The organism is Conexibacter sp. DBS9H8, from assembly GCF_023330685.1.
In the GTDB taxonomy this organism is placed as follows: Bacteria; Actinomycetota; Thermoleophilia; order Solirubrobacterales; family Solirubrobacteraceae; genus Palsa-465.
The window spans coordinates 2,203,783-2,316,395 of sequence record NZ_CP097128.1 but is presented as its reverse complement, the minus strand read 5'-3'; the positions used below and the strand labels follow the sequence as shown (position 1 = coordinate 2,316,395).

The window sequence follows — 112,613 nt, the reverse complement described above, 5'->3', positions numbered from 1 at the left end:
CCCCGAGCGACGCACGCTGACGGCATTCCCGCTGGTTCGGGAGCGCGCGGGACCGGCTCCCGAGCCCGTCAGCCGGGAGCCGGTGAGAGCGTGATTGGCCGCCAGGGCTGCGGCGAGGGTGCGGCTCGTCGCCGGAACCCCACCGCCGCCGGCAGCCGTCGCCGCGACCGACGGTCCCTCGATGATCTGCCCGACGCTGCTGAGAGGACCGAACCGTCCGGTCAGGGCGAGGAGGACGAACGTGCCGAGAACGGCCGCGGGAAGGACGAGCGCGATTCCCGACGCGCCGAACACCTGCCTCACCCAGGACCGTCTCAGACCCACACCGGAAGATGGTACCTTGCAGAACACGGTCGCTTCGGCACACTCCGCCAGGATGCCGCGCTTCTCGATCGCCCGCTCGCTCCGGGTCGCCCTCGTCGGCCTCACTCTCACCCTCGCGGTGATCGCCGCCGTCGGGGTCGCCAGCCTGTATGAGGCCCGCCAGGGCTACGAGAACACGCTTGTCAACAGCGCAGAGTTGGCTGGCGCGGCGGCGAACCTGGCGACCGCCTCGGTCGTCGTCGAGACGATCGCCGCCGAGGTCCATGGGCACCCCACCGCCGCTCAACGCCAAGCCGCCGTCGCCTACCGCTCCGCTGAGAGCCGAGCGATCGGACTCGCCGCCGCCCACCCGGTGAGCGCCCGGCTGCTCCGAGCGGAGATCGACGCCGCCAGCGCGAATGCCGCGCTCGCGGCGGCCGGCCGCCTCCAGCAGCACCAGACCGTCCGGCAGGCTCGCGCGCGTGAGCTGACTCGCACCCGCTCTCGGCGCGCGCTCGCGATCATCGTCGCCGCAGGCATCGTCGCCCTGCTCACCGCGCTCGCACTCGTCGCGCTGCTGATCCGGGCGATGCGCGGTCCCCTCGACGCGCTCGTCGACGCAACCCGGGCGCTCGCGGACGGGGAGCTCGGCCGGCGAGTCGCCCCGGCCGGCCCTCAGGAGCTCCAGCAGCTCTCGACCGCCTTCAACGCGATGGCCTCCAACCTCGAAGCAACGACGGCGCGCCTTGAGCACGAACGCCGACGCCTCGCGACGACCATCGCCGGCCTCGGGGACGGCCTGCTCGTCACAGAGCCCGGCTCGACGGTGATCGCCGCCGCCAACCCGCGGGCCGGCGAGCTCGTCCCCGCGCTCGCTCCGGGGACGAGAGCGGACGGGCCCGACAGTCCGCTTCCGCTGCTTCAGGCCGCCCTTGACCGTGAGGTGAGCATCGAGTCACGGGGACGCACCCTCGCGATCAGCGCCGCTCAGGTCGGCCCCGACGGGGCCGGAGACGGAACGGTCTGGACGGTCCGCGACATGACCCAATGGGCCGCACTCGACCGAGCCAAGTCCGAGTTCATCGCCACCGCCTCCCACGAGCTGCGCAGCCCGCTCACCTCGATCAAAGGGTTCGTCGAGCTGCTCGCCAAGTCGGGCGCGGACCTGACCGACCGCCAGCGAGAGTTCGTCACGATCATCCTCCGCTCGACCGACCGGCTCGTCGAGCTCGTCAACGACCTGCTCGACGTCGCCCGCCTCGAGGCCGATCAGGTTCAGGTTCGGCCGCGGGCCGTCGACGTCGGCGAGCTGCTCAACGAGCTGGCGGAGATGATGGGACCGCGGGTGGCGGCCAGGAACCAGCGGCTCGGCGTCGAGGTCGCCGCCGCGCTGCCGCTCGCCTGGGCCGACCCGGCACGGCTGCGCCAGATCGTCCAGAACCTGCTGACCAACGCTCACCTGTACACGCCCGACGGCGGCCACCTCGCCCTGTCGGCCGACGCGCGCGAAGGCCGGGTGAGGATCACCGTCGCCGACACCGGTGCCGGGATGACCCCCGAGCAGCTCGCGCGGATCTACGACCGCTTCTACCGGGCCGATGACGGCCAGGGGGCGCCGGGCACGGGGCTGGGTCTGTCAATCGTCCGATCTCTCGTCGAGCTGATCGGCGGTGAGATCGAGGCCGTGTCCGAACCGGGCCGGGGCAGCACGTTTCGGGTATCGCTGCCCGCCGCCGCCGCGGCCGACGCGGGACTGCCGCCCACCCTCGAGGCGCTCCGGGGCCGACGGGTGCTCGCCGTCGATGATGAGCGCGCCCTCGCCCGCCTGATCGCCGACCAGCTCTCCCCCTTTGACGTCGCGGTGACGATCGCCGGCAGCGGCCGGGAGGCTCTCGCCCTCGCCCGACGGGACCGGTTTGACGCGATCACCGTGGACGTGGCGATGCCGGAGATGGACGGCGTCGAGCTCCTGCGCGCCCTGCGCGCGGACCCGTCCCTCGCCGCGATCCCGGTCGTCTTCGTGTCGGCGTTCGCGGACATGGAGCAGCTGTCGGGCGAGTGGATCGTCTCCAAGCCCGTCGACGCAGCGGAACTCGCGACGGTTCTCGGGACGGCGGTCAGCATGGGCCGCACCCGGGTTCTCGTGATCGCTCGGGATGCGCTCAAGGGGCTTCTCACGCCGTCCCTCGACGCCCTCGGCATCCCCTACCAGTGGGAGACGAGCGGGCTGGCCGCAGCGCGAGCCTGCAGCGAACGGCTGTTTGAGGTCGCCCTCATTGACGTCGGTCTGTCCAGCCCGCAGGCCCTGCTCGGCGCTCTCACCCTGCGTGGACGGCGCCGCCGCCGGGCGGTGATCCTGTTCGAGGACGGCGTCACCCCGCCCGCACTGGGGGCCAAGCAGCTCGGGCTCGAGGTCGTCCCGATCGAGGCGGCGGCGCGTTCGCTCGCCGCCGCCCTGGAACCGCCGCTCACCGCCGCCGATGGGGACGCGCATGACTGAGCGTCGGCCCGGTACGCTGGCGCGGATGGCATCGGGGCCCCACTCTTCCGGCGTCGGCCCCAAGTCGGTGCCGCTGCCCGCGGTGCGAGACCGAGCACAGGATGAGCTGGAAGGGCTGCGCGTGGAGCTGGCGAGGCTGCGCGTCGAGCTCGCCGCGACCCAGGGCGAGCTGGAGGCTCGAGTGCGCGAATCGGAGGCCAAGGAGGTCCAACTCGAACGGTATGCCGCGGACCTGCGGGAGATCTTCAAGCAGGAGCGGGCACGGGCGCTGGAGCTGCAGCGTTCCTACATCGTCACCGTCCGCGCCCTCTCCAACGCCGTCGAGGCCCGAGACGCCTACACGGCCAAGCACGCCGAGCGTGTCGCTGCCTACGGCCTGACCGTCGCTCGCGCGATGGGTGTCGCGCTCGCCGACGATCCGGCGACCGAGTTCGGCTTCCTCCTCCACGACGTCGGCAAGGTGGCGATTCCCGACGGCATCCTGCATAAGCCGGGCCCGCTCACCACCGAGGAGCGGGCGGTGATGGAGCGCCATCCGGTGATCGGCGCGGAGATCATCGCCGAGATCCCGTTCCTCGCCGGAGATGCCGCCGCGGTCATCCGCTCCCACCACGAACGCTGGGACGGTTCCGGCTACCCCGACCGCCTGGCGGGGGACGCGATCCCGCTCGCGGCCCGGATCTTCGCCGTTGCCGACGTCTTCGACGCCCTCACCACCTCTCGCCCCTACCGCACGGCCTCCTCCTTCGCCGAGGCTCGGGAGGAGATCATTGCCGTCAGCGGTCGCCATTTCGATCCAGTGGTCGCCAGCGCGTTCGGCACGATCCCTGACGCGGTTCTCGCCGCGCTCGCCTCCCCATGAGCGGCTGTGTCCTCATCGTCGACGACGACCCGTTTATCCGCAAGCTGATCGCGACGACACTGGAGGACGTCGCCGGGTTCGAACTCGTGGAGGCCGCGGACGGCGTCGAGGCGCTTGAACGTGGCGCCGTCCTCCGACCCCGCCTCATCTTCCTCGACGTCGATATGCCTCGGCTCGACGGGATCACCGCCTGTGCCCGGCTGCGTGCGGCCGCCGAGACGCGCGGTGCGACGATCGTCATGCTGACAGCGGCGAATGTCGATGAGGTGGAGCACCGAGCCTCGGAGGCGGGGGCCGACCTGTTTCTCACCAAACCGTTCAGCCCACTCGATCTGCTCCGGCTCGTCGACGCCCTCGGCCCCGGTCAGGGCCTCTGACAGCGGTCCGGATCGGACGGGCCAGCGCCCATCACGAAGCGTCAGCCGATCTTGACGAGGATGATCGTGATGAGGAAGAAGACGACGGCGAAGCCGACCGTCCACCGGTTGAGATTCTTCTCAACCGTGGAGCCACCTCCGAGCGGGCCGGCTCCGCTCCCGACGCCGAAGGCACCCGAGAGCCCGGAGTCCTTGCCCGAGTGCATCAGCACGAGCAGGATCAGCACGAGGCTGACGATCACTTCGAGGAAATCGAGGACGAAGGTCATGTCGGCCGCTGATGGTAGCTGCCCGCACCCGTCCGCTCCGTCGGAGGCGTCGGCCCGTCTCGGTCCGGGAACGCTGGCTCGACCCCAGCGTCGGCGTCATCGTCGGCACCGGAGTCGCCCGCAGGGTCGCTTGTTCCGGTGCGCGCCCGCTCAAGCCGGGCGCGCGCACGGTCGAGGCGCCGGAGGATCTCCACCGCTTCAGCGCGGAGTCCGCCGTCGACGGCGTCAAAGTCCACCTGGGAGAGCTTGCCCGTCTCCAGGTCCAGGCGAGCGTCGCGAATCTCGGCGTATTTGGCGTCTCGGGCCGCCTCGAGATTCCGGACGGCGAGCTGGGCGCTGCGCTCGCGCGCATCACCCTCCTGAACCTCGCCACGACGCCAGCGCCACGGGGACGCGACGGCAACGCAGACACCGAGAGCGACCGCCAGGACGAGCAGGAAGGCGATCATGAGCGTCCGTACGCGCGTCGGTCTTGGGGTGGCTCCACGCGCCGGCGCGCCGGCAGCGCCGGCCGCGCGTCAGGCGAGCTCACGGGCCAGCCGGGAGCGGTACAGGGCGAGTTCGCGGCGGCGGGCCGCCAGCGGGGCGGGCCACAGCGAGATGACCGCCCCCAGAACCATCATCGCTCCACCGAGCCACAGCCACATCACCATCGGACTGACGATGAGGAGAAACTGGACGGGGATCGGGTGGGTCACGTACTGCCGGGCGATCCCGGCGACCGCGATGTTCCGGATCTGCGGAAGCGTGAGCCCGTCGATCGGGTCGTGGTTGACGGCGTAGTCCTGGGCGGCGGCGGACTCTCCGCGGGTCCGCGCGAGAATCGTCGCCTCCGCCTTGAAGAGAAGGCGGTTGCCGCTGTTGATCAGGGTGACCATGCGTGTGGTCGGTTCGGACTGGACGACCGACCAGATGTTCTTCAACGGACCGGTGTCGAGGCCGACGGTCGTGTCGGCGTTCGCGGTGTCGAAGTACTGGCCGACGATCCCGTCTCCGGCGGCGTCGGCGGTGTTCGGATAGATGCCGCGCTCGGTACGCAGGGTTGTCACGTGGCGTCCGTTCTGGGTGACATTGATGAGCGCCCCGAGGACGACCTTCTCCGAGCTCACCGATTCGGTCGGGCGGACGTAGGAGAACCGGTAGTGCCCGACGACCGTGCTCTGCCCAGGCGCGAGCGTGACCGTATTGGAGTGCTCAAAGGCACTGGATGCGGCGACACCGATCATTGCCGCGGCGAACCCGAGGTGCACGAGGTAACCCCCGTAGCGACGGCGGTTGCGCCGCACGAGCCCGTACATCGAGGCCGGGTAGGAGCGGTGGGTGAGCGTACGGCGCACGCTCGCGCCACGGTGAAACTCCTGGACGACCCCCGCGATCACGAAGGCGCCGAACCCGAACATCAGCGTCGCAAGGAGATGGCCGCCGGTGTTGAGCACGCTGAGGCAGAGGACGAGGACGATCATCCCGACGCTGACGGGGAAGACGAAGTTCTTGCGCAGGTTGGCGACCGTCGCCCGTCGCCAGGAGATCATCGGGCCGACCCCGGTGAGCAGGACGAGCGCAAGGCCGAGCGGGACGACGAACGGGGCAAAGGCCGGCGGGCCAACGGACACCTTCGTGCCGGTGAGGGCCTGGGAGATCAGCGGGAAGACCGTGATCCAGAAGATCACGAACACGAGCGCCACAAGGACGACGTTCTGGAGCAGGAACGCCGCCTCCCGCGAGAGCAGAGCGTCGATCCGATGCTCGGTGCGGAGACTGTCCCGGCGCCACAGCACGAGGCCGATCGAGCCGAAGAACATCACGGCGAGGAGGATCACGAAGGGGACGCCGAGCGTCGATGCGCCAAAGGCGTGGATCGAATCGAGGACGCCGGAGCGGACAAGGAACGTCCCGAAGATCGTCAGCACCCCGGACAGGAGCACGAGGCTGACGTTCCACACCTTCAGCATCCCCCTTTTCTCCTGGATCTGGATCGAGTGGATGAACGCGGTCATCGTCAGCCACGGCAGCAGCGCGGCGTTCTCGACCGCGTCCCAGCCCCAGTAGCCGCCCCAGCCCAGCTCCGTGTAGGACCAGAGCATCCCAAGCATGATCCCCGTCCCGAGGGCGAGCCAGGCCGCCAGGGCGAACCGGCGCGTGTCGCGGATCCACTCGGAGTTGAGCCGTCCGGAGATGAGCGCGCCGACTGCGAAGGCGAACGGGACCGCCATCAGCGTGTACCCCGTGTAGAGCATCGGCGGGTGGATCATCATCGTCGGATGCATCAGCAGCGGGTCAAGACCATTCCCCTGGACCGGGACCTGGCCGGCGGGCAGCTGCGAGAACGGGTTGGAGTAGAAGATTGCGAGCCCATCGAAGAAGGCCGCAAAGCCGAGCAGCGTCGCCGTCGCATACGGGGCGATCTCCCGCATCCGTCGACGCGTCAGGAAGAGCACGATGCTCGACCAGAAGGAGAGCAGCGTCACCCAGAGCAGCAGTGAGCCCTGCTGGGAGGACCACGGTGCCGCCATCCGGTAGTAGAGCGGGATCGTCGTCGCTGAGGAGGAGGCAACAATCCGGAAGTGAAAGTTGTTGGCGATGAAGGCGTCCTCGACGAGGGCGAAGGCGATCACCATCAGCACAGCGAGCGTGTAGACCGACCGTCGGCCGGAGACGATCCAGTCGTTGGCGCCGGTCCGGACGCCGTAGATCGACGCCCCGGCTCCGTAGAGGCAGAGCAGGAATGCGATGATCAGAATCGCGTGCCCGAGCGCAGCCACGCCGGTGAGTCGATCAGCTCACGGCCGCACCGGAGGCGGCCTGATATTTGGACGGACATTTGGTCGTCAGCGTGTTCTGCTGTCCCACGAACTCGCCGTTGTCGTCGGTGACGTTCACCATCACCGCGCGGCCCGGGGCGAAGGGATCGGGGACCACGCCGCTGTAGGTCACCGGCACCGAGGCACGGCGGTTCGGGGCGAGCACGCGGAAATGCAGGAGCGAACCGACCCGACGGACCGACCCGTTCTCCACGGTTCCGGCGAGGATGTACTGGCCTCCCGGTCGCGCTTTGACCAGCAACTGGGCTGCGGTCAACTCATCTCGGCCGGCACTGAAGCTGACGTAGATGAGGGCGCTGGCGAGGAGAACGGCTGCGGTGAGAGCGACGCTCAAACGGATCGCTCGCTTACGACTCGGGTTCATGCCGCTGCCATTTTCACACACCGCGGACCTCGGCTGCCGTCTCAGCTCGATCCTTAACCGACTCCGAAGCGTTCGCCACCGGATCCCGACCGGGCGGTTGCCCCCTGTCGTCGCGCTCCTTGCCGTGCCCAGCGGGCGCCGCATTAGCGCCCGATTACGCGGAGATGACGCTCGAGCCAGGTCGAGAAACGAAACCCCGGCGCGGCCGTTCTTGTCGATACAGATGCCGACCTCACCCCCCCACTCCGACTCTCTCCTGCGCAGCGCTCTCCGCCTCCGCTCTCGGCGGGCCGCACCCCTCCCCGGCCCTGCCCACCGCTCGGCGACGCCACAGGTGCGGTCGGGGCCGCCGACGCCGGCCCCGGTGGCGACCGCCGTACGGCGGGGCGGCGCCCCGCGCGACTCGTCCCGCGAATCGGTGCTCGAAGAGACGCTCGGGGAGAGTCTCCACAGATGCGCCTGTGGGTTCATCTTCGCGGCGCCGGTCATCACCTCGGTGTCCTGCCCGCACTGCGGAGCCGGCCACGCCTGGTGAGCCCGCAGTCCTCGGGCCGCCCGAGGGGGCGGATGCCCAAGGTGAACCCGGCCGGTCCCCGTCACGTGGCCGATCCGGGGTCGGGCGGACGGACAACTCTGGGAGATCCCTCACAGAGCCCGTCACCGGAACCCGCTCCCCGTCGTATAGAGGGTGTGCGTGACGAACCGGAGATCAGAGATTGGGAACTGCACATTCGCGCCGCGGCGCGACCCGAGCATGAGACCCTGCTGCTGGCCGACCGCCTGCTGCGCGAATGCTGGCCCGGCGGCCAGGCCGATCGCAGCGAACCCGTGGCCCGCGGGTGGCTGCGCTTGTGGGGCCCGGTCAAGGTGATCGCGGTCGTGCCGGCCTGCGAATGCCATCGCGGTCGCTGCCGGATCTGTAACTGAGCCGTCTCGACTCTCGTCCGGCCCGGGAGATCCGAGGTCCGCGACGGGCGGCACGCATCGGAGCGCCGAAACCCTGCACAATCTCAGCTTGCTCAGCCGGCTGATGGCCCAGCACCGGGTGGCGGTCGACGCCGGCGACCGCGCCGACACGTGCCGGCGCGTGCTCGCCGGAGAGGCACCGGCCGTTCCCTGATCGCCCACGGGACCGGACCCGCGCGCGGGCCCGCGGGGGAAGCCTCACAGCCCGCTCTCACAGGTCGCGCAGGCAACGACGTTCAGCCGCCGGTGTAGTGGGCGATGACCGCCTTCAGCTTCGCGATCGCGCTCTGGGCGTCATGAGCGACGATCTGCTGATAGTGGACGACCACACCGTGGCGGGAGCTGGCGAGGATCACCACGACGACGGCGATCACCACGATGAGGCCGAGCAGGATCGCCACCGTCCACGGCCACGCGCGCCCGCCCCGCGCCGTCGGCTCCTCTCGCCACCGAGCTGGCCCGGAGCGACCGTATCCAGGCACGGGGGTCGGCGGATCGGCGAGCGGCGGCCTGCCTGCGGGCACCTGGCGCGGCGTCGCGGCGGTCCGTCGCGGGGCGGCGACGATCCGGGTCGCGGCCGTCGGGTCGGCGCGCGGAGTGAGCGCCCGCGTCCGGGCGGTCGCCGCCGGCGGCGGTGCGGCCTCCTCGTAGGGCGAAATCCCCCGTGCGCCATCGCGGAGCAGCTCACCGAGCTCGACCGCGTCGCCAGGCCGCTCCTCTGGGTCGATCGAGATTGCCAGCTCGATCGCCTGCGCGAGCTCACGCGGCACCTCGGGGTTGAGCTGTCGCAACGGGGTCGGCAGCTCCCGCTGCTGCTTGAGGGCGAGTTCCGAGAGAGAGCCCGCCTCATAGGGCAACCGCCCGGACAACAGCTGATAGGTGACAACGCCGAGTGAGTAGAGATCGGCGCGGGGTCCGGCCACCTCACCCCGAGCCTGCTCGGGAGCCAGGTAGGCGGCGGTGCCGAGCACCGAGCCGACCTGGGTGATCGACGATTGGTTGGTCGCCCGAGCGATCCCGAAGTCGGCCAGCTTCGTCGTCCCCGCATCGGAGACGAGCAGGTTGCCGGGCTTCACGTCACGGTGGACGACCCCGTTGCGGTGGGCGTAGTCGAGCCCTCGGCAGGCCTGGCTGACGATCTCCACCGTCTGGCCGACGTCGAGATGGCCGCGCTCTCGCAACAGCTCTGCACATGAGCGGCCCGCCACGTGCTCCATCACGATGAAGTGCTGGCTGATGGAGCGGTCGAGCCCGAAGTCATACACCTGGACGATGTTCGGGTGGATCAGACGGGCGGCGGCGAGCGCCTCCCGCCGGAAGCGCGAGACGAAGGTCGGGTCGTCGGCGAGATGCTCGGCCAGCAGCTTCAGCGCGACGTAGCGCTCGAGGCGTTCGTCGAAGGCGAGCATCACCGTCGACATCCCACCGACGCCAAGCCGGCCCTCAACTCGGTAACGCCCGGCGATCGGCGCGGTCGCGCCGCTCATGACGCGCCTCCGAAAGTACCCGCCCCCGGGATCTCGCTCCTCATCCCGCACCTCCGGGGCCGCCCCCCGGGGCACCGCCGGCGAGGCCGGCGCCGCCGCTGTCGACCGTCGTCACCGGGGGCGGGGCGACCGTCGTGGTTGGCGGGGCCGTGGTCGTCGCCGGCGCCGCGCCTCCGCTTCCGTTCGTGGTCGTCGGGGGGTTCGTCGCGGTCTCAGAGGCGGTCGTGGTGGTGGTCGTCACCGGGTTCGTCCGCGTCGTTGTCTCGGTCGTATGGGTCCGGGTCTGGGTGCTGGTGGTCACCGTACGGGGAGGGTTCGTCACGGTCGCGCCCCCGCTCGGACAGCGCGCCTGCGCGAGGGACCGCACCTCAGACACGCCCTGCCCGAGCATCTGGACGAGCGTTGCGTTGACGCCCTGAAGGGCCGAGACATTGTTGGCGAAGTTGGTCAGCGCGGCGCGCGCGGCCGGGCAGTTGAAATCGTTGAGTGCGGTGGAGGCCTGTGACAGGTCGGAGTCGAGCTGGGTCGCCGCTCCGGCGGACAGCAGGCGTCCGCTCGACCCACAGCCGGCGAGGGCGACCGTGAGGATGAGGGCACCCGCCAGGGTGCGCAGCCGAGGTGACAAGCGCATCGCAGCCGAGGGTAGAGGCTTTCGGAGCGTGAATTTGATGAGCTCTGCAGGAAGGTTCGGTGTGTCTGGGCTCGTTACTGACCGTAGCGGAGCCGTTCGGCCAGCCCGTCGGGAAGCCCAGCGGAGAGGATTGCCGCCGCGGCCGCATCGATGTCGTAGGCGATCCGTTGGTAGACCGCGGCACCACGGTCGAGGTCGAGCTCCAGCCAGGCCGCCCGCGGGTCTCCGTCCCGCGGCTGGCCGACGCTTCCGGGATTGAGCAGCCAGCGCCCGGCCGCAAGGTCGACGGTCTCAGCCGGCTGATGGGTGACCCCGACCGTGGCGGCGCCGTCGAGCCGGGAGAACGACAACGCGACGTGGCTGTGGCCAATCAGGGCGATACGCTCGGTTTGACGGTCCAGACAGGCTTCTGCCTGAGTCACCGAGAGCACGTACTCCCACACGGGGTCGCGCGGGCTCGCGTGAAACAGGCCGATCCCGTCGCGCTCAGCGGAGGACCGCAGGGAACGCAGGAAAGCCACCGAGTCGGGCGCGATCGTCCGCTGGGTCCACAGCGCCGCCTCGAGCGCCCAGGCGGAGAACTCCGAGACGGGGAGCGCACCGATCACCGCGAGATCGTGATTCCCGGCCAGGCACAGCTCGGCATGGGTCCGTGCGAGCTCGACGCAGCGGTCCGGCTCGGCGCCGTAGCCGACAAGGTCTCCGAGGCACCACACCCGGTCACAGCCGACCGCGGCGATGTCCGCGAGCACCGCCTCGAACGCAGGCCGGTTCCCGTGGACATCTGAGATGATCGCGATCGTCACCTCTACAGTCTCGCGTGTGAGGCCGTCGGATCGTCTCAGCAGCGCCGTCGCCCTGGTCGTCGCGGGAGCGTCAGCGGCGCTCGCCCAACACCTGCTCGCGCCGCCGCGACCGGCCCCAGACCCCGAGCCGGTGGCGGCGGAGGAGTACTTCAGCGCCGAGGAGATCACGGCCGGTCGGCGCTACGGCCAGCCCCAGCGCCGGCTGGCGGGTGCCCGCACCGCGACCGAACTCGCGGCACTCCTCGCACTCGCGCGGAGATGTCGACCTGTGAACGAGCCGACCCGCCCGGCAGGCGGGGCGCTCGGTGAGGCGCTGGGAACCGGGGGGGCCGCCGTCGTGCTTGGCTCTGCCCTCACACTGCTCACCCTGCCGATCGACGTCGCCAGCCGCCGACGGTCGCTCGCTGAGGGGTTGGCGACCGACAGCTGGCGTGACTGGGGCGTCGACCGGATCAAGGCCCAGGCGGTCGAGGCGGGGCTGACCGGGGCGCTGGCGGGCGCCTCGACCCTGCTCGCCCGCCATTCGCCGCGCCGTTGGTGGTGCGGGGCGGCCGCCGGGATCGCCGGCGTCGCCGGCCTCGCGGGCGTTCTGGCCCCGGTTCTCCTCGAGCCTCTGTTCAACGACTTTACGCCGTTACCCGAGAGTGAGACTCGCGCCGACGTGCTGGCGCTCGCAGAGGCCGCCGGGGTCGACGTCGGTGAGGTGTACTCGGTCGACGCGAGCCGCCGCACCACGATGGCCAACGCCTACGTCAGCGGATTGGGACCGACCAAGCGGGTCGTGCTCTTCGACACGCTGCTGACGGACTTCCACCGCGACGAGGTCCGCTTCGTCGTCGCCCACGAGCTCGGGCACGTCCGTCACCGCGACGTCTGGCGCCAGCTTGTCTACATCGTCCTCAGCGCGCCGGGAGCCGCCTACGCGATTCAGGAGTTGACGACGCGTCGGGCGGGGAGTCTGCGCGGGCCCCGGGCCCTGCCCGCCCTGTCGCTCGCCACCACCCTCGCGGGCTTCCCGCTCGCCGTCGGCGGCGCGGCGCTGTCGCGGGCGGTCGAGCGGCGCACGGATGCCTTCGGCCTCGCGCTCACCGACGCTCCGGAGGGTCTCATCGCCTGCTTCCGGCGGCTCGCCGTGCAGAGCCGGACCGACGTCGCCGCCGGCCGGCGCCTGCGCGACCTCGTGGCGACCCATCCGCCCCTGCTCGAGCGGATCGGCGCCGCACGGGCCCATCAGCGGCTCAGGACTGGCCCCCGAACTCCGGCAGATTCTTGATGTTCTCTCGCGCCACCCACTTGGAGTAGTTGTCCTCCATCGCGTCGATCAGTTCGCGCATGAACTTCGGGGCGAGATTGATCCGCGCCACGACCACGCCGGGGACCTCATCCTCCTCGACCTCATGATCGACCCGGGCGTAGGTGATCGTGAACTCATATTCGGAATGACTGACGTTCGCGAAGTTCGCGTAGTGGCCGGCCATGACCTCGGGCGCGAAGTGGATGTTGATGTGCCGCTCGGGCGGTTGTTCGTCCATCCGCCTAGTATCCCACCGTGCAGATCATCGTCGTCGCCGTCGGCAAGCAGCGACCTCCGTTCGTTGACGACGCCGAGCACTACCGCAAGCTCCTGAGCCGCTATGCACGGCTGGAGATCGTCGAGGTCGCCGATGACGCCGCCCTTGGCCGCCGCCTCCCCGAACGGTCCTACACCTCCCTGCTGAGCCTCGACGGCGAACGGCTCGACTCGCTCGCCTTCAGCCGCTTTCTCGAGCAGCGCCGACAGAACGGCCGGGATCTCTGCTTCGTCATCGGAGGTGCCTTCGGGGCTCCCGCCCTACCCGGAATCGATCACCGTCTGAGCCTCGGCCCGCTCACGCTTCCCCACCAGCTCGCACGGATCGTCCTGCTCGAACAGCTCTTCCGTGCCCACAAGATCCTCGCCGGTGAGCCCTACCACTACTGACGGCGGCCCTCGCTCGATGCGCCGATGACCCCCACCGAACGTCAGTTCGTCCGCCGGCTCGCGGTGATGCTCAGTGCCCTCACCGGGCTCACCGTGCTCGCCGCGGTCGCCTTCTCCCTCAGCCAGCACGTGTCCTTCGCCTTCGGGCTCGTCTGGACCCTCGACACGGTGACGACGCTTGGCACCGTTCGCGAGCCGCATAACACGATTGGCCGAGTGATCGTCGCCGTCCTCGAGCTGCTGGGGATCGGTACGCTCTTCTACGGGTTCGCCACCATCGCCGAGTTCTTCGTCTCCGGCCAGCTGAGTGGGGTCCTGGCCCTGCGCCGGATGCAACGCACGATCGACACCTACGCGAACCATCACATCGTCTGCGGCTACGGACGGGTCGGCCGGGAGGTCGCCCGGGAGCTGCGGTCGCGCGGACAGGCCGTCGTCGTGATCGAGCGCGACCCCTCACGGTGTGAGCGTGTCGAGGCCGACGGCATCGCCTGGCTGCTCGGGAACGCCTCCGACGACGAGACCCTCCAGGCCGCCGGCATCGACCGAGCCGCCGCCGTCATCAGCTGCGTCGACTCGGACGCGGAGAACACGTTCGTCACCCTCAGCGCCCGCGGTCTGTGCCCGGACATCACGATCGTCTCCCGGTCCTCCCGCGACGATGCCGACAGCAAACTTCGCCGCGCCGGGGCCGATCGGGTCGTCTCCCCATACAAGACGACCGGCGCTGAGATGGCCCGTATCGCCCTCCATCCCCAGGTGAGCCTGATCTCGGACCTGTCGGGGTATCGGGTCGAGCAGATCGAGGTGCAGCCGGCATGCGCGGGCGCGAACCGCACGGTCGGAGATGTCCGCGGAACGAGCGTCATCATCGCCATCGAACGAGCTGACGGGCGGTTTGAGCCCCAGCCGGCGCCCGAGGTGACGGTCCACCCCGGCGACCGTCTGATCGCCTTCGGGACCCCGGAGGTGCTCGAGTCCCTCGAGAGCACCTTCCAGCCGGTTGAGGCAAGATGATGGACGTGAGCAACGACCCCGTCTCTGACCTGCGCGCCGCCCTCGATCGCGCGGTGGCCTCGGTCCGCGGCGGACATGCCGCGGCCGCCCCCCCGTCTCTGGAGCGGCCCAAGCGCGCCGCCCAGGGCGAGTTCGCGACCAACGCGGCGATGCTCCTCGCCCCAGCCCTGGCGGAGCCGCCCCGAGAGATCGCGCAGCGACTCTGCGATGCCCTCCAGGACGAGCTTGGCGCCAACCTCGCGGCGGTCACCGTCGCCGGCCCAGGCTTCGTCAACCTGACCCTCGCATCCTCCTGGCATCGCGGCGCGCTCGGTGCCGTCCTCGCCGCCGGCGACCGGTTCGGCGCGGGCGGGGCCGCCCCGCCCGAACGTATCCTCGTGGAGTTCGTATCGGCGAATCCGACCGGACCGGTCGTCGCGGCATCGGGCCGCCACGCCGCGTTCGGTGACACCCTCGCCCGCATCCTCTCCCACTACGGCCACACCGTCGGACGGGAGTACTACGTCAACGATTTCGGCTCACAGGTCCTTCACCTCGGCGCGTCGGTTCGCGCCCGCGCGCTCGGCGAGCCGGTCCCTGAGGAGGGCTATCAGGGCGACTACGTCGCCAAGATCGCCGCCGCGCTGCCGGACGCCGCCAACCCGTCCGTCCCCGTGAGCGACCTCTCCCAGCAGGCGGTCACTCACCTCTTGGAGGAAATCCGGGCAACCCTGCACCGCTACCGGGTCGACTACGACCGCTTCTTCTCCGAACGCTCGTTGCACGAGGGCAGCCCAAGCGGGGTCGAGGCGGCGATCGCCGAGCTCACCGAGGCCGGCCACGTCTACGAGCACGACGGCGCGGTGTGGCTGCGCACGACCGACTTCGGCGACGACAAGGATCGTGTGCTCTACCGCACCGGGGGGGACCACACCTACTTCGCCTCCGATATCGCCTACATGCAATCCAAGCGCGACCGCGGCTGGGAGCGCCAGATCCTCGTCCTCGGGGCCGACCATCACGGCTACGTTCCGCGCCTGCGGGCGGCGTTCGCGAGCCTCGGTGAAGCTCCAGACCGACTCGAGGCGCTGATCATGCAGCTCGTTCATCTCGTCGAGGGCGATGAACGGGCAAAGATGTCCAAGCGCCGCGGGGAGTTCGTCACCCTCGACGACCTCCTCGACGAGATCGGGATCGACGCCACGCGATACTTCATGCTCCAGAGCTCCCACGACCGGACGCTCGATCTCAACCTCGATCTGGCCCGAGCCCAGTCGAATGACAACCCGGTCTACTACATCCAGTACGCTCATGCTCGGATCCACTCGGTGCTCGGTCGGGTCGGGCCCGACACGCTCGCCGGGGCCCGCGCCGCCGGCTGGGTCGATGCCCCGGGAGAGCTCGAGGCGAGCGAACGGGAGCTGATCCTCAAGCTGTGTGGCCTGCCCGAGGAGATCGCGGAGGCGTCACTGCGCCGCGCCCCGCACCGGATCGCCGCCTACGCCCTGGGTCTCGCCCAGCAGTTCACCGCCTTCTACCGCGACTGTCCGATTGCCGGCGCCCCCTCTGAGGAGGGCCGCGCGTTCCGGGTCGCTCTCGCGAGCGCGACCGGCGGTGTCCTCAGGCTCGTCCTCGAGATGCTCGGCGTGAGTGCCCCGACGAGCATGTAGTGAGCGGCCGCGTTCAGCGGTCGAAGCTCTGCAGCTCAGCGTCGAGCCTCGCCGCATCCGACGGCGAGAGCTGCCATACCTCGGAGGACAGTTCGACCATCGCCGCCGCCCGGGAGCGCCGGCGCCAGCGCGGCAGGTTGTAGGCGAGCAGCCCGAGCCCGAGTACGAGCACGAGCGGAGGCAAGATGTAGACGAGCAGATCGAGACCCTGAGCCGGAGGCTGAGCGAGGACCTGCTCACCGTAGTCGCTGACCATCTGAGTCTTGATCTGCGGCAGCGTCAGCCCACGGTTGACGAGTTGGGCGAGCGTCTGCTTCTCGGCCTGCGCCTCCGGTGAGCTGACCTGGTTGAGCGGCTCGTGGCAGGAGACGCACATGAACGTCGGCTGCAGGCTGTAGGCACTGAGATGGCCAGCCGCCACCGCCGTGCCGGGGAGCAGAGCGCCGCTGAGGCCGATGAGAACGAGCAGCCGACGGAGTCGGATCATGACTGCTCCGCGATGATCCGGGGAAGCGTCTGGTGCACCCAGGCCGGGGTGAGCTGATACAGGTTCAACGCGACGATCTTACCGGCCCGGTTCATCACGAACGTGTCCGGCACCCCGTTGACGTTGTAGGCGTTGGCGAACGCCCCGGCGACGTCCCGCACGACCGGGTAGTCGATGTGGTAGCGGCGGATGAAGCTGAGCGCGTTCTGGGGGCTGTCCTGGTAGGTGACACCGAGCACGGTCCCGCCGTGGGCCGACAGCAGTGCCTGGGCTTGGCGGAGCACCGGCGCCTCGGCCTGACAGGGGACACACCAGGAGGCGAACAGGTTGATCAGCACGACCCTGCCGCGGTAGTCGGCAAGACTCCGGGTCCGCCGGCCGCCGTCCGCCGGGTCCCCCGCAAGGGCCGGAAGCTGGGCGTGGAGATCCGGCGCGGTGCGGTAGTGGTGAGTGGCGACCCCGTCAGCGATCGAGTTGTTCGTCCCCTGACTGGCGATCCCGGTCGCGAGCACGATCAGCAGGGCAACCGCCACGGCGGTGATCACAGCAGGCACGGCATACCGGCGCATCGTCGTCACAGCTTACCGGTGACTACGCTGACCCCGTGGTCGCCTCCGATCCTGACACCGTCGCCGGGATGCGCCGGATCGGTGCGCTCATCGCCGCCGCGTTGGCTCACTCTCGGGCGGCGGTCGCCCCGGGTGTGAGCACCGGCGAGCTCGATCGGGCAGCCGCGGCGTTCCTGCGCGCCGAGGGCGCGCGCTCGGGTCCGATCCTCACCTACGACTACCCCGGGTTCATCTGCGTCAGCGTCGACGATCAGGTGGTCCACGGCATTCCGGGGGACCGGCGACTCCGGGCCGGCCAACTCGTGACCCTCGACATCGCCGCCGAGCTCGACGGCTTCCACGCGGACGCGGCGACGACGGTGCCGGTCGGCCCGGTGTCCCCGGCGGCCCAGCGGCTGATGGCCGCCACCCACGCCGCCCTCGCCGCGGGAATTCGGGCCGCCCAGCCCGGGGCGAGCCTGCGCGACATCGGCGCGGCCGTGGAACGGGTGAGCACCGCGCGGGGCTTCACCGTCTTCCGCGATCTGACCGGCCACGGGATCGGCACCGAGATGCACGAGGATCCGACTGTCTACAACTTCCCGTTCGAGGGCCCTGAAGGTGACCAGATCCTCCGAGAGGGGATGGTCTTCACGATCGAACCGATGCTCGGGGCCGGCGGAGAGGAACTCGTCCAAGACCGCGACGGCTGGACGATGCGGACCCGCGACGGTTCCCTGTCCGCCCATGAGGAGCACACGATCATCGTTGGTGAGGGCGGGCCGGTCGTGCTCACGGCGCCGCCTGAGGGCGACTGAGAGCACTGAAGCTCCGCCCCGGCCCGCGAGGTGGCGGCACGGTGTCCGGAGGCCAAGCGAACGAGGGGGGAGAACCGTGCCCTCAGGGCACGAAAGTCCCCCGCCATTGTGGTTCGGGCGCTGGACCGGGAACGACGGGGGACAAATGCGTCGTGGGAACGCATTAGTCCCCCCGTGACTCAGAGACCGGCGCGCCGGTCGGCCCATGGGGCGAGCAGGAGATGAGCGGCCGCCGAACCGCCGGCGATCGCGAGCGTCACCTTGAATCCGTTCTCGCTGAGCCGCGTGCGTCCGAGCACCGCGCCGACCGCGTCACACGCGTCCGCCACGGCCGCGGCGCGCACCCACCCGGCCACCGGCGCTCCGCCGTTGACCGCGGCGATGAGCCCGAGCCCGAGGGCGGCATCGCGCCCGCCCCACATCCGCGTGAACTCCCGCTCGGCGCCCTCGGGGCTGCGGCCGGTCATCGACGTGACCATGACGGCGGGCGCGGCCAGGGCGGCGATCCCGAAGGCGAGCCGAGCGCGCGCGGCACCCACGGCAAATGTGGTGGCGTTCATGAGCAGAAGTTCTACCGGACGGGAGGGAACGATCACCCGCGCCACCCTGGACGGGTCGTCGCGCTGACTCGACCGCTCCCACCCACCCGCTCCCACCCACCCGCCACCCATCCCCCAACCGCTCGGGTCGGCTCGGGGGAGACGCCCGCGCCACCGCATCCCAGTGCGCCGGTTCGCTAGATTGATCAGGCGTCGCGGTGGTAGCTCAGTTGGTAGAGCGTCGGCTTCCCAAGCCGAAGGTCGCGGGTTCGACCCCCGTCCGCCGCTTCTCGTTTACCCGGCTTGTGCTGCCCATCGGGCAGCCAAGCGGCGGAGTCTCATCGTCTCCCCGCCGGACCCGAGGTCCCCGACCTCGCTGCGTTCCGCCAGGCGGCTCCTGACGGAGAGAATCCGGATACCCGGATGGAACACGGATCGTGTTGTGGGCCGGTAGCTTTTAGCCTGATGGCACCCCGCCGCCGATCCGACCTGCCGGCGAAGGTCTGCCCGGTCTGTGGCCGCCCGTTTCACTGGCGTCACAAGTGGGCACGGGACTGGGATCAGGTGCGCTACTGCTCCGAGCGCTGCCGCCGCGGTGCGCGGGCGGCCGCCGTGGCCGGGGTCGCCGCGGCGGCGACCGACCCCCCTGCCCCGTCGGGACGCTCCGCCCACCGCCGCCCCCGGCCATGAACGCACGCTCGCACCCTCGCCATCCTCGGAGCGCCGCCCCTCCCCACCCCCGAGCCGCCCTCGCATCTCACGCCGGCCCCGCATCTCGATCGCCCCGTGTCTGACCCGGCTGCGCCCCGCTTCGCCACCGACCCGGCGACCGCCGCCTACTACCAGCAGCGGGCCGCCGAGTACGACGACTGGTACCTCGGCACCGGCGTGTTCGCCGACCGGGACCGCCCCGGTTGGGCCGCGGAGGTGGAACGCCTCACCGTCCTGCTCGCACACCTCACGTCGCGACGGACCCTCGACGTCGCCTGTGGCAGTGGCTTCCTCACCCGCCACCTCCCCGGTCAGCTGACCGCCGTCGACCAGAGCCCGGCGATGGTCGCGATCACCCGTGGGCGCGTACCCGACGCGACCGTGCTCACTGCCGATGCGCTCCGGCTTCCGTTCCCCGACGGCGCGTTCGAGCGCGTGTTCAGCGGCCACTTCTACGGTCACCTGCCCGCGGGCGAGCGGGATCGCTTCCTCACTGAGGCGCGTCGGGTCGCCTCCGAGCTGGTGATCGTCGACACCGCCCGGCGGCCCGACACGCCATCGCAGCGCTGGGACGAGCGAGTACTCAACGACGGCTCCCGCCACCGCGTGTTCAAACGCTTCCTCACCGCTGCGGAGCTCGCCGAGGAGATCGACGGGGAGATCATCCTCGACGGCGCCTGGTTCGTCGCGGCAGGCAGCGTCCGCCGATGAGCCGACGGCATCACCGCGACGCTCAGCGTCCGGCGATGAACCCGCCGGACTGGCGGGCCCACAGGCTCGCGTAGACGCCGTCGGCCGCGAGCAGGTCAGCGTGGGCGCCGTCCTCGATCACCCGGCCCTGGTCGAGCACGACGATCCGGTCGAGCCCGGCGACGGTCGAGAGCCGGTGGGCGATGACGATCGCCGTCTGTCCCTCCATCAGGTCGCTCAGGGCGGCTTGGATGAGCGCCTCGGAGTGGGAGTCCAGCGCGGAGGTCGCCTCATCGAGGATCAGCAGCGGGGTGCGCTTGAGGAACGCGCGGGCGAGGGCGATCCGCTGGCGCTGGCCGCCCGACAGCTTCGTCCCACGCTCGCCGACCATCGTCTCATAGCCTTCGGGCAGCTCGTCGATGAACTCGGCGGCGCGGGATAGCTCGGCGGCGGCGATCACCTCGGTCCGCTCGGCCCCGAGGCGGCCGTAGGCGATGTTCTCGGTGATCGTGCGGTGAAAGAGCAGCGGCTCCTGGGGGACGTAGGTGACCTGCTGGCGCAACTCCGACTGGGCGACCTGGCTGATGTCCTGCCCGTCGATGAGGATCTGGCCGCCGTCGAGGTCGATGAAGCGCAGCACAAGCTTCGACAGGGTCGTCTTGCCCGACCCGGATGCGCCGACGAGCCCGACACGCTGGCCCGGGGGGATCATCAGGTTGAAGTGGTCAAAGAGCGTCTCCCGGCCCGGGTAGGCGAAGTGAACGTCCCGAAACTCGACGGCCCCATGGGTGAGCCGGAACGGGCGCGGATGGCGGACGTCGGTCACCGTCGGCTCGGTGTCGAGGATCGCCATCATCGAGCGGGCATCCCCAAGGGATTTGACGACGTTCTTGAGCGACCGCTGGACCTGGTGGAGGCGGTTGAGCAGCGACTGGGTGTAGGTGACGACGATGAGGATCGTCCCGACCTTCGCATCCCAGGTGATGACGGCGAACACGGCGAAGCCGAGCACGACCAGCAGGGTGATCCGGTTGACCGTCTCGGAGGCGAAGAAGCCGGCCATGTTGAGCGCCAGCAGCTCGCGCTCCTCCCGCACATAGCGGTCGGTGCGTACCTCGTAGAGGTCGTCCTCATGGCCTTCGTGGCCGAAGCTGCGGACCGTGCCGATGTTCGTCACCGTGTCGGCGATCTGGGCGGTCTGGCGTGAATGGGTGCTCGCGGCCTTCTCCGACTGGGGGATCTCGCGCTGGCGGGTGCGCACCCCGACGACCATGTAGAGGGCGGACATGATCAGCAGCGCGAGGACGAACCACCACAGCGTCCAGACGAGTGCGACGACGATGAAGAGGACGGTCATCAGCGTCGTGAAATAGGAGAACACCGCCTCATCCATCAGACGTTCGTAGGCGGAGATGAACTTCGTCTGGTCGGCGACGAGTGCTCCGCCGAAGTTGTCGAGGTGAAACTGTTCGGACTGGTGGGCGATGTGACTGAAGGTCCGCTCGGCAAGGTCCTCGCGGACCTTGATCTCGAGCCGCCAGAGGTTCTTGATCCCCCGGTTCCAGCCGATCACGCCGAGGGCCTGGAGCACCGCGACGGCGATCCCGGGGACGATGAACCAGTGCCAGCCGTGGTGGCCGTAGGCGAGGTGGTTGAGCCCCATCGCGATGATCAGGGGCACCGTCGAGTCGGCCACGATCGCGAGCGCGTTGTACCCGAAGGTGCCGATCAGCAGCCGCGGGTAGCGTCGCGAGCACTCCCAGAAGAAGGCGAGGGTACGGGCGTCCTTGCGCATCCAAGCCAGCGTAGGACGGTCCTCGGCACCGTCGTCGACGCGCCGGCGAACCGCGACCCTCGATCGCGCAGACGCCGCCCGGCGGCTCTCAGCCGCGCGGTCGGCGGCGTCTGCGCCCGCCGGCGATCGGCAGTCCACACCACCGGCAGACCCGTGCCCGGGGATGGACGCGACGGCGACAGTGCGGGCAGCGGCGGTAGAGGTCGAGGGCGAGAACCCGCCACAGGGTGGCGACGCCGCCGCGCCACCGGGCGCGGCGGCGACCGGCGGGCGCGACCGCGCTGCGGCAGCGGTAACAGACGCGCGCGTCGGCACGGATCCGGCTGTGACAGCACGGGCACGGGCGATGCCCGCGCGGGGCCCCGCCGGTGGCGCCCGCGCGCAGCAGCCGGGCGAGCCAGCGCAGTCCGAGGGCGGTGCGCGCCGCCGCGGGGACCTGGCCGGCGGCCGCGATCACCCGCCGACCGAGGGTGGCGAGCGCGCCGGCGGCGCCGGCCGCCGCCACGCCCCAGCGGCGCAGGAGCACGAGCGCCCCGCCGATCCCGGCTGCCAGAAGCGCCGCCTGAGCGACCCGGACCGCCCCGCGGCGGACCTGCGGCACGGCCCACCAGCCCCGCAGCCGGCGCATCCCGGTGCGACCACGCACCAGCGTGGCACGGGCTCGCGCGCGGATCCGCCGCGGTGGCGGGCCGGCGGGGCGAACGACGACCTCAGAGCCGCCGGGCGCTGCCGGCGGTCCGGTCATCTGAGCAGGCTCGTCCCGGTCATCGCCGCCGGCTGAGGGTGACCGAGCAGAGTGAGCAGCGTCGGGGCGACGTCTGCGAGCACCCCTCCGGAACGGAGGGTGAGCCCGTCGACGGTGACGATCACCGGCACCGGGCTGAGCGAGTGCGCGGTGTTCGGGCTGCCGTCGGGCTCGAGCATGTGGTCGGAGTTGCCGTGGTCGGCGGTGATCAGAAGCGCGCCGCCGTCGGACCGGACCGCCTCCACGATCCGGCCCAGCTGCGCGTCGACGACCTCGGCGGCGCGGACCGCGGCGGCGATCACCCCGGTGTGGCCGACCATGTCGGTGTTGGCGAAGTTGATGATCCCGAAGGTGGGGTGGTCCTCGGCCCAGGCGGAGATGAACGCGTCGGCGGCCGCCTCCGCGCTCATCTCCGGCTTGAGGTCGTAGGTTGCGACGTCCCGCGGGGACGGCACGACCTCCCGGCGCTCCCCGGGGGCTGGGGCCTCCGCGCCGCCACCGAAGAAGTAGGTGACGTGCGGGTACTTCTCCGTCTCGGCGACGTGGAGCTGACGGTCGCCGCGCTCGGCGATGACGGAGGTGAGGGTCACCTCCGGGCGGGCGGGTGCGAAGGCGACGGGGAAGGTCCAGTCCTCGGCATACTCGGTCATCGTCGTGTACTGCTCGACGACCGGTGTCGCCCCGCGATCGAAGCCCTCAAAGTCCGGGTCAGTGAGGGCAAGGGTGATCTCACGCATCCGGTCGGGCCGGAAGTTGAAGGCGATGACGCTGTCGCCCGGTCGGATTCGCGCCTCGGGTCCGACGGTGGTGGCGGAGATGAACTCGTCCGACTCCCCGGCTGCGTAGGCGGCGGCGACCGCTCCAGCTCCCGTCGCGGCCCGCCGTTCTCCCTCCCCGCGGACGAGCAGGTTCCATGCCTGGGCGACCCGATCCCAGCGGTGGTCGCGGTCCATCGCGTAGTAGCGGCCGATCACGGAGCCGACCCGACCGCAGCCGCGAGCGGCCATCGTCGCCTCCGCGGCGGCGAGGAACCCCTGCCCGGAGTGCGGAAGGGTGTCGCGGCCATCGGTGAAGGCGTGCAGGACGACGTCCTCGACACCCCGGGCGGCCGCGGCGCCGATCAGCGCCTCCAGGTGACGGTCGGAGGAGTGGACGCCACCGTCGGAGACGAGTCCGATCAGATGCAGCCGGCCGCCCGGCCGCGCCCCCGCAGCGAACGCCTCGGCGAGCACCGGGTTCTCCGCGAGGGTGCCCGCCTCGACGGCAAGGTCGATCCTAGTGAGGTCCTGCATCACGACGGCGCCGGCGCCGAGGTTGAGGTGACCGACCTCCGAGTTGCCCATCTGACCGTCCGGCAGGCCGACCGCGCGCCCGCAGGCGGTGAGGGTGGTGTGCGGGAAGTCCGCCCACAACCGGTCGAACACCGGGGTCCGAGCGAGCGAGATCGCGTTGCCCGGCCCCGACGGGGCACACCCCCAGCCGTCGAGGACGACGAGGGCGACCTGACCGAAGCGGGGGTGACGCACGGGCTCAGGCGGCGGCGATGATCGCCGCGAAGGACTCCGGTTCCAGAGATGCCCCGCCGACGAGCGCCCCGTCGATGTCGGCCTGGCCGAGCAGTTCGGCGGCGTTCTCGGGTTTCACCGAGCCGCCGTAGAGCACCCGGACCGTCTCCGCCGCTGCGCTCGAGCGTCCCGCGACGAGCGCCCGGATGAACCCGCAGGCCTCCTGAGCCTGCTCGGCGGTGGCGACCCGCCCGGTGCCGATCGCCCAGATCGGCTCATAGGCGATCACCACCCCCCCGAGTTGCTCCTCAGGCACCTTGGCAAGCCCCTCCTGCACCTGGTGGCGAAGCTTGCGCTCGGTGTCGCCGTTGTCGCGCTCATCCTCGGTCTCCCCGACGCACAGCACGGGCACCATTCCGGCCTCGAGCACGGCGGGCAGCTTCAGCGCAAGCGCCCGGTCGGTCTCCCCGAAGAACTCGCGCCGCTCGGAGTGGCCGAGGATGACCCCGTGCACGTCAACCTCGCCGAGCATCGGCAGGGACACCTCACCGGTGAAGGCGCCCTCGGCCGCGTGGTGGGCGTTCTGGGCGAACACCTGGACCCGGGAACCGCGGGTCGAGTCGACCATCGCCGCCAACGCGGTGAAGGCGGGGCAGATCGCCACGTCGACGCCGTCGGCGGCGTAGATGCGAGGCAGCAGCGCCGAGATGAACGCCTCCGCGTCCGCCACCGTCTTGTGCATCTTCCAGTTTCCGGCGATCAACGGGGTCCGTCCGCTCATCTCAGTACCTCCACTCCGGGCAACTCCCTGCCCTCGATCAGTTCCAGCGCGGCGCCACCTCCGGTGGAGAGGTGCGTGACCCGCTCGGCCAAGCCAAACTGGGCGATCGCAGCGGCCGAGTCACCGCCACCGACGACCGTGATCCCGGGCGCGTCGGCGACCGCCTCGGCGACCCCGCGTGTCCCCGCCGCGAACGGAGGCAGCTCAAAGGCGCCCATCGGACCGTTCCAGAACACGGTGCCGGCCGCGGCGATCACCGCGGCGTAGGCGGCCACCGTCCGCGGTCCGATGTCGAGACCCATCATCGCCTCGGGCACGTCGAGGCCGTCGAGGGGCACCGGGTCGGCGTCCGCGCCGAAGTGATCGCCGAGCACGAGGTCGACGGGCAGCTGGAGGACGGCCCGGGAACCCGCCCAGGAGGCGAGGGTCGCCTCAGCAAGGCGCGTGTCCTCCTCACCACAGAGCGAGGCTCCGACCGTATGTCCCTGGGCCCGGAGGAACGGGAACGCCATCGCCCCGCCGATCAGGATCGTGTCGGCCCGCTCGCGGAAGCGGTCGATGACGGTGATCTTGTCCGACACCTTCGCGCCGCCGATGACGGCGACGAGCGGTCGGTCGGGCTGCTCGAGCAGCGTCGTCAACGTCGTCACCTCCCGTTCGAGCAGGAGTCCCGCCGCCCGCAGCGGGACGAGCGTGGCGACCCCGTGGGTCGATGCGTGGGCGCGGTGGGCGGCGCCGAAGGCGTCGTTGACGTAGACGTCGACGAGCCCGGCGAGCGCGGCGGCGAGGGTCGGATCGTTGCCGGTCTCCCCCGGCTCGAAGCGCACGTTCTCCAGCAGCAGCACGTCCCCCTCACCGAGGGCGGCGACCTCGGCAGCGACGGTCTCGCCAACGCAGCCGCTCGCGAGCGTGACGGGCGTGCCGAGCCGCTCGCTGAGCGCGGCCGCGACCGGCCCGAGGGAGAACTCGGGCTCGCGCCCGCTCGGGCGACCCAGGTGGGAGACGAGTACGAGCGCGGCACCCCGTGCGCGGAGCGTCTCCAGCGTCGGTAGCGCCGCGCGGATCCGCGTGTCGTCGGCGACCGCCCCGGTCGCCGTGAGCGGAACGTTGAAGTCGACCCGGACGAGCACGCGCTTGCCGCGCAGGTCCGGGAGTTCGTCGATCGTCCTCATCGGTCCCCCCGCCGGACGCTCAGAGGAGCTTCTGAACGAGATCGACGACCCGATTGGAGTAACCCCACTCGTTGTCGTACCAGGAGACGATCTTCACCATCGTCTGGTCGATCACCGCCGTGAGGCTCGCATCGACGATCGAGGAGGCGGGGTTGGCGACGATGTCGGAGGAGACGATCGGGTCCGTCGTGTACTCGAGGTACCCGGCGAGGGGGCCGCTCTGGGCTGCCGCCTCCAGCGCCGAGTTGATCTCCTCCACCGTCGTCGGCCGGGCGGCCTCGAAGGTCAGGTCGACGACCGATCCGGTCGGGACGGGGGCACGCACGGCAAAGCCGTTGAGCTTGCCGTTGAGCTCGGGGATGACGAGGCCGATCGCCTTCGCTGCCCCGGTGGAGGCCGGGATCAGGTTCTCGGCGGCCGCCCGGGCGCGGCGGAGGTCACCATGGGGCGCGTCCTGGAGGCGCTGGTCGGAGGTGTAGGCGTGGATCGTCGTCATCAGCCCGTGGCGGATTCCGACGGTCTCGTGGGCGACCTTGGCGATCGGTCCGAGGCAGTTGGTCGTGCAGGAGGCGTTGGAGATGACGGTGTGCGCCGCCTTGTCGTAGGCCTGATCGAAGTTGACGCCGAGGACGACGGTGACATCCTCATTGCTCGCAGGCGCGGAGATGACGACCTTCTGCACCGTCCCGCCGAGGTGCGCCCGTGCTTTCTCGGCGTTGGTGAACAGGCCGGTCGACTCGATCACGACCTCGGCGCCGACCTCCTCCCACGCCAGCGCCGCGGGGTCGCGCTCGGAGAACAGCGCGATCTCCCGGCCGTCGACGCGGATCGCCCGCTCGGCGGCCTCGACGCGGCCGGGGAAGCGGCCGAAGGTGGAGTCGTACTTGAGCAGGTGAGCGACCGTTCCGGGGTCGACGAGGTCGTTGAGGCCGACGATCTCGATGTCCGCACCCTGGGCGTACGCCGCCCGGAAGACGTTGCGTCCGATCCGTCCGAACCCGTTGATGCCTACCTTCACCGCCATGCAAGCCTCCGCTTGATCGAAATCTCACTCTCTGGTTCGTGCCCAGAACACAGAAAAGCCGGCGCTGCCGGCTCCCCTTACAGTAACCGGTCCCCGCTCCGAACGTGCGCTCACACGCCGAGGCGGACGCGAGCCGGCGCCTCAGCGACGGGAGACGACCTCCACCCGGTAGCCGTCCGGGTCACGCAGATAGGCGGCGTAATAGCGCCGGCCGTACTGGGGCCGCAGACCCGGGGCACCGTCGTCGACCCCGCCCGCGGCAAGACCCGCCCGGTGGGCGGCGTCGACGGCGGCCCGGCCGGCGGCGGTGAGGGCGATGTGGCCGAACCCCGGCGTGCCCGGCGTCCCCCGCACGACGATCCACAACACCGGTACGTTGACCCCGTAGGCGACCGCGGTGGCCGACTCGACCATCCGCCGGCCGCCGAGGGCGAAGAAGATCGGGTCATAGAAGGCGGCGGAGCGGGCGAGGTCGCGCACCTCGAAGCCGACGTGGTCGATCATCGCCTCAGCCCCGGCCTCGGGTCAATGGGGCTTCTCGATGTCACGGTGCACGACCTCCACCTGGTAGGCGGGGGTATCTCGGTACCGGGCGGCGAGCCCCTCGGCGATCGCCACCGACCGGTGGCGGCCGCCGGTGCAACCGATTCCGACGAGAAGGTGAGCCTTGCCCTCAGCGAGGTACTGGGCGAGCAGATAGTCCAGCAGCGGGTTGAGCTTGGCGTAGAACTCCTCAAGGGCGCCACCCTCGTTGACTGCGGCGACGACGGCGGCGTCGAGGCCGGTGTGGGGTCGCAGGGCCGGGTCGTAGTGCGGGTTGGGCAGAAAGCGGACGTCGAACATCAGGTCGGTGTCGCGCACCGGCCCGTACTTGAACCCGAAGCTCTCAAAGGTGATCGACAGCCCACCGGGCGTCGGACTCGGGAACAGCTCGTCCGCGAGCCGCCGGCGCAGCTGAGCGGCGCTGAGCCCACCGGAGTCGATGATCACGTCCGCCCGCTCACGCATTGGAGCGAGCAGCTCGCGTTCCCGCGCGATCCCCTCCGCGACACTCCCCCGCGGGGCGAGCGGGTGACGGCGGCGGGTCTCCTTGTACCGGGTCTGCAGCGTCTCATCCGAGGCGTCAAGGAACAGGACACGGCAGGGAAGAGCCTGGTCGCGGAGCCCGTCGAGCAACTCGGCAAGCCCGGCGAAGTAGCTCCCCGCTCGCGGGTCCGAGACGACCGCTGCCTTCTCCACCTTCGAGCCCGAGTGGGTGAACAGGTCGACGAGGGTGGTGATCATCTCCGGCGGCAGGTTGTCGACGCAGAAGTAGCCCTCATCCTCAAAGGCGGCCATCGCCGTCGACTTGCCCGCGCCAGAGAGGCCCGTGATGACGACGAGGTCCTTGAGCGCGAGGTCGGGCGGGGGCATCGTGGCCTGACAGCTTGACGGACGCGGCGGACGGCCGCCCGCTCGGTCCGTCACCATGTCTCGCCGATGGCCGCTTTCACCCCGTCTCGCCACCGCGGCCCGTCGGCCCTCCCCCTCCGCGCCGCCGCCCTCTGCCTCCTCGTCGCCGCGTGCCTCCTCCCCCCATATGCGCGGGCGGCGGCCCCATCCCCCCCCGGCCCCGTCGCCGTCCAGGTGACGGTCGGCTCGACCCCGACGTCAGAGCCGCTTCCGGCCGGCTTCCTCGGCTTCTCGGTCGAGTACGGCGCCCTGCGCGCCTACCTCGGCCCTGACCCGAACGCGCTTGACCCGGTGTTCCTCGCCCTCCTCCAAGGGGTCGCCCAGGGCCAGTTTCCGGTCCTGCGGGTCGGCGGGAACTCGACCGATGAGACCTGGGTGCCCCTCCCCGGGGTGCTCCCGCCGGTCGCCGTCACCAACGTGATCACACCCGACTGGCTCTCCACCGTCCACGCGCTCGTGGCCGCCACCGGCGCCCGACTCATCCTCGGGGTCAACCTCGCCGCCAACGATCCGCAGATCGCCTCCGTCGAGGCGCGAGCGCTACTTGACGGCGTTGGCCGCAAGGGTGTCTCCGCCCTCGAGATCGGCAACGAACCCGACCTCTACCCGCGTGTTCCGTGGTATGAGCTCCCGAACGGCGTCGAGATCCTCCGCCGGCTCAACCCGTACCCGCTCGGACGCTACCTCGGGCAGCTCACCCGCTGGGCGGGCCTGGTGCCGCAGGTGCCGCTCGCGATCGGCGCGCTCGCCACCACCGCGTGGCTTCCCGCCCTTATCCCGGTTGCCCATAGCCTCCCCCGGGTCGCGTTCCTCACCGTCCACCGCTACCCGCTCTCCCACTGCGGGGTCAGCCCCAGCTCGCCGAACTACCCGACCGTCGCCAACCTTCTCTCGCCCGCCGCGACGACCGGGCTCGCCGCCCCGCTCGCCGCCCCGGCCGCGGCGCTACGCGCCGAGGGCGTCAACCTCCGCGTCGACGAGCTCAACAGCGCCTCCTGCGAGGGCGCCCCTGGAGTGTCGAACACGTTCGCGTCGGCCCTGTGGGTGCTCGAGACCCTCGACGATCTCGCCGCCGCCGGCGTCGACGGGGTCAACATCCACACCCTTCCCGGTGCCGCCTACGCCCCGTTCAGCTTCCGTGACCACGCCGGGCACTGGACCGGCGTGGTCGCCCCGCTCTACTACGGCCTGCTCGCCTTCTGCGCCGGCTTTCCACCGGGCGCGGTGGAGTTGGCGAGCACCGACTCGAGCACTGTCGGCAGCAGTGAGGTGAGCGCGACGGCCACCCTCGCCCCCGACGGCCGGGTCGCGACGACGATCGTCAACGCGGACGCGAGCACACCGGCGGCCGTCACCCTCACTCTCCCGACCAGCCCGCCGCTCACCGTCGAGACGCTCACCGCCCCGTCCCTGACCGCAACGACCGGGGTGACCCTCGGCGGCGCGAGCTTCGGCCCGAGCACGAGCACCGGGCGGCTCGGCCCACCGGCCACGACGACGCTCCTCCCCAGCGGTGGCGCCTACAGCTTCACCGTCCCTCCTGCGAGCGCCGTGATCCTCGCCACCGCCGCCCCATAAGCTCCCGCTCATGTCCGCCGCGCACCACCGGCGGCGGCGCCTCGCCGTCACGCTCCTCACCGTCGCCGTGATCGCCGCAGCCTCGCTCCTCGCCGCCGGCTCCGGACCCACCCCACTCTCCGTGCAGGCGACCGTCACCGGCACGGCGGCCGGTGCGCCGCTCCCGGCTGGGTTCCTCGGCTTCTCCCTCGAATACAGCGCGATTCACGCCTACCTCGGCCGCAGTCCGCGCGCCCTCAACCCTGTCTTCCTCACCCTCATCCGCCAGCTCAATCCCGGACAGGCCCCGATCCTGCGGATCGGCGGCGACAGCACCGACCACACCTGGTGGCCGCTGCCGGGGCTGGTCGAGCCCGCCGGGGTCAGCTACACCCTCACTCCGGACTGGCTGGCGACCGTGCACGCGGCGGCGGCCAGGCTCGGGGCCCGGCTCATCCTCGGCGTCAACCTCGCCGCCGACAACCCGCAGGTCGCCGCCGCGGAGGCCCGTGCCCTCGTGTCGGGGGTCGGCGGCCAGTACGTCGCCGCGCTCGAGATCGGCAATGAACCGGACGTGTACACCCGGTTTGCCTGGTACCGAACACGCGCCGGGCAGGTGGGCTTCGCCCGAGGGCGCGGCTGGAACGAGGAGGCCTTCAGCGCCGAGTTCGATCGCTGGGCGGCGGCACTGCCCGCGGTCCCCCTCGCCGGCCCGGCCGACGCCTACGCCACCTGGATGGCGAACCTCGGCCGCTTTCTCGCGACGGCCCCCCGGCTCGGGATCGTCACGTTCCACCGCTACCCGCTGCGGGGATGTGGCGCGGAGGCGACCGGCCCGCTCGCCCCGACGATCACCCATCTGCTCGACCGCGCCTCGAGCCGCGGGCTCGCCGCGAGCGTCGCCCCGTTCGCCCAGGTCGCCCACGCGGACGGGCGCCCGCTGCGCGTGGACGAGCTCAACTCGGCTTCCTGTGGCGGGCGTGCCGGGGTTTCGGACACGTTCGCCTCCGCGTTGTGGGTGCTTGACACCCTGTTCGCGATGGCCCGGGCCGGGGTCGACGGCGTCAACCTGCACACGCTGCCCGGTGCCGCCTATGCGCCGTTCCGCTTCAGTGACCGCCACGGCCACTGGTCGGGAACGGTCAGCCCGCTCTACTACGGGATGCTCATGTTCAGCCGTGCCTTCCCGCCCGGCGCCCGGCTGCTGGCCGCCCACGCGAGCCGGAGCGCCCTGCGGATCTGGGCGACCCGCGGCGCCCACGGCACCGTCCGCACGGTCCTCATCAACGACAGCGCGACCACGCCCCTTCGCGTCCGTCTCGCGCTTCCCGCGCCGACGCACGCGTCCCTGACCCTCGAGACGCTCACCGCTCCGGGCCTCACCGCCCGCGCCGGCGTCCGCCTTGGGGGCCGGACCTTCGCGCTGCACACCCCCACCGGCCGGCTCGCCAGCCCGGTCCTCACCGGTCTCCGACTCAGACACGGATTGGTGTCCCTGACGGTCCCACCTGCGAGCGCCGCTCTTCTCACCGGCTGAGCGTCGTCTCCCGGTTCCGGTCCACCGGGACCGGAACCGGGCCGGGCCGGTCTCCGATCCGGGGCGATCAGACCCCGGCCTTGTGGAGCTCCCGGTGCAGGTCGCGGGCGAACTTCGGCCCCACCCCGGCGACGGCCTCCAGTTCCGCGGCCGAGGCGGAGAGGACCGCCTCGGGGGAGCCGAAGTGGGTGAGCAGCGCCCGCTTGCGCGCCGGGCCGATCCCCGGGACCTCATCGAGGATCGAGGCGGTCAGAGCCGCGTCCCGGCGCTGGCGGTGGTGGGTGATCGCAAACCGGTGTGCCTCATCCCGGATCCGCTGGAGCAGCTGCAGCTCCGGGGTGTCGTGGGCGAGCAGCAGCGGATCGGGCCGTCCGGGGATGAACACCTCCTCGATCCGCTTGGCGAGCGAGATCACCGTCACGCCGCGGTCACGGAACCCCTGCAGCGCCCGGAGTCCGGCGGCGAGCTGGCCCTTTCCGCCGTCGATCACGATCACGTTCGGGAGCGCGGCGAAGCTCGGGTCGTAGTCCCCGTCGTGGGGGGAGCGCTCGTGGTGGGCTTCGAACTGCGCGTAGCGGCGGCCGAGGATCTCCTCGAGGCTGGCGAAGTCGTCGGGGCCGTTCTCTCCGTCACCGACGACCCGCACCTTGAAGCGGCGGTAGTCGGACTTCTTCGGGGCGGCCCCCTCGAAGACGACCATCGACGCGACCGTGTTCGTGCCCATCAGGGTCGAGATGTCGTAGCACTCGATCCGCAGCGGGATGGCGTCGAGCCCGAGCGCGGCCGCGAGTCCGTCGAGCGCCTCGACCCGCTGCTGGCGCCGGCGCTGGGCGCGCAGCCTCTCCTGGTCGAGGGCGAGCCGGGCGTTGCGGTCGGCGAGTTCAAGCATCCGCCGTTTCGCGCCCCGTTCGGCGGCCCGTACCTCGACGCGGGCCCCGCGGCGCTCGCTGAGTACCTCCGCGAGCGTCGCGGTGTCACTGACCTCCTGGGCGACGATCACGAGCGGCGGGATTACCATCGTCGCCGTGTAGTACTGGAGGGCGAAGGCGGGCAGGACGTCGGTGATCGGAGCGTCGGCAGCGTTGTCGAGGTAGAAGCTCTGGCGGTCGGCGAGGATGCCGTCCCGGACCTGGAACACCTGGGCGTTGGCGTCCCCGTCGGCACTCGCGATCGCGATCGCGTCGAAGCTGCCGGCCTGATCGCTGACCACCCGCTGGCGCTCGAGCAGCGAGCGGACGGCGGTGAGCCGGTTGCGTTCCCGGGCGGCGTCCTCGTAACGCTGCTCGGCGGCGGCCATCCGCATCTCGAACTCGATCCGCTGCTCGATCTCCTTGTAGCGGCCTGACAGGAAGGCGATCACCCCGTCAATCCCGGCCCGGTACTGCTCCTGGGTGACGTAGCCGACGCACGGCGCCTCACACCGCTTGATGTAGTAGTCCAGGCACGGCGAGCCACTGCGGCGGCCCGGGGTCGGACCGTCGCAGGAGCGGTACAGGAACACCTTCTCAAGCACCTCGAGAGTCGCGCGGACCCGCTTGGCGCTTGAGAACGGGCCGAAGTAAGTCCTGCCGCGGCGGTGGCGCTCACGGGTGAAGTAGACGCGCGGGAACGCCTCGTCGAGGCTGATCCCGATGAACGGGTAGGACTTGTCGTCACGCAGACGGATGTTGAACCGCGGCTGGTACTGCTTGATGAAGTTCGCCTCCACGAGCAGCGCCTCGGCCTCGGTGCGGACGACGAGCGCCTCGATCGTGTCGATCATCCCGAGCAGGTCGCCGCCGGCGCGGGTGCTCGGCTTGTTGAAGTGGCTGTAGACCCGCTTGCGGATCGAGATCGCCTTACCGACGTAGAGGACTCGCCCGCGATCGTCTCGGAACAGGTACACCCCCGGCTCGTCCGGCAGTTCGCGGCGGCGGTCGGCGGAGAGGACTGGCACGCCTCTGAGGGTAGAGGCCGCATCCGCCGGCTCGATCAGGCGCGGGCGGCGTGTCGAGGGTCACGCCGGGCTCGAATCGCGGTCCCGATCAGGGCGAGCCCGGCCACGGCGAGGACGAGCCCACAGAGAGCGACGGTCTCACCGGATCCCGGAGTGGCGGGATCGCTGACGTAGTGGGCGCCACCGCCCCGGCCCAGGGCGAGGAGGAGACCGTTGGTCGGAGCGTGGAGGATCGCCCGCACGGTGAAGGCGAGCGCGATCAGCGTGCCGGTGAGGGCGACCGCGACGGCTCCGGGGCGACCCCGCAATCCGGCGGCGGTGATCCCGACGGAGAGGACGGCGAACAGCTCACCGACGCTTGCGTACACCTGGAAGGCATTCGGGGCGGCCGGGATTCCGAACAGCGCCGGCCCGGGAAAGCGGGCGCGTTCGATCGGGGGCAGTTGATGGCTCCAGGTGAGCAGCAGCGACAGCGCCAACAGCCCCGCGCCGGCGACACTGAGGCGCCGACCGACCCGGATGAGACCGTCGTCACGCACCTGGGCCGACGGTCAGTACTGACGGGCGCTGCGGATCACCGCGAACAGGGCGTAGCCGGCCCCGATCAACAGCACGAGCCAGCCGATGTTGCCCGCCGGTCCCTCGTTCCACAGCGTGCTCGTGCCGGTGAGGGTGAGGGCGATCACCCCGGCGGCGGCGTAGGCGATCGCGCGGCGACGGTCCTCGAGCGCGTAGATGGTGACGCGATGCTCACGGTAGAGGCGGGCGGCGACCCAGACGAAGGCGCCGAGGAACGCGAGGTAGACGAACTCGAGCGCCGTGCTCGAGGCGGTACCGCCGCCGGGAACGACGTCTACGAGCGCACCGAGGATCAGGATGATCGCGACGTTGCGGATGGTGGGGGAGATCGTCGGCATCGGTGCCGCTCAGACGAGGGCGGGGGTCTTGGCGCCGCTCGTCACAGCTCGCGCTTGGCCTGCGGCCGCGGGGGCGGGCTTGGTCGCCGCGGCGGGAGCGGGGACGGTATCGACGGTCGGGACGCCGTCGGCGGCGGGCATGGGGTCGAGCGGTTCAGGTGCGAACCGGTAGCCAACCCCGAAGTGGGTGTGGACGTAGCGCCAGCCGGGCGAGAGCCGTTCGAGCTTGGTGCGGAGCTTGCGGACGAACACGTCGACGGAGCGGTCACCACGCACCATCATGTAGCCCCAGACACGCTGGTAGATCACCTCGCGCTCGAGCACCCTCCCCTCGGCGGCCGCGAGCTGATGCAGCAGCTCGAACTCCTTGCGGGAGAGGCCGGCCGGCTCGCCGCCGACATACGCGTCGAAGCGGTCCGGACGGATCGTCAGCTCACCGACGCTGAGCGGGACGTCCTCATCCGGCTGAGCTCCGACGCGCCGTCGCCGCAACACCGCCTGGATCCGGGCCACGAGCTCCTCCGGGTGGACAGGCTTGGCGATCCAGTCATCGGCACCGCCGCGCAGAGCGCGGACTCGGTCGGCGACCGTGCCGTGGCCGGCGATCAGCAGCAGCCCGACCGACGGTGCTTTGACTGCGAGCTGCTCGACGTACTCGAGGCCGGTGAGGGCCGGGTTGAGCACGAGCGCGTGCACACGAAGGGCGGCGAGCTGCTCGGGAGCCGGCGCGTAGCTGAGCAGCTCGTGGGTCCAGTGCAACGCGTCGAGTCGGCGCGCGAGCACGGTCAGCAGTCCACTGTCGTCGTCCAAGAGGGCGATCCGGACCGCCGCCGAGTCGGTGGAGATCGACATCGTGCCCTCCAGTGTAGGGCCGCCGCGGACGGACGCCGCGCCTGGCCGCGTCAGCCGGCGACGCGCTCGTACTTCGCGTACAGGCCCTCCACCTTCGCCTTGGCCGCCTCATAGCGGTCACCGAGCTCGACGCTCCAGCCCTTGACGAGCTCCGCCTCGATCGCCGCGAGCTCAGCCTCGGCCGCCGCAATCTGGGCCTCGAGCCGGCTCGCCTGCGCCGCCGCCGGTCGGGCCGGCGGTCGGGCCGGGGTTGGCGCCCGTGCGGGGCGGGCCTTCTTCGCCTTCGCTTCGGCGGCCTCAGCCTCGCGCTCGGCGCGGACCCGGAGGTACTCGGGCCACCCGCCGACGTAGGAGCGCAGGGTCTGGTCCTCGAGCGCGATCGTCCGCGTTCCGACGGCGTCGAGCAGAGCTCGGTCGTGGGAGATCAGCAACAGCGATCCCTGGAAGCCGGCGAGGGCGTCCTCGAGTGCCTCCCGGCTGTCGATGTCGAGGTGGTTGGTCGGCTCATCGAGGATGAGGACGTTCGCTCCCGACTGGACGAGGATCGCCAGCTGCAGGCGCTGGCGCTCACCACCGGAGAGGCCCTCGAGCGGCTTCTCGGCGTCCTCGCCGCTGAACAGGAACCGGCCGAGCAGGGCCCGCGCCTGCCCGGGCGGCAAGCCGGTACGCTTGACCGCCGCCTCGATCACCGTCCGCGCGCTGCCGGCGCCGAGCGAGTCGGCGTGCTGGGAGAGGAAGCCGATCTTGACGTTGTGGCCGGTGGAGAGCCGCCCGGTCACCTGCGGGCCGCCGTCCGTCGCAGCCGGCGTGCCCACAGCCGCCGGCGGAGCGGCCTTCAGCGCCATCCCGGTCGCATCCCGGGCCTCCGAGCCGTCGTCGGCGAACGGCCGGGCGCCGGCGAGCGTCTCGATCAGGGTCGTCTTGCCCGCCCCGTTCGGCCCGACGAGGGTCACGTGCTCGCCCCGTTCGAGCCACAGCTCACCCTGATCGAGCAGCGTTCGCTCGCCGATCGCCATCCGGCCGTCCGAGAACTCGAAGACGATCCGTCCCGACCGTTCCGGCGGCTTGAAGGCAAAGGCAAGCGACTCCCGCTCGCGGGGGTCTCGCGTCACCCGGTCGATCCCCGCGAGCCGCTTGGCCCGGGATTGGGCCTGTCGGGCCCGGGTGCCCGCGCTGAAGCGGGCGACGAACCGTTCGAGCTTGTCGATCTCGGCCTGCTGGCGCTCGATCGCCCGGCCGAGCGCCAGCTCACGGGCGGCCTTCTCCTTGCGCCACTGGTGCCAGGTGCCCGGGAAGAACTTCGCCCGGCCGGCCTCGAGCTCGAGCACGCTGGTGGCGACCGACTCGAGGAACCAGCGGTCATGAGCGACGATGACGATCGCCGCATCGAGGGACACGAGATGGCTCTCGAGCCACTCGAGCGAGGCGATGTCGAGGTGGTTGGTCGGCTCGTCGAGCAGCAGCAGATCGGGTTTGCCCGCGAGCGCCCGCGCGAGCGACGCCCGCGTCAGCTCGCCGCCGGAGAACGTGTCGAGGCGACGCTCGAGCAGCTCCGGGGCGTTGAACCCGAGCCCGTTCAGGGTGGCGAGCGCCTCCTCCCGCCACGTGTATCCGCCGGCGGCCTCGAGTTCGGCCTGCGCGTCGGCGTAGGCGTTGAGGGTTGCCTCAGCGTAGTCACCGTCGGCCATCCGCAGCTCGAGGCCGGCGAGGCGTTCCTCGAGGGCAAGCAGCTCCGGCGCGCCGGAGAGGATGTAGTCGCGCAGGGTGATGTCCCGCTCACGCGGGGGTCGCTGGTCGTGCAGCTTCACCTTCGCGCCCTTGGCGAACACGAGCTCGCCGCCGTCGATGGACTCCTCACCCGCGAGCATCCGCAGCAGGGTCGTCTTCCCCGCCCCGTTGCGCCCCGACAGGGTCATCCGGTCGCGCGGCTCGAGCTTGAAGGAGATCCCCCGGAACAGCGGGTCGCCCTGGAGGTCCTTGCGCAGATCGGAGGCGATGAGAACGGCCACGATCGCCAGGGTAGTTCGCCGTGGCCGGCGGGCCGGTGGCGCGATGGGTCCCGTTCGCGAGCCGGGAACCCGAGGGCGCGATGGCTAGACTCGACCCGCATGGCTGCTGCGACGTTCGCGCCCATGCCCCCATGTCCGTTCCCGGCCGCACGCACCGTTCAGGTGAACGGGCGTGGCGAGTTCTTCCTGCGGGACTCCGACCCCGCCCATTCCCCCGGCGAGCCGGAGTCCCGTCCGGTCGTGCTGCTCCTGCACGGCTGGATCGCCTCCGCCGACCTCAACTGGGCCGAGGTCTATACCCCGCTCATCGCCGCGGGGTACCGAGTGCTCGCCATCGACCACCGCGGCCATGGGCGCGGCCTCCGGACGACCACGCCGTTCCGGCTCGCCGAGTGCGCCGCGGACGCCGCCGCCGTCCTTCGCGAGCTCGCTCTCACCCCCGCCGTGATCGTCGGCTACTCGATGGGCGGCGCGATCGCCCAGCTCGTCCGCCGTGACCACCCTGACGTCGTCGGCGCCCTCGTGCTGTCGGGAACCGCCCAGCACTGGCAGGATCCGCAGCTGCGACGCTCCTGGCGCGCCCTCGAGATCGGCGGTGTGCTGATGCGCCTTGCGCCGAACCGGTTCTGGGACTGGGGTCTGCGCCGTGTCGGCCTGCACCCGAGCCCCGAAACCGCCTGGGTGCGCTGTGAGCTCACCCGCCACAACGTCCCCGACATCCTCGAGGCCGGCCGCGAGCTCAGCCGCTTTGACAGCCGCCCCTGGCTCGGCCCCGAGCCGACCCCCGCTGCGGTCGTCCTCACCTCCCGGGACACCGTCGTCCCGCCCCGCAAGCAGCGGGATCTCGCCGCCGCGCTGGAGGCCCCGATCTTCGACGCCCCGATCGACCATCTCGAGGTCACCGGCGCCGGCGCCCGGTACACCGACGCGCTGCTCGCCGCCCTCGCCGCGGTCACCTCCGAGATGGCGACACGCGTCGGAGCCAGCCGGTAAGATCGGCCGCCATGATGCGCCGATTGAGAACCCTCATCCTCTGCCTCGGGCCGTTCCTCGCCCTGCTCGTCTCGGCCGGCCCGGCGCTGGCGGCCGCCACCGGCGGGGAGGGCCTCTACGGACCCACCAACGCCATCGTCATCACGAACACGATGTTCGTCCTGCTCGGTTTGTTCCCGACGATCATCGTCGTGTTCTCGCTGATCCAGGCGTGGCTGGACCGGCGCAAGCACCGCAAGATGGACGCGGAAGCCGCCGCCCGGGCCGCCAGCCCGGTCAAGACCGGCTGGTAGGCCACCGGGCCCGGTGAGCCGGCGCTGCAACTGGCGCCGCCTCCCCCAGCCAGACGGTAGCTTTTCGACCCGTGAGCTACTTCCTTACCGGCGCCACCGGGTTCATCGGCCGCAACCTCGTTGAACGACTCCTCGCCCGGCCCCCCCGGCCCGACGGCGTCCCGGACATCCACCTTCTCGTCCGCGCCCGCTCCCAGGAACGGCTGTCGCAGCTGATCTCAGGCTGGGATCAGACCGGCCTCAACGCGTCCGGCCGGATTCGGCCGGTGATCGGCGACCTCGGATCGGACCGGCTCGGGGTCTCCGACGACGATCTCGAGAGCCTGCGCAAGGCCGGGATCGACCACTTCTTCCACCTCGCGGCGATCTACGACATGACGGTCACCGACGACGCGAACCGGATCGCCAACGTCGAGGGGACACGGCACGCGGTGACGCTCGCCAACGAACTGTCCGCCGGGATCCTTCACCACGTCTCCTCGATCGCGGTGGCCGGCGAGTACAAGGGCCTGTTCCGCGAGGACTACTTCGACGAGGGCCAGCCGCTCAAGCACCCGTACCACAAGACGAAGTTCGAGGCCGAACGGCTCGTCCGTACCCAGACCGCCGGCGCCTGGCGGGTCTACCGGCCGGCGATCGTCGTCGGGGACTCACGCACCGGGGTGATGGACAAGATCGACGGTCCCTACTACTTCTTCAACCTGATCAAGCTGCTGCGCCACTGGCTGCCGGGATGGTTTCCCCTCGTCGGCCCCGAACTCGGCTTCACGAACATCGTGCCCGTGGACTTCGTCGCCGGCGCGCTCGACCACATCGCCCACCAGCCCGGACTCGACGGCCAGGCCTTCCATCTCACCAACCCACGCTCCCAGCGCTCCGGGGAGGTGATCAACGCCTTCGCCCGCGCCGCGCACGCCCCCCAACTGTCCCTGCGGATCGACACTCGCCTGCTCGCAGCCCTTCCCAAGGGCACGGTCGGGATGCTCATGCAGCTGCCGGCGGCCCGGAACATCCGCCGGACCCTACTCGCCGACGTCGGGATCCCGGAGGAGGTGATCGAGCATGTCCGGCTCGTCCCCCAGTTCGACGCCCGCGACACCGAGCGGGCGCTGGCCGGCTCCGGGATCGCCGTTCCCGAGCTGGAGACCTACGCGGCCCGGCTGTGGGACTACTGGGAACGCAACCTCGACCCCGACCTGTTCCGCGATCGCTCCTTCGAGGGTGCGGTCAACGGCAAGACGGTGCTCATCACGGGTGCCTCCTCCGGGATCGGCCGCGCCGCAGCCATGAAGATCGCCGCCGCCGGTGGCATTCCGATCCTCGTCGCCCGCGGAATGGACAAGCTGCTGGAGGTCCAGCGCGAGATCGCCGACGCCGGGGGGACGTCCTACGCCTACTCGGCCGACCTCTCGAGCATCGACTCCATCGACGAGCTGTGTCAGCAGATCACCGCCGAGCATCCGGCCGTCGACGTGCTCGTCAACAATGCCGGCCGCTCGATCCGGCGCTCGATCGCCCTCTCCTATGACCGCTTTCACGACTTCGAACGGACGATCCAGCTCAACTACCTCGGGACGATCAAGCTCGTCATGGGGCTGCTGCCGGGGATGCGTGAGCGGCGGTCCGGCCACGTCATCAACGTCTCCTCGATCGGCGTGCAGACGAACCCGCCGCGGTTCTCCGCCTATGTCGCCTCCAAAGGGGCGCTCGATGCCTGGACGCGGGTCGTCGGCTCGGAGTGCATCTCCGACAACGTCCACTTCACGACGATCCACATGCCGCTCGTCCGGACGCCGATGATCGCCCCGACGAAGATCTACGACAGCTTTCCGACGATCTCCCCGGATGAGGCGGCGGACCTCATCTGCGAGGCGATCCGCGCCAAGCCCAAACAGATCAACACACGTCTGGGGACGTTCGGCGAGGTCGCCTACGCGCTCTTCCCCAAGGCAGTGGATCAGATCCTGTCGACCGCCTACAAGGTGTTCCCCGACTCCGCGGCCGCCCGGGGCGAGATCAACCCGGAGGAGCGCGCCTCGACCGAGCAGGTCGCCCTCGCTCACCTGATGAAGGGGATTCACTGGTAGGTGTCGGTGTGGCGCCGGGGGGCGGCTGAGCCCGCCCCCCGGCTGAGCCGACGGCCGGAATGCGGGAGCTGCCGACCGATAGCCGACCCTGCGAAGATGTCTCAGCCGATGTCGTTGCGAGCTCGAGCCTGGGAGCAGACGCACACCCACCACCACCGTGCGTTCCCCGCCGATCGCCTGGCGGCCGAACGGTCCGAGTCGGTCTCGGTCTGTCTTCCCGCCCGCAACGAGGCGGCGACGATCGGCCCGATCATCGCCGCGCTCGTGCCGTTACTTGATGCCGGGGTGATCGATCAGCTTGTCGTCGTCGACGACTCCGAGGACGGGACCGGCGCGATCGCCGCGGCCGCCGGGGCCGAGGTGTATGACCAGGCCGCCCTCGTGCCCGAACTCGGGCCGGTGCTCGGCAAGGGAGACGCGATGTGGCGGGCTCTCACCGTCCTCGACGGTGAGGTGATCTGCTTCCTGGACGCGGACTCGGAGGATTTCGGCGACCACTTCGCGCGCGGGCTGCTCGGTCCGCTGCTCGTCGACGGGACGGGGTCAAGTGGCGCGCGGACCGAGTTCGTCAAGGGGTTCTACCGGCGCCCGTTCAAGGTCGGCTCCCTCACCCTGCCCGACGGGGGAGGTCGCGTCACCGAGCTCACCGCCCGGCCCCTGCTCGAACTCTTCTACCCGGAGCTTGCGGGGATCCGCCAGCCGCTCGCCGGGGAGATCGCCGCCCGTCGCAGCCTGCTCGAGAGCCTTCCCTTCGCCACCGGTTACGGGGTCGACATCGCCCTGCTGATCGACGCCTACGCCGAGATCGGCCTCGAGAGTCTAGCCCAGGTCGACCTCGACGTCCGCCAGAACGCCCACCAGGCTCTCCGGGACCTACGCCCGATGGCGAGCGCGGTCCTCGCCGCCGTCCACACGCGACTTCAGCGCGACGGGCGCTACGCGGGCACCTCAAGCGAGGCGACCGTCGAACGGCCGCCGTTGCTTTCGCACCGTCGCGCGGCGGCCTGAACGTCCCCACCACAGGGCGATCGCCGCTGTGGGTCGGTGAGTGCAGCGAGGATGGTCCCGAGTCGTGACCGGAAGAAGTGGTGTCCCGCATCCGGGTCGAGGTGGACCCGGCAGCAGGGGAGCGCCGCCGCGAGCGCGAGCGCATGGTCGACTGGGACGAGGCGATCTCCGACACCGTGCCAGAGGTCGACCTCCGCGCCCACGGGATGCCGGGCCGCCAGGGCGCGAGGAAACGGGCCCCGAGACGCGCGCACACCGCATCCAGGTCGACGCTGGCGGCCACCGGCGTTCCGAGCGCTCCGTGGCAGTAGACGACCGGGCAACCCTCCGCGGGTCCGTTCACCGACCAGGCGAGCCGACGACCGTCAGCAAGCTGGATGTAGGCGGGGGTGGCAGGGGTGCGAGGACGCATCGCGGGAGGGAGGTTCCCGTCACAGCGAAGCCTACGGGCGTCTCAGGCGACGGTTGTGTCGTTGTTGAGAAGGCCCAGCAACGCCGCGCTGAAGCGGTCCGGATCCTCCACCATCGGCACGTGCCCGGTGTGGGTGAGCCGGACCGTCGGCGCCTCTGGACGGACGCGGAGAATGTCCTCGAGGGCGCGGATCGGCACCGTGCGGTCCTCCTCACCCCAGATCAGCGCCACCGGGGCGGACACCGCCGCCAGCTGCGGGCAGAGGTCGGCGGCCGCGATCGCCGCCAACGCCGGACCGGTCCGCCGGGCGGCCGCGGAGGCCTCGAGCATCGCGCGCGCGACCGTCGGCGGCACCCGGTCAGGCTCGGCGACTGAGAGGGCGAGCAGCAGTCGCCGCCCCCACGCGACGTCGGTGAGCGGCGCGACATGGCGCCGGGCGGCGAGGAACGCGTCGGCGCCACCGTTGAGCAACCCGGCAACCGGCGCGGCGGTCAGCAGCGCGAGGACGGCGTCAGGCAGCGGCCGGCAGCCCGCCGGCGCGACGAGGACGAGCCGGCCGATCCGCGCGGGGTGGCGGTGGGCGATGACGATCGCGACGCCGCCGCCGAGCGAGTGCCCGACGAGATCGAAGCGACCGTCGACCCCTCGCTCGTCGAGGTCAGCGACGACCGCGTCGGCGACCTCGGCGAGGTCGAATCCCACACCCACCGGCGGGCTTGCTCCGAACCCGGGCAGGTCCGGGCAGATGATCGTGGGACGCCGGCGCCCGAGCGCCGGAGCCACCGTCGCCCAGATCCGGTGGTCGGTGGCGATCCCGTGCAGCAGCACGAGCGGGCGCTCCCGCCTGGCTGCGGGCGAGTTCAAGGGCTCCAACATTTCCAACATCCTAAGGTTGGGTCAGATGAACGTTCCCTTCAGCATGGCCCGTGAGACGTCTGAGGACGGCAGCTTCACCCGCCAGACCTCGCGCTTCCGTGACGTCGTCAGCCCCGACGCGAGCGGGCGCTTCCCGCTCGAGCCGGGGCGGTACCACCTGTATGTCTGCCGCGCCTGCCCGTGGGCGCATCGGACGATCATCGCCCGCGCGCTGCTCGGGCTCGAATCGGCGATCACCATCTCCTACGTCGACCCGGTCCGCGACGGGCGCGGCTGGGCGTTCACGGGTGACGGGTATGAGGATCCGGTCAACGGGTTCGAACGGCTCGAGGAGGCGTACCGGCGCAGCGACCCCGATTTCTCTGACCGGGTGACCGTCCCGGTCCTCTGGGACCGCGGTGAGGGCGTGATCGTCAACAACGAGTCGGCGGACATCCTGCGGATGCTCCACAGCACCTTCCGGCCGCTCGCCGAGCGTCCGGTCGAGCTGGCGCCCGCCAGCCTCGCTGTCGCGATCGACGAGCTCAACGAGGCGATCTATGAGCCGGTCAACAACGGCGTCTATCGGGCGGGCTTCGCCCGCTCCCAGGCGGCCTACGAGGCCGCCGTGGATGACCTCTTTGCGATGCTCGACCGCCTCGATGCCCGGCTCGCCGAGCAGCGGTTCCTGTTTCCCGGTGGGCGACCCATGGAGACTGACATCCGCCTCTTCACCACCCTCGTCCGGTTCGACGCCGTCTACCAGATCCACTTCAAGTGCAGCCGGCGCAAGCTCGCCGAATACGCGCACCTATGGCCGTATCTGCGCGACCTCTACCAGTGGCCCGGGTTCGGGGAGACCGTCTCCTTCGATGAGATCCGGGCCCACTACTACCGGACCCACCCTGAGGTCAACCCGACCGGCATCGTCGCGGTGATGCCCGACCTCGACTTCCTCGCCCCGGCTGGGCGGGAGTCCCTCACCTGAGCGCCCGCCTAATCGGTTCCCTGGTTGGAGGCGGCGGCGGTCGCGACATCGATCGCATATGTCGCTCGCGCCCGGAGGAGGAAAACCCCGGCCAGGGCGACGGTGGCGAGCATGATGATGAAGCTCCACTCCAACCCCTGGGCCGCCGAACTGCTGAGTGGTGCGACGTGGGTGTGGGTGCCGACCGGGGTCTGCTGGGGGATTACGCCCGCGACGAGGTCGGCGAGCGCTCCGAAGGTGACCGGGGCGACCGCCTCCGCAAGCGAGCGCACGACCGTACGGATCGATTCGGCGCGGCCCCAGAGGCCGGCGGGCATGATGTCGAGCCGGGCCGCGTTGAGGGCCGGGTTCGCCGCCGTGATCAGGGCCGCTCCGGCCGTGTCGAAGTAGATCGCCGGGGTGAGGCTCGTGCCGAGGAACCCGGGGACGAGCAGCACGACGGCGAGCAGATAGCAGACGGCGGGCACCCACACGCGCCCCTGGAGGTGGCCGCGGTCGAGCAGCAGGTCGGTCACTCGCCCGCCGACGAGCGTGCCGATCAGCGCGCCGACGACGAGGAAGACGAGCACGAGCTCGGCTTCAACCTGGCCGGCGTGGTAGCGGCCGCGGATGAACAGGATCGCGAACGTCGTCAATCCGCCGAAGAAGAAGTAGCCGAGGCTCGAGCTGACGATCATCAGCACGTTCGTCGGGACGGCGATCGCATAGCGGACGACGTCGGCGATTCGCATCCCCCGGGGGTCCTGGTGGAGGATACGTTCGGGCTCGGGCTCGACCCCGGCCGCACGGACCGCCTCCCGCGCCCGGTCGTCCCCGACCTCGGCCGCGCCCAACGGGGGCGGTCCGTGCGCCGTGTCCGCAGCGCCGCCGACCGAACCGGCCGACGAGCCGACGGGAGACGCCACGCGCACCGGAGGGCGGTCGAAGACGACCGTCGGATGCAGCCCGCCGTCTTCGAACGCCTCCGCGCCCGGGTAGAGGTGGCTCTGCCCGCCGCGCTTGGGTTCCGGGACCCCGCGCCACAGGGCCCAGGCGAGAAAGATCCCTGGGAGGGCCAGAAGCACGAACGCGGCCCGCCAGCCGACAATGCTGGCCACCGATCCGCAGACGATCACCCCGAGCGCGTTGCCGACAAGCTCCCCGCCAAGGATGTAGGCGTAGACGCGGCCGCGCTCGCCCGCGGGGAAGAAGTCGCCGGTGAGGGACGCGATCGCCGGTCCGGCGGTTGCGACGACCGCGCCGAGCAGGAGGCGGCTGATCAGCAGATCGCCGTAGTTGGCCGCGAAGGCTCCGAGCAGCGAGGCGATGCTCCACAGCACGATGCTCGCCGCCAACAGCGGCATCCGTCGGATCCGATCGACGAGCATCCCGACCGGGATCGTCGCGATCGCACCCATCAGCAGGGCGACCGAGCTGAGCAGGCCGATCCGCGTGTTGCCGATGTGCAGCGCGGTCTCGAGCTGGGGGGCGACGGCGCCGACGGTCGCCCCATCCGCCCCGCTGAGACCGAGCGTGAAGGCGAACAGGAGGATGATCTTCGCTCGGACCGGTCCGCCCGCCCGGCGCACGAACTCGCCGCGCAGCGCCATCGCCACCCAACGGGTGGCGCGACTCGCACTTTGGCGGGGTCCTGAGCGCGTCGATGCCTCCACGTCAGTTGAGTATGCCCACCCGGCGCACTACACTTGCTCTCGATTCATCTCCCGGGGACGACAGGCTTCGACGTGGTCGGATCGTGGGGTTGGTCGCGAGTCGAGGGTCCAGGCGGCCTCGTAAAAAACCTGGAAAACAATAAGTGCGGACTCGCACAACTTTGATCTCGGCCTCGCTGCCTAACACCAGCAAGGTCTGAGTTTCATCTCGTCCAGCGTTTGCTCACGGCGCTGACACGGGATCAACCAGTGAGCTTGCTCAGTCGGGATGTGTTCCCTCCCGTCTGAGGACATTCAGGGGACTGGTCCTGAGGAACCCGGCCGGCGAGGCGACCCCAGGATGAGATCAGAGCGCCGGCTACGCTCGTAGACGCCTTCTCTTACGCGACTGCGGACGGGGGTTCAATTCCCCCCGTCTCCACCTCGACAGTGAGACGCTTCAGTTCCCACACCGGGCGCTGAGGCGTCTTTTGTCTTCCGGAGCCTGATCGGAAGCCCTATCGCGGCGGGCGGGTTCTCTCTGGCATCGTTGGCCGGCCGCCTGTGAGGGCGCTCAGGCCGCACTCGGCACACGGGACGCACAGCTGTGCGCGCCTCAGCGCAGGCCGGTGGCGGAGCAGATCGACAAAGCGTCGGATAGGCTCTCACCCTCACGGTCGTTCGGGAGGGAGGCCCCGGAATGTTCATTGCTCAGGGCAGAGAGCGGTTGCGGATACCCGTACGGTGGCGAGGCGCGCGGGGCCTGGCTGTCGTCCTCGCCGTGGTCGGCCTCGCCGTGTGCGCGGGCACCGCCACAGCGCGACCGGTGCGCGGAATGCCCCGGGATGTCCCCGCCGCGGCGACGGCGCCCGATCCGACCTACCCGGAGCCGACTCACAACGAGTGGCCGTTTCCCAACGCGTTCTCCCCCACCTCGGGGACCGGCCGGCTCGACGGGGGGGCCGAGCTGTGGACCGACTTCCTCTACGACGATTACGGAGCCTCTGGACCTGGGGGGTTCAACACGTCACCGTTTGCGCAGACGTCGACCCTCGCGCCCCGCCAGGGCGACTACTCCTTCCCGTCCGGTCCGGCCGACAACAACGGCGCAGACATCTTCCGGGCGGGCATCGGCATCCGGGGCGCCTACAGCTACTGGCGCGTCGACTGGGTGACGCTGGCCAGCCCGACCGTGCCGATCGCCGAATGGACCTTCGACACCGACAACAATCCGGCCACCGGTGGCTCCGCCTGGCCCGCGGACGCCGGGGTCAACTCCCCCGGAATCGACGAGGCCCTCGTCGTCTCCAGCCGCGGCGCGTGGCTCATCAATCCGAGCACCGGCGCCTCAACGAGCGTCACCACCCACGGTGGCCGACTGTTCGTCAACCCGACGGCCAAGAGCTTCATCGTCAAGATCCCCCTACGCCTGATGCCGGTGCGCGGGACGTGGCGGATCCGGCTCGCCGCAGGCCTGGCAAGCGCGAACGGACAGACATTCGCCGAGCCGGACGTCGCCGGCGTTCCGTCGGCGACCGCCGAACGGGTCTACAACGTCACCTTTCGTACCGTCAGCCAGGAGCCACCGGTCGACACGAGCGCCTCAAGCGACGCGGGGGCCAGCGCAGCGCAGGGTCTCCTCGCGAGCCTGCCGCTCAGCTCAGAACTCGGCCTCGACGGTCTGGCCCGAGCGATCACCGGGAACTTCTGGATGGAAGATGATCAGGCGAGCACCCTCGCGAGCCGGAACGTGTCGAAGTTCTCGCTGCTGTTGCCCTGGGCCCGGCTGCGGCGCCGCGTCAGGACCCCGATTCCCCAGCCGACCGGCTACAGCGTCCGCTGGTATGTCTCACGGTTCGCCGATCTCGGACACGGCCAGGTCATCGACGACGGCCCGGAGGGCAACCTCAAACCGACCCTGCTCGAGCCGCTGCAGCCCTACTCGATCTACGTTCCGACGGGATATCGGCCCGGCCACGCGGTCGGGCTCACGTTTCTGCTCCACTCACTGGAGGTCAATTACAACCAGTACGGCGCCCTCGACCCCGACCTGATCCAGCAGCTCTGCCAGGACCGTAACTCGATCTGCGTCACCACCGAGGGGCTCGGCCCGAGCGGCTGGTACTACGGGGGCGCGGAGACCGACTTCTGGCAGGTGTGGCGCCACGTCGCGGAGGCGTTCACGCTCAACCCGAACCGGACGGTGATCGCCGGCTACTCGATGGGCGGCTGGGCCGCCTACAAGCTTGCGCTCGAGCATCCCGACGACTTCGCCGGGGCGCTCGTCCTCGACGGCCCGGTCATCTGCGGGATCAACGTCCTTCCCGGCCTGGGTGTCCCCGCCGGCTCGGGGACCAACCCGGGGTGCGCAAAGGACTCCCAGTCGGCCCCGCTGCTGGCCAACGCGAAGTGGATTCCCTACGTGATTGACCAGACCTTCGGGGATGAACTCGTCCCCACCACCGGCGTGCTCGCCCAGGCGAACACGTTCGCCACCCTCGGTGAGCGCTACCAGCTGTTCGTCCACACCGGCGGTGACCACCTCATCTACGCCACCGAGGACCGCTTTGGTGACGCCGTCACCGCGCTCGGCAACCCGGTGCGCGCCGTCGACCCGGGCTCCTTCACCTACGACTGGTACCCCTCGCTTGACAGCACTCGTGACGGGATCGGTGCCACCGGGGACTACTGGGTCTCCGGGCTGGCGGCCCGGGAGCGTGCCTACGGGACGATCGCCTCCGTCATCGCCGACGACCAGGCGATCCCGGAGCCCGCGACCACTCCGGTCCGTGACGGCACGAGCCTTGTCACCGAACCGATCCCAGGCACCCACACCGGCCTGGTCTGGCGGCTCGGCGCGCGCTCCCGGGCCCGGCCCCAGCTGACCCTGGCTCTGCGTGACGTCGCGGCCCTCACCGTCGACATGGCGGAGGCCCGCCTGACCCGCGGAATCGTGCGCGTCACCAGCGACGGCCCGGCGCGTCTCACCCTCGCCGACCTTCCCGCGGGCGCGACGGTGCGTCTCATCTCTCCGCGAACGGGCCGGGTTGTGCCCCGCAGGGATCGGTGCACCGTGATCATCGGGACGGGAACGACGACGATCCGCATCCTCCCGCGAAGGCGCTGAGCCGGAACGGCCTGCTCAGCCGGGAGCCGGAGCGGCCACCGGGTCGCCGCGTCGCTCAGGTTCCGCTTATGCGTCGACGATAGGGTCAAGCAAGGGAGTGAACAGCTCGGTTCGCCGCTGAGGCGGGCGACACACAGCCGTCTGCCGCTTCAGAACCGCTCAATCCCGCGGAGTCGCGTTGTTGCTCAAACCCACGCCGGGTCTCGAGGCCTGTGCATCTGCCGTTCCCTCACCCACGGCCCTCCGCCGCAAGGTGAGCCTGAGCGTGCTCGGGGCCCTGATCGTCACCGGCATCCTCGGCGTCGTGCTCGCCGGCCGCCGCCATGAGTTCATCACGGCGATCACCAGCGCGCCGCTCAGCGTTCTCGGCATCGCGCTCGTCCTCCAGCTCGTCGCCCTGCTCGCCCGAGCGGAGGCGTGGCTGATCTCTCTGCACGCGGCCGGCGGGACCGTCAGCCGGCGTCTGCTCTTCCGTGCCGCCGGAGCCGGTGCGCTCGTCGGCGTCGTCAACGGTTCCCTCGGGATGGCCGCCCGGATCGCCTCGCTGCGTCGGGCTGCCCCGGAGGACGCACCCCGCGTGCCGTGCCTGCTCGCCGCCGAGGTGCCGATCATCACGGTCGAGATCGTGCTGGCCGCGGTGTTCTCGTTCACGCTCGTCGCCCCGCTCGGTGTCGCCTGGTGGATCCCGATGATCGCCGTCGGCGTCATCACCGCCGGCGTCCTCGCCCTGCGACGGCTCTCGCACGCCAAGCAGACCGGGCTGTGGGCCGGGTTGGCGGTGATGCGACACCGGTCCGGCGGCCGGCTGATCGCCTTCACGCTGCTTTCGGTCTGCGCCCAGGTCCTCCGCAACTGGCTGATGCTGCACGCGATCGGGGTGAACGTGTCGATCTTCGATGCGATGGCGCTGCTGATCGCGATGTTCACGCTCGGACAGCTGCCGATCGGACCGAGCACGGGACCGGCGGCCGCCGTACTGATCCTCGGGGCCCACGGGGTCGCCGCGAGCGCCGCCGCCGGCGTCCTCGTCGCCGCCACCGGCACGATCAGCGCGATCTGCTTCGCAACCTGGGCGCTCGGGGATCGGCTCGCCGCCGGCCGAGCGGACTCGATCTCTGACTCGGGGCGTGGCGTCGCCGGCCCCGAGCTTCTGCTTGGGGCGGTCGTTCAGCCTCAGCCGTCACCCTGACCCCTGGGTTCCCCGGCCCCACCGGCGCTGTCGGCGCCGAAGCACGCTCGACAGCCGTCGAGGCCGTCGATCTCGACCGGTACGGGGTCCTCGAGTGAGCTGAACCTCTCCCGGGAGAGCGTGTAGGTGAGCTCTCGCACAGGTTGGCCGCGCACGACCGGCCAGCGCTCGCCGGACCGTAGATAGCCAAACTTCGCCGAGACGCGTTGGGAGGCGACGTTGTGGTCCATCGCCGCCGTGTGGGCGCGCACCGCCCCCAGGCCCGAGAACGCCAGGCTGAGGACGGCGCTGCGCATCTCCGTACCCAAGCCGCGCCCCTGAAACGCCCGGCCCAGCCACGATCCGGTCGTGACGGTTCGGGTCTCGGCAAAGCGGGTGGCCTCCATGCCCTGGATGCCGATCAGCTCACCGCGGGCGAGCACCGCACATTCGAGGTTCCACGCCTCCGGTCGCCAGTCGCGGCGCAGGCCCTCGTGATAGGCGGTGAAGTCCTCGACGAAGGTCTCAGAGGGATCCGTCCAGGGAACGAGGAACGGCAGCCGGTCCGGATCGTGGATGCCGGCCCGGGCGAGGCGGCCGAGGGCGGCGAGCTCCTCCGGGGTCGGCCAGCGCAGCTCGAGCCGCGGCGTGCGCAGCCGGAGTCCGTAGAGCGGCTCCAGGTCCACGCGAAAGACATTAGGCGCTGTCCTCGGGCGAAGGCTGCCTGCGCCCGGTCGGTGGTTGAGCGCGCTGAGAGCCCCAAATCGTGCATCCGGGACCACCGCGAAGTGGAATTGCACGGTTTGGGTCGCCCCGCAGTGACGGCGGCCGCTTCTGGCCTGCCCCGGCCCCTCCCAGCCCGGCCGGCGGCCTTCCCTCGCCCGCGCTGCTTGAATCACCGCCCATGCCCTCCCCCGTCCGTCACCGCTCCCGCTCGCTGCCGGGCGCCCTGCCGACCGCCGCGCCCGGGGAGGTGCTGGTCTGGACCGACGGTGCCTGCCAGGGCAACCCCGGACCGGGAGGCTGGGCAGCGGTGATCTGCTGGGAGGACGGTGTCGTCGAGGAGCACAGCGGTGGCTCGCCGCACACGACGAACAACATCATGGAGATGACCGCGGCCCTGGAGGGCCTGCGGGCGCTTCCGCCGGGCTCGCGGGCCTGCGTCGTCACCGACTCGCGCTACCTGCACGACGGGATGACCTCCTGGATGACCGGCTGGAAGGCGAAGCAGTGGCGGACCGCGTCGGGCTCGCCGGTCAAGAACCGGGAGCTCTGGCAGGCACTCGAGGCCGCCACCCACACCCACGAGCAGGTCCGCTGGCACTGGGTGAGGGGCCACATCGGCCACCCGCTCAACGAGCGCGCCGACGCGCTCGCGGTCGCCGCCGTCGAGGCCGCCCGCGCCGTCTGACCGGTCCGCGTCGGCCCGCCTCCCCGCCGCAGGCGCTCAGCCCTCGAGCCCCTCGGAGAGCGTGAGCCAGCGCTCCTCGAGCGCCTCCCGTTCGGCGACGGCCGCCTGCAGGGTCGCGGTAAGCGCCGTGAGGGTGACATGGTCGGCGGAGGCGGCCGCCATCTCGTTCTGCAGCTCGCTCTCCCGCGCCCCGGCCCGCTCGAGATCCCGCTCGAGACGGGCGAGCTCCTTGCGGGTCTCCCGCGCCCGCCCGCCCGCCCCGGGGGCGGCGACCGCCACGCCGGCACCGGACCCGCTCGACACGGGTCCACCGGCGGTCAGCTCCGCAAGGTACTGCTCGACCCCACCGGGAAGGTGACGGATTCCGCCGCCGGGCGCCAGCGCGAACACGTCATCACACACCCGCTCGATGAAGTAGCGGTCGTGGCTGACGATGATCAGCGTGCCCGGCCAGCCGTCGAGCAGGTCCTCGAGCGCGGTGAGGGTGTCGATGTCAAGGTCGTTCGTCGGCTCGTCGAGGATGAGGACGTTCGGCTCCTCCATCAGCAGCGACATCAGGGCGAGCCGGCGGCGCTCCCCGCCGGAGAGATCGGCGACGCGGGTGCGCAGCCGCTCCCCGCGGAAGCCGAAACGCTCGAGCAGCTTGCCGACGCTGATCTGCTCCCCGCCGGCGAGCGTGGCGACACCCCGGACGGATTGCGCGGCCTCCCGCACGGTGACGGTCCCTGGCAGCTCCGCGGTGTGCTGGGAGAGCATCGCCAGTCGGACGGTCTCCCCCCGCCGGATCCGCCCGGCAAGCGGGGCGCGGACCCCGGCGAGCAGCTCGAGCAGCGTTGTCTTGCCGCTCCCATTCACCCCGACGAGGGCGACCCGGTCCCCGGGGCCGATCCGCCATGTGAGGTCGTGCATCAACCGCACGACGTCGGCGTGGCCGAAGCTGACCTGCTCCGCCTCCAGGGCGGTCTTGCCAAGCCGCGAGTGCGCGAAGGCGAGCAGCTCAACCCGGTTGCGGGCCGGGGGCTCGTCGGCGATCAGCGCGTTGGCCGCCTCGATCCGGAACTTCGGTTTGCTCGTCCGGGCGGGAGGGCCCCGGCGCAGCCAGGCGAGCTCCTTGCGGATCAGCTGCTGACGCCTGGCCTCAACGCTCGCACCCTGACGGGCCCGCTCGGCGCGGGCGAGGACGTAGGCGCTGTAGCCGCCCTCATAGCGGTGGACGCGGGTGTCGGCGACCTCCCAGGTGCCGGTCACCACCGCGTCGAGAAACCAGCGGTCGTGGGTGACGATCACCATCGCCCCGGAGCGGCGGCGCAGGTGGGCGGCGAGCCAGGCGATCGCTTCGACGTCAAGGTGGTTGGTCGGCTCGTCGAGCAGGAGCAGCTCGGGCTTGGTCAGCAGGAGCGCGGCGAGGGCGATCCGACGACGCTCCCCGCCCGACAGCGTCTCCGTCCGGGTGGCCCGCCCGGCCGGCAGGCGGGTGAACTCCACGCCCCCGAGCAGCCCGCTGAGCACGTCCCGGAAGTCGGCGTCGGCGGCCCACTCGTGCTCGGCGCGGTCGCCGACGACCGCTGCCTCCACACTCACGTGGCGGTCCAGGTCGTCGCCCTGGCGGAGGGTTCCGACACTGAGTGATCCACGCTGGACGACCTGGCCGGTGTCGGGTTCGAGCTCGCCGGCGAGGAGCCCGAGCAGGGTCGACTTGCCCTGTCCGTTCTCCCCGACGATCCCGATCCGGTCCCCGGCGGCGATGCCGAGGGTGACGTCTTCCAGCACGGTGCGGGCGGCGAACCCCTTCCCGACCCGGGAGAGGTTGACGAGGTTGTGCGCGGCCGCCATTCCCCTAAGGGTGACGCACCGCCGGGCTGGCCGCCCCGCCGAGGCGACCCGCCCGCGTTCCGCGGAACACCCTCAACGCCAGGTTGAGAGTTCTGCCGCGGCAGGTCGTCCTGGTGTGGATGTGGGAATTCCGGGGTCGAGTCCATGGTCGGTCGGCGGACGCGCAGAGGCAGGCCGCGCTGTCGATGGCCGCAGTAGCACTCGACGACGATGATGAAGTCCGACCGGGGTGACAACCGGGGTGATCGATGCCGTCTCGCTGCACGGGGCGGTCATGTTGACGTTTCCACAGCCCCGTCCCCGCCGAGTCAGCGTCAGCCCTTGAGAGTGGACGAGCTCGAAGTTGCCGCCGAGCACCTGGCCGAAGGCGATCGTGGCCGACAGGCCCCGGCGGTCCCGCAGGTCCACGCCGGCCGAAGACGGTCGGCCGCTCAGCACGGTCACGCGCCGAGCGATGACGAGCGCGCCTGAGCGCGTGTTGGGAGTCGGGTCGGAGCGGGTCAGTCGGCGACGGTGAACGGGGTTCCGGTGAAGTCGCCGGCGAGGAAGGCGGGCAGGTGGTCGGTGAGCTCGGCGGGCGTGAGCCGGTCCCCAGCCGCGACGACGGCGTGCAGGTCCGCCGGCGACAGCCAGCGACAGTCGGAGAAGTCGTCGATCTCGACGGCCTCCATCCCCGCAAAGACCGGATCGAAGGTCAGAACACGGGCAAACCACCAGCGCTCCCGGGCGTCCCAGACCTGCCCGCGCCAGTGGAAGATGAAGCGGCGGTGAAACACCTCGGGCCCGAGGCTCAGCTCCGCCAGGCCGGTCTCCTCGCGGGCCTCGCGCACGAGCGCCGCCTCCGCGCTCTCCCCCGGCTCGATCTGCCCGCCGACCGGGAACCAGAAGGCGGGACCGTCCGCGGGCGGGCGGCTGCGAAAGAGCAGCACCCGGTCGGCCGGATCGACGAGCAACACGCGTGCGGCGGGCCGGACGGGGAGCGCTTCACCGCCGCCAGGACCGGGGGCGCGCGGATCAGCGGCGGACACGGGCCCACCTTAGCGACCCGGTGGCGAGGTGAGGTGCCCCGCCCCCGCGGCCGCGTTCACGCGGCGCACGGGGCGGGAATGCCTGCTGAGGCTAGTGGCGCCCGCGCCGCCGCCCCGCTCCGCGCCGCTTCCGGTGCCGTTTCGGGTGGCGTTTGGGGTGGTGGCTGCCATGCCGGGGCCGGATTCGTCGGTCGGCCCGGTGCAGTACCCGGAAGATCTGCCGGGGCCGGGCACAGCCGTTGTAGCTGATCTGGTGGGAGATCACCTCACCGTCGTCCAGGTAGGCGACGTAGCGGACCGTGAACCGCTTCCGGTGCGGGGCGAGCAGCGACAGGGCGAAGATCTGCTTGGCGTGCACGGTCCGGATCCGCCGGCCGTCGAGGTAGATGATCGCGCGGCGTTCGAGGACCGGGAACGCCGGGTGCTGGACATAGGTGAGCCGCCGGCGAGGCCGACAGGCCGGATGGGCCGGGGGCCTGACGACGATCGTCGTGGTCGGGCTCGGGGTCGTCACCGTGACCGTGGAGGTCCCCGAGCCGCCCGGGTTGGGGGACGAAATGGCACAGTGCGCGTTCGTCCCGGTGGCCGTCGCCGTCTTGGCCCCCGAGACGACGTGGAGGCACACCGGGATGAACATCGGATCGCCGGTGCCCGGGGCGTTGGGCGCCCCCAGCGCGTCCGCGGTGGTCGCCCCCGTCTCGATGCTCGGTGCGCCCGCGCCGGTGCTGGCGGGCCCGTAGGCGGCGTCCCCCTGGGCGGTCTGTGAGTCGACGACGAGGAAGGCCTGATAGACGCCGGGCGTCGAGGGGACGCTGAGGTCGATCGGCGTGTCCCCGTTGCCCGAGCCGGTGTCCGTCGGTGAGGCCGGCGGTGCCGTGGCGGGGGTCCCGGCGACGGTTCCGGCCGCGAGGTAGGGGCTCGACAGGGTCATCCACGACGCCGTCGGAGTGGCCGCCGGATCCTCTGATCCGTCCTGGTTGGCCACCCCGAGGCTGTAGGCGTACCCACAGACCCCCGACCGGTCTGACAGGACGAGGTCGAAGCTCGCCGCCGCGCCGGGGGCGGCCGTCACCTGGATCGGCGCGTCGCTCACGCCGGCCCCGTTGATCCCCCACTGCATCGTCGGGGTGCCGGTGCCGTTGCCGAGCACGGTGGAGGCGGGAACCGTCACGGTGGCGGCGGGATCGGCGAGGTCGACGATCTGGACGAGCCCGCCGTAGGTGCCCTGGTTCATCCGCGGGTACCCGCCGAGGGCGTTCCCGTTGGCGGTCGAGGCGAACGGGACGCTCGCGCTGGCGCCGGAACCAAGACTCCCGTTCGTCGGCACGAGCGGCTGGGACGGGGTGGTCTGGTTCGGGGTGGTCTGGGTCGACCCGTTGGCGTCCAGGAGGTCCGTGGAGAGCCACGCGCCCGTGTCGGCGACGTAGTCGACGAGGTAGTGCAGCTGGCTGCCGCCCGCCCCCGTATTGGTGATCGTCACGTGGTTGAGGGAGGAGGCGGGCGTGTTGTAGGTCGTCGTTCCGCCGTCTCCAGTGACGGAGTTGACGTCGTTGAGCAGCTCGTCGCCCCAGTAGGTCGAGCCACAGCTCGCCGTCGTCGGCGCGCCGGTGTCGGTCACCGCCGGCTCCGAGAAATCCAGGGCGGCGGGCGTGACCTTCATCCGAGCGGGCGGAGTGACCGTGTAGGTGACCGTGAGGGTGGCCGGAGCCGCCCCGGCGGCGGTCGCGGCCGCGTCGGTGATCGTGATCGTGGCCGTGTACGTCCCCGGGGCGAGACCGGCCGGATCGACGTACCAGCGCAGCGACCCCGGCGAGCTGCCGCTCGGGGCCACCTTCAGCCACGCCGCGTCAGAGCTCGCGCTGTCGCTCGCGCCGGCACCACCGCCGGTGACGGCGACCGGCGCCGTCGTGACCGGACCGGGCTGGGACGGGTTCTGTGGGTCGGAGGTGTAGCCGTACATGTGCTCGGTGTCCGGGGTGACATCGAGCGTGGCCGCGTTCTTGATCAGGTCGGCCCCGAGGTTCGTCGCCTCGATCGACCCGAGCCCGGTGGCCATGTTGTAGTCCTTACCGGCCGCATAGAGCTCCTGCGGGTTACATGCGGGTGCCGTGCAGCCGCCGTACTGGTCGGAGTTCGAACCCGTCGTGATGTTGAAGAAGTCGTTGGCGTACTCGGTCGGGTTGGCTGCCACCTGGTACAGGCTCGGGTTGAGAAAACCGAGCCCCCCGCTCAGGCCGTCGGCCTCAGCCTCCTGGTCCCAGAGGAGGGCCGCGGAGGCGGCCAGGGGCGTGGCAAGGCTCGTGCCGCCGACCGGCTCCCAGCCGCCCGCCCCGGCCGGCGGGGACGGGAGCGGCTGGCCGCTGAGCACGCTCAGCAGGCCGCAGTTCGGGGTCGCACAGTAGATCGAGTAGCCGACCGAACCGACGTCCCCCTCGGTGGAGAAGTCCGGTGGCGACGGGGATCCGCTCACGGCGCCGCCGGCGTCCTCATCGGCGTTGAGGGCGATGTCGGGCACCATCCGGCAGTACTGGACGCCACCGACGACGACGTTGGAGTTGCAGTTGCCTCCCAGCCCGGCGGGCTTGTCCCCCGTCGCCGCCAGGTAGTTGCGCTGCCAGGAGGGCATCGACCAGATGCTCGACTGCCCGCCCCCCCCGGCACCGTTGTCGTTCCAGGGCAGCTCGTGGTGGATCCCCGAGTTGGGAACCGTCGACTCCTGGCTGAGATCGGTGCCGCCGACCCCGGTCACCCACGGCTGGGAGGCCTCCGCCTCCACGCTGATGCTCGAGGCGATCGGGTTCGGGTAGCCGCGACAGTCCACGGCACCCGAGTCACCGGCGGCGTCGAAGATCTGCTGGCCCTGCGCGGCCGCCTCCTCGGTGATGTCGCCCAGCAGCGCCGAGTAGGCGGCGGAGTTGAACTGCTCGCAGTTACCCCACGAGGAGGAGATGACCGGCGCGAGGTCGTCGGTGACAAAGGCGTTGTAGAGATCGAGCTCGGCGTCCCCCTCATCGGTCGGGGTGCCCAGCCCGCCGTCCGCGGGCGCTTCGTAGACGTAGAGGTGGGCCAGCTTGGGGAGCATCTCGAGGACGGTCGTGATGTCGGCCATGTCCTCGATCTCTCCCGCGGCGGGCGGGCCGCCGACCCCGCCGTCGACGAGGCGACGCGTCACGGGAGTGGAGAGTCCATAGCAGGATTCGACCTCACTCACGTTCGAGTCGTGGAAGTCGTCGAACTCGACGAGGGCCATACTCATCCCCTCGCCGTGGTAACCGGCGCTGTAGAGGCCGTTGAGGTTGTAGCCGGCCGCGAGCTGCGGAGCGGTGTACCCGCCCCCGGCGACCGCGGAGGCGCACGGGGTGGCGCCACCACCCACCCCGACCGGGGTCGCCGCCTGACCGACCGGGACGGCCGGGCTGCCGGGCAGCGAGACCCCGCCGACCCGGCTTCGGATCCGGGTCTGCGCGAGGGTGCGGACCCGCGCGAGGGTGCGGGCCCGCGCGAGCGCGGCCGTTTGCGCGGCGGCGTAGCGGCGCCGCTGGGCCGGGCTGAGATGGACGACCGCGAGGTTCGGCTGCGGAGCGTCGGCGTTGCTGAGCCCGATCACCCCGGTCACCAGGGACGCGAGCGAGGCCGGGACGGTGAGGTCGCGCGTGTTCGCGAAGAACCTCGTCAACCCGAGCAGGCCGAGCGGGTGGGCGGCAGCGAAGGCGTCGATCGGGCTGTGAAAGACGGCCGAGAGCCGGCTGACCGGAGCGGTGACGGAGACGTAGAGCCGGTTGGCGGGGGCGGCGGCACCGCCGAGCCCGAGGCGCGCCAGGGCGCGGGTGACGGCATCGACCTCGGCGACCGGCGCGCCGAACCGGGCGGTGAAGGCGGCAGGTGCCAGAAAGTGGTGGTAGTCCGGGCTGTGGCTGTCGTACTCGGAGCTGACGAAACGGGTCAAGGCGGCCTGGTTGGGCAGGAGCAGGGGGAGGATCACCTTCAGCCGGGTGGTCGCCGGGAGGGCTCCGAGTGAGTGGGCGGACCGAATGAGCGCGGTCGGTGCGCTGGCGAGGACGACCCGGGCCCGTCCGAGCGTGGGGCCGTTGAGCAGCCCACCCGGACTGACGGTGGCGAGTCCAGGCCGGCCACCAAGCGCCGTCAGGGCGTCTGCGCGCCGGGCCGACGGCGCCGCCAGGGCGATCTGAGCCCCGATGATGATCACCGCCGCGATGACACCGGAGATGAAGCCCTTCTGCAATCTCGCCACGACATACCCCTTGCTGGTTCGAGCCCCCACCTGAGAACGACACAACGCCCCACAGAACACGAGCGCGCTGGAAAAGTCGCGCTCGGATCGTCTGTCACCGTATGGCGATGGAGATCACCGAGGTCCGCCACGCCCGCCGTGACCCGACGCTCGTCGTCCTCGAGGGGTTCCACCCGATCAAGCACGCGCTCCGCTTCGGCGGCCATCTGCTCGGAGCCTGGACCGCCGACGCCGAGGAGATCGCCGCGCTCGAGTCCGCCCTCGCCCCCGACATCCACATCCCCGTCGAGGTCGTCGACCGGGCGACGCTGACGGCGGCAACGCCGCGGGGGCAGGTGATCGCCGTCGCCCGGCGCCCCCGCCAGGCCCCGCCGAGCGTGCTGCTCGCCGGCCCCGCGCACCTGATCGGCCTGGAGAACCCCGCCCACCTCGGCAACCTCGGGGCGGTCATCCGGGTCGCGGCCGCCGCCGGCGCCGGCGGGGTGCTCAGCACCGGCCGCCATGACCCGTGGCATCCCGACGCGCTGCGCGGCAGCGCCGGCCTGCACTTCGCCGTGCCCGTGCACCGCATCGACAGCCTCCTCTCGCCCACCGAGCCCGCCGGATCGTCGACCCCGCCGCCTCGGGCGCGTGTCGCCCTCGACCCCGACGGGACGCCGCTTGACCCCGACACCTTCCCGGAGCGCGCGCTGCTCGTCTTCGGGACCGAGCGTGGCGGCCTCAGCGACGAGCTGCTCGCCGCCGCCACCCATCGCGTCGCCCTGCCGATGGCGCCCGGCGTCTCCTCGATGAACCTCGCCACCGCGGTCGCGGCGACCCTCTACGCGCTCCGCCTCAGCGGCCGACGTCCCGCAGCTCCCGAGCGACGTCCCGGGCCATGTCACGGGACTTGATCGAATCGCGCTTGTCCCACAGGTCCTTGCCGCGGGCGATCGCCACCTCCACCTTCGCCCGCGAACGGACCTCCCCGGAGAAGTAGAGCCGGGTCGGGACGACGGTGAGACCCCTCTCGCGGGTCGCGGCGACGATCTTCTCGATCTCAGCCCTGTGCAGCAGCAGCTTGCGGTCATGCTCGGGGACGTGGTTCTCCCGGCTCGCCGCCGGGTAGGGGGCGATGTAGGCGCCGACGAGCCACGCCTCCCCGTCCCGGATCGTCACGTAGGCGTCCTTGAGCTGGGCCTGACCGTCACGCAGGGACTTCACCTCCGTCCCGGACAGGACGATCCCCGCCTCAAAGCGCTCGAGCAGGTTGTAGCGGAAGCTCGCCTGGCGGTTCGTCGCGACGTCACCGGCGGACGCCTTGCGTTTACGGGTCTTGGCCATCAGGTCTCTGATGCTAGGACGAGATCGACCCGTCCCCGCGGCGCGTCGATGCCGTTGACGGTGACGGCGATCGGATCCCCGATCGCGAGGGACCCGCCACGCTCACCGATCAGCGCCGTTCCCGCCTCATTGAGCTCATACCAGTCTCCGGACAGCACCCGCACCGGCAGCATCCCCTCAAAGGCGAGGTCGGGACCGAAGGCGACGAATGCGCCCGCGCCGATCACCCCGACGATCTCCCCGGCGAAGGTGGCGGCGGGGGTGGCTGACGGGCTCACCCCCGCCGGCGGTCCGCCCCCCACTTCGCGGAGATGCCGCGCCAGCAGGAACGCGCGGGCGACGTCGTCGGCGTCCCGCTCGATCACCATCGCCGCCCGTTCACTGGCCGAGCAGATCGGACCGGCGGCGGCGACGAAGCTCGCCTCCGGGGCCGCCTCCCGGGCGCCGGTGAGCGACAGCAGCGCCCGGTGGCAGATGAGGTCGGGGTACCGGCGGATCGGGGAGGTGAAGTGACAGTAGGAAGCGAGCGCGAGACCGGAGTGGCCGCGGTTGGCATCGGAGTAGACGGCCTGCTTGAGCGAGCGCAGCACGATCCGGTTGAGGCCGAGCGCGCCGCGCCCGTCCCGGCGGGCGACCCAGTCGGCGACGAGCGCGGACGCCTCCGCGGCGATCTCGCCGGCCTGCTGGGGGGCGAGCGGCCCGCGTGGTACCGGCGGGGTCGGGACCGCGAGGGACGCGAGCTGGTCGAGCATCCGCTCGACCGCCATCGGCTCGGGACGTTCGTGGATCCGATAGAGGGCGGGCACCCGGGCGGCCTCCAGGCGGGTGGCGACCTGGGCGTTGGCGGCGATCATCAGCGTCTCGATCAGGCGGTGGGACTCGGTCTGGGGCTCACGATCGATCGCGCGCACCTGACCGTCGCCGTCAAAGCGCACGACCGGCTCGGCGGACTCGATGACGATCCCCGGCCGGGGCGCCCCGGCCCCGAGGGCGGCGGCGCAGGCGCGGGCGGCCGCGAGCCCCTCCCCCCACCCGGCCGGCCCGAGCGTCCCCGCGGCGAACAGCCCGTCGACCTCCGCGTAGGTGAGCCGGCGGTCCGAACGGATCAGGCTCGGGTAGAAGGCGGCGGAGCGGACCCGTCCGCCGCGGACGGTCATCTCGACGGTGACAGCCCGACGATCCTGCTCGGGCACGAGCGAGCAGACGCCGTTGGAGAGCTCGACCGGCAGCATCGGCTCGACCGCCCCGGGCACGTACACGCTCGTCCCCCGACGGTAGGCCTCACGGTCGACGGGAGAGCGGGGGGTGACGTAGGAGGAGACGTCTGCGATGTGCACCCAGACCCGCCAGCCGCCGTCCTCGGACACGCAGGAGATCGCGTCATCGAAGTCCCGGGCGGTGTCGGGGTCGATCGTGAAGGTCGCCAGGTCACGCAGATCCCGACGGCCGGGCAGCCCGTCGTCGACGGGGGCCTCGGCAGCGTGGCGAGCCGCGCGGGCGACCGCGGGCTCAAAGCCGCGGCTGAGGCCGCGGTCGAGCATCAGCGCCTCGATCACCGCCGCGGCGCCGTCGGCCCGACCGATCCGGCGGACGACCTGAGCACGGGCACCCCCGCCCTTGCCCCGCCCGCGGGCGGGCTGGCCAGGGCGGATGAGGACGAGGTCACCCTCCCCGTAGCGGGAGTCGCGGTTGAGCGCCTGGCGCGAGCCTGGCCCGAAGAACGGCTCGGCGACGAGGAACTTGCCGCGTCGCTGAACGACCGCGACGCGTCCGCCGCTGCTGCCGAGCCCCAAGCCGGCAGCAGCGCCACCGGGCCAGTTAGTGGAGCTCACCCGCGAGGACGCTTTCGGCCTTCTTCAGCGCCGCCGGCCCGGGGTTGTCCGGGTTGTCGTACACGTACACGTTCGGCTTGATCCCGGGGCCGCGGACGAGGTCCTTGCCGGAGGCCACCCCGCGGCCGCCGAGGTTCTGCCCGTCGCGGGTGAAGAACTCGCCGACGGTGATGTCGAGGATCCCCCCGCCGGTGACCGTCTGGGACTCCTGGAAGACGCCCTTGCCGTAGGTGCGGGTGCCGACGACCTTGGCCCGGCCGCTCTCCTGCAGGGCGGAGGTGACGATCTCCGCCGAGGAGGCGGTGCCGCGGTTGACGATCACGACCATCGGGATCGTCGGGGCGACCGCGTCCCCAAGCGCGGTGTACACGGTCGTCGGTTGGTTGCGGCCGCGGGTCGAGACGATCGTCCCGTCCTTGATGAACAGGGAGGCGACGGCAACCGCCTGGTTGAGCAGGCCGCCGGGGTTGTCGCGCAGGTCGAGGATGAGACCCTGGGCGCCCGCGTGGAGCATCTTCGTCACCTGGGCGCGCAACTGGTTGGCCGACCCCTGGGTGAACTGCGCGAAGACGAGGTAGCCGAGCTTCTTGTGGTGGTAGTGCAGCAGCGTCGATGACGCGACGGGCTCGGTGATCTGCTCGCGGGTGACGGTGATCGTCCGGCGGTGTGACCCGGTCTGGAGGGTGATCGTCACCTTCGTGCCCGAGCGGCCGCGGATCAGGTTCGAGGCGCGGGTGACGCTGAGACCCTGCAGGGTCCGGCCGTCGACGGCGACGATCACCTCCCCCTGCTGGACCTTCGCCTCCGCCGCGGGTCCGCCGGGAAACACCTGGTCGACGTAGAGCCCCTTCTTGACCGCTGAGACCGTCACCCCGATCCCGGACACCTGCGGGTTGGTCTCCTGCTGGAACTGCTGCTGCTGGGCAGGGGGGAAGTAGTGGCTGTAGGGGTCATTGAGGCTCGCAACCGCACCCTCGAGACTCTTGTTGACGAGCGCCTCGGCGTTGACGGGCCGGTAGTAGTTCTTCTCGATCAGGCCGAGCACGCTGGCGAACTGGTGGTCGGGACCGGTCTGGTTGGTGAACGCCGACCGCAGCCACCCCGGCATCCACCCGCTGTGTCCGCCGAGGAACACGCCGAGCAGGAGCACGAGCACGGCCAGGAGGGCGGCTGAGACCCGGCCCGTCCGCGGCCGTCGAGGTGGCGAGTTCATCGTCAGGGAGAGTAGCCGGGCGGCCGCCCCGGCCGACGCTTCAGACCCGCAGGAAGCGGCGCAGCGACAGCCCTGACCCGAGCGCGGAGACGCCGATCCCGGCTCCGATCAGGATGACGACGAGCCACAGGAATGGGATCGTCTGGGGGGCGTGCAGCAGCGACCAGTTGCCCGCAAGCGGGTCAAGCAGCGCGACCTTCATCACCCCGAGGATGATCAGGGCGATCAGCGAGCCGATCGCGCCGACGAGCACCCCCTCGATCACGAATGGCCAGCGGATGAACCAGTCGGTCGCGCCGACGAGCTTCATCACCTCCACCTCCCGGCGTCGGGCGTACAGGGACAGGCGAATCGTGTTGCCGACGAGCAGCACGGAGGCGAGGATGAGCAGGACCGCGAGCAGGGCGGCGGTGATCGTCACGAGTTTGGTCACCTCGAGCACCTTCTTGGTGTCGGAGGTGTGGTTGGAGACGTTCTGGATCGCCGGGTCCAGCAGCTTGCCGTGATGGCCGAGGATCGCCGACCGGATCGCGAGGGCGTTGGCCGGGTTGGCGGGGATGACGTGGAAGGTGTCGGGCAGCGGGTTGGAGGAGAGCAGCGCGTAGGCGGCCGGGTCGGACTTGGACTCCTGGGCAAAGGCCTGCGCCTTGGACTCGAAGACGACGCGCTTGACCCCGGAGATCCCGAGGAGTTCGCCGCGAACGCGGTTCTCCTCCGCGCGCGTCGCGCTCGTCTTCATGTAGACGTCGACCTCGACCTGGTTGCGGACCCCGTTGGCCGACCCCTGGGTTGCCTGGACGATCGGGATGAACACGCCGACGACGACCATCGTCACGGCGATCGCGGCAAGCGCCGCAAAGGACGGGGCGGCGTTGCGGCGCATCGCGCGAAACGCCTCCTTGAGGAAGAAACCGAGCTTCATCGCCGTGACCTCCTACAGGCTCTCGGGGGCCTGGGGCGGGTTCCGCAGCCGCTGGGCGAACTCGCGTGTCGATTCGTCGCGGACATACAGGCCGGTCGCCTCGTCGCGGACGATCCGGCCACCGGACAGTTCGAGCACGCGCCGGCGCATCCGGTTGACCATCGCGTGGTCGTGGCTGGCCACGAGCACGGTCGTGCCGGTCCGGTTGATCCGGTAGAGCAGGCGCATGATGTCGATGCTCGTGTCCGGGTCGAGGTTGCCCGTCGGCTCGTCGGCGAGCAGGAGCGGCGGATGGTTGACGAACGCGCGGGCGATCGAGACGCGCTGCTGTTCCCCACCGGAGAGCTGGTCGGGGTAGTTGTGCAGCTTCAACGACAGGCCGGTGAGCCGAAGGATGTCGGGCACCTTGGCACGGATCTCCCGGCGCGAGTGGCCGGTCACCTGCAGCGCGTAGGCGACGTTGTCATAGACGGTGCGGTTGGGCAGGAGCTTGAAGTCCTGGAAGACCATGCCGATGTTGCGCCGGTAGTAGGGCACCTTGGCGCGGGAGATCTCAGACAGGTCACGGCCGGCGACCGAGATCGTCCCGGACGTCGGTTCGAGTTCCTTGATCAGGGTGCGCATCACCGTCGACTTGCCCGATCCGGTCGACCCGATCAGGAACACGAACTCGCCTCGTTCGACGCTGAAGGTCGCCTGGTCAAGGCCCTTGTCCCCGGACGGGTAGCGCAGCGAGACGGAGCGGAACTCGACGACGGTGCGGCCACCGCCGGGCCGGGCGGAGGGGCCGGGCGCGGCGAGGCGCTCGGAGCGGATGCTCGCCCGGGCGTTGCTCTGGCCCGGACCGGAGGCGGGAAGACGTCGGCGGGTTCCGGAGTTCTGGCGTGAGTTCGGCATAAGCTGGCGCCCAGCGTACCGGGCCGAACCTTTGCGCCAGCCAAATTGTCGGGGACTGCAACGCAACTTTCAGGCCGCTCGCTACCGTTGGCCGGCGTGTCGACGATCACCTCCACCCCGCTTGCCAACGGCCTCGTCCTGCACCGTCTCCCCCGGCCGGGCACCCAGTCGGTGACCGTTCTCGTCGCCTTTGACGCGGGGGCGCGCACGGAGGCGCGCGAGGAGAACGGGATGGCCCACTTTCTCGAGCATCTCGTGTTCAAGGGCGGGGAGAAGTTCGGGGACTACCGGGCGGTCAATGAGGCGGCCGAGCACGCCGGCGCGGTGCTGAACGCCTACACCTCCCACGACCTCGTCGCCTTCCACATCACCGCGCGCGCGACCAAGCTTGTGGAGGCGGCCGACCTGCTCAGCGACTTCGTCGCCCGCCCGCGCATCGACCCGGCCGAGCTCGAAAAGGAGCGCGGCGTGGTCATCCAGGAGATCGCCCGCTACGCCGACCAGCCCGCGTCGGTTGCCGAGCACCTCGTCGACGCCGCCGTGTTCGGCGACCATCCGCTCGGACGGCCGGTGCTCGGCCCCGCCGAGCATCTCCGTGACACCTTCACGCGGGAGGGCATCCTCGCCTTCCGGGCGCGCCGCTGGGTGCCGAGCGCCGGGGCTGCCTTCATCGTCGGCGATCCCGCCGTCGTCGGCGGCCCGGAGGCGGACGCAGCCGCCGCGTTCTTCGAGCGGTTCGAGGCCGGGGCGACCCCGCCGCCCGTGCCGCCCGCCCCGGCCTTCGCCGCGACCGTCCAGGTGTCCGAACGCGACTCGGCCCAGTCGCACCTGCGGATGTCCTACCGGCCGAGCATCGACGTCCGTGACCCCCGCCAGCGGGCGGCGCTGACGATCTACGCGACGCTGCTCGGCGGGTCGATGGGCTCTCGCCTCTTTGACGAGATCCGGGAGCAGCGCGGGCTCGCCTACTCGGTCGGCGCCTACCCGCACGCCCACGCCGACGTTCCCGTGCTGCAGCTGTCCGCAGGCCTCCAGTCCGACAAGGCGACGGAGGCGTTCACGCGAATGCGGGAGGTCGTCAGCGACCTGCGCGAGCACGGCCCACGGCCCGAGGAGGTCGAGCGCGCGCGCAACTTCGCGGCCGGCGCGCGGGCGATCGCCTTTGAGAACACGAACGCGATCGCTCGCAACGCCGCCGCCCAGGTGATCGTCTTCTCCGAGAGCGCCGATCCGGACGCCGTCATCGCCCGGCTGGACGCGGTGACCGTCGAGGAGGTGCGAGAGGTCGCTGCCGGGATCGCCGATGAGCTCGTCGTCGCCTGCGTCGGCCCCCACCGCGCCGATGACTTTCCGCTCGACTGACCCGGCGGCCGCGCCGCCCCAGACCAGGGCGGCGCGCCCGCGGCAGGGGCCGGCGCTTCGACGGAGGCGGCCGGGCGGGCGCGCGCCTGTGCTCGGGTGGGCGATCGGGCTCCTGCTGCTCGGTCTCGGCGGCTGTGGCGGTAGCGGGCCTCTGCGCGCGTCGCGGCGGGCCGGGACGCCCGTCCCACGAGCGGCCGCCCTGAGCCCGGCACGGGCCCCGACCCTCGATCCCCCGGCGCCCCCCGGTCCCGGACTCACACGCCTGCGGGCCCGCTTGACCGCCGCTGCCCGGGGCCTCGGCCCCCACGTCGGGCTCGTCGTCGAGGACCTCACCGCCCACCGGCTCCTGATCGACACCGGCGGCGGGGTCGGCCGTCCGCCCGCGTCGGTGGAGAAGCTCTACACCTCCGCCGCACTGCTGTGGCTGCTTGGCCCCGACACCGAGATCCCGACGACGCTGTATGGCCGCGGCTCGCTCGGGTCCGGCGGGGTCTGGCATGGCAACCTGTACCTGCAGGGCAACGGGGACCCGACCATCGGCGACGGCGGCTGGAACGCGGCGTACGCGGACGGACTCGGCCCGACCTCCACCGAGCTGCTCGCCGACCTGCGTGCCGACGGGATCCGACGGGTCGACGGCCTGATCTACGCCGACGCCTCCCACTTTGATGGCGCGCTCGGCGGCCCGCTCACCCACAACGGTCCGGATGTCGGCGACTACGGAGGGGAGTTGAGCGCGCTCGTCTTCGACCACGGCCTCACCGTCGGGCGGCTCGGGCCGGCGGCCACCGCCGTGCATGAGGTCGCCCTCGCCGCCCGCCAGGCCGGGCTGCGCCTCGTCGCCTCCCCCCATCTCGCCGTCACCCCCGCGGGCGCGCGGCGGCTCGCCGTGCTGCACTCCCCGCCGCTTGCCCGGATGCTCCCGCTGATGGACGTCCCCTCCGACGACCTCTACGCCGACCTGCTGGCCAAGTACCTCGGCTACCGCTTCTACGGGGAGGGCACCCTGCCGCTCGGCGCGCTCGCGATTCGGCGTGCGATCGCGACCCACTACGGACTGGACCCGACCGTCTTCGACGGCTCGGGGCTCGACCCGGCCGACCGCACGACCCCGGCCCAGGTGACGATCCTGCTTGCCGAGATGCTCGACACGCCCGTCGGACAGACCGTGCGCGGGGCCCTCCCGGTGCTCGGCGTCGACGGGACGGTCGCCGGGATCGGCCTGGACACCCCTGCCGCCCACCACTGCGAGGCCAAGACCGGGACGCTCACCGACGTCACCAACCTCGCCGGCTACTGCGCGACCCGCGGCGGCCATCTGCTCGCCTTCAGCTTCTTCGTCGACGGCCCCTCCAACGCGCAGGCGGTCGCGGCGCTGACGCCGATGGCGGGGGCGGTCGCCGGCTACTGAGCCGGTTCGGCACCGGGCCGCCCGGGCCGGCTCAGGCGGCGATCAGTGCCACCGTCGCTGCGGTGTCGGCGCCGGAGAGCACGCCGAGCTCGGTGAGCAGCGCGACGACGACGGCCGGGTCGAAGTGGCTGCCCGCGCAGCGGCGCAGCTCCTCCACGGCGGCGTCGAGGCTCATCGTCGCCCGGTAGGGGCGGTCTGAGCGCATCGCGTGGAAGGCGTCGCAGACGGCGATGATCCGTGACTCGATCGGAATCTGCTCGCCGCGCAGCCCGTCGGGGTAGCCGCCGCCGTCCCAGCGTTCGTGGGAGTTGCGCACGACCCGGCCGACCCCGGAGAGGGTGCCGCCGACCTGGCGGAGCATCTCCTCGCCGTGGAGCGTGTGCTGGCGCATCACCGCCCATTCGGCGTCGTCGAGCGGCCCGGCCTTGTGGAGGATCTCGCGGGGGACGGCGATCTTGCCGACGTCATGGAGGAGCGCGCCGAACTCGACCCGCTGGCGGGTGGCGGCGTCGACGCCGAGGCGGTCGGCGAGCGTGACGCTGAGGTCGACGACCGCCCGCGAGTGGACGCCCGTGTAGCTGTCGTCGGCCTCGATCACGTCCCCGAGCAGCCGGGCGGTGCCGCGGTAGGCGGTGGAGAGGGCGAGGATCCCGTCCATGCGTTCGCGCCGCTCGCGGGCGAACAGTCCGAGCAGGCCGATCACCGGCAGTTCGAGCAGCAGCACGCCGGGCTGGTGCACGGTGACGGCAGCGAGCTGCAGGCCCCCACAGGAGAGCGCGGCGTCGGTGAGGTAGAGCCACAGCATCTCCGTCTGGGCGGCCGGGAGGATCCGCTCCGCCCACCAGGTGCGGGCGAGCCCAACGGCGAGGTCGACACCGACCTGGGCGCAGAAGGCGAGCAGGTACACCGGCCATTCCGACCAGGCGAAGCGCTGGGCGGAGAACAGCGCGAGCACGGCGACAGGGGCGAGGATGTAGGTGTTGTCGGCGATTCGGGCGGCGACGCGCGCCGCGCGGCTCACCCCGCTCGCGGGCGGGATCAGGCTCGGCGCGAGGTCGACGAGCATCAGCGTCGCGGTGATCAACGGGACCGCACCGAGGGGGAGCAGGAACAGCATCGGGATGGTGATCAGCTGCGCCGGCCAGGTGTGGCCGGCGGCAACCGGGAACTCGGCTCGGCGGGCGGTGAGGAAGACGACGCAGACCGCCCCGAGCACGGGCCAGGAGAGCGCCCGGCCGGGCGGGACGATCAGCGCGGCCGTCACCGCGCCGGCGAGGAACAGGGCGGCGGCGGCGAGCTCGGTGAGCAGCGTCGCCCGGGGCACCCCGGCCGGAGCGAAGCGCTCCTGCGCGGTGCGCAGGAGCGCCTGGGCCCCCGGGTCACTGTAGGAGTCGTAGCTCACGGACACAATCGGGGAGAGGGGCGACGGTCACCCACGGGCAGGTCAGCCCCCGCCACCACTGCGCATGAAGGGATCGACGTAGAAGTCGTCGATCTGCCAGTTGCCGCCCTGCCCCTGGGGGGTGAAGGTGAAGGTCACCGCGGTCGGGTTGCCGGGCACGATGGTGAGGTCACTGAAGAGGATCGGCAGGATGCTCGTGGGGTTCCACGTCCCGGAGGCGGCGACGTCACCGACCGCTACGGTGACGGGTCCGAGGCTTGTCTGCGCGGTCGCGGTCACCTGCAGCGTCGAGCTCGCGGAGCCACTGTTCTCGGCGAAGAAGCGGATCGTCGGCGCGTCGATGGCGATGCAGACCGCGGGGCTCGTGGCGGAGCTGCCGTCCGGGAGGGCGAGCGACTCGGTACTCACCGGCGCCCCGGCGAGGCTGTAACCGTCCCCACCGGCGACGGCGGTGGCGCCGCCGCTGAGGCTCCAGCCGGCTCCGCCGGTGGCGAAGTTGCCGTTCGGGGCGAGGAAGTACTCGGCCAGGTCGCCCCAGGGCAGGAAGGCCTGGACGTCCTGGGTGGCCGGGCAGCTCTGGGCGGTGGTGGTCAGCAGCGCGGCGTGCGCGCTGCCGGTGGCGGCAAGCGCCGCCGCGGCGGTAAGAAGTCCGGCCGGAGCCAGACGGAGTCGTCGCAGCACTTTGCTCTCTCTCTCGGTGTATTGCCGGTCCTTCTTGCTATCGGGTCCGCAGAGCCCCCGCTCAATCCACCGTGCGTCGGTTCCGGGAGGACTCAGAGGTCAAACAAACGTCCAGAAGCGCGGCGGGGCGGCTCGCCTCGGCGCCGGGCGGTCTTCCGCTGAGTCGCCGCGCCCGCCGAAGGTTCGCTGCGGCGCGGCGACTCAGCTACGACCCTGACGCCGCCGGCTCCCTGACGACGGTCGGATCCACCGGCTCGGTCTCCGCGATGCCGCTGTCTGCGGGCACCGCCACCTCCTCGGCTGCGGCGACCGGCTGGGGCAGACGCGCGGAGTAGATCGAGCGCGGGTCGAGACCGCGGGCGACGATCACCGCGCCGGCGACGGCGATGAGGATCGGCACGAGCGAAGCACTGATCGAGTTGGTCAGCTCAACCGCGAAAACGATCCCGGCGATCGGCGCCTGCATCCCGGCGGCGAGCATCGCCGCCGCTCCGATCATGGCGAAGATCGGCGGCGCGGTCCCCGGCCACAGCAGCATCCAGGCGTGTCCGAGACAGGCGCCGAGGGCGGCGCCGGTCGACAGCGTCGGGGTGAACAGCCCGCCGCCGGGGCCGCTGCGCAGCGCAAGTCCGGTTACGAGCGGCTTGAGCAGTCCGAGCATGAGCAGGCCCCCGACGGTGCCGCCGCCGAGCAGGGCGAACTCGGCCAGGTCCCGCCCGTTGCCAAGCAGCAGCGGGTAGGCGAAGGAGAGCAGGCCGAGGATCCCGAAGGCGACGACGGGAAGCCCGATGAGCGCCGGACCGCCGGTCGGCCGATGGTCGTTGGCCCAACCGATCAGGCGCACGAAGGCAGCGGTGGCGAGCCCGAGCAGTGGCCCGGCGAGGGCGGCGAAGACGATGCTCGAGGCGCTCGGGGTGGCCGGCAGACTGACCTGGTAGACGGAGTGGGTCGGCAGGGTGATCCAGCCGACGAGGGTGGCGATGCTCGCGCACATCACGGCCGGGACGACCGTCGTCAGGGTGATCGAGCCAAGGTAGAGCTCGGTCGCGAACAGGGCGCCGGCGAGCGGAACGTTGTAGACCGCGCCGACCCCGGCGCCCGCCCCGCAGGCGATCAGCAGCCGCCGCTGCTCGGCGGGCAGGCTGAGGTGGCGGCTGAAGTAGGAGCCGAAGGCGGCCCCGAAATGCTGGGGGGCGGCCTCACGACCAAGGGAGCCGCCGAGACCGATGAACGTCTCCTGCAGCACACCGGTGGCGAAGGTGCGAGGGACGTTCATATTGTCGGTGCCCGTCCACACCGATCGGGTCGGCTCCCCACCGGTGCCCCCGAGAACGCGGCGCAGGAACCAGTAGCCGACTCCGGCGACGAGACCGCCGATGAGCAGAACGATCAAGCGGCGCAGGTCGCTGTGGGCCGCCGCCGCGCTCGAGTAGGTGCCGTGGTGATAGGAGAAGGCGAGGTGCTGGATCGTGCGCAGCACCGCCATCATCACGATCGCACCGACGCCGGCGGCGACTCCGGTGAGACCGGTCGCAAGCCAGAAACGGTGGTCGTACTCGGTCACCGAGTGGACGAAGTTCGCCTGCACCCGGGCGCGCGCGTGGTGCTCGGGTGCGACCCGCAGGGCACCGGCCCGGAGCGAGCGGGGACGCTTGGACGGCTGCGGTGGCGTCTGGTCCATCGGGTTCATGTTGCGCAACCGTTACGTATAGATCAAGGTGATCTTCTGCATGTTCGAGATAGGATCCTCCTATGGACGAACGGCGCCTGCGCTACTTCCTCGCCGTCGCCGACACCGAGAGCGTGACCCGCGCCGCCCGTCGGCTCCACATCACTCAGCCGTCGCTCAGTCAAGCGCTACGCAGCCTCGAGGCCGAGCTCGGCGTCCAGCTGTTCGACCGCAGCGGCGGCCGCCTGCGGCTCTCCGACGCCGGCACGGCGCTGCTGCGGCCCGCCCAGCGGGTCCTCGAGAGCGTCGCGGAGGCGCGGGAGGCGCTCACTGACGTCGGGGCTCTTCGCAGCGGGTCGGTGCGGATCGCGACCCTCGCGACCCTCGCCGTGGACCCGGTCGCCGGGCTGATCGGCCGCTTTCGGGCCGCCCATCCGGGGGTTCGCCTCAGCGTTGTCGAGCCCGAGACCGCCGACGGCGTCGCCTCGCTCGTCCGCAGCGGCTCGGCCGAACTCGGAGCCGCCCACCTTACCGCCACGAACGTCGGCCTCGTCGTCGCCCCGCTCGGAGTCCAGGAGCTGCTGCTCGTACTGCCCCCCGGAACCCCCGGCGATCCCGGTCGCCCGCTGTCCCGGACCGAACTCGCCCGGATTCCGTTCATCGTGAGCCCGCCGGGAACCTCGACGCGGACGCTGCTCGAACAGGCGCTCGGGGCGGTCGGGATCGCGCCGGAGATCGCGGTGGAGACCGCGGCGCGCGAGTCGGTCGTCGCCCTCGTCCTCGCCGGGGCGGGGGCAGCGCTGCTGCCCGCCCCCCTCGCCGCGGAGGCCCGGCGGCGGGGGGCGACCCTGCGTGCGCTGCGCCCGGCCATCACCCGGCCGATCGGCCTCCTGCACCGGGACCGGCCGTTGTCGACCGCCGCCGCTGCGTTCCTTGCGCTCGCCGTCGACGCGCCGCCCCGCGCGACCTGATCCACGCGCGGCCGGCGTCCCCCTCCGTGCTCAGGCGGGGACCGACACGCGAGCGCGCCGAGCCAGGAGCGTGTGGGTGAGCCAGATGAGGAAGCCCAATGCCGAAACACCTGCGGCGAAGGTCATCACCCCACCCCAGCCCGCACTCGCATGCAGGACACCGGCGAGGGCCGACCCGGCCGCCCCGCCGACGAACACAGTGCCCATGTAGACGGTGTTGATCCGCGCGCGCCCCTCCGGGGCCAGCGCGTAAATCTCCTGCTGGCTGAGGATCTGGTGGCCCTGGACCCCGAGGTCCAGGAGCACGCCGCCGACCGCAAGCGCGATGAGGCTCGACTCACCGATTCCGGCGATCACCATCGCCAGGGTCGCCGCGGCGAGGGTTACCCCACTCGCCCACCCACCGTGGCCGTGGTCTCCAAGCCAACCGGCAAACGGGGCGATCGTCGCGCCAGTCGCCCCGACGAGCGCGAACAGCCCGATGTCGGCCTGGGAGAGGTGATGGCGGTCGATCAGGACGTAGGCGATCGTGCTCCAGTAGGCGCTGAAGGCCATGAACATCATCGCCTGGCAGGCGGCGCGGCGACGCAGCGGACCGAGCTCGATCGCGTAGCGACCGACCGAGCGCATCAGCGACCCGTACCCGGCGTGATGGTCGGGCTCCCGGGTCGGGAGGAAGCGGGCGAGGATCACCGCAAGGATCAGCATCAGCGCAGCGGAGATGTAGAAGATCGCCCGCCAGCCAAGCAGGGCGGCGATCTCCGAGGAGACGGTGCGGGCGAGCAGGATCCCGAGCAGCAGGCCGCTCATCACCCGGCCGACGATCTGGCCGCGCGACTCCTCCGGGGCGAGGTGGGCGGCGAACGGAATGAGGATCTGGGCGACGGTGGAGAACAGCCCGACGAGGAGCGAGGCGATCAGGAAGATCGCGAGGCTCGGCGCGACCGCGCAGAGCGCGAGGGCGACCGCGGCGGCGAGCAGCATCACCGGCGTGAGGCGACGCACCTGGAGGAGATCGCCGAGGGGCAGGACGAAGATGAGGCCGGCCGCGTAGCCGACCTGGGTGAGGGTGACGACGACGGTCACCGTCCCCTCCCCCACCCCGAAGCTGTGGGCGAGCAGCTCGAGGATCGGCTGGGCGTAGTAGAGGTTGGCGACCGACAGTCCGCAGGCGAGGGCGAGGATGGCCGTGAGGACGCCGAGGCGCCGGGGAGCTTTCACCGGTGGGACCAGACACGCAGAATCATTGCGTAGTCAAGTATATCGGGCTCAACTGGCGGCTTGTGCGCGAACGCACGCCGAGAGGCGCCCGCGGGCTCTGTGCGTTGCCGGGGTCCATCCACCCCGGCCGCCACCGCCGGGGTCAGCGCCTCAGCGTTCGGCGAGCGCGTTGTGGGCGGACTTGCGCGTCGGCTTGCCCGTGCCGCCCATCGGGGTGCGGTGACCGGGCGGAATGCGGTGCTTCTCGTGCGTCGGGAAGTAACGGGAGGCCGGAACCTCCCCCCCACCCTGGGTCGGCATCGTCTGGTCGGTCGGGATCGACGGGGTCGCGCCGCCGGACTCGGTGTCCTGGTTCGTCGCCTTGCACACACCGCTGGAGGGGACGTACGGCGCCGTCGCCGGCAGCCCTGCGGGCCAGGTCTCGTCGGTGCGGCTGTGGAACATCGTCGAGGTGAGGTCGCCGACGAGCTCGCTCCGCCACGCCGACACGTTCGGCACCTCAACCCCGAAGCGGGCGGCGATGAGCTTGAGCTGGGAGGTGTGGTCGAACAACTCGGTGGCGACCCGGCCGCCACGACTGAACGGAGAGATCATCAGCCCCGGCACCCGGACCCCGAGCCCAAGCGGGCCGGTGATCCCGAGCGTTCCCGGATCGGGGTCGCCGACCTTGGGGGCGGTGGCGGTGAGGTACTCGCCGGGCGTTCCGGGCGGCGCGGTCGGCGGGGCGACGTGGTCGAACCAGCCGTCGTTCTCGTCGTACATGAGGAAGACGGCGGTCTTGGACCACACCGCCGGGTTGGCCACGAGCGCGTCGAGGACGAGGGAGGTGAACCACATCCCGTTGTCCGGACTCGAACTGGGGTGCTCGTCGAATCCGAGCGGGGGAATGATCCAGGAGACGCTCGGCAGCGTGCCGGCACTGACGTCCGCGACGAAGTCGGAGGGGAAGAACTGGCCGAACGCCTTCGCGTACAGGGGCGAAAGCCGGTTCCGGAAGGCGGTGAAGTACGGCAGGATCTGGTCGGTGGCGGTCATCACCTCCGGGTTGGCGATCGGGTCATAGAGCGCCGGATCCCAGGTCGGGAACTGTGACAGACCGGCGTACTTGGTTCCGGCCAGGCCGCTGTTGGACGGGTTGTAGACCTTCCAGGAGACGCCGGCGTCCTCGAGCACCTCCTGCATCGTCGGCCAGGTGCAGTTCCACACCACGTCGGGCGTGAAGTTCGTGTCGGTGATCGGGCCGCCCTGCCCGCCGGCCGGGTCGATCGTGCCGGTGTTGGCCATGATCCGGTTCGGGTGGGTCGGTCCGAGGATGGAGGCGTGGTAGGCGTCCAGCAGGGTGAAGTGGTCGGCGAGCGCGTAGTAGAAGGGGAGGTCCGCGCGGGTGTAGTACCCCATCGTCATCGCCCCGCGGGGGCCCTCATAGGCCGATGAGGTGTGGACCTTGACCCAGGAGTCCATCTTCCCGCCGTTCCAGCACAGGTGCATCGGCCCCCAGTCGTGGGTGAGGTCGTCGGTGCATTCGAAGCCGTCGCTCGAGTTGAGGTGGAAGGGCAGCAGCGTGTCGGCGGGGAACAGGCCGGCCGGAGCATTCGGGTAGGCCTGGGCGAACACGCCGAGGGCGTCGCGGGGATGATCGTCAAAGCCGCGGCCCTGCTCGTAGGAGCCGAAGTAGTGGTCGTAGGAGCGGTTCTCCATCATCAGGAAGACGATGTGCTCGACGGCCTCGAGGTCGGACCCGTACGGCCGGACGCTGGCCGCCTGGCGGACGAGCCGGGCGGGCGCGCCGCTCGCCCCCCATGCGGCGGCGGGACGGGCAAGGAAGGCGGCGGCGCCAAGGACTCCGAGGTGGTTCAGCAGCTCACGGCGGTTCACCGGGCGCCCGCGCATCGCGTCGGGAAGTTCGAAGTTCATGATCTCACCCTAAGGCGCCTCCACGCCGGACCTGTGACCGCGATGTGACCCTGAGACGAACGCTGTGTGAAGACCTGGACGAACCGGCCAGGTTCTGCGGCTCCGCGAGCTAGCGTCTGGGGGACCGTGACCGTGAAATTATCCCTCATCGCCCTGCTCGCCGGAATCGCACTGGCCGGCCTGCTCGCCGTCGGTTCCCCCAGTCCGGCCGCGGCCGTTCCGGCTCAGACGAGCCCCGCCGGCTCCGCCAACAACCCCGACGGTACGAGCGGCGTGCCGGTCAACACCGTCGCACCGAGTGTCAACCGTCACGGGCGGGTGCGCGTCGGCACGCTCCTGATCTGCCGCGATGGGGTCTGGGCGAATGACCCGACCTCATTCCGGGTGCGCTGGCGGCGCGGGCGCCGGCTCATCCACACCGGAGCGCGCTACCGCGTGACCCGCCGGGACGCGGGGTCTCGGCTGCGCTGCTTCGTGGCGGCAGCCAACCCCCAGGGCCTCGGGGTTCCCGCCCTGGCCGGGACGGTGACCGTTCCCGGCCGGGTCCGGCGGCGCTGACGCTGGGGTCCGCCGGGTCAGTCCTCTCGGCCGACGGCCTCGAGCACATCGAAGGACCACACCTCCGAGGCGGTCCCGACCGGACCGGACTCGCGGTGCTGGGCGTGCCCGGCGCGGAAGTCCGCCGAGCTGACCCACGCCTGGAAGTGCTCCTCACTGGCCCAGTGGGTGACGACGAGACAGACGTTGCGGTCGTCGTTGGGGGCGAGCAGCTCAAACCCCTCGAAGCCGTCCGCAGCCTCGACCCGGCCGGCCCGGGCGGCGAACCGCTGGGCGAACTCCTCCCGACGCTCGGGCGCGACGGTGATCGCATTGATCTTGACGACGGTCATGGGTTCTCCTTCCCGGCCGCCGCGGCGGCCCGGTCCTCGGCGCCCGCACGGTCGGCCCGGGCACGGGCGGCCGCCTCGCGCATCTCGAACAGGTCGGTCGCCCACTCGCCGAGCTCCCGGGTGATGTCCCGCCCGGCGGAGGTGATGATCGCAGCGATCCGACCGACGTGGTCAAAGCCGCTCTCCACGACGGTCTGAAGCGTGTCCTTGGAGATCTCGAGATCAGAGAGGGGCACGGCGTCAGCGATTGTGCCCGATCCGGGGAGTGAGGTGAAGGCTCGCCCGCTCAGGGACGTTCGCGCCGGTAGGCGTCGATCCGCTCCCCGGCCGCCATGTCGACCCCGGTGTAGAGGTCGAGGGCGCGCGGGTTGTCGGAGGCGACGTGAAGGCTGGCGCTCTCAAGGGTGAGGGCGGCGATCGCGGCAAACGCGCTGAGCAGCAGCGCCCGGCCGAGCCCGCGGTGCTGGTGCTCGGGCTCGACGGCGAGCACGGCGATGTAGCCGCCCGCCCGCCCGGGCCGGCGGGCGCCGAGCACCGATCCACACGCCGTCCCGTCCGCAGCGACGACCAGGTGGCTCCACTCGCCCGCGAAGTGACGATGAGAGAGGTGGCGGGCGGCGAACTCCTCCAGCCCCTCCGGGTGGTAGTCGGGTCGCGTGGCGAAGGCCCGGTCATCGAGGGCATGGAGGGCGATCAGGTCCGCGGACGGGTCGATCGGGCGGAGCCGGTAGCCGTCGGGCAGCCGCGGCAGGGCAGGCGGGCCGGTGTCGGTGAAGCGGCGCACCATCTCGATGTAGGAGCGGTCGACGCGGTACCCGCTGGCCTGCAGGAGCGCGACGGTGGGCGCGGTCGTACTCGGGGTCTGGACGCACAGGGGTCGTCCGAGCTCGCCGAGGCGGGCCTCCCCCCAGTGCAGCAGCGCCTCCCGCAGGCCCGGATGGTCATGCTCGGGGTGCACGTCGACGTTGAGCGCCTCCGGGTTCACGGTCGCCACCCCGACCACCTCCCCGTCGACCTCGGCGATCCGCTGGTCGCGGGTGAGGTCAAAGGCCGGGTCGGCCGCCACCCGCTCCCGGATCGTCGCCAGGTCGGCGGAGCTGTGCCCGAGGTGGTGCAGCCCGACGGCCCGGAGGACCCCAACCACGTCCGCGAGGCGATCGTCGGAGCCGGGGCGCAGCTGAAAGCATGCGGCCATCGCCCGGATTATCGTCTCCGGCGATGATGACCTCCGACACCCCCCTCCGCGGGCGCACGATCCTGATGTCCGGCGGCAGCCGCGGAATCGGGCTGGCGATCGCCCGCCGCGCCGCCGCCGACGGGGCGAACGTGGCGATCCTCGCCAAGACCGACACGCCGCACCCGAAGCTGCCCGGCACGATCCACACCGCCGCGGCGGAGATCGAGGCCGCCGGCGGACGGGCGCTCCCGATCGTCGGGGACGTGCGCGAGGAGGCGTCGGTCGCCGCCGCGGTGGCGGCGACCGTCGACCGGTTCGGCGGGATCGACATCATCGTCAACAACGCCTCGGCGATCGACCTCTCCCCCTCCACGGAGCTGGCGATGAAGCGCTTCGATCTGATGCAGGCGATCGAGGTGCGCGGCACGTTCCTGCTCACCCGGGAGGCGGTCCCCCACCTGCGCGGCTCCCAACACGCCCACATCCTCACCCTGTCACCGCCGCTCAACCTGTCCGCGCGCTGGCTCGGCGCCCACGTCGGCTACATGCTCGCCAAATACGGCATGACCCTCGCCGCGCTCGGCTTCGCCGCCGAGTTCGCGCCCGACGGGATCGCCTCCAACACGCTGTGGCCGGCGACGGTGATCGCCACCGCGGCGGTGCAGAATCTCCTCGGCGGCGACGCGACGATGGCGCGGGCGCGAACCCCGGAGATCATGGCCGACGCCGCCCACGCGATCCTGTCTCGCCCCCCGGGCGAGCGGACCGGACAGACGCTCCTGGATGAGGATGTCCTGACCGGAGTCGACCTGTCCGCCTACGGTCCGTCCGACGCCCTGGCGGACCTGTTCGTCGACTGAGGGCAGCTCAGGCGGCACGAACCCGGCGGCGGGCGCGGCGAAAGCCGGGAGGCGAACCCGGGCGTCGTCCCGGCCGCGTTCAGAGATCCCGCAGCGGATCGGTCCAGCGCAGACCGCTGAACCGCGAGAAGTCGGCGTCGCAGGAGTTGAGTTCCGCGCCGTGCTCGAGCTTGCGGACGGTCTCATCGTCTTCGAGCTGACCGGCGAGCCGCAGCGCCTTGTCCAGATCGATTCCCGGACGCACCCCGAGCCGACGCGACACAGATGCACGGACACCGCGCATCAGTATCCGTGAGCCGTCCTCGGCTTCACCCGCGAAACTCAGGCGCCCCCGCGCAGGCCCTCAGCCATCCCGACGCGCCCGCAGGCGCGGGATGATGTCGGCGGCGAACTGGTCAAGGGCCCGGGTCTGGTCCTCGCCGGGGAAGTGGAAGATGAGCTCACTGAAACCGAGGTCGGCGTACCAGCCGATCTTCTCGGCCACCTCATCCGGGTCATTGGAGACGATGAAGCGCTGGTGGGCGCGGTCGGCCGCCGCCTCGGCGAGCCGTTCCATCTCGAGCGGGTCCTCGGTGCCGCCCTTCTCCTCCGCGGTGAGCGCGAGCGCGGCCCACGGCCGGCAGGCCGCCTTGGCGTAGGCGGCGTCGTGATCGTAGGAGACCTTCACCTCGATGTTCTTGACGATCTCGCCGGTGTCCCGGCCGACCGACTCGGCGCCGATGCGCAGCGCGTCAAGGAGGGAGTGGTAGAGCTCCTCCCCCTTGCCGGAGGTACAGATGAACCCGTCCCCCACCCGCCCGACGAGCTGGGCCGCCTTCGGGCCTCCGGCGGCGACGTAGATCGGGACCGGCTGGGCCGGCTTGTCGTAGATCGTCGCCCGGGCGGTCTCGTAGTAGACGCCCTCGAAGTCGACCCGCTCGCCGTTCCACAGCGCGCGGATCAGCTCGATCGCCTCCGCGAGCCGGGCGGAGCGCTCGGCGAACTTCGGCCACGCGGCGCCGGTGGCGGGGGTCTCGTTCATCGCCTCCCCCGAGCCGACCCCGAGCACGACCCGGCCCGGATAGAGCGCCCCGAGCGTCGCGAAGCTGTGGGCGACGACGGAGGGGTGGTAGCGCAGCGTCGGGGTGAGCACGCTCGTCGACAGGGTCACCCGCTCGGTTGCCTGCCCGAGCGCGCCGAGCCAGACGAGCGCGTTGGGGGCGTGCCCGCCGTGGTGGCGCCAGGGCTGGAAGTGGTCGGAGACGGCGATGATGTCGAAGCCGTGGGCCTCGGCGGCGACGGCGAAGTCGAGGAGTTGGCGGGGCGGGAACTGCTCGGCGGAGGCTTTGTAACCAAGACGGAGGGGCATGGATCTATTCTGACGCGGTGCCCGTCACGCGCCTCTCCGTCGCCGTGGCGGTCTACGTCACGGTCGCCCTCTTCCAACTCGTCGCGGTGCTGGTGATCGGTGGCGGCTCCCTTACCGTGCCCGGGCTCCTGGTCGCCGTTCTCCTGTTCGGCGGGCTCGCGGCCGGCCGACCCGCCGCCTGGTGGATCCTGTTGGCGATGAACACGGTTGGCCTCGCCGCCATCCTCGCGATCGTGGTCGGCGCCACGGGGCGGGTGCTGTGGGCCAACGTCGTCGTGCTGGCGGTCACCGGCGTCGCGATGGAGGCGGTACTGCTGTCGGCGCCGATGCGCCGCCACGTCGCCTCGCGTGGGCTGCGCCTCCGCGCCCGCAGCGGTGTCGGCCACCCGCGCCGGTGGCGGCGCCTCGTCGGGCGCTAGCGTCCGCTCTGCCGGCGGGCCTCCCGGCGGGCGGCGATCCGCTCGGCGCGCTGGTCCTCCCGCGCCCGCCGGGTGGCGTTGGACCGGTCCGCGGCCGCGCCATGGAGGGCCGGTGAGCGTGAGCTGGCAAAGCCGGTGATGAGCCGTTCGACACCGCCGGCGCCGCAGCTCTCACACGGCGGCGCGGGGGCGTCCATCCCGGCCCGGGCCTCGAACGTCGCCCCGCAGGCGGGGCAGTGGAAGTCATAGAGCGGCATCGGGGGATCCACACCAACGATGCCACAGCCCGCTCGCGGATCGCCTGCGGGGCGCGGCGGTGCACCGAGTGCGATTTTTCGTCGTGACGACGAATCTGTGCACACCGTCCGGCACCGTCAGACCGATACCCGCGCCGGGAGGCAAACACTCAGAGCAAGACGGTCCTCTCCGCGACGGCGGCTCCGGCGATGACAGCGAACTCGATCGCGTCCGAGGCGATCAGGTAGGGCACCGCCCAGGCCCCGGCCCCGCACTCACGGGCGCGGGCGCGCATCGCCCGCAGGTAGCGGCCGAGGATCAGCCGCCGCAGCCAGCGCGGCCCGAGCAGCGACAGGAGCGCCTGGGCGAGCATGTAGTGCCACACGTTCCAGAACACGTGCCGGAAGAGGATGGTGCGGGCCTGAGGGTGGACCTTGAACAGGTGGGCGGCGCCCGCCCACCGGGTCTGAGCGGCGACGCTGGCCATGGGTCCGAGGTGCACGACCTCATGGAGGACGACGGCCTCGGGCACGAACCGGACCCGGGCACCGAGGGCGAGCGCCCGCCAGCCGAGGTCGGTGTCCTCCCCGACCGGGCGCGCCGCGAGGCCCCGAGGTCCGAACGTCTCGTCGAAACCGTGCAGGCGCTGAAGCAGCGCCCGCGGGTAGAGGATGTTGCAGGTCTCAAAGCGGCCGTCGGCGGCCTGCACGGAGACGATCCGCGCCCCGAGCGTGCTCGACCGGGCGCGGAGGCCGTCCGGGTCCGGGTTGGTGCGGCCCTGCAGGATGACCGTGTCGTCGCCCTCGCCGTCGGCCACCGCGAGCAGTCGCTCCAGCCAGCCGGCGGCCGGGACGCAGTCGTCGTCGGTGAAGGCGACCCAGCGGCCCCGGGCCGCCCCCCAGCCCGCGTTGCGCCCACCGGCCGGACCGCGGTTCTCCGCCAGCCTGAGCGGAACGAGCCGAGCCCCGAGGGTCGCGGCGGCCTCACTCAGCACGGCCGCGGTCGCCGGGCCGGACCCGTTGTCGACGACGATCACCTCATAGACCTCCGGCGCGAGACTCTGGCCGGCCAGGGCGATCAGGAGGCGGCGGAGAGCGACGGGACGCTCGAAGCTGGAGACGACGACGGAGATCCTCGGGCGGGACGGTTCGGGTCGGGAAACCTGGGGCGAGGCCGGGTACATCGCGGCGATTATGGCCGCGGGCGCCAGCGCGGCCGGTTCGGAACCCGCCGGCCGAGCGCGAAGGCGAACGCGCCGATGATCTCCAAGAGCGCAAATCCGGCCCGCTCGCAGTCGCCAGCGCGGAGCGCGGCAAGCGCGGCCCCGACCTGACGGGCGATCCGGGCCGTGAACGCCGCCGCCCCCGCTGCGGGGAATGAACCGGGGTGACGGCGCTCACACCAGGCCGCACCGGAGCCGTGGTCGACGAGTTGGCGCAGCGAACCGGCAAGGGTCGGACGGGCCCGGTGGGCGACCCGAGCCTCCGGGCGGGACTGCAGCGCCCATCCGGCCGCCGCCAGCCGGAAGCAGAGATCGGCGTCCTCCCCCGCCCGGATGTTCTCACCGAAGCCGCCGACCGCCCGGAAGGCACTTGCGCGCACCGCGACGTTGGCCGACTGGGCGTAGGGGAAGGCGGGGCGGTTGAGGGTGACCGTCTCATGCATCTGACCGCGGGCGACCGCATGCCGGGCGGCGGTCCCGGCATGTCCGGGTCCGAGAACGTCGACGATCCCTCCGGCGAGCACCCCGACCCGAGGGTCCGCACCCGGCCCGAAGTACGCCTCGAGCAGGTCAGGGTAGGGCTCGGTGTCGGCGTCGATGAACACAAGCCACTCCCCACGAGCCGCGGCGGCTCCACGGTTGCGGGCAAACCCCGGTGAGGGGACCCCATCGGCGGCGTGGAGACGCACCCGGGGGCCGAGCGGGCGGCTGTGGGCGCCCGCCCGGTTGTCGGCGACGATCACCTCGTCATCGGGGCCGAGGCGAACCGCCGCGAGCCGTGTGACGAGCGCGTCAAGATCGGCATCGCTGCCGGCGAAGGGAACGACGAGCGACACCGGCGGCCGGGGCCGCGGATCCGTTCCGCCGGTCAGTGGCGGCTGGGGGTGAGCTCGCGCTCGGCCTGGGGGAAGTCGAGCTCGGCGAGCGCCTGCTCGTACTCGTCATAGCTGCGCATGATCCGCAGCCACCGCCAGCCGGGCTGGCCCGCCAGTTCGCGGCGGCGATCCGGGTCGCCGGGACGAACCCGGTCGCGGTCACGGGGCTTTGCCGGCGCCTCCCGGATGGGCACGGCGACGGCGGCCACCTGACGCTCCCGTTCGGCCCGGTTCCGGCGCAGCCGGTCATGCTCGGTGAGCGCCCCGGAGAGGTCGACGGTCTCCTCCGCGAGCAGGCTCGCCTCGATGTGGGAGCGGAGGGTGACGAGCTCGGTGTGACTCGCCAGGCGAGGCCGGCGGCGGCGCTTGGCGACCCCGCGGAAGCAGAACTCGTCCCAGGCGCGGGCGAAGGCGATGAAGTTGGTACGCCCACCGGCCCGGTGGGCGGCGAGCATCGGGCAGACCCCGTCGGCGGTCGAGTACGCGCCGACGACGATCGTGTTGTTGTCGATCCCGACGAGCATCGCCTCCCGTGTGTGGCGGGGGAGGCAGTCGATCGCCCGGCGGAGGACGCTGAGCTGTGAGGTTCGGGTCCGTGGCATAAGCTCGGGCCATCCTAAACCGCCCGTCATCTCCTCGGGAAGGGATCTCCTCTCCACGCACCGGAAATTGCAGCCCTCTCCCGCGCCGGTGATCCGATCGCGTCGCATCCTTCTCGGCGCCTTCGGCCAGCCCGGCCACACCTTCCCGATGCTCGCGCTCGGCGCCGAGCTCGTCCGCCGTGGCCATCAGGTCCGGTTCGAGACCTGGAGCCACTGGCGCGACGCGGTGGAGGCGGAGGGGATGGCCTTCACCGCCGCCCCCGAATATCCGGTGTTCCCGACTCGTGAACGGCCGCTGCAGCCCTATGAGGCGGTCGTGTTGGCGACCGCTGAGACGCAGGAGACCGTACGGGCCTTCGCCCCCGACCTCGTCGTCCACGACATCCTCACGCTCGCTCCAGCGCTCGCCGGGGAGCTTGAGGGAGCGGCCGTCGCGACGCTCATCCCCCACCTCTATCCGGTCGGCGCGCCCGGCTTTCCTCCGTACGCGAGCGGGGCTCGGCTGCCGCGGACCGTGCTTGGACAACGCCTGTGGGAAGGCCTGAGTCAGCCGTTGGAGGCTGGCCTGCGCCTCGGGCGTGACCAGCTCAACGACACCCGCCGGCGCCTCGGTCTGCCGCCCCGCGCTGATCTGCACGGCGGTCTCAGCCGGGACCTGTGTCTGGTCGCCACCTTTCCCGCGCTCGAATACCCGCGCCGCTGGCCCGCACATGTGCGGGTGACCGGACCGCTGTTCTGGGAGCCGCCCGCCCCGGCCGTCGAGCTGCCCCACGGGGAGGGCCCGCTCATCCTCATCGCCCCGTCCACCGCCCAGGACCCCGGCCAGCGGATGCTCGACTGCGCCCTCCGCGGGCTCGGCGGACTGTCCGTCCCCTCGTTGTCGGGTTCCGGGCGCGCCCGGGTGCGGGTGCTCGCCTCAACGAACCGCCGGCCGCTCGCTCGGGCGGTCCCGGTCCCCACCCCTGAGGAGGTCGCGCTCGTCAACTGGCTCTCATACGCCGTGACGATGCCGAAAGCCGACCTTGTCATCTGTCACGCCGGACACGGGACGCTCGTACGGGCGCTCGCCTGCGGCACCCCGGTCCTCGCCGTCCCCCACGTCGGTGACATGGCCGAGAACGCCGCCCGGGTCGCCTGGGCCGGTGTCGGGGTCCGGCTCCCCTGGCGGCTGCTCACCCCGCAGACGGTCCGTTGGGCAACCGCGCACGCCCTTGATCCAGCCGCCGGCTTCCGCGCCCGGGCGGCGCGACTGCGCGCGTGGGCCGACAGGGAACGCCCGGCCGTCCGGGCCGCCGAGGCCCTCGAGGGCCTGCTGGCGGGCGGGTGACTGGGGAGGTGGGACTCGAACCCACAACCACTCGATTAACAGTCGAGAGCTCTGCCATTGAGCTACTCCCCACAGACGGCGGCCAACTTTAGCGGGCCGGTCCGCGCTCGCCCAGCGCGAGCGCGCTCCGCGTCGGCGTCAGCTCAGAACCGCTCGAGCGCGGCGTCGGACTCAAGCCGGGCGAGGACGGCCGACAGGCTCGCGCGGACCCGCTCGCGCGCGGCGGCGAGTTCCGGGACGCCGCGGCGGGCGAGACGGGCGCGCTGCAGCTCCCGGTCGACCCGGGCGAGCTCGAGCAACAGCCGGGCGTGCTCGAGCTCGTCGGCGCTGACGGTTCGTCCCGCCCGCGCGGCCCGCACCTCGAGAGCGTCGATGGCGACGCTCACCTCGGCCTCCGAGACGCCGGTGGCCGCGAGGGCGCCCGCCTCGGGGGCGCGGCCGAGCAGCCGCAACCGGGCGGCGCGCAGCACCGCGCTCGTCAGCAGGGCCTCGGCGTCGAGGTCGGCCAGCAGCGCTCGGCCGACCTCCCCGCCGGCGAGGCACATGGCGAGCAGGTCCCGCTCGGTCTTGACCCCGAGCTCGACCCCGGTTCGCGCCGTGCCGCCGGTCGCCCGGGCCGCCGTCGGGCTCGCGGGGGTCCAGCCGGAGGACGGGGACGGGTCTGCCGGGGGTGGTCCCGGCGGACCGCCCCCGGCCCGGGCGTGTTCGAGCAGCGCGACCAGGCGGCTCTCGGTCAGCCCGAGCGCGCCGGCGGCGCGGGCGGTCAGCTCGTCGCGCAGGACGCTGGCGGGCAGCGGGCCGAGGATCGGGGCGAGCGCCCGGATCGCCGCGTCCTTGCCCTCGGCGCTGTCACGGTCGGCCCGGGTGAGGAGCCGGTCGACGGCGAAGGCGACGTAGGGGACGCTCGCGGCGACGGTCCCCGCGAGCGCCTCGGGACCGTCGCGACCGATGATCTCCCCCGGGTCCGCCCCGGCGGGAAGGCCGACGACACGGAGGCTCAGACCGGTCTGGGCACACAGCGTCGCGGCGCGGGCCATCGCCTCCTGGCCGGCGCTGTCGGCGTCGAGGCAGAGGACGACGGTGTTGACGAGCCGGACGAGCTCGGCGACCTGCTCCCGGGTGAGCGAGGTGCCCATGATCCCGACGGCGTGGGTGAGCCCGGCCTGATGCAGGGCGAGCACGTCGGTGTAGCCCTCGGCGAGGATGATCGTCCCGCGGCGGGCTGCGCTCGCGCGGGCCTCGTCGATCCCGTACAACACCGACCGTTTCGAGTACATCTCCCCCTCAGCGGTGTTGACGTACTTGCCGAGCCAGTCGCGGTCGTCCCCGGGGAGCTTGCGGGCGCCGAAACCGATCACGCGCCCGCGGACGTCGGCGGTCGGGAAGGTGATCTGAGCGCGGAAACGATCGAAGTGCCGGGACGGGTCCTGACGGGAGCGCTGGATCACCCCGGCGGCGAGCATCTCCGCCTCGACAAAGCCGGCCGCCCGGCAGCCGGTGAGCAGGCGGTCCCAGGCCCGGGGGGCCCAGCCGACCCGAAAACGGCGCAGAACGTCAGCCTCGAGGCGACGCTCCTCGAGCAGGTAGCGGCGAGCCGGGGCGGCCTCCGCCGACTCCCACAGCATCCGCTCATAGAAGGTCGCAGCCCGCGTGAGCAGCGCATAGAGACGCTCGCGGCGGGCACGGGCGGCCGCCTCCGCGGGATCCTCGGACTCGGCCTCGAGGGTGACCCCGAACCGCTCGGCGAGCAGCTCGAGGGCTCCCTTGAAGTCGACCCCCTCCGTCGCCATGACGAAGTCGAACGGGTCGCCAGATTCGCTGCAGCCGAAACAGTGGTAGTGCTTCTCCTCCGGCCGGACGTGGAAGGAGGCGGTGCGCTCCTCATGGAAGGGGCAGCAGCCGAAGTAGCTGTTGTGGCCGGCGCGACGCAGCTCGACGCGCCCCTCGATGAGGGCGACCATGTCCACGGCGTCCCGCACCCGGTCGCGGGAATCGGCGCTGTAGCGGGTCATCGCCCTCCCACGGGCCTCGGCGCCGCCATCTCGCCCCTGCCGGCCACGGTTCGACGTCGGCTCACGGGGCGAAGGCGACCGGAACGGTGAGCGCCTGAAACTGGGCGAGACAGAACCGGTCGGTCATCCCAGCGAGGTGGTCGGTCACCCGCCGGGCGAGCGGCCCGGGTGGGATCGTCGCGGGGATCTCCTCCGGGTGGGCGCAGAGGTGGTCAAACAGCGTGCCGATCACGAGGTCGATCTTCGCGTGCTCGGCGGTCGCGGCCGGGCCGAGGTAGACGCGCTCGAACATGAACGCGCGCAGCGCCGCCATCGCCGCGCCGGTCGCCGCCCCCTGTACGATCGCCCCGGCCGCCTCCGAGTGCTCGACGAGATCGTGGACGAGGGTGTCGATCCGCTCGGGCCCGGTCTCCCCCAGCGTGTCGATCAGCCCGGGCGGCAGGTCATCGGGCCCGATCACCCCGGCCCGCAGCGCATCATCGATGTCGTGATTGAGGTAGGCGATCCGGTCGACAACCCGGACGATCTGGCCCTCGAGGCTGCGGGGCGGCTCCGCGCGGCCGGAGTGGCCGAGGATCCCGTCACGGACGGGGTCGGTGAGGTTGAGCCCGGCGCCGTCACGCTCAAGGCAGTCGACGACCCGCAGCGACTGCTCGTTGTGCCAGAAACGCTCGCCGAACCGCTCGGTCAGGCGGCGATGCAGGGCGTCCTCACCGATGTGCCCGAACGGCGGGTGGCCGAGGTCGTGGCCGAGGCCGACCGCCTCGACGAGGTCCTCATTGAGCCGGAGGGCGCGGGCGACCGTGCGGGCGACCTGAGTGACCTCGAGCGTGTGGGTGAGGCGGGTGCGGTAGTGGTCGCCCTCGGGGAGGACGAACACCTGGGTCTTGTGCTTGAGCCTCCGGAACGCCTTGGAGTGGACGATCCGGTCCCGGTCACGCTGAAACGGGGTGCGCAGGCCGCAGTCACCCTCCGGCCGGGCGCGGGCGGCCGGGTAGGAAGGGGTCGCAAGCGGACTCAGTTCGCGCTCCTCCCGGGCGCGGGCGCGGGCGTGGAAGGCGGCGGCGACCGGGCCGCTGGGGTGGGTCCTGATCGCCGGGGTGCTCACGGCTCGATTGTGACAGCGACGGGGGTGGCGGCGGGAGCGGTTCTAAGCGGCGAGTGGGCGCAGGCGCACGTTCGCGTGCTGCTCGGCGGTCTCCCGGATCGCCCGCTCGGCTTGGGCGAGAGCACGCGCCGAGGCGACCGGGGCGCCGGTGAGCGGCTGGCCGACGGCGGCGACCATGAACCCGTACGCCTCCTCGCCGAGCGGGAAGGCGCCACGTTCGCAGGCGGCGCAGACGACGCCTCCGGCGGCGGCGGAGAAGGCACAGAGGTGGTCGCGCTCCCCGCAGCTCGCACACGATCCGAGCTGAGGCAGGATGCCGGCGGCGAGCAGCAGCTTGAGCCGGAAGGCGAGACCGTTGGCCAGATGCGCGAGCTCCACGGTTGCCACCGCGTCGAGGCCGGCCGCGAGCAGCGTGAGCTCGTTCGCGAGCAGGGTGTAGACCTCCGGATGCGGGTCGTCGGTCTCAAACAGGCGTGCGACCGCGTCGGCGGCCCTGGCGGCGCCGTCGAGAGCGGCAGCCGACCCCCACAGGCCCGGACGCGCGTCGATCGTGTCAGCCCCGGTGACGGTCGCCAGCTCCGAACGGCCCGTCCGCAGCAGCAGCGCGACCTCCATGAACGGCTCGAGCCGGGCGCCGAAACGGGAGCGGGCCCGGCGGGCGCCCTTGGCGATCGCCGAGACTCGCCCGTGGGCGGGGGTGTAGAGATGGAGGATCCGGTCAGCCTCACCGTAGCGGATCGATCGCAATACGATCGCGTCTGTCTTGAGCGAAAACCCCACGCTATCCTTTCTGAAGTATGGCAGAGGTCACCGTTTACTCCACCACGATGTGCCCGTTCTGTGAGGGCGCCAAGGCGCTCCTGAAGAAGCGGGGGGTCTCCTTCAACGAGATCATGATGTCCCGTTCGACCGAGGACCGGGACAAGCTCGTCGCCCTGACCGGCGGATGGTCCTTCCCCCAGGTCGTCGTCGGCGACAACGTCGTCGGCGGCTTTGAGGAGTTGCGGGCCGTCGACCGTGCCGGCAAGCTGTCAGAGCTGCTCACCCTGACGGCCTGAACGCGGCCGCCGCGGGTCAGCGGCGGAGGCGCCGCGGCCGGCGCTGACAGCGCTCGCAGATGTGGGTTCCGCGCCCGCCGACGACGAGCTTGCTGATCGGCGTGCCACAGACCGGGCAGGGCTGCCCTGTGCGCCCGTAGACGAGGAAGCTGTCCTGGAAGCTGCCGCGCTGACCGTCGACGTGGCGAAAGTCGTCGATGCTCGCGCCCTTGGCGTCGATCCCGAGGGCCAGCGCCGCCTCAATCGCAGTGGCGAGCGCCTTCCAGCGGGAGGCGCTGAGCGCCCCGACGGGCGTGAGAGGGTGGATCCGCGCCCGGAACAGCGATTCATCGGCGTAGATGTTGCCGACCCCGGCGATCTCGCGCTGGTCGAGGATGAACGCCTTCACGGGCGCGGACCGGCCGCGGGCCCGGCGCGCCAACACCGCGGCGCTGAAGGCCGGGGTGAGCGGCTCGGGACCGAGCCGTGCGGCGAGGTGGGCGTCCAGGTCGATCCGGGAGCCGAACAGCTGACCGGTGCCGAACCGGCGCGGGTCGGTAAAGCAGACCCGTTGTCCGGAGTCGAGGGAGAACCGGACCCGGGTGTGGATCGGCTCGGGGACGGGGCTCCACAGCAGGGCGCCGCTCATCCGCAGATGCATGAGCAGCTGGCGGTCCCCATCGAGGCCCCAGATGAGGTACTTGCCCGCCCGGTCGAGGCTCACGACGACCGCTCCGGTGAGCGCCTTAGAGACCGGCTTGGGGTCGACCGGACGGGTCCAGCGGGGATCGAGGATCTCCACGCGGGTGAGCGTCGCGCCGATAAGCTGGGGGGCGAGCTGGCGCCGGATCGTCTCGACCTCGGGCAGCTCAGGCATCGAGGAAAGACCGTCCGGGCAGCTCCTCGAACCGGACGGCCGGTCCTCCGGGGTGGGGGTCGACGGGAACGGGCGGCACAGCGGACCCGCCTCCGGTGAGCCAGGCGAGCGCGCTGGCGCCGACGTCGGCGAGGATGCCGTCGTGGCGGCCACGGGATCCGGGGAAGACGGCGAGCAGCGGTGCGTACTCGCGCGTATGGTCGGTGTGCGCGGCGGTGACGTCGACGCCGTGGTCGGCGGTGAGGATGAGCAGGTCACCCGGACCGAGGCGGTCGAGCCACCGGCGGAGGTGATCGTCGATTTCCGCGAGGGCGGCGGCGAAACCAGGCGCGTCATGGCGGTGGCCGTAGCGCTGGTCGGTGTCGACGAGGTTGACGAACACGAGCCCGCCGGCGAGCCCCTCCAACAGCTGTCCCGTGACTGCGAGGGCGGTCGGATTGTCGGAGCCTGCGTGGGCGACGTCGACGCCGACGCCTCCCATCAGCTGGCCGGCCTTGCCGACCGTGTGGACCGGGATCCCGGCGGCCTGGACCGCCTCGAGGTAGGAGCGGCCCGGCGGCGCGATGCTGAAGTCGCGGCGCCCGTCAGCGCGGACGAACGCGCCCGGTGAGCCGCTGAAGGGACGGGCGATCACCCGTCCGACGGCGCACTCCGGCGGGAGCGCGTCACGGATCGCCGCACACAGGCGGTGCAGTTCGGGGATTGGCAGGATGTCGGTGTGGGCGGCGATCTGGAGCACCGAGTCCTTGCTCGTGTAGAGGATCACGCCTCCGCCGCGAAGCTGGGCCTCACCGTAGGTGTCGATCGCCTCAATCCCGTTGGCCGGCCGGTTACAGAGCACAGGAGCGCCGGTGAACGCCTCGATCATCGCAACGACGGCAGGCGGGAAACCGTCCGGGAAGGTCGGCAGCGGCGTGGGAGCGGCGACGCCCATCAGTCCCCAGTGCCCGGCCGTCGAGTCCTTGCCCGGGCCGATTGCGGCGAGGCGGCCGTGAAGGACCGGCGCCGCCGTCGGCGTTACCCCGGCGACGGGAAGGATGTTCCCGAGGCCAAGACGCTGGAGCGTCGGCAGCGACAGCCCGCCGACGGCGGTGGCGAGGTGGCCGAGCGTGTTGGTCCCCGCATCCCCGTAGGCCTCGGCGTCCGGCAGCGCGCCGACCCCGCAGGCGTCGATGACGACGATGAACGCGCGACGGGCACCGTTCACGGCACCGCTCCGGCGACCGTCGTCGTGTGCGCTGCCCCGAGGCGGGAACGGCCACCGGAGAGGAGGGCGAGCGAGTGGCGGACGGGTGAGAAGACGCGGCGATCGAGGGCGGGAAACAGCGCCGGCGGGCTGTAGGTCTCCAGGACGATCTCGGCCCCCGGCAGATAGACGTGCTCGGAGCGGATCCGCCGCAGCCGGGCGCCGACCCGTCCGGTGACGTCGAGGATCACCGCACCGGCGCCATCGAGGTGGGTGAGCGCGGTCGCGTTCACCTGCAGGGACGGGTCCCGGCGGCGCGCGGCGGCGAGCAGGGCGGCCCGGCGGACCTCGAGCGCCGCCAGGCTGCTCGCCCCGGTGCTTCCGGGGCGCCGATAGTGCCACAGGGCGATCAGAGCCGGCCCGGAGGAGATGACCGCCACCAGCGGCGGCGGCTCGTCGGTGAGGCTCCAGCCGGCGGGAACGTCGAGGCGGACCCCGTCCTTGGGGTAGGCGATCTGCAGGAACCGGCCCGGCGCGACCGGGGTCGTGAGGCTCGGCAGCTGGACGCGCCGGGCGCAGCCGCTGAGGGCGACGCTGAGACCGACGCCGACGCCGAGGATGAATCCCCGGGCGGCGGGCCGCCGGGCCGCTCGGCACCGGCCCGGCCGGCGTGAGCGCCGACGCTCGGGCCGGTGAAGGTCAGACGGAGTCACGCGGCGATTCTCGCATCGCCCCGGGTCCCAGCGCCCGAGCCGCCTCGCGACAGAGCGCCGGAGCCGCCGTCGGCTCAGCGGCGTTGGGCGCGCGGGTGCGCGTCGAAGTAGACGTCGCGGAGGCGGTCGGCGGACAGGTGCGTGTACACCTGCGTGGTGGCGATGTCCGCGTGGCCGAGCATCTCCTGGAGGGAACGGAGATCACAGCCTCCGGCGAGCAGGTGGGTGGCAAACGTATGCCGGAGGGTGTGGGGGCTCATCCGGTCCGCGAGGCCGGCCCTGGCGGCGTGCCCCTGGACGATCTTGTAAAGCCCCTGACGGCTGAGCGCACCGCCGCGCAGGTTGACGAAGACGTGGGGCTCCTCGGTGATCCCGACGAGCTGCGGGCGGCCACGGCGGAGGTAGGCTTCCAGCGCCGTCCGGGCGGCGGCGCCGACCGGGACAAGCCGTTCCTTGGAGCCCTTGCCACGGGCAAGGAGTACGCCGCTGTCAAGGTCGACGTGACCCAGCTCGAGGCCGACCGTCTCTGAGGCCCGCAGCCCGCAGGCGTACATCGTCTCCAGCAGCGCTCGGTCGCGCAGCGCCCCGGGGGTGTGACCGGCCGGCTGAGCGAGCAGGCGGTTGACCTCATCCCGGCTGAGCACGTGGGGCAGCCGCTCACGAGCCCGCGGGGACCGCAGCTCACGGGTCGGGTCCTGCTCGATCAGCTGCTCCCGGCGCAGGTGGCGATAGAAGCTGCGCAGGCAGGCGATCTTGCGCTGCAGGGTCGCCGGGGCGGCCGGGCGCTCCGGCGCGGAGGCGAGCTCGTCAATGAACGCGCTCAGCTCGCGCGGGCCGACCGTGAGCGGGTCGGCGCCTTGGCGCTCGAGGAAGGCCCGGTACTGGGTCAGGTCCGAACGGTAGGCCTCGAGCGTGTTGCGAGACAGTCCGCGCTCGAGCTCGAGGGTGGCGAGGAAATCGAGGGTCAGCTCACCCATCGCGGTGGCGGGGGCGGCGACGCTCACGCCCGGAGCAAGAACGGCCATGCCTGTGAGATTCCGCCTCCGCGCCCGGGCTCCTGCCTCCGCCCGGTGGGTCGGCGGGACGGCCTGGGCGCCCCTCAGCCGAGGTCGGGGTGCTCGGCGGCGGCGCCGAGCAGGGCGCGGAGAAGGGCGAGCCCGTCACTGAGCGCAGCGACGGTCACCCGCTCCCCGCGCTCGTGGGGGCGTTCGGTGCCGTTGGCGAGGTTGGTCACCGCCAGCCCGCGGCTGCGGAACGCGTTCGCGTCCGAGCCGCCGCCGCTGGCGACCCGGCGGGGCGGGTAGCCCAGCCGGCCCAGCGCGGTCTCGGCGATCCTCAGGCCGGGCTCGGCGCTCCGGACCCGGTAGCCGGTGAAGATCCGCTCGACGGAGAGGTCGAGGTCGGCGCCGGCGCCGTCGGCGGCGTCCTGGAGGGCGTCGACGCACTCGGTCATCACCGCCGCGGCCCGGGCGCTGTCGAGGGACCGCACCTCGGCTTCGATCTCGCAGCGATCCGGGACGACATTCGTCGCGCTCCCGCCGGAGATCAGGCCGACGTTCGCGGTCGTCTCGGCGTCGATGCGGCCCTGGGGGAGCGCGGCGATCCCGTGCGCGGCGGCGGTGATCGCGTTGACGCCGGTCTCGGGGTGCAGCCCGGCGTGGGCGGCGCGGCCCCGGAAGGCGCCGCGCAGGCGCAGGTAGGTCGGGGAGGCGGTGACGATCTCCCCGAACGGCGCGGCGAGATCGAAGACGTAGCCGAACCGGGAGGAGAGCCGGGTGAGGTCACAATGGGCGGCACCGTGCAGGCCGGTCTCCTCCGCGACCGTGAAGAGCACCTCCAGCCCGACCGGGGGCCGCTCGGTGGCGTACTGGCGCAGAAGCTCGACGAGCGCGGCGACCGCCGCCTTGTTGTCGGCTCCGAGGATGCCGGGCTCCGCGTTCTCATAGGCGCCGTCACGCAGACGGGGCGCCAGCGGCGCCGTCGGCGGAACCGTGTCGAGGTGCGCACACAGCAGCATCCACCCGTCACGTGTTCCGGGGATCACACAGAGGAGGTTCCCGGCCCCGGCGCCGGCGGCCTCCCCGGCGTCATCCTCGACGACGCTGAGGCCGAGGGCGGTGAGCTCGGCGGTGATCCAGTCCGCGACCGCGCGCTCCTGCCCGGTTGGGCTCGGGATCGCACACAGAGCGGCGAACGTCGCGCAGAGCCGCTCCTGCTCGGGCTCGGACACGGCGATCGGCGGCTCGGCGTCGGAGCGGACGAGCGGCGGTTCAGCGGGCGCGGAAGCGGGCCGTCCGGGTGGCCGAGCGGCGGTCAAGGGGTCGTGGCGTGACGTGCGTCCGTCACGTTCACCTCAGCTTTTGGGAGCTGCCCCCCCGCCCGGCGATGGGCCGCCCCGACGAACTCGCGGAACAGCGGCGCGGGCCGGTCCGGGCGGGATTTGAACTCGGGGTGGAACTGGGAGGCGAGGAAGAACGGGTGCTCCTCACGGGGAAGCTCGCAGATCTCGACGAGCCGCTCGTCCGGGGTCGTGCCGGAGAAGACGAGGCCGGCGCTCTGCAGCTTGCGCTTGAGGTGGTTGTTGACCTCATAGCGGTGGCGGTGACGTTCGTAGACGACCGGTTCGCCGTAGGCGTCGCGCGCCCAGGTGCCCTCGTGCAGCTTCACCGGGTCGGCGCCGAGGCGCATCGTCCCCCCCATGTCGGCGATCTCCTTCTGCTCGGGCAGGAGGTCGATCACCGGGAACGGTGTTTCGGGGTCCATCTCGGTCGAGTTCGCCCCGGGCATCTCCGCGACGTGACGGGCGAACTCGGAGACGAGGACGTGCATGCCGAGGCAGACGCCGAGGAACGGGATCTGTTCCTCCCGGGCGATCCGGGCCGAGGCGATCTTGCCCTCAAAGCCCCGACCGCCGAAGCCGCCGGGGACGAGGATCCCGTCGGCGCCACGCAGTCGCGCGTCAACGCCGGCCTCACCGACGGTCTCGGAGTCGATCCAGTCGATCCGCACGCGCGTTCCGTGGTGGACGCCGCTGTGGCGCAACGCCTCGACGACAGAGAGGTAGGCGTCCTCAAGCTGAACGTACTTGCCGACGAGCGCGACGGTGATCTCCGAGGAGACGGCGGCGGACCGGTCGAGATAGCGCTGCCAGCTGCTGAGGTCCGGGGCGGGCGCCTCGAGCCCGAAGTGATCGTCGAGGATGAAGGCGTCGACCCCCTGGCTGTGGAAGGCGAGCGGAACGCTGTAGACGTCAGGGACGTCGTAGCCGGAGGTGACCGCCTCCACCGGCAGGCTGGCAAACAGTGCGATCTTCTTGCGGATCTCCGCCGACAGCGGCTGCTCGGAGCGGCAGATGAGCATGTCGGCGTTGATCCCGATCCGGCGCAGCTCGTTGATCGAGTGCTGGGTCGGCTTGGTCTTCAGCTCACCGGCGTGCCCGATGTAGGGGACGAGGGTGAGGTGGATGAACATGCACCGTCGCCGCCCGACCTCGGCCGGGAACTGGCGGATCGCCTCGAGGAATGGGAGCGACTCGATGTCGCCGACAGTGCCGCCGATCTCGGTGATGACGAAGTCGACGTCGGTCGAGTCGGCCATCACCCGCACCCGCGACTTGATCTCGTCGGTGATGTGCGGGACCACCTGCACGGTGCCGCCGAGGTAGTCGCCCCGACGCTCGCGCCGGATCACCGTGTTGTAGATGCCTCCGGCGGTCACGTTCGAGGCGCGCGACGCGTTGGCGTCGGTGAAGCGCTCGTAGTGGCCGAGGTCGAGGTCCGTCTCGGCTCCATCCTCGGTGACGAACACCTCGCCGTGCTGATAGGGGGACATCGTGCCGGGGTCGACGTTGATGTAGGGGTCGAACTTCTGCAGCTGGACCGTGAAGCCTCGGGACCGCAGCAGCCGACCGATCGACGCGGCGGCGATGCCCTTTCCGAGCGAGGAGACGACCCCGCCGGTGATGAAGATGAACCTGGTTTCGGGTTGCGCCATACCGCCATGCGAGCTTACCCGGCGCCGCGGACACCCGCGCGTCCGTTTCCGCACCGAGGGCGATTCTCCGCATCGAACAACGGTCCCGATGCCGGGGCAGGCGGGCCCGGCTGGGCTCGCGGCGGTGGTCCTGGCTCCCCGGTTCGATCAGGCGGCTTTGAGCAGCTCGCGGGCATGCCCCCGAGCTGCGGTGTCCTCGGCGTCGGCCCCGAGCATCCGCACGAGCTCCGCGAGGATGCGGTCGCCGTCGAGTCGGCTGACGGTCGTCACCGACGGGGATCGGCGGTTGTCCTTGACGATGCTGAAGTGCCGGTGCGCGAGCGCCGCGACCTGGGGCAGGTGCGTGATGCAGAGGACCTGGCGGCCCACGGCGAGCGCGCGCAGATGGCTGCCGACCGCTCGCGCGGTGTGGCCGCCGATGCCGGCGTCGATCTCATCGAAGACGAGCAGGGCCTCCCCTCGTGCCGCCGGGTCGTCCCCCTCGGACCCACCGGGACTGACCCGATGGCCAGGCGCGTGGGCGACCGAGAGCAGCGCGAGCATCACCCGCGACATCTCCCCCCCGGAGGCGACCTCACGGAGCGGGCCGATCGCCAGCCCCGGGTTCGGGGCGATGAGGAACTCGACGACGTCCTGCCCGCTCGCCGCGGGACCGTCGGGGCGCGGAGTGACGGTCACCTCAAACCTCGCCTCGGCCATCGCCAGCTCCCCCAGCCGCTCGACGACCGCCGCGGCGAGCTCAGGTGCGGCGGCCCGGCGCGCCTCCGTGAGCTCGTCCGCGAGCGCAGCCCGGTGCGCGCGGGCCTGGGCCAGCTCACCCTCGAGCGCGGCGAGGTTGACGTCGAGGCCGCGCAACTCGGCCTCACGGGCGCGGCAGCGCTCGGCGTGGGCGAGCACCGCCTCGACGCTGCCGCCGTGCTTGCGCATCAGCCGGGCGAGCGCCTCGAGCCGGTCCTCTACGGCCTCGAGGCGACCCGGCTCGGCCTCCACCGCCTCAAAGTAGGCACGCAGCTCCCCGGCGACGTCCTCGGCCTCATAGCGCAGGGAGGAGAGACGCTCGGCCACGGCGCCGAGCTGGCCGTCGAACGCGGCGGCGGCGGCGATCTCCTCGGCGGCGCGGGCGAGCAGTCCGACCGCGCCGGTCCCCTCCTCCCGCGGCGACAGGCCGTCGGCGGCGGCGGCAGCAGCCGCCCGGAGGCCCTCGGCATGCCGCAGCCGCTCCCGTTCGCCGCGCAGATCGGCCTCCTCTGTCACCGACGGGGCGACCGCGTCGATCTCAGCGAGTTCGAAGGCGATCAGGTCGAGCTCACGCTCGCGCGCTCCCGCGTCGGTGCCGAGGCCACCAAGGCGGGCCTCGATCCGGCGGACGGTTTCGTGAGCGATGGTGACCTCGGCCCGCCTCTGCCCCTGAGCCGGTCCGCAGTAGCGGTCGAGCACGTCGAGCTGGGCGGCGGTGACGGTCAGCTTGCGGTGCTCATGTTGGCCGTAGAAGGCGAGCAGGCGGGCTCCGAGCTCACGGAGATCGGCAAGGGTCGCCGCCCGACCGCAGAGATAGGCTCGGGTGCGGCCGTCGGGCCACACGCGTCGGGCGAGCACAAGCTCCTGCGCGTCGGCGGGCAGCCGTTCGTCCCCGGCCAGCCAGGGCGGCAGCGTGAAGATCCCCTCGACGTAGGCCTCCGCGGCTCCGTCCCGCACCAACCCGGCGCGGGTCCGGCCGCCGAGCAGGAGATCGAGCGCGGAGGCGAGCAGGGATTTGCCGGCGCCGGTCTCTCCGGTGAGGACGTTGAGCCCGGGGCCGAGGGTGAGCTCGGCCCGCTCCATCAGCAGCAGGTTCTCGATCAGCAGGCGTTCGAGCACACCCGTGTTCTAGCGCCCGGGCCGGACGGCCGGACCGTCTCAGCGCAGGGTGGCGAGGCGCCCGAACTTCTCGCGCAGTCGCGCGTAGAAGGTGACGCCGGGAATCTGGGCGAGCATCCCCTGGGCCGCCGTGAACCGAACGTCGAGTTCGCCGCCCGGCTCGAGCACCGCCATCGGCCGACCGTCGAGGATCACGTCGACGGACTCCTCCCGGGAGCGGTTGACGATCGTCAGCGGGTCGTCGGGGGCGACAACGAGCGCCCGGGCGGTGAGCGTGTGCGGGGCGATGAAGGAGACGACGTAGCCCTCGACCCCCCAGGCGAGCACGGGACCGCCGTTGGCCAGGTTGTAGCCGGTCGACCCTGCCGGCGTGGCGACCACGAGCCCGTCACAGCGGACGCGGCCGATCTCCTCCCCGGCGATGAAGTAGGCGAGGTCGGCGACCCGGCGCCCCTGCCGGCGCTGAATCGACACATCGTTGATCGCGATCCGCTCCTCCACGCTCCAGTGGGCGCCTCCACCGACGGCGATGCCCGGCAACGCGAGCACGTCGAAGTCACCCGACAGCGCCCGGTCAATCCCCGCCTCGGCACCGTCACGGTCGATCGCGGAAAGAAAGCCGATCTCCCCGAAGTTGACCCCGAACACCGGTACCCCCGTGCCGGCGTAGCGGCGCAGGGCCGAGAGGATCGTCCCGTCCCCGCCAAGGGCGAAGCAGAGGCCGACGTGAGGATCAAAGGGGGCGTCGATGACGGTCCCGTCGGCCGGAGCGAGCCCGTGCTTCTCGGTTTCCAGCGGCCCGAAGCGGAGGGTCACCTCACGCTCCCGGGCGACGCTCAGCAGGCGCGCAAGGGCCGGGGCGGTCTCAGACGGCCGGCGATGGGTGAACACGGTGGCCGTCCGGATCGGCGCGAGCGCTCCGGGCCCGCTCGCCCAGTTGTGCCGGCTGCGGGGGCCCGGGTCGGAACCGTGCCCGCCGGCGGTCACAGGGCCACCGCCTCAAGGATGGCCGCCGGGTCGTGCCCATCGCCCTCCCCACGCAGCCAGAGGAACGCCTCCCGGTTGCCCTTGGGGCCCGGCAGGCCGCTTGACGCACATCCGGCGAGGCGCGCGCCGAGGGCGACCGCGGCCTCGGCGACCCCGAGCAGCGCCTCCCGGCGGGCCTCCGGGTCGCGGACGACCCCGCCTTTGCCGACCCGCTCGCGCCCGACCTCGAACTGCGGCTTGACCATGGCGAGGCAGTCGTAGTCGGGGGCGGCCGTCGCGAGGACGGCGGGAAGCACCTTGGTGAGGGAGATGAAGGAGAGGTCCATGACGATCAGCTCCGGAGCGTAGGGCAGGCGTGCGGCGTCGAGCGCGCGGGCGTTGCAGCGCTCGATCACGGTGACGCGGGGATCCTCCCGGAGCTTCCAGGAGAGCTCGCCGTAGGCGACGTCGACGGCGACGACGTGGCAGGCGCCGCACTGGAGCAGGCAGTCGGTGAACCCGCCGGTCGAGGCGCCGACGTCGAGGGCCCGGCGGCCACGGACCGGAACCTTGAACGCGTCAAGGGCGTTCGCGAGCTTGATCCCGCCCCGGGAGACGTAGGGCATCTGCGCGACGACGTCGACCAGCGCGTCGGACGCCACCGGCTGGCCGGCCTTGGCGGCCCGGCGCCGGTCCGGACCGAGGAGGACATCTCCGGCGAGGATCGCGGCGGCCGCCCGGGCACGGCTGGGAAAGAGCCCGCGGTCGACGAGCAGTTGGTCAAGGCGCTGGCGGGTCATGTCGTCGTTTCACTGGTCGGGGCCAAACCGTCACCACTCCAATTCAGTGACGTACATCACACCAATTGCGGACGGATCTGCCGATGATGGTGGGAGAGCCGCTGGCCCACCCTCACCAGCTGGCCACCAGAAGCATCTCTCCTCCCTCGCGAACGGCCCGTCTCCCCGGCGGGCCGTTCGTTTTCTCCGCCCTCTCCCGCCTCGCTCCGTCCCCCGGCCTCTCTCCGTCTCCCGGCCGCGGCCTTGATGCCACCGGGGCCCGGCGCGCGTCCTCACTCCGATCAGGCCACGCGGTCCCGTCCGGTGACGGCGGCCCGCACCCGTTCGGCGATCCGCTCGGGGGTGAATCCAACCTCGGCATGCAACAGGGCCGGGGTGCCGTGGGTGACGAACCGGTCGGGCAGACCGACCCGGAGGGTCCGCACGGACGAGCCCGCATCCGAGAGCGCCTCCAGCACTGCCGAACCGAACCCTCCGGCGAGCACGCCCTCCTCCACCGTCACAAGCAGTTCGTGCTCGGCGGCGAGCTGGGCGACGAGCGCACCGTCGAGGGGTTTGGCGAACCGAGCGTCCGCGACGGTGGCGGCGATCCCGTCCGCCGCGAGGAGCTCCGCGGCGGCGAGCGCCCGCGCGACCCCGGTGCCGTAGCCGAGTAGGGCGACCCGGGCGTTGGCCGGCTCGCTCAGCAGCTCCCCGGTTCCGATCTCGAGCCGCTCCGGCGTCTCGGGCAGCGGCACGCCGAGCCCGGCGCCGCGCGGGTAACGCAGCGCGACCGGCCCGTCGTCGTAGGCGATCGCGGTGTGGAGCATGTGGACGAGCATCGCCTCATCCCGGGGGGCCATCAGGACGATGTTCGGCAGGGCCCGTAGGTAGGCGATGTCGAACACGCCATGGTGGGTCGGTCCGTCGTCGCCGACGAGGCCGGCTCGATCCATCGCAAAGATGACGTTGAGGCGCTGCAGGCAGACGTCGTGGACGATCTGATCGAAGGCCCGCTGGAGGAAGGTGGAGTAGATCGCCGCGACCGGCTTGGCTCCGGCGAGGGCCATCCCGGCGGCGAGCAGGACCGCGTGCTGTTCGGCGATCCCGACGTCAAAGTACGCGGAGGGAAGCTCGCGCTGGAGGATGCTGAGGCCCGTCCCGGAGTTCATCGCCGCGGTGATCCCGAGCACCCGCGGGTCGGCGACCGCCTCCGCCAGCAGCGCCTCCCCGAACACCTGGGTGTAGGCCGGCGGGGGTGGCGGGGCGGTGCTCTGAACGGCCGGCCCGGAGGTGGCGGGACGGGCGGCCTTGACCGCCGGCTTGCGGTCGACGATCGACTGCGGCTTGGCGGCGTGCCACTCCTCCATCCCCTCGAGTCCGCCCTCCTCGGCCGGCGCCCAGCCCTTGCCCTTGACCGTCGCGCAGTGGATGACCACGGGCCGCTCGGCGACGAGCGCCTCACGGAGGGCGCGCCGCAGCGCGCGGACGTCATGGCCGTCGATGACACCGATGTAGGCCCAGTCGAGCTCCTCCCACCACAGCCCCGGAGCCCAGAACGCCTTGATCGACTCCTTGAAGTGCGGTCCGAACGTCTCGAAGACATGCCCGATCCCCGCCGGCAGCCGGGTCAGTCCGGTCTCGACGTCCTCACGGGCGTGCCAGAGCTTCGGGTTGAGCCGGATGCGGTTGAACATGCGCGACAGCGCGCCGACGTTCGGGGCGATCGACATCCCGTTGTCGTTGAGAATCACGACGACGGGCGTGCCGAGACCGCCGGCGTGACCGACCGCCTCGAGCGCGACCCCGCCGGTCATCGCGCCGTCCCCGATCACCGCGACGACGTGACCGTCGGGCTCGAGGCCGCGGCGCATCGCCTCCTTGAGCCCCACCGCGTAGCTGATCGAGGTGGACGCGTGCCCGGCGCCCATGATGTCGTGCTTGGACTCCTCGATCGAGCAGAACGGGGCGAGCCCCTCGTAGTGGCGGATCGTCTGGAGCTGGTCGCGTCGTCCGGTGAGGATCTTGTGCGGGTAGGCTTGGTGGCCCACGTCCCAGAGCACCTTGTCCAGGGGCGAGTTCAGCAGCGAGTGCAGCGCGACGGCGATCTCACAGGTGCCGAGGTTGGCGCCGAAGTGCCCGCCGATCTCTCCGACGGTGTCGATGATGTGCTCGCGCACCTCTTGGGCGACCTGCTGGAGTTGGTCGTCGCTGAGGCCGTGCAGGTCGCGGGGGGCGTTGATGGTGGGGAGAATCTCGGACATGGTGGGCGGCGGTCCGCTAGCAGCTGCGGGTGGCGATGAAGTCGGTGATCTGCGTGAGAGCGTCCAGCTCGCCGGGCAGCCGTTCGGCTGCGAGCTCGAGCGCCGCCCGGGCGCGCTGATGGGACTCGGTGGCAAGGGTCCGGGCGCCGTCGAGCCCGAACTCGCTCACGTACGTCCGCTTGCCAAGGCGCTCGTCACTGCCCTGGGTCTTGCCGAGCTCCTGAGCGGAGCCGGTCACGTCAAGAATGTCGTCGACGATTTGAAAAAGCACACCGAGCTCTTCCGCGTAGCGGTCGAATGCTTCGATTGTGGCAGGGTCGGCCTCGCTGAGGATCAGGACACAGGCAATCGACGCCGCGATCAGCCGTCCCGTCTTGAGTGTGTGAAGCCGACGCAGGCCCTCGGTGCCGGGCCCGGCGCGGTTGGCAACGTCGATGTACTGTCCGCCGACCATCCCGGCGACACCGGTGGCGCGGGCGAGCTCGGCGGCGGCAGCGAGCAGGTTGACCGGGGTCCCGACCTGTTCGGTGAGCAGGTGGCTGAACGCCTCCGCGTAGAGTCCGTCGCCGGCGAGGATCGCCACCTCCTCACCGAAGGCGACATGGCAGGTCGGCCGGCCGCGGCGGAGGTCGTCATCGTCCATTGCCGGCAGGTCGTCGTGGATCAGGCTGTAGGTGTGGATCAGCTCGAGGGCGGCGGCAAGGGGCAGCACCGTGTCGACGGGCCGCCCGAGCGCACGGGCGGTGGCGAGGGCGAGCACCGGACGGATCCGCTTGCCGCCGGCCAGCAGGCTGTAGCGCATCGCCTCCGACAGCCCGCCGACGTCCGGCTCCGTCGTGAAGCGGAGCGACTCGAGGTAGGCGTCGACGCGGGCGCGCAGATCCTCGGGGTAGACCGCGCCGGAGCTGGGCGCCGCCGGGGCTGACACAGCGGTCGCTCTCACCCGGCCGGCAGGGGCAGCTGCCCCGGAAGGTCGGGCAGCGGCTCAAGCGCCGCGCGCGCGGACACGTCGACGCGTGCCGCAGCGTCACCGGCCAGTCGGGAACATTCTTCGATCAGGGCGAGGGTGTCAGCCGGCTCGGCGTCACCGGCTCGGAGGTCGTTGGCGGCCTGCTGGAGGCGCCGGTGAAGCTCCTGGAGCGCTTCAGTCACACCGTCAAGGGTAGCGGTGCCGGCACCCCGACGCGCCCGGGCCGCTCACGCAGCCGGCGTCTCCGGAAGATCACCTGGGACGCGGGCGCGGCGGCGGTCACGCACGACGCGCTGGTGGGCGCGCTCCTCCGTCACCGTTCCCGCCCGCCGGCGCTCCGCTTTGCGGCGGTCGATGATCACCTCGACATTGGGATCGTCGGCGTAGTAGGCAGACATCTTCTCGAACAGCTCGTCGGCGAGCGCTTCAGGGATCACGCAGTAGATCACGGGGCGAGATGCTAACGCCGTGACGGCAACCACGGGCTGCCCTGACAAAGCGGCCGGGTCATCACCGGCCTCACGCGAGCGGGTGCAGGCGCCCGCCGTCGTCGGCGGCGGCGGCGGCGATCAGTTCGCGCTCACTCAACTCGGCGAGCTCATACCCCTGGGCGTCGAGCCGGACGCTCGGCCGGCCGGCACCGAGATCGACCTCATACCGATACCAGCACAGCTCCCAGGAGGCGGTCACCCGAACGAGGGTCGCGTGGGCGGGGTCGGGCAGCACGGCAACGGTCGGCGCGCCGAGAGAGCGCGCGACCCCCGCGACCGTGCGCGGGTGCTCGCTCGCGTTGAAGGCCTCGACCGCCGCGGCGATCTTGGAATCCTCGCCGGTGGGGACGGCGTGCACGTGCCGCGGCTCACGCCCGGCCGGGGGCGCGGGACGCGGGGTCCGCTCACGGGCGGGCGGACGTTCGCGCGGCGCAGGCCGATCCCGGCGCCGCGGCCGGCTCTCCTCCGCGGGCGGTGTCGCCCCCGAAACCGGCCACGCGCCACCGGAGAGGGCCTGGTCGAGGTTTGCCGCCGGCGGAGGGCCGTCGGGCCCCTCCTCGCGCCGGCGTCGGCGCAGCAGCGGACGGCGGCGCTCCTGCGCGGCGACGGTCCGCTCGAAGTCGGGCACCGATCCCTCCCGCAGCCACCCCTCCTGCAGCGCCCGGGGCTTGCAGAGCTCACAGACCTGGTGGCGGTTGCCCCCGGCGATGAACACCTCGATCCGCTCGCCACGCAGCAGCGTCCGCCCGCAGATGTCACAGGGCATGTAAGCGTGACTGGGCCGAATGTCCTTGGTGCTCATCGGACCTAATCTAGCTGGAGAGCGGGGAGGTTCTGTGAAGCTGGGCGCCGTCCTGCAGACCCGCGTCTCCGGGACGCACCTCAGGCGTCCAGGCCGGTCTCTGACAGTTCCCCGCCGAGCTTGGAGCGCAGGCGCAGAACCGCCTTCGTGTGGAGCTGAGAGACCCGGGATTCGGTGACGCCGAGGACCTCTCCGATCTCCCGCAACGTCAGGTTCTCGTAGTAGTAGAGGGCGATCACGAGCTTCTCGCGTTCGGGGAGCGCGGCGATCGCACCGGCGATCCGGTCGCGCAGCTCGCCTTGATCGACAACGGCCTGCGGGTCGGGCGCATTGTGATCGGGCAGCGTGTCGAGCAGGCTCACCTGATCCCCGTTTTGATCGTTGGTGTTCCACAGCTCGTCGAGGGCGATGATCGTCGAGTGGCTGATCTGGACGAGCGCCTCCTGGAAGTCGGCCACGCTCATCTCCAGCTCGGTCGCCATCTCCTCGTCGGTCGGCGCCCGCTGCAGGCGCGCCTCGAGCTTCTGGTTGGCCCGCTCGATCTCGCGCGCGCGGGTCCGGACCGACCGCGGCACCCAGTCGAGGGTCCGCAGCTCATCGATGATCGCCCCGCGGATCCGGGTGATCGCGTAGGTCTCGAACTTGATCTCACGGCTGAGATCGAACCGTTCGATCGCGTTGATCAGCCCGGTCAGCCCGTAGCTGACGAGGTCCGCCTCGTCCACGTGCGCGGGCAGCCCCGAGCTCATTCGCCCGGCGACGTACTTGACGAGCGGTGAGTAAGCGACGACGAGGCGCTCGCGGGCACGGTCGTCCCCGAGCTCCTTGTAGCGCTTCCACATCTCGCGCAGTTCGATCGATTTGACGTGCGTATCCATGCTCGAGCCGCTGATCTTATGCCCGCGGGTGCGATCGGGCGTAGGCGGCACGCAACCGTGCAGACTCCACGCGGGTGTAGACCTGGGTCGTCGAGATCGTCGCATGCCCGAGCAGCTCCTGGATCGAGCGGAGATCGGCGCCCCCATCGAGCAGGTGGGTGGCGAAGGAGTGTCGCAGTGCGTGCGGGTGCGTGGACCGGCGGAGGCTGAGGCGGCGGCGGACGTCGCTGGTGCTGAGACGCCGCCCGCGCTTGGACAGGAACAGGGCGGCAGAGCCGGGTGCCGGTCCACCGGGACCGGCACCCGGATGGGGCGGCTCGGCGGCGCGGGCGAGGGCCGGCCGACCCCGCTCGAGGTACGCGGCGAGCGCATCCCGGGCCGGCTCGCCGATCGGGACGATGCGGGTCTTCCCCCCCTTGCCGCGGATCCGCAGCGCCTCGGCGTCGAAGTCGGGACTGGCGAGGTCGAGGGAGACGGCTTCCTCGGCCCGCAGGCCACAGGCGTAGATGAGTTCGAACATCGCCCGGTCACGGAGCTCCAGCGGCGTGGCGGCGCCGATCCCGTCGAGGAGATCGGCGACGTCGGTCGCCTTGAGCACGTCCGGGAGCGACTGTCGCCGCCGCGGGGCGCTCAGCAGGTCGCCGGGGTTGGCGGACCGGTGCCCCTGCTCCTGGAGCACCCGTAGGAACCCGCGAATCGCCGCGAGGGCCCGGGCGACACTGCTCGGGGCCGCACCCTGCTGGGAGAGCCCGGCAAGGTAGCGGCGCAGCTGGCGGACGTCGATCGCGTCGGGGGTGACCCCCGCGGGCTCCCACGCCTCACGCAGCCGCGTGATGTCGGACAGGTAGGCGACGCGCGTGCGCGGCGCGAGGGCACGCCGGGCCAGGTCGGCACTCAGTTCGGCGATCGCCTCATCCCAGGTCACGCCGTAGGGTTCGCCGGGAGCCGGTGAGAGTCCTACTCGGACGCTCGTGCCGGTTCAGGCGGTGGAGACGTCGACGACGGTGCCGATCGGGGTGTAGGGGTACACGGCGGCGGCCTCTGAGAAGGGCATCTCGACGCACCCGTCGCTCTGGGGAAACCCGTAGGAGGCGCGGATGAACCCGTGCAGCGCGTCACCGCCGTTGAAGTAGGAGACGTCGGGAATCCCGGGGTCGTGATAGTGGGTGCCGTTCGGGTTGACGCCGCTCATCGTCGTCACCGGCAGGTGCTCAAAGACGGCGAACACGCCGGTCTGAGTGCCTCCTGCGGCGGCGACGCCGGTGTTGACGGGACCCGTCGTGACGATCTTCCCGTTGTGCCAGGTCTGCTCGTATTCACCCGAGTTTGCCTCATGGACGAACACGAAGGTGTACCCGAAGCTGTTGGTCTGGTGCGCGAGATCGGCGGCGAGCAGCGCCTTCCACACCTGCGGTCCGTCGACCCCGTCGACGGTGAGCCCTTGGTTGTTCTCAAAGCTCATCACCGCCGCCTTGGTGATCTCGTTGTAGGCGCCGGGCTGCCACTGAGCCTTGAGCGTCGCGGGCGTATTCGGCCACCGCCACGCCCAGTGGCCGCTGGGCGGATTGATCGCCGCCGCCTCCTGGGCGCTGACAGTCCCGGCGACGTGGGCGCCCGCCGGGGTGTAACTGACGGGCAGGTATCCGAGTTCGGCGAGCAGCTGCTGGAGGCGCGTGGTCGAGCCGGCGGGCACCGACCAGGTCCCGACCGGGTCGCCGGTGCCACCGACCAGGTGCACGCCGGCGGGCAGCGCGACCTGTACCTGCGCACCGAGCCCGTAGCCGTACCCGCTCGGAACGAACTGGATCGCGTGGCTGTTGAGCGTCCGCCAGCTGCCCACCCCGGACGGGGTCACCGCGGGCAGGTGCCCCGACAGTGCTTTGGCGACCGGTGTGGAGAAGGTGAGCGTGATCGATGACTGGGGCGCCAGCGTGCTGCCGGGGGCCGGGGTGGCGACCGCCGTCGCCGCGCTGCCGGCCGGGAACCAGGACACCGTCTGCACCTGCGGTCGCTCCCAGGTGCGTGGCGCGCCGGCCACCCTGAGCGTGCCGGCGCTGGCGTTCGGGGTGACGGCAACGCTGGCGCGCGGGGTCCTGAAGCGCCGGGTGCGCAGCGCTGCCCCGGACACCGCGTCGGCGAACACGCGCACCGGAGCGGTGAAGTGCAACTGCAGTGGCTCGCCCTTGGCGAGGGTCAGGTAGGAGTTCGTGAGCCGGGCGACGGGGGTCGTCTCGGTGAGCGTCAGCTTCGTGTCGGCACCGGCGAACCAGGCGTTCCATCCGGGGCGGCGGAGGGTGACGACGACCGTCACCGGCTGGCCTGCCCCGACTGTGCCGACGGGCCACACCTCGTCGCCGACGAGCCGGACAGGAAGGTTCTTCTGCTCACGCCCGACGACGGCGGCGACGTGGGTGACCCGCGCGCCACCGAAGGGAAGGGTCAGCCCAGCGAGTGCGGTCGGGCTGCTGCGCAACGCAGGGGTGGAGGTCGTGATGAGCACGCCCACGACGACCGCGGCGATCACCGGCAGGGCGAGCGCGGTCAGCGCTACGATCCGGGGGACCCAGCGACGGTCGGACGGGCCGGGCCCCAGGGTCAGGGGTTGGGGTTGACTCACTGGGTTCCTCACTGACAGCGGGTTGTCGGTTGAATGCTACCCCCGGTTGGGGAATCTCTCACCGGATTCGACGGTCTGCAACCCGATTCCCACCTGTTCTCATCGAACTCTCACAAACCCCTTCGCCACGGGACTGCGCCCGGAGGCCGGTGCGTGGGTCAGTCGCCGACCGGCGAGGCGGATTGCCCTGAGGCGGAGCGCCCGTCACCGCTGCGGGCGCGCAGACGCGAACCCTCCCAGCGCGACAGTCGCCAGATGTCACCGCGGATCTGGTTGAGCGGAATCTGACGGCCGGCGCGATGTTCGTTGGCGGCCTCCAGGAAGCGGGTCTCGTCCCCGGTGAGAGCCATCCACTTGGCGAGCGCGTCATCGGAGTCGGGCAGACGCCGGCTCTGGCCAGACCCGGGTTCGTCAGCGTCAGGGAACACGACGCAGTACTCGTGCAGCGGCGCTCCCGTGGCGACGAGGAAGGAGACGATCGGCCGGTGGGGGTAGATGAGGTAGGCGATGTCTCCGGCATGGCCGTGAGCTCCGCTCCATACCCGGATGAAGCCGAGCTCGCGGTACATGCTCCACTCCTCATCGTTGACGCAGGAGCGCAGCAGCTCCCGGGCGCGCTGTTCGGCCCGCCGCTCGGTGCCGGGGTCCGTGAGCAGGAAGCGTTCGGCGGGACGCCGTCCGGCGCGCATCCGGGACCAGGCCTCCAGCAGCGCGGGGGCGACGAGGTCAGCGAGGAGCATGACGGTCACGGCGACCGCGGCGCCGAGGGCGATCAGCATCCTCAGCCTCCGGCGGCCCGGGGGATGAAGATCACACGGTCGGCGTCCCGGGGGATCTCCGCGAAGGAGCGGACGAGCTGCGAGGCGCGCATGCCGGCCGGGGTCGTCGTCGGCACCGCCGCCCACAGGCCCGAATCGATCTGGCGGCGGAACTCGCTGATGAGGCGCTCCTCATCTTCGGCGCTGGTGATATCTCCCTCGGCGATCACCACCTCACCGTGCCCGGCCTTCATCCTCAGGAAACGCACCGCGTCAGTATGCCAGAGACAGGGCCACCCCGGGCGGTGTTCGCGCGCGCTCTCACCTCCCGGCCGCGGCCGGCCGAGCGGCGAGGTTGAGGATGTCGACCGGCCCGGCACCCGCGCCGAGGTCACGCAGACCGTGGGCGACCGCCTCCCCGGCCTGCCGGCGCGCCTCCCGGGCCGCCTCCAGGGGTGTGTCGCCGAACGCGAGCCGTGCGGCGAGGACGCTGGAGTGAGTACATCCAGAGCCGTGGGCGGCGCCGTCGGGGTGGCGCGCTCCGGGCAGTTCGATGACCCGCTCGCCGTCACAGTAGAGGTCGACGGGATCTGTGCGGTGTCCACCGGTGACGACGACGTACCGGGGACCGAGGCGGGCGAGCGCGAGCGCGAGGCTCGCACCGTCGCCGTCGGCGCTCTCGGCGAGCACCCGCGCCTCCGGGAGGTTCGGGGTGAGGACGGTGGCCCTCGGGATGAGCGCCTCCATCAGGGCCGCTCGGGCGGCCGGCTCGAGCAGCACCGCACCCGACTCGGCGACCATCACCGGGTCGAGGACGACGGGGATCGCAGGGTCGAGTCGTGCGAGGGCGGCGGCGACCGCGAGGATCGTCTCGACCCGGCCGAGCATCCCGATCTTGATCGCGTCGATGCCGATGTCGTCGTGCACGGCGGCGATCTGGGCGCCGATCAGCTCCGGCGGCACATGGTGAATCGCGCTCACGCCCACCGTGTTCTGTGCGGTGATCGCGGTGATCGCGGTCATTCCGTACACCCCGCAGGCGGCAAACGCCTTGAGGTCGGCCTGGATACCCGCCCCACCACCGGAGTCAGAGCCGGCGATGCTGAGGAGCCGGGGGATACGCGGCGAGGCCATGGCGCCAGCGTAGCCGGACCTTCCCGCTTCCTCAGCGCACCGCGGGCTGGAGCGTCCCGCCGGGCCCGCGGCGCACGGCGCCCTTGAGCTCGAGGGCGCTGAGGGTCGCCAGCTGCGCCGGCGCGAGTGCCGCGACCGCGTCCCGGCCGTCACGGATCGCCTCCAGCAGCCGTGCCTCGTCCGGGGTCAGCGGGGTCGTCCGGGGCCGGTGCACCTCGACGATCCCCTCCCCGTAGAGGAGATCGAGGACGTCCTGGGCACCCCGGACGGCCCGGACCCGATCCGGGTTGAGGGACTGACCCGCGGCCTGGAACTTGGCGAGAATCTCATTCGGGCCGGCGGACTGAGGAGTGCCGACGGGACCGGGCAGCGCTGCGGTGACGCGGCCAATGCGGTCACTGACCCGGGCGGTGATGAGCGCCCCCGAGCGCGTCGTCGCCTCGACGATGACGGTCGCGTCGGCGAGGCCGGCGACGATCCGGTTGCGAGCCTGGAAGGTCCAGCGACGCCCGAACCCGGCGGGACCGAACTCGCTCAGCACGAGGCCTGTGGCGAGGATCGACCCAAACAGCGGCGCCTTGCCGGCAGGCGATGGTCGCTGCGCCGCCGCGGCGAGCACGGCGGCGGTGAGACCGCCTGCAGCGATCGCCCCCGTGTGGGCGGCGCTGTCGATCCCGTAGGCCAAGCCGCTGATCACCGCGACCCCGGCGCCGGCCAGATCGGCACCGAGGCGGTGGGCCGCCTCGAGCCCATATCCGGTCGGGCGCCGGGTGCCGACCACGGCGACCGCCGCTCCGGCGGCGAGCCGGTCGAGGCGCGCGTGATCGCCGTTGACGGCGAGCAGGGCCGGCGCGAGCGTCCCGAGTTCTGTGAGTCGGGAGGGATAGCGCAGGTCGTGACGGCAGATCAGGACAAGGCCGGCGCGGCGGGCCTCCTCCCGGGCCAGCTCGGCCTCCTCCGGGCCGTACCGCAGATGACGGGCGAGCAGCTCGGCGCGGCCCCTTCCGCCGAGCAGCTCGATCAGCTCGCCGTCCTCGCGTTCGAGCAGGCTCTCGATCACCGCCCGTTGGCGCTCGAGGTGACCTGCGAGGCGTTCGAGCAGCCAGGTCCGGCGCAGGCATCCCTCACATGCGCTCATGGACCAACCGCTCATGCCGGCACCGCTTCGGTGCCGCTGCGCCGGCGCAGGCCGAGGGCGAGCAGCAGATCGGCCTCCTCGATCGCCGCGTGACCCTCGAGGTCGGCGATCGTCTCCGCGACCGACCGCACCCGGGCGCGACCGCGCGGCGACAGTGCCCCCGCTTCATAGGCGGTCCGGATCGCCGCCCGTGCGCCAGAGGTGAGGCGCAGGCCACAGCCGCCGCGCGCCTGGGCTCGCTCGCGTGCCTCAGTCACCCGTCCGCGAACCTCCGCCGAGCTCGTGCGGGGCGGGCTGGCCAGGTCGGATTCGGCTGGTCGCTGGACGTCGACCATCAGGTCGATCCGGTCCAGCAGCGGGCCGCTGAGCCGGCGCCGGTAGCGCATCCGGTCGGCCTCCCCGCACTCACAGCGCCGCTCCCGCGCGCCCGCGTACCCGCACGGACACGGGTTGGTCGCCGCCACGAGCATCACGTCGGTCGGGAAGACGGTCACCCGCTGGCCCCGTACGATCGTCACGTATCCGTCCTCCAACGGCTGGCGCAGCGCCTCGAGGGCGGGACGCGAGAACTCGGCGAGCTCATCCAGGAAGAGGACCCCGTGGTGGGCGAGGGTCGCCTCCCCGGGGCGCGGGTGGCTGCCCCCGCCGACGAGCCCGGCCGCCGAGATCGTGTGATGCGGCGCGCGAAACGGCCGCTGGCTGATGAGACCGCCGGTGCCGATCCCGGCGATGCTGTGGATCCGTGTCACGGCGATCGCTTCTGCCCGGCTGAGTGGCGGCAGGATCGACCCGAGGCGACGCGCGAGCATCGTCTTGCCGGTTCCGGGCGGCCCCTCGAGCAGCAGGTTATGGCGGCCGGCCGCGGCGACCTCGAGACCGAGCAGCGCGAGCGGGTGCCCGCGCACGTCCGCCAGGTCGGGGCCGCCACCGAACGGGTCCGGCGCCGCGGGATCGGGGGGTTCGGGAAGCCGACGGCCGGTGGCGGCGTCGACGACCGCTCGCAGGCTCTCGACCGCCGCAACCTCGAGGCCGTCGACGAGGGCCGCCTCCGGCCCACGGGCGCGCGGCACGATCAGCCGCGGGATTCCGTGCGCCCGGGCGCCCTCAGCCACGGCGAGGGCGCCCGGGAGCGGGCGCAGTTCGCCGCTCAGTGACAGCTCACCGAAAACCGCGACGCCGGCGACAAAGCCGGCGGGCATCTGCCCGCTCGCGGCGAGGACGGCGAGGGCGATCGCCGCGTCGAAGCCCGGGCCGATCTTACGCAGCGAGGCTGGGGCGAGGTTCGCGGTGATCCGCTGCTGGGGGAAGGCGAAGCCGGAGTTGAGCACCGCCGCACGGACCCGCTCGCGCGCCTCCCGGACCGCGGCGTCCCCGAGGCCGACGACCGTGAAGGCGGGCAGCCCGGGCCGGATGTCCACCTCGACGGTGACCAGCAGCGGCTCGACCCCGTCGATGGCGAAGGTGGCGACCCGAGCGAGCATGTCAGTGACCGTATCCCCGGCTCCTGTCACGGCGCTGTCACAGAGATCACCGTTGCCTCACCGTTTCCGTTCAGCTCCCGGTCGGACCCGGGCCCGTTTCAGATCTGTCACCACATCGTTGGCGAGACGTCGTTTCTGTGTCAACGCGTTACGCGGTGTCGGCCCTAGCGTGACCTTGTGGTCACCGCCGATCCCGCCGATCCCTCCGATCCTCGTCGCGGGCTTGGGGCCCTCGGTGAGACGATCGCCTGTGCTCATCTGCGCCGCCGCGGCTATGCGTTGCTGGCGCGTAACTACCGGACGCGCTGGGGCGAGCTCGACATCGTCGCCGTGAGCGACGATTGCCTGGTGATCTGTGAGGTCAAGACCCGGCGGCTAGGCCCTCTCTGGCATGATCCGCTCGAGTCGATCGGCGCCGAGAAACGGCGCCGTGTGCGCCGGATGGCCGCCCAATGGCTGGCGGAGAACCCGGGGCGCTCCCAGCGTTGCGAGTGTCGCTTTGACGCGATCGGCGTCACCGTCGACCGCTCCGGTCAGCTGATCCGGCTCGACCACCTCGAGGGAGCCTTCTGAGAGCGGCCCGCCGGATCAGCGCTCGCCGATTTGGTCCTCCAGCCGCAACTGCGGATAGGCGGCGGAACGGAAGGAGAGGCGGTGCAGCGGGGTCACGCCGAGGCGTTCAATCGCCGCACGATGCTCGCGGGTGCCGTATCCGACGTGCTCGCCAAAGCGCCACTCCGGCAGGCGCGACCCGACTCGGCGCATGTACCGGTCGCGGGTCTCCTTGGCGATGACCGAGGCGGCGGCGATCGCCGCACTTGTTGCGTCACCCTTGACGATCGCCCGCTGGGGCTGCCCGAGCGGCGGCAGGGCAAAACCGTCGCTGAGACAGATGCACCCGTCCCGGGCGACGCCGAGCAGGGCGTCGGCAAGCGCCCCGAGGTTTGTCACGTGCAGGCCGCGCCGGTCGATCTCCGCTGCGCAGCGGGACACGATCGTCACCCGCGTCGCGCGTTGGAGAATCTCGGGATAGAGCGCGGCGCGCACGTCCGGACGCTGGCGTTTTGAGTCGTCGAGAGCCGACAGAGCCCGCAGGTCGGCGGGGCGCAGGCGTTCCAGATCGAAGAGGACCGCGGCGGCGACCAGCGGCCCGGCGAGACATCCCCGCCCGGCCTCGTCGGCGCCTGCGACATACCGAAAGCCGAGCCGCCGGTCGTGCCGGAACAGCCGCGGTCCCGGAGCCTGTCGCGTGCTCATATGGTTCCGATCCGGCTGAGAGGCCAGTAGGCGGCGAACACGTAGCCGATCAGCCAGGCGGCGGGCACGGGGCCCCAGAAGCGGCTGTCCTCGGAGTCGGGCCGGTTGTCGCCCATCATGTAGTAGTCGCCCGGGGGAACGACGATCGCCCGCGGGAAGCTGCAGGCGCTGTTGTCCGGACAGGGAACGATGCCGCGCCGGGATTCCGGGTGGCCGTTGACGATCACCTGCCCGTCGATGATCTGCAGGCGGTCCCCGGGGACGCCGACGACCCGCTTGACAAAGGTCACCGACCCCTCGACGTGCCCGACCGTGTCGCAGGCCTGTCCGGAGGGCGCGCCCGGGC

108 protein-coding genes, 2 tRNA genes and 1 other RNA gene (1 of these 111 running past the window's edge) are annotated in these 112,613 nt (G+C 71.6%); 34 read left to right on the top strand and 77 right to left on the bottom strand.

The window, feature by feature from the left end; genetic code table 11:
• Positions 1-376 precede the first annotated feature (376 nt).
• Genes M3M55_RS11015 through M3M55_RS11005 form a run of 3 tightly spaced genes read left to right on the top strand, consistent with a single transcriptional unit; the run spans position 377 to position 4,042 of the window.
• Positions 377-2,803, top strand: a complete 2,427-nt coding sequence (locus M3M55_RS11015) for an ATP-binding protein (RefSeq protein ID WP_249009553.1) — start codon at positions 377-379, stop codon at positions 2,801-2,803.
• 25 nt (positions 2,804-2,828) lie between these two features.
• Positions 2,829-3,665 carry an HD-GYP domain-containing protein gene (locus M3M55_RS11010; RefSeq protein ID WP_249009552.1) on the top strand — a complete coding sequence of 279 codons (837 nt, stop codon included), beginning with the start codon at positions 2,829-2,831 and terminating at the stop codon, positions 3,663-3,665.
• On the top strand, positions 3,662-4,042 hold the full coding sequence (locus M3M55_RS11005) for a PleD family two-component system response regulator (RefSeq protein WP_249009551.1): 381 nt from the start codon (positions 3,662-3,664) through the stop codon (positions 4,040-4,042). Before M3M55_RS11010 ends, M3M55_RS11005 begins: the two co-directional genes overlap by 4 nt.
• A 41-nt stretch (positions 4,043-4,083) precedes the next feature.
• On the opposite strand, the gene secG is transcribed toward M3M55_RS11005, so the two are convergent.
• From secG to M3M55_RS10985, 4 genes are all read right to left on the bottom strand, one after another.
• Complete coding sequence (gene secG / locus M3M55_RS11000; protein WP_249009550.1) at positions 4,084-4,311, bottom strand: preprotein translocase subunit SecG; 228 nt, start codon at positions 4,309-4,311, stop codon at positions 4,084-4,086.
• Positions 4,308-4,760 carry a hypothetical protein gene (locus tag M3M55_RS10995; RefSeq protein WP_249009549.1) on the bottom strand — a complete coding sequence of 151 codons (453 nt, stop codon included), beginning with the start codon at positions 4,758-4,760 and terminating at the stop codon, positions 4,308-4,310. Before M3M55_RS10995 ends, secG begins: the two co-directional genes overlap by 4 nt.
• 69 nt (positions 4,761-4,829) lie before the next feature.
• On the bottom strand, positions 4,830-7,073 hold the full coding sequence (locus tag M3M55_RS10990; protein ID WP_249009548.1) for a heme lyase CcmF/NrfE family subunit: 2,244 nt from the start codon (positions 7,071-7,073) through the stop codon (positions 4,830-4,832).
• Positions 7,074-7,086: 13 nt separating this feature from the next.
• The gene (locus M3M55_RS10985) at positions 7,087-7,497 is read right to left on the bottom strand and encodes a cytochrome c maturation protein CcmE (protein ID WP_249009547.1); all 411 of its coding nucleotides are present in this window, start codon (positions 7,495-7,497) and stop codon (positions 7,087-7,089) included.
• A 690-nt stretch (positions 7,498-8,187) separates the two neighbouring features.
• On the opposite strand from M3M55_RS10985, the gene M3M55_RS10980 reads away from it, so the two are divergent.
• On the top strand, positions 8,188-8,424 hold the full coding sequence (locus M3M55_RS10980) for a hypothetical protein (RefSeq protein WP_249009546.1): 237 nt from the start codon (positions 8,188-8,190) through the stop codon (positions 8,422-8,424).
• Between the two features lie 275 nt (positions 8,425-8,699).
• Here the strand turns inward: M3M55_RS10980 and M3M55_RS10975 are convergent, their stop codons facing one another.
• The 3 genes from M3M55_RS10975 to M3M55_RS10965 form a co-directional block, all read right to left on the bottom strand.
• On the bottom strand, positions 8,700-9,950 hold the full coding sequence (locus M3M55_RS10975; RefSeq protein WP_249009545.1) for a protein kinase: 1,251 nt from the start codon (positions 9,948-9,950) through the stop codon (positions 8,700-8,702).
• 40 nt (positions 9,951-9,990) lie between these two features.
• Positions 9,991-10,581: a hypothetical protein gene (locus M3M55_RS17445; RefSeq protein ID WP_305883298.1), complete on the bottom strand. Its 591-nt coding sequence runs from the start codon at positions 10,579-10,581 to the stop codon at positions 9,991-9,993.
• Between the two features lie 74 nt (positions 10,582-10,655).
• Positions 10,656-11,387, bottom strand: coding sequence for a metallophosphoesterase (locus M3M55_RS10965; protein ID WP_249009544.1), 732 nt, complete (start codon positions 11,385-11,387; stop codon positions 10,656-10,658).
• Positions 11,388-11,403: 16 nt separating this feature from the next.
• On the opposite strand from M3M55_RS10965, the gene M3M55_RS10960 reads away from it, so the two are divergent.
• The gene (locus M3M55_RS10960) at positions 11,404-12,660 is read left to right on the top strand and encodes a M48 family metalloprotease (RefSeq protein WP_249009543.1); all 1,257 of its coding nucleotides are present in this window, start codon (positions 11,404-11,406) and stop codon (positions 12,658-12,660) included.
• Here the strand turns inward: M3M55_RS10960 and M3M55_RS10955 are convergent.
• Positions 12,626-12,919: a DUF3467 domain-containing protein gene (locus tag M3M55_RS10955; protein WP_249009542.1), complete on the bottom strand. Its 294-nt coding sequence runs from the start codon at positions 12,917-12,919 to the stop codon at positions 12,626-12,628. The genes M3M55_RS10960 and M3M55_RS10955 overlap by 35 nt on opposite strands.
• Before the next feature lie 17 nt (positions 12,920-12,936).
• Between M3M55_RS10955 and M3M55_RS10950 the strand changes: the two genes are divergently transcribed.
• From M3M55_RS10950 to argS, 3 genes are read left to right on the top strand one after another with little or no spacing between them, the layout of a single operon-like run.
• Positions 12,937-13,347, top strand: coding sequence for a 23S rRNA (pseudouridine(1915)-N(3))-methyltransferase RlmH (locus M3M55_RS10950; RefSeq protein ID WP_249009541.1), 411 nt, complete (start codon positions 12,937-12,939; stop codon positions 13,345-13,347).
• A 24-nt stretch (positions 13,348-13,371) separates the two neighbouring features.
• Positions 13,372-14,364 (top strand): TrkA family potassium uptake protein, encoded by a 993-nt coding sequence (locus M3M55_RS10945; protein WP_249009540.1) that lies wholly within the window; start codon positions 13,372-13,374, stop codon positions 14,362-14,364.
• Positions 14,365-14,369: 5 nt separating this feature from the next.
• Positions 14,370-16,013 carry an arginine--tRNA ligase gene (gene argS / locus M3M55_RS10940; RefSeq protein WP_371878694.1) on the top strand — a complete coding sequence of 548 codons (1,644 nt, stop codon included), beginning with the start codon at positions 14,370-14,372 and terminating at the stop codon, positions 16,011-16,013.
• 13 nt (positions 16,014-16,026) lie between these two features.
• Here the strand turns inward: argS and M3M55_RS10935 are convergent, their stop codons facing one another.
• Both M3M55_RS10935 and M3M55_RS10930 read right to left on the bottom strand, forming a co-directional pair.
• Positions 16,027-16,500 carry a cytochrome c-type biogenesis protein CcmH gene (locus tag M3M55_RS10935; protein WP_249009539.1) on the bottom strand — a complete coding sequence of 158 codons (474 nt, stop codon included), beginning with the start codon at positions 16,498-16,500 and terminating at the stop codon, positions 16,027-16,029.
• Positions 16,497-17,069 (bottom strand): TlpA disulfide reductase family protein, encoded by a 573-nt coding sequence (locus M3M55_RS10930; protein ID WP_249009538.1) that lies wholly within the window; start codon positions 17,067-17,069, stop codon positions 16,497-16,499. Before M3M55_RS10930 ends, M3M55_RS10935 begins: the two co-directional genes overlap by 4 nt.
• A 35-nt stretch (positions 17,070-17,104) precedes the next feature.
• Here M3M55_RS10930 and map point away from each other — a divergent pair, with 35 nt between their 5' ends.
• Positions 17,105-17,866, top strand: coding sequence for a type I methionyl aminopeptidase (gene map / locus M3M55_RS10925; RefSeq protein ID WP_249009537.1), 762 nt, complete (start codon positions 17,105-17,107; stop codon positions 17,864-17,866).
• Between the two features lie 179 nt (positions 17,867-18,045).
• On the opposite strand, the gene M3M55_RS10920 is transcribed toward map, so the two are convergent.
• Positions 18,046-18,426, bottom strand: coding sequence for a hypothetical protein (locus M3M55_RS10920; protein WP_249009536.1), 381 nt, complete (start codon positions 18,424-18,426; stop codon positions 18,046-18,048).
• Positions 18,427-18,620: 194 nt separating this feature from the next.
• On the opposite strand from M3M55_RS10920, the gene M3M55_RS10915 reads away from it, so the two are divergent.
• From M3M55_RS10915 to M3M55_RS10905, 3 genes are all read left to right on the top strand, one after another.
• Positions 18,621-18,693 (top strand) — tRNA-Gly (locus M3M55_RS10915).
• A 177-nt stretch (positions 18,694-18,870) separates the two neighbouring features.
• Complete coding sequence (locus tag M3M55_RS10910; RefSeq protein WP_249009535.1) at positions 18,871-19,095, top strand: DUF2256 domain-containing protein; 225 nt, start codon at positions 18,871-18,873, stop codon at positions 19,093-19,095.
• A 96-nt stretch (positions 19,096-19,191) separates the two neighbouring features.
• On the top strand, positions 19,192-19,827 hold the full coding sequence (locus M3M55_RS10905) for a class I SAM-dependent methyltransferase (RefSeq protein WP_249009534.1): 636 nt from the start codon (positions 19,192-19,194) through the stop codon (positions 19,825-19,827).
• Between the two features lie 22 nt (positions 19,828-19,849).
• Here the strand turns inward: M3M55_RS10905 and M3M55_RS10900 are convergent, their stop codons facing one another.
• The 8 genes from M3M55_RS10900 to rapZ form a co-directional block, all read right to left on the bottom strand.
• Positions 19,850-21,601, bottom strand: coding sequence for an ABC transporter ATP-binding protein (locus tag M3M55_RS10900; protein ID WP_249009533.1), 1,752 nt, complete (start codon positions 21,599-21,601; stop codon positions 19,850-19,852).
• Positions 21,602-21,689: 88 nt separating this feature from the next.
• Positions 21,690-22,346: a zinc ribbon domain-containing protein gene (locus tag M3M55_RS10895; RefSeq protein ID WP_249009532.1), complete on the bottom strand. Its 657-nt coding sequence runs from the start codon at positions 22,344-22,346 to the stop codon at positions 21,690-21,692.
• Entirely contained in the window at positions 22,343-23,872 is a 1,530-nt protein-coding gene (gene gpmI / locus M3M55_RS10890; protein WP_249009531.1) for a 2,3-bisphosphoglycerate-independent phosphoglycerate mutase, read from the bottom strand. Before gpmI ends, M3M55_RS10895 begins: the two co-directional genes overlap by 4 nt.
• A 4-nt stretch (positions 23,873-23,876) precedes the next feature.
• On the bottom strand, positions 23,877-24,632 hold the full coding sequence (tpiA, locus tag M3M55_RS10885) for a triose-phosphate isomerase (RefSeq protein ID WP_249009530.1): 756 nt from the start codon (positions 24,630-24,632) through the stop codon (positions 23,877-23,879).
• Positions 24,629-25,804: a phosphoglycerate kinase gene (gene pgk / locus M3M55_RS10880; RefSeq protein WP_249009529.1), complete on the bottom strand. Its 1,176-nt coding sequence runs from the start codon at positions 25,802-25,804 to the stop codon at positions 24,629-24,631. The genes tpiA and pgk overlap by 4 nt, the downstream gene beginning before the upstream one ends.
• 19 nt (positions 25,805-25,823) lie before the next feature.
• A complete protein-coding gene (gap, locus tag M3M55_RS10875; protein WP_249009528.1) occupies positions 25,824-26,828 on the bottom strand; it encodes a type I glyceraldehyde-3-phosphate dehydrogenase in 1,005 nt (334 codons plus the stop codon).
• Positions 26,829-26,969: 141 nt separating this feature from the next.
• The gene (locus M3M55_RS10870) at positions 26,970-27,332 is read right to left on the bottom strand and encodes a VOC family protein (RefSeq protein WP_249009527.1); all 363 of its coding nucleotides are present in this window, start codon (positions 27,330-27,332) and stop codon (positions 26,970-26,972) included.
• A gap of 21 nt (positions 27,333-27,353) precedes the next feature.
• Positions 27,354-28,241 carry an RNase adapter RapZ gene (rapZ, locus tag M3M55_RS10865; RefSeq protein WP_249009526.1) on the bottom strand — a complete coding sequence of 296 codons (888 nt, stop codon included), beginning with the start codon at positions 28,239-28,241 and terminating at the stop codon, positions 27,354-27,356.
• A 66-nt stretch (positions 28,242-28,307) separates the two neighbouring features.
• On the opposite strand from rapZ, the gene M3M55_RS10860 reads away from it, so the two are divergent.
• Positions 28,308-29,858 (top strand): glycosyl hydrolase family 79 C-terminal domain-containing protein, encoded by a 1,551-nt coding sequence (locus M3M55_RS10860; RefSeq protein ID WP_249009525.1) that lies wholly within the window; start codon positions 28,308-28,310, stop codon positions 29,856-29,858.
• Positions 29,859-29,868: 10 nt separating this feature from the next.
• Complete coding sequence (locus M3M55_RS10855) at positions 29,869-31,374, top strand: glycosyl hydrolase family 79 C-terminal domain-containing protein (protein ID WP_249009524.1); 1,506 nt, start codon at positions 29,869-29,871, stop codon at positions 31,372-31,374.
• A 67-nt stretch (positions 31,375-31,441) separates the two neighbouring features.
• On the opposite strand, the gene uvrC is transcribed toward M3M55_RS10855, so the two are convergent.
• The 5 genes from uvrC to M3M55_RS10830 are packed head-to-tail and all read right to left on the bottom strand — an operon-like array spanning position 31,442 to position 37,088.
• The gene (gene uvrC / locus M3M55_RS10850; RefSeq protein WP_249009523.1) at positions 31,442-33,310 is read right to left on the bottom strand and encodes an excinuclease ABC subunit UvrC; all 1,869 of its coding nucleotides are present in this window, start codon (positions 33,308-33,310) and stop codon (positions 31,442-31,444) included.
• A 35-nt stretch (positions 33,311-33,345) separates the two neighbouring features.
• Positions 33,346-33,849 carry a hypothetical protein gene (locus M3M55_RS10845; protein ID WP_249009522.1) on the bottom strand — a complete coding sequence of 168 codons (504 nt, stop codon included), beginning with the start codon at positions 33,847-33,849 and terminating at the stop codon, positions 33,346-33,348.
• Between the two features lie 12 nt (positions 33,850-33,861).
• Positions 33,862-34,227: a hypothetical protein gene (locus tag M3M55_RS10840; RefSeq protein ID WP_249009521.1), complete on the bottom strand. Its 366-nt coding sequence runs from the start codon at positions 34,225-34,227 to the stop codon at positions 33,862-33,864.
• Positions 34,228-34,236: 9 nt separating this feature from the next.
• Entirely contained in the window at positions 34,237-35,079 is an 843-nt protein-coding gene (locus M3M55_RS10835; protein ID WP_249009520.1) for a response regulator transcription factor, read from the bottom strand.
• A 50-nt stretch (positions 35,080-35,129) separates the two neighbouring features.
• Positions 35,130-37,088: an ABC-F family ATP-binding cassette domain-containing protein gene (locus M3M55_RS10830; RefSeq protein ID WP_249009519.1), complete on the bottom strand. Its 1,959-nt coding sequence runs from the start codon at positions 37,086-37,088 to the stop codon at positions 35,130-35,132.
• Positions 37,089-37,211: 123 nt separating this feature from the next.
• Here M3M55_RS10830 and M3M55_RS10825 point away from each other — a divergent pair, with 123 nt between their 5' ends.
• From M3M55_RS10825 to M3M55_RS10805, 5 genes are all read left to right on the top strand, one after another.
• Complete coding sequence (locus M3M55_RS10825) at positions 37,212-38,081, top strand: alpha/beta fold hydrolase (RefSeq protein WP_249009518.1); 870 nt, start codon at positions 37,212-37,214, stop codon at positions 38,079-38,081.
• Between the two features lie 14 nt (positions 38,082-38,095).
• Positions 38,096-38,374, top strand: a complete 279-nt coding sequence (locus M3M55_RS10820) for a hypothetical protein (RefSeq protein ID WP_249009517.1) — start codon at positions 38,096-38,098, stop codon at positions 38,372-38,374.
• A 71-nt stretch (positions 38,375-38,445) separates the two neighbouring features.
• Entirely contained in the window at positions 38,446-40,461 is a 2,016-nt protein-coding gene (locus M3M55_RS10815; RefSeq protein WP_249009516.1) for an SDR family oxidoreductase, read from the top strand.
• Between the two features lie 108 nt (positions 40,462-40,569).
• The gene (locus tag M3M55_RS10810; RefSeq protein ID WP_249009515.1) at positions 40,570-41,469 is read left to right on the top strand and encodes a glucosyl-3-phosphoglycerate synthase; all 900 of its coding nucleotides are present in this window, start codon (positions 40,570-40,572) and stop codon (positions 41,467-41,469) included.
• Positions 41,470-41,549: 80 nt separating this feature from the next.
• Positions 41,550-41,780, top strand: a complete 231-nt coding sequence (locus M3M55_RS10805; protein WP_249009514.1) for a hypothetical protein — start codon at positions 41,550-41,552, stop codon at positions 41,778-41,780.
• 143 nt (positions 41,781-41,923) lie between these two features.
• On the opposite strand, the gene M3M55_RS10800 is transcribed toward M3M55_RS10805, so the two are convergent.
• A complete protein-coding gene (locus M3M55_RS10800) occupies positions 41,924-42,757 on the bottom strand; it encodes an alpha/beta fold hydrolase (RefSeq protein WP_249009513.1) in 834 nt (277 codons plus the stop codon).
• Between the two features lie 25 nt (positions 42,758-42,782).
• Here M3M55_RS10800 and M3M55_RS10795 point away from each other — a divergent pair, with 25 nt between their 5' ends.
• On the top strand, positions 42,783-43,724 hold the full coding sequence (locus tag M3M55_RS10795; RefSeq protein WP_249009512.1) for a glutathione S-transferase family protein: 942 nt from the start codon (positions 42,783-42,785) through the stop codon (positions 43,722-43,724).
• 8 nt (positions 43,725-43,732) lie between these two features.
• On the opposite strand, the gene M3M55_RS10790 is transcribed toward M3M55_RS10795, so the two are convergent.
• Positions 43,733-45,313 carry an MFS transporter gene (locus M3M55_RS10790; protein ID WP_249009511.1) on the bottom strand — a complete coding sequence of 527 codons (1,581 nt, stop codon included), beginning with the start codon at positions 45,311-45,313 and terminating at the stop codon, positions 43,733-43,735.
• Between the two features lie 116 nt (positions 45,314-45,429).
• Between M3M55_RS10790 and ssrA the strand changes: the two genes are divergently transcribed.
• The 3 genes from ssrA to M3M55_RS10775 all read left to right on the top strand — a co-directional run bounded on the left by ssrA (position 45,430) and on the right by M3M55_RS10775 (position 49,671).
• Positions 45,430-45,800: a transfer-messenger RNA gene (ssrA, locus tag M3M55_RS10785) on the top strand.
• 390 nt (positions 45,801-46,190) lie between these two features.
• Positions 46,191-48,482, top strand: a complete 2,292-nt coding sequence (locus M3M55_RS10780; RefSeq protein ID WP_249009510.1) for a prolyl oligopeptidase family serine peptidase — start codon at positions 46,191-46,193, stop codon at positions 48,480-48,482.
• Between the two features lie 253 nt (positions 48,483-48,735).
• A complete protein-coding gene (locus M3M55_RS10775; protein ID WP_249009509.1) occupies positions 48,736-49,671 on the top strand; it encodes a hypothetical protein in 936 nt (311 codons plus the stop codon).
• On the opposite strand, the gene M3M55_RS10770 is transcribed toward M3M55_RS10775, so the two are convergent.
• On the bottom strand, positions 49,656-50,336 hold the full coding sequence (locus M3M55_RS10770) for a GNAT family N-acetyltransferase (RefSeq protein WP_249009508.1): 681 nt from the start codon (positions 50,334-50,336) through the stop codon (positions 49,656-49,658). The genes M3M55_RS10775 and M3M55_RS10770 overlap by 16 nt on opposite strands.
• A gap of 218 nt (positions 50,337-50,554) precedes the next feature.
• Here M3M55_RS10770 and rnhA point away from each other — a divergent pair, with 218 nt between their 5' ends.
• Positions 50,555-51,061, top strand: coding sequence for a ribonuclease HI (gene rnhA / locus M3M55_RS10765; RefSeq protein ID WP_249009507.1), 507 nt, complete (start codon positions 50,555-50,557; stop codon positions 51,059-51,061).
• A gap of 36 nt (positions 51,062-51,097) precedes the next feature.
• Here the strand turns inward: rnhA and M3M55_RS10760 are convergent, their stop codons facing one another.
• The 3 genes from M3M55_RS10760 to M3M55_RS10750 form a co-directional block, all read right to left on the bottom strand.
• Entirely contained in the window at positions 51,098-52,894 is a 1,797-nt protein-coding gene (locus M3M55_RS10760; protein WP_249009506.1) for an ABC-F family ATP-binding cassette domain-containing protein, read from the bottom strand.
• A gap of 500 nt (positions 52,895-53,394) precedes the next feature.
• On the bottom strand, positions 53,395-53,922 hold the full coding sequence (locus M3M55_RS10755; RefSeq protein WP_249009505.1) for an NUDIX hydrolase: 528 nt from the start codon (positions 53,920-53,922) through the stop codon (positions 53,395-53,397).
• Positions 53,923-54,013: 91 nt separating this feature from the next.
• A complete protein-coding gene (locus M3M55_RS10750) occupies positions 54,014-58,174 on the bottom strand; it encodes a S53 family peptidase (RefSeq protein WP_249009504.1) in 4,161 nt (1,386 codons plus the stop codon).
• Positions 58,175-58,281: 107 nt separating this feature from the next.
• On the opposite strand from M3M55_RS10750, the gene M3M55_RS10745 reads away from it, so the two are divergent.
• A complete protein-coding gene (locus M3M55_RS10745) occupies positions 58,282-59,067 on the top strand; it encodes an RNA methyltransferase (protein ID WP_249009503.1) in 786 nt (261 codons plus the stop codon).
• Here M3M55_RS10745 and smpB read toward each other — a convergent pair.
• The 5 genes from smpB to ftsE are packed head-to-tail and all read right to left on the bottom strand — an operon-like array spanning position 59,009 to position 64,361.
• Entirely contained in the window at positions 59,009-59,497 is a 489-nt protein-coding gene (gene smpB, locus M3M55_RS10740; protein ID WP_249009502.1) for an SsrA-binding protein SmpB, read from the bottom strand. The two genes, M3M55_RS10745 and smpB, sit on opposite strands and share 59 nt — an antisense overlap.
• On the bottom strand, positions 59,497-61,329 hold the full coding sequence (locus tag M3M55_RS10735; RefSeq protein WP_249009501.1) for an RNB domain-containing ribonuclease: 1,833 nt from the start codon (positions 61,327-61,329) through the stop codon (positions 59,497-59,499). The genes smpB and M3M55_RS10735 overlap by 1 nt, the downstream gene beginning before the upstream one ends.
• Complete coding sequence (locus M3M55_RS10730) at positions 61,316-62,542, bottom strand: S41 family peptidase (protein ID WP_249009500.1); 1,227 nt, start codon at positions 62,540-62,542, stop codon at positions 61,316-61,318. The genes M3M55_RS10735 and M3M55_RS10730 overlap by 14 nt, the downstream gene beginning before the upstream one ends.
• 40 nt (positions 62,543-62,582) lie before the next feature.
• On the bottom strand, positions 62,583-63,464 hold the full coding sequence (gene ftsX / locus M3M55_RS10725) for a permease-like cell division protein FtsX (protein ID WP_249009499.1): 882 nt from the start codon (positions 63,462-63,464) through the stop codon (positions 62,583-62,585).
• Between the two features lie 12 nt (positions 63,465-63,476).
• Positions 63,477-64,361: a cell division ATP-binding protein FtsE gene (gene ftsE / locus M3M55_RS10720; RefSeq protein WP_256469009.1), complete on the bottom strand. Its 885-nt coding sequence runs from the start codon at positions 64,359-64,361 to the stop codon at positions 63,477-63,479.
• Positions 64,362-64,457: 96 nt separating this feature from the next.
• On the opposite strand from ftsE, the gene M3M55_RS10715 reads away from it, so the two are divergent.
• Positions 64,458-65,723 (top strand): pitrilysin family protein, encoded by a 1,266-nt coding sequence (locus M3M55_RS10715; protein WP_249009498.1) that lies wholly within the window; start codon positions 64,458-64,460, stop codon positions 65,721-65,723.
• A gap of 274 nt (positions 65,724-65,997) precedes the next feature.
• On the top strand, positions 65,998-67,134 hold the full coding sequence (locus M3M55_RS10710) for a D-alanyl-D-alanine carboxypeptidase/D-alanyl-D-alanine-endopeptidase (RefSeq protein WP_249009497.1): 1,137 nt from the start codon (positions 65,998-66,000) through the stop codon (positions 67,132-67,134).
• A gap of 31 nt (positions 67,135-67,165) precedes the next feature.
• Here M3M55_RS10710 and M3M55_RS10705 read toward each other — a convergent pair whose 3' ends face one another.
• The 3 genes from M3M55_RS10705 to M3M55_RS10695 all read right to left on the bottom strand — a co-directional run bounded on the left by M3M55_RS10705 (position 67,166) and on the right by M3M55_RS10695 (position 70,898).
• Positions 67,166-68,536, bottom strand: a complete 1,371-nt coding sequence (locus M3M55_RS10705; protein WP_249009496.1) for an HD-GYP domain-containing protein — start codon at positions 68,534-68,536, stop codon at positions 67,166-67,168.
• Between the two features lie 42 nt (positions 68,537-68,578).
• Positions 68,579-69,217, bottom strand: coding sequence for a hypothetical protein (locus M3M55_RS10700; protein WP_249009495.1), 639 nt, complete (start codon positions 69,215-69,217; stop codon positions 68,579-68,581).
• Between the two features lie 205 nt (positions 69,218-69,422).
• The gene (locus M3M55_RS10695) at positions 69,423-70,898 is read right to left on the bottom strand and encodes a chloride channel protein (RefSeq protein ID WP_249009494.1); all 1,476 of its coding nucleotides are present in this window, start codon (positions 70,896-70,898) and stop codon (positions 69,423-69,425) included.
• Positions 70,899-70,969: 71 nt separating this feature from the next.
• On the opposite strand from M3M55_RS10695, the gene M3M55_RS10690 reads away from it, so the two are divergent.
• Complete coding sequence (locus M3M55_RS10690; protein WP_249009493.1) at positions 70,970-71,857, top strand: LysR family transcriptional regulator; 888 nt, start codon at positions 70,970-70,972, stop codon at positions 71,855-71,857.
• Positions 71,858-71,887: 30 nt separating this feature from the next.
• On the opposite strand, the gene M3M55_RS10685 is transcribed toward M3M55_RS10690, so the two are convergent.
• The gene (locus M3M55_RS10685; protein WP_249009492.1) at positions 71,888-73,078 is read right to left on the bottom strand and encodes an MFS transporter; all 1,191 of its coding nucleotides are present in this window, start codon (positions 73,076-73,078) and stop codon (positions 71,888-71,890) included.
• Between the two features lie 150 nt (positions 73,079-73,228).
• The gene (locus M3M55_RS10680; RefSeq protein ID WP_249009491.1) at positions 73,229-74,992 is read right to left on the bottom strand and encodes a phospholipase C; all 1,764 of its coding nucleotides are present in this window, start codon (positions 74,990-74,992) and stop codon (positions 73,229-73,231) included.
• Between the two features lie 126 nt (positions 74,993-75,118).
• Between M3M55_RS10680 and M3M55_RS10675 the strand changes: the two genes are divergently transcribed.
• Positions 75,119-75,550 (top strand): hypothetical protein, encoded by a 432-nt coding sequence (locus M3M55_RS10675; protein ID WP_249009490.1) that lies wholly within the window; start codon positions 75,119-75,121, stop codon positions 75,548-75,550.
• 17 nt (positions 75,551-75,567) lie between these two features.
• Here M3M55_RS10675 and M3M55_RS10670 read toward each other — a convergent pair whose 3' ends face one another.
• The 3 genes from M3M55_RS10670 to M3M55_RS10660 are packed head-to-tail and all read right to left on the bottom strand — an operon-like array spanning position 75,568 to position 77,077.
• Entirely contained in the window at positions 75,568-75,882 is a 315-nt protein-coding gene (locus M3M55_RS10670; RefSeq protein ID WP_249009489.1) for an antibiotic biosynthesis monooxygenase, read from the bottom strand.
• Positions 75,879-76,118 (bottom strand): hypothetical protein, encoded by a 240-nt coding sequence (locus tag M3M55_RS10665; protein ID WP_249009488.1) that lies wholly within the window; start codon positions 76,116-76,118, stop codon positions 75,879-75,881. The genes M3M55_RS10670 and M3M55_RS10665 overlap by 4 nt, the downstream gene beginning before the upstream one ends.
• 50 nt (positions 76,119-76,168) lie before the next feature.
• Positions 76,169-77,077 (bottom strand): N-acetyltransferase, encoded by a 909-nt coding sequence (locus M3M55_RS10660; RefSeq protein WP_249009487.1) that lies wholly within the window; start codon positions 77,075-77,077, stop codon positions 76,169-76,171.
• A gap of 26 nt (positions 77,078-77,103) precedes the next feature.
• Here M3M55_RS10660 and M3M55_RS10655 point away from each other — a divergent pair, with 26 nt between their 5' ends.
• Positions 77,104-77,919 carry an SDR family oxidoreductase gene (locus M3M55_RS10655; protein WP_371878760.1) on the top strand — a complete coding sequence of 272 codons (816 nt, stop codon included), beginning with the start codon at positions 77,104-77,106 and terminating at the stop codon, positions 77,917-77,919.
• A gap of 79 nt (positions 77,920-77,998) precedes the next feature.
• Here the strand turns inward: M3M55_RS10655 and M3M55_RS10650 are convergent, their stop codons facing one another.
• Positions 77,999-78,181, bottom strand: coding sequence for a hypothetical protein (locus tag M3M55_RS10650; RefSeq protein WP_249009485.1), 183 nt, complete (start codon positions 78,179-78,181; stop codon positions 77,999-78,001).
• Positions 78,182-78,262: 81 nt separating this feature from the next.
• Positions 78,263-79,267: a glucose-6-phosphate dehydrogenase (coenzyme-F420) gene (fgd, locus tag M3M55_RS10645; RefSeq protein WP_249009484.1), complete on the bottom strand. Its 1,005-nt coding sequence runs from the start codon at positions 79,265-79,267 to the stop codon at positions 78,263-78,265.
• Positions 79,268-79,284: 17 nt separating this feature from the next.
• Here fgd and M3M55_RS10640 point away from each other — a divergent pair, with 17 nt between their 5' ends.
• Complete coding sequence (locus M3M55_RS10640; RefSeq protein ID WP_249009483.1) at positions 79,285-79,686, top strand: hypothetical protein; 402 nt, start codon at positions 79,285-79,287, stop codon at positions 79,684-79,686.
• On the opposite strand, the gene M3M55_RS10635 is transcribed toward M3M55_RS10640, so the two are convergent.
• The 4 genes from M3M55_RS10635 to M3M55_RS10620 form a co-directional block, all read right to left on the bottom strand.
• Entirely contained in the window at positions 79,683-79,943 is a 261-nt protein-coding gene (locus M3M55_RS10635; protein WP_249009482.1) for a zinc ribbon domain-containing protein, read from the bottom strand. The two genes, M3M55_RS10640 and M3M55_RS10635, sit on opposite strands and share 4 nt — an antisense overlap.
• A gap of 149 nt (positions 79,944-80,092) precedes the next feature.
• Entirely contained in the window at positions 80,093-81,106 is a 1,014-nt protein-coding gene (locus M3M55_RS10630) for a glycosyltransferase family 2 protein (RefSeq protein ID WP_249009481.1), read from the bottom strand.
• An 8-nt stretch (positions 81,107-81,114) separates the two neighbouring features.
• A complete protein-coding gene (locus tag M3M55_RS10625; protein WP_249009480.1) occupies positions 81,115-81,981 on the bottom strand; it encodes a glycosyltransferase in 867 nt (288 codons plus the stop codon).
• Between the two features lie 32 nt (positions 81,982-82,013).
• Positions 82,014-82,622, bottom strand: coding sequence for a hypothetical protein (locus M3M55_RS10620; RefSeq protein WP_249009479.1), 609 nt, complete (start codon positions 82,620-82,622; stop codon positions 82,014-82,016).
• Positions 82,623-82,710: 88 nt separating this feature from the next.
• Between M3M55_RS10620 and M3M55_RS10615 the strand changes: the two genes are divergently transcribed.
• Positions 82,711-83,949, top strand: coding sequence for a glycosyltransferase (locus tag M3M55_RS10615; RefSeq protein ID WP_249009478.1), 1,239 nt, complete (start codon positions 82,711-82,713; stop codon positions 83,947-83,949).
• Here the strand turns inward: M3M55_RS10615 and M3M55_RS10610 are convergent.
• The 4 genes from M3M55_RS10610 to recO all read right to left on the bottom strand — a co-directional run bounded on the left by M3M55_RS10610 (position 83,950) and on the right by recO (position 87,849).
• Positions 83,950-84,021 (bottom strand) — tRNA-Asn (locus M3M55_RS10610).
• A 71-nt stretch (positions 84,022-84,092) separates the two neighbouring features.
• Complete coding sequence (gene dnaG / locus M3M55_RS10605; RefSeq protein ID WP_249009477.1) at positions 84,093-85,961, bottom strand: DNA primase; 1,869 nt, start codon at positions 85,959-85,961, stop codon at positions 84,093-84,095.
• A 61-nt stretch (positions 85,962-86,022) separates the two neighbouring features.
• Positions 86,023-87,069, bottom strand: coding sequence for a deoxyguanosinetriphosphate triphosphohydrolase (locus tag M3M55_RS10600; protein ID WP_249009476.1), 1,047 nt, complete (start codon positions 87,067-87,069; stop codon positions 86,023-86,025).
• 42 nt (positions 87,070-87,111) lie between these two features.
• Complete coding sequence (gene recO, locus M3M55_RS10595; protein WP_256469008.1) at positions 87,112-87,849, bottom strand: DNA repair protein RecO; 738 nt, start codon at positions 87,847-87,849, stop codon at positions 87,112-87,114.
• A gap of 17 nt (positions 87,850-87,866) precedes the next feature.
• Between recO and M3M55_RS10590 the strand changes: the two genes are divergently transcribed.
• Positions 87,867-88,127, top strand: a complete 261-nt coding sequence (locus M3M55_RS10590; protein WP_249009474.1) for a glutaredoxin domain-containing protein — start codon at positions 87,867-87,869, stop codon at positions 88,125-88,127.
• A gap of 16 nt (positions 88,128-88,143) precedes the next feature.
• On the opposite strand, the gene mutM is transcribed toward M3M55_RS10590, so the two are convergent.
• The 22 genes from mutM to M3M55_RS10480 all read right to left on the bottom strand — a co-directional run bounded on the left by mutM (position 88,144) and on the right by M3M55_RS10480 (position 111,010).
• A complete protein-coding gene (mutM, locus tag M3M55_RS10585; protein WP_249009473.1) occupies positions 88,144-88,983 on the bottom strand; it encodes a bifunctional DNA-formamidopyrimidine glycosylase/DNA-(apurinic or apyrimidinic site) lyase in 840 nt (279 codons plus the stop codon).
• The gene (locus M3M55_RS10580) at positions 88,976-90,190 is read right to left on the bottom strand and encodes a phosphopentomutase (protein WP_249009472.1); all 1,215 of its coding nucleotides are present in this window, start codon (positions 90,188-90,190) and stop codon (positions 88,976-88,978) included. Before M3M55_RS10580 ends, mutM begins: the two co-directional genes overlap by 8 nt.
• Entirely contained in the window at positions 90,187-90,882 is a 696-nt protein-coding gene (locus M3M55_RS10575; RefSeq protein ID WP_249009471.1) for a hypothetical protein, read from the bottom strand. Before M3M55_RS10575 ends, M3M55_RS10580 begins: the two co-directional genes overlap by 4 nt.
• A 74-nt stretch (positions 90,883-90,956) precedes the next feature.
• Complete coding sequence (gene xerD / locus M3M55_RS10570) at positions 90,957-91,907, bottom strand: site-specific tyrosine recombinase XerD (RefSeq protein ID WP_249009470.1); 951 nt, start codon at positions 91,905-91,907, stop codon at positions 90,957-90,959.
• A gap of 74 nt (positions 91,908-91,981) precedes the next feature.
• On the bottom strand, positions 91,982-93,112 hold the full coding sequence (locus M3M55_RS10565; RefSeq protein ID WP_249009469.1) for a M20/M25/M40 family metallo-hydrolase: 1,131 nt from the start codon (positions 93,110-93,112) through the stop codon (positions 91,982-91,984).
• Between the two features lie 83 nt (positions 93,113-93,195).
• The gene (locus M3M55_RS10560) at positions 93,196-94,875 is read right to left on the bottom strand and encodes a CTP synthase (RefSeq protein WP_249009468.1); all 1,680 of its coding nucleotides are present in this window, start codon (positions 94,873-94,875) and stop codon (positions 93,196-93,198) included.
• Positions 94,876-95,022: 147 nt separating this feature from the next.
• Positions 95,023-96,732 carry a DNA repair protein RecN gene (recN, locus tag M3M55_RS10555; RefSeq protein WP_249009467.1) on the bottom strand — a complete coding sequence of 570 codons (1,710 nt, stop codon included), beginning with the start codon at positions 96,730-96,732 and terminating at the stop codon, positions 95,023-95,025.
• Between the two features lie 39 nt (positions 96,733-96,771).
• Positions 96,772-97,719, bottom strand: a complete 948-nt coding sequence (locus M3M55_RS10550) for an NAD(+)/NADH kinase (RefSeq protein ID WP_249009466.1) — start codon at positions 97,717-97,719, stop codon at positions 96,772-96,774.
• Positions 97,716-98,498 carry a TlyA family RNA methyltransferase gene (locus M3M55_RS10545; RefSeq protein ID WP_249009465.1) on the bottom strand — a complete coding sequence of 261 codons (783 nt, stop codon included), beginning with the start codon at positions 98,496-98,498 and terminating at the stop codon, positions 97,716-97,718. The genes M3M55_RS10550 and M3M55_RS10545 overlap by 4 nt, the downstream gene beginning before the upstream one ends.
• A gap of 281 nt (positions 98,499-98,779) precedes the next feature.
• On the bottom strand, positions 98,780-100,741 hold the full coding sequence (gene dxs, locus M3M55_RS10540) for a 1-deoxy-D-xylulose-5-phosphate synthase (protein WP_249009464.1): 1,962 nt from the start codon (positions 100,739-100,741) through the stop codon (positions 98,780-98,782).
• 16 nt (positions 100,742-100,757) lie between these two features.
• Positions 100,758-101,684, bottom strand: a complete 927-nt coding sequence (locus M3M55_RS10535; protein WP_249009463.1) for a polyprenyl synthetase family protein — start codon at positions 101,682-101,684, stop codon at positions 100,758-100,760.
• On the bottom strand, positions 101,681-101,893 hold the full coding sequence (locus tag M3M55_RS10530; protein ID WP_249009462.1) for a hypothetical protein: 213 nt from the start codon (positions 101,891-101,893) through the stop codon (positions 101,681-101,683). The genes M3M55_RS10535 and M3M55_RS10530 overlap by 4 nt, the downstream gene beginning before the upstream one ends.
• Positions 101,894-101,938: 45 nt before the next feature.
• Positions 101,939-102,160, bottom strand: a complete 222-nt coding sequence (locus M3M55_RS10525; RefSeq protein WP_249009461.1) for a hypothetical protein — start codon at positions 102,158-102,160, stop codon at positions 101,939-101,941.
• Between the two features lie 70 nt (positions 102,161-102,230).
• Complete coding sequence (locus M3M55_RS10520; protein ID WP_249009460.1) at positions 102,231-103,004, bottom strand: hypothetical protein; 774 nt, start codon at positions 103,002-103,004, stop codon at positions 102,231-102,233.
• A gap of 80 nt (positions 103,005-103,084) precedes the next feature.
• Positions 103,085-103,882 (bottom strand): RNA polymerase sigma factor WhiG, encoded by a 798-nt coding sequence (whiG, locus tag M3M55_RS10515; RefSeq protein WP_249009459.1) that lies wholly within the window; start codon positions 103,880-103,882, stop codon positions 103,085-103,087.
• A gap of 16 nt (positions 103,883-103,898) precedes the next feature.
• Positions 103,899-104,807 carry a tyrosine-type recombinase/integrase gene (locus M3M55_RS10510; RefSeq protein ID WP_249009458.1) on the bottom strand — a complete coding sequence of 303 codons (909 nt, stop codon included), beginning with the start codon at positions 104,805-104,807 and terminating at the stop codon, positions 103,899-103,901.
• A 54-nt stretch (positions 104,808-104,861) separates the two neighbouring features.
• Complete coding sequence (locus M3M55_RS10505) at positions 104,862-106,499, bottom strand: L,D-transpeptidase family protein (protein ID WP_249009457.1); 1,638 nt, start codon at positions 106,497-106,499, stop codon at positions 104,862-104,864.
• 158 nt (positions 106,500-106,657) lie between these two features.
• The gene (locus tag M3M55_RS10500) at positions 106,658-107,278 is read right to left on the bottom strand and encodes a hypothetical protein (RefSeq protein WP_249009456.1); all 621 of its coding nucleotides are present in this window, start codon (positions 107,276-107,278) and stop codon (positions 106,658-106,660) included.
• 2 nt (positions 107,279-107,280) lie between these two features.
• Entirely contained in the window at positions 107,281-107,526 is a 246-nt protein-coding gene (locus M3M55_RS10495) for a hypothetical protein (RefSeq protein ID WP_249009455.1), read from the bottom strand.
• Between the two features lie 52 nt (positions 107,527-107,578).
• Positions 107,579-108,391 carry a bifunctional hydroxymethylpyrimidine kinase/phosphomethylpyrimidine kinase gene (thiD, locus tag M3M55_RS10490; RefSeq protein ID WP_249009454.1) on the bottom strand — a complete coding sequence of 271 codons (813 nt, stop codon included), beginning with the start codon at positions 108,389-108,391 and terminating at the stop codon, positions 107,579-107,581.
• Positions 108,392-108,422: 31 nt separating this feature from the next.
• A complete protein-coding gene (locus M3M55_RS10485) occupies positions 108,423-109,529 on the bottom strand; it encodes a DNA-processing protein DprA (RefSeq protein WP_249009453.1) in 1,107 nt (368 codons plus the stop codon).
• An 11-nt stretch (positions 109,530-109,540) separates the two neighbouring features.
• Complete coding sequence (locus M3M55_RS10480; protein WP_249009452.1) at positions 109,541-111,010, bottom strand: YifB family Mg chelatase-like AAA ATPase; 1,470 nt, start codon at positions 111,008-111,010, stop codon at positions 109,541-109,543.
• Between the two features lie 177 nt (positions 111,011-111,187).
• Between M3M55_RS10480 and M3M55_RS10475 the strand changes: the two genes are divergently transcribed.
• Positions 111,188-111,583, top strand: coding sequence for a YraN family protein (locus tag M3M55_RS10475; protein ID WP_249009451.1), 396 nt, complete (start codon positions 111,188-111,190; stop codon positions 111,581-111,583).
• Positions 111,584-111,598: 15 nt separating this feature from the next.
• On the opposite strand, the gene M3M55_RS10470 is transcribed toward M3M55_RS10475, so the two are convergent.
• Positions 111,599-112,267 carry a ribonuclease HII gene (locus M3M55_RS10470; protein WP_249009450.1) on the bottom strand — a complete coding sequence of 223 codons (669 nt, stop codon included), beginning with the start codon at positions 112,265-112,267 and terminating at the stop codon, positions 111,599-111,601.
• Positions 112,264-112,613, bottom strand: the 3' portion of a protein-coding gene (gene lepB / locus M3M55_RS10465) for a signal peptidase I (RefSeq protein WP_249009449.1). 301 nt of this gene lie beyond the right edge of the window; 350 of the gene's 651 nt are visible here — the last part of the coding sequence; the start codon falls outside the window, past its right edge; it ends in the stop codon at positions 112,264-112,266. Before lepB ends, M3M55_RS10470 begins: the two co-directional genes overlap by 4 nt.

What these genes read in the sequence shown, in the direction of transcription:
- M3M55_RS11015 (WP_249009553.1), top strand. Translation starts at nt 377, where the DNA reads ATGCCGCGCTTCTCGATCGCCCGCTCGCTCCGGGTCGCCCTCGTCGGC.
- M3M55_RS11010 (WP_249009552.1), top strand. Translation starts at nt 2,829, where the DNA reads ATGGCATCGGGGCCCCACTCTTCCGGCGTCGGCCCCAAGTCGGTGCCG.
- M3M55_RS11005 (WP_249009551.1), top strand. Translation starts at nt 3,662, where the DNA reads ATGAGCGGCTGTGTCCTCATCGTCGACGACGACCCGTTTATCCGCAAG.
- secG (WP_249009550.1), bottom strand. Translation starts at nt 4,311, where the DNA reads ATGACCTTCGTCCTCGATTTCCTCGAAGTGATCGTCAGCCTCGTGCTG.
- M3M55_RS10995 (WP_249009549.1), bottom strand. Translation starts at nt 4,760, where the DNA reads ATGATCGCCTTCCTGCTCGTCCTGGCGGTCGCTCTCGGTGTCTGCGTT.
- M3M55_RS10985 (WP_249009547.1), bottom strand. Translation starts at nt 7,497, where the DNA reads ATGAACCCGAGTCGTAAGCGAGCGATCCGTTTGAGCGTCGCTCTCACC.
- M3M55_RS10975 (WP_249009545.1), bottom strand. Translation starts at nt 9,950, where the DNA reads ATGAGCGGCGCGACCGCGCCGATCGCCGGGCGTTACCGAGTTGAGGGC.
- M3M55_RS17445 (WP_305883298.1), bottom strand. Translation starts at nt 10,581, where the DNA reads ATGCGCTTGTCACCTCGGCTGCGCACCCTGGCGGGTGCCCTCATCCTC.
- M3M55_RS10955 (WP_249009542.1), bottom strand. Translation starts at nt 12,919, where the DNA reads ATGGACGAACAACCGCCCGAGCGGCACATCAACATCCACTTCGCGCCC.
- M3M55_RS10945 (WP_249009540.1), top strand. Translation starts at nt 13,372, where the DNA reads ATGACCCCCACCGAACGTCAGTTCGTCCGCCGGCTCGCGGTGATGCTC.
- M3M55_RS10935 (WP_249009539.1), bottom strand. Translation starts at nt 16,500, where the DNA reads ATGATCCGACTCCGTCGGCTGCTCGTTCTCATCGGCCTCAGCGGCGCT.
- M3M55_RS10930 (WP_249009538.1), bottom strand. Translation starts at nt 17,069, where the DNA reads ATGCGCCGGTATGCCGTGCCTGCTGTGATCACCGCCGTGGCGGTTGCC.
- M3M55_RS10920 (WP_249009536.1), bottom strand. Translation starts at nt 18,426, where the DNA reads ATGAACGCCACCACATTTGCCGTGGGTGCCGCGCGCGCTCGGCTCGCC.
- M3M55_RS10910 (WP_249009535.1), top strand. Translation starts at nt 18,871, where the DNA reads ATGGCACCCCGCCGCCGATCCGACCTGCCGGCGAAGGTCTGCCCGGTC.
- M3M55_RS10900 (WP_249009533.1), bottom strand. Translation starts at nt 21,601, where the DNA reads ATGCGCAAGGACGCCCGTACCCTCGCCTTCTTCTGGGAGTGCTCGCGA.
- M3M55_RS10895 (WP_249009532.1), bottom strand. Translation starts at nt 22,346, where the DNA reads ATGACCGGACCGCCGGCAGCGCCCGGCGGCTCTGAGGTCGTCGTTCGC.
- tpiA (WP_249009530.1), bottom strand. Translation starts at nt 24,632, where the DNA reads ATGAGCGGACGGACCCCGTTGATCGCCGGAAACTGGAAGATGCACAAG.
- pgk (WP_249009529.1), bottom strand. Translation starts at nt 25,804, where the DNA reads ATGAGGACGATCGACGAACTCCCGGACCTGCGCGGCAAGCGCGTGCTC.
- gap (WP_249009528.1), bottom strand. Translation starts at nt 26,828, where the DNA reads ATGGCGGTGAAGGTAGGCATCAACGGGTTCGGACGGATCGGACGCAAC.
- M3M55_RS10870 (WP_249009527.1), bottom strand. Translation starts at nt 27,332, where the DNA reads ATGATCGACCACGTCGGCTTCGAGGTGCGCGACCTCGCCCGCTCCGCC.
- rapZ (WP_249009526.1), bottom strand. Translation starts at nt 28,241, where the DNA reads ATGCCCCCGCCCGACCTCGCGCTCAAGGACCTCGTCGTCATCACGGGC.
- M3M55_RS10860 (WP_249009525.1), top strand. Translation starts at nt 28,308, where the DNA reads ATGGCCGCTTTCACCCCGTCTCGCCACCGCGGCCCGTCGGCCCTCCCC.
- M3M55_RS10855 (WP_249009524.1), top strand. Translation starts at nt 29,869, where the DNA reads ATGTCCGCCGCGCACCACCGGCGGCGGCGCCTCGCCGTCACGCTCCTC.
- M3M55_RS10840 (WP_249009521.1), bottom strand. Translation starts at nt 34,227, where the DNA reads ATGCCGACGATCTCCCCCACCATCCGCAACGTCGCGATCATCCTGATC.
- M3M55_RS10835 (WP_249009520.1), bottom strand. Translation starts at nt 35,079, where the DNA reads ATGTCGATCTCCACCGACTCGGCGGCGGTCCGGATCGCCCTCTTGGAC.
- M3M55_RS10825 (WP_249009518.1), top strand. Translation starts at nt 37,212, where the DNA reads ATGCCCCCATGTCCGTTCCCGGCCGCACGCACCGTTCAGGTGAACGGG.
- M3M55_RS10820 (WP_249009517.1), top strand. Translation starts at nt 38,096, where the DNA reads ATGCGCCGATTGAGAACCCTCATCCTCTGCCTCGGGCCGTTCCTCGCC.
- M3M55_RS10810 (WP_249009515.1), top strand. Translation starts at nt 40,570, where the DNA reads ATGTCGTTGCGAGCTCGAGCCTGGGAGCAGACGCACACCCACCACCAC.
- M3M55_RS10800 (WP_249009513.1), bottom strand. Translation starts at nt 42,757, where the DNA reads ATGTTGGAGCCCTTGAACTCGCCCGCAGCCAGGCGGGAGCGCCCGCTC.
- M3M55_RS10795 (WP_249009512.1), top strand. Translation starts at nt 42,783, where the DNA reads ATGAACGTTCCCTTCAGCATGGCCCGTGAGACGTCTGAGGACGGCAGC.
- M3M55_RS10790 (WP_249009511.1), bottom strand. Translation starts at nt 45,313, where the DNA reads ATGGCGCTGCGCGGCGAGTTCGTGCGCCGGGCGGGCGGACCGGTCCGA.
- M3M55_RS10780 (WP_249009510.1), top strand. Translation starts at nt 46,191, where the DNA reads ATGCCCCGGGATGTCCCCGCCGCGGCGACGGCGCCCGATCCGACCTAC.
- rnhA (WP_249009507.1), top strand. Translation starts at nt 50,555, where the DNA reads ATGCCCTCCCCCGTCCGTCACCGCTCCCGCTCGCTGCCGGGCGCCCTG.
- M3M55_RS10760 (WP_249009506.1), bottom strand. Translation starts at nt 52,894, where the DNA reads ATGGCGGCCGCGCACAACCTCGTCAACCTCTCCCGGGTCGGGAAGGGG.
- M3M55_RS10745 (WP_249009503.1), top strand. Translation starts at nt 58,282, where the DNA reads ATGGAGATCACCGAGGTCCGCCACGCCCGCCGTGACCCGACGCTCGTC.
- smpB (WP_249009502.1), bottom strand. Translation starts at nt 59,497, where the DNA reads ATGGCCAAGACCCGTAAACGCAAGGCGTCCGCCGGTGACGTCGCGACG.
- M3M55_RS10730 (WP_249009500.1), bottom strand. Translation starts at nt 62,542, where the DNA reads ATGAACTCGCCACCTCGACGGCCGCGGACGGGCCGGGTCTCAGCCGCC.
- ftsX (WP_249009499.1), bottom strand. Translation starts at nt 63,464, where the DNA reads ATGAAGCTCGGTTTCTTCCTCAAGGAGGCGTTTCGCGCGATGCGCCGC.
- ftsE (WP_256469009.1), bottom strand. Translation starts at nt 64,361, where the DNA reads ATGCCGAACTCACGCCAGAACTCCGGAACCCGCCGACGTCTTCCCGCC.
- M3M55_RS10695 (WP_249009494.1), bottom strand. Translation starts at nt 70,898, where the DNA reads ATGGACCAGACGCCACCGCAGCCGTCCAAGCGTCCCCGCTCGCTCCGG.
- M3M55_RS10690 (WP_249009493.1), top strand. Translation starts at nt 70,970, where the DNA reads ATGGACGAACGGCGCCTGCGCTACTTCCTCGCCGTCGCCGACACCGAG.
- M3M55_RS10680 (WP_249009491.1), bottom strand. Translation starts at nt 74,992, where the DNA reads ATGAACTTCGAACTTCCCGACGCGATGCGCGGGCGCCCGGTGAACCGC.
- M3M55_RS10670 (WP_249009489.1), bottom strand. Translation starts at nt 75,882, where the DNA reads ATGACCGTCGTCAAGATCAATGCGATCACCGTCGCGCCCGAGCGTCGG.
- M3M55_RS10660 (WP_249009487.1), bottom strand. Translation starts at nt 77,077, where the DNA reads ATGGCCGCATGCTTTCAGCTGCGCCCCGGCTCCGACGATCGCCTCGCG.
- M3M55_RS10655 (WP_371878760.1), top strand. Translation starts at nt 77,104, where the DNA reads ATGACCTCCGACACCCCCCTCCGCGGGCGCACGATCCTGATGTCCGGC.
- fgd (WP_249009484.1), bottom strand. Translation starts at nt 79,267, where the DNA reads ATGCCCCTCCGTCTTGGTTACAAAGCCTCCGCCGAGCAGTTCCCGCCC.
- M3M55_RS10635 (WP_249009482.1), bottom strand. Translation starts at nt 79,943, where the DNA reads ATGCCGCTCTATGACTTCCACTGCCCCGCCTGCGGGGCGACGTTCGAG.
- M3M55_RS10630 (WP_249009481.1), bottom strand. Translation starts at nt 81,106, where the DNA reads ATGTACCCGGCCTCGCCCCAGGTTTCCCGACCCGAACCGTCCCGCCCG.
- M3M55_RS10620 (WP_249009479.1), bottom strand. Translation starts at nt 82,622, where the DNA reads ATGCCACGGACCCGAACCTCACAGCTCAGCGTCCTCCGCCGGGCGATC.
- dnaG (WP_249009477.1), bottom strand. Translation starts at nt 85,961, where the DNA reads ATGACCCGCTACAGCGCCGATTCCCGCGACCGGGTGCGGGACGCCGTG.
- M3M55_RS10590 (WP_249009474.1), top strand. Translation starts at nt 87,867, where the DNA reads ATGGCAGAGGTCACCGTTTACTCCACCACGATGTGCCCGTTCTGTGAG.
- mutM (WP_249009473.1), bottom strand. Translation starts at nt 88,983, where the DNA reads ATGCCTGAGCTGCCCGAGGTCGAGACGATCCGGCGCCAGCTCGCCCCC.
- xerD (WP_249009470.1), bottom strand. Translation starts at nt 91,907, where the DNA reads ATGGCCGTTCTTGCTCCGGGCGTGAGCGTCGCCGCCCCCGCCACCGCG.
- M3M55_RS10560 (WP_249009468.1), bottom strand. Translation starts at nt 94,875, where the DNA reads ATGGCGCAACCCGAAACCAGGTTCATCTTCATCACCGGCGGGGTCGTC.
- M3M55_RS10545 (WP_249009465.1), bottom strand. Translation starts at nt 98,498, where the DNA reads ATGACCCGCCAGCGCCTTGACCAACTGCTCGTCGACCGCGGGCTCTTT.
- dxs (WP_249009464.1), bottom strand. Translation starts at nt 100,741, where the DNA reads ATGTCCGAGATTCTCCCCACCATCAACGCCCCCCGCGACCTGCACGGC.
- M3M55_RS10520 (WP_249009460.1), bottom strand. Translation starts at nt 103,004, where the DNA reads ATGAGCACCAAGGACATTCGGCCCAGTCACGCTTACATGCCCTGTGAC.
- whiG (WP_249009459.1), bottom strand. Translation starts at nt 103,882, where the DNA reads ATGGATACGCACGTCAAATCGATCGAACTGCGCGAGATGTGGAAGCGC.
- M3M55_RS10500 (WP_249009456.1), bottom strand. Translation starts at nt 107,278, where the DNA reads ATGCTGATCGCCCTCGGCGCCGCGGTCGCCGTGACCGTCATGCTCCTC.
- thiD (WP_249009454.1), bottom strand. Translation starts at nt 108,391, where the DNA reads ATGGCCTCGCCGCGTATCCCCCGGCTCCTCAGCATCGCCGGCTCTGAC.
- M3M55_RS10485 (WP_249009453.1), bottom strand. Translation starts at nt 109,529, where the DNA reads ATGAGCGCATGTGAGGGATGCCTGCGCCGGACCTGGCTGCTCGAACGC.
- M3M55_RS10480 (WP_249009452.1), bottom strand. Translation starts at nt 111,010, where the DNA reads ATGCTCGCTCGGGTCGCCACCTTCGCCATCGACGGGGTCGAGCCGCTG.
- M3M55_RS10470 (WP_249009450.1), bottom strand. Translation starts at nt 112,267, where the DNA reads ATGAGCACGCGACAGGCTCCGGGACCGCGGCTGTTCCGGCACGACCGG.